This is a genomic window from Pseudomonas sp. PB103, from assembly GCF_009764635.1.
Taxonomy (GTDB): domain Bacteria; phylum Pseudomonadota; class Gammaproteobacteria; order Pseudomonadales; family Pseudomonadaceae; genus Aquipseudomonas.
Genome location: NZ_RWIL01000002.1, coordinates 114095 through 222570 on the forward strand (window position 1 = coordinate 114095; position 108476 = coordinate 222570).

A 108476-nucleotide genomic window follows, 5' to 3' on the forward strand; every position below is an offset into this window, starting at 1 on the left:
GTCCCCGTACTTACTGCGACAGTGGTGCGGCCCACAACGTCTCTGATTCTTCGGTAATGTCAGGGAGGGAAACAAATGCGACGCTTTTTACTGCATATCCTCAGCCCTAGCCCAGGAACTCTGGAAACTGGGCCCATCGGATATCGGCGGTTGCAAGGGGCGACCAATTTGGATCGTCACTGGGATAGGAAAATCTACTCCCACCATGGCGACTTCACCCTGCTTTAGATTGGGCAGAAAGGCAGCTGCTGATCGATCAATCTCGCCGCAGGCACGCTCGACCACCTCTCGATCACGATCATTGGTTAATCGATGAACGAGCAATGTCCCCATCTGGCTCAACACGCCTTCGGTTATGTCACGAGGGCGCTGAGTTGCTAAGCAGAGATTCAGACCGTATTTCCGCCCCTCTTTAGCAATCAACTCGAAGGCGTCCAGATTCTGAACATCATCTTCACTGCCAATGGTTTTACCCAGGAAATTATGCGCTTCATCGAGAATGGTGATTAGGGGTTTTGATCGAAATGCTTCAGCTCTAGCGCGTTGCAAGAGCAACCGGCCAATAACATTGGCAATCACTTCACGAGCGTTGAATTCATACCCCACTGCGCTCAGGCAGATTCGGAATAGAGTTTTGTCACTGGCGAGAAAAGTTTCCAACTGTTCTACGAGGCTGCTGATTTCGGGCGGAGGGCTGAATACACTGCTTAACGACGGAGACTCCATAACACTCATGATGCGAGTCATTAAGGATGAACAGTGAGAGATCTCATTGTTTGCTGAGCCGAATCTCTCCGGATCAGTGAAGGATGTGGGGTAACAACATTCCTGAATCAGCTGGCGGACGAGGAGTTTCGGATCGAAAGGCTGGTTTGGATTGCCCACCAAGTTTGCATTGTTACCCCTGTTCATGGCCTGTCGAAATGTCACCCGAGACTGGTCAACTTTCCACACAATTCGATCAGTAAAAAGATCTGGTGCGAGATTTACGAGTCGTAAACTCTTAATGGCCTCTCTGAGCTTCGGCCCTTGAGTCTTCCCGGACGGTTGGAAGAGCGCAATGAAATCAGTTTCGGTGAAGCTGGTTGGAGGGATCGCGACTTCCAGCGAATCCGGAGCACGGTAGATTGGACTACCTAGATGGCAGTGGAGTGCGTCTGGGCCTACAAGAGAGCGATATTCACCAGTTGCATCAATAAGAACCACTTTGGCAGCGAAACGCCGGCACTCTTCAATCAGCTTTGAGGTCGTCCAGCTTTTTCCTCCGCCCGTTGATCCCAATATTGCACAGTGCCTACCAAAGATTTTCTCCGGGGTGACTGCGATTGGGAAACCACCGTCACCTGACACGTGCCCGAGATTTAGCGAAATTTCTGGGGGGATTCCGTCCACTCCTGCCGAGGTTAACAAGGGGATTTGAGAGATAAATTCCCCTGGAGCCGAGTAGACCCGGTCGCCTAAACGCGGATATGAACTCACACCAGCGGTCACTCGCAACGATTGCGGATTCACTGATCCTAAAAGTCGAATGAAGCCGATAGCATCAATTTGACGGCTCCCCGCAAAGTCTTGGGATATCTCCGTCCGGTCTCTATCCGGGAGGGTTACTTCGGTAATCCGCCCGAGCAATACTGCCTGTTGACCTTCGATCAATACGAGCTCACCTACCTCACCCTTGCCGTATCGGTTATGCCCAAGATACTGGCCGCTCACGTTACCTGCATGAGCAAGGTTCGTCTTTACCAACTGTGCACTTACGCTTGAGACAACTCCAATTTTTAGGTTGCTAGCCAGAATACCGTCGAGCGATATCATGATCTTTGGCCTCCTATACGTTTCACAGCGTTGGCAAGTTGTTCAGCAGGCGAGGCGGTGCGCAGGTGCGGGATGTGACTGACTAAGTCACTAAATGAGCCACTAATGAAGTGGATATCGAAGCCTCGTTTAGCCAAGTCGTGGAATCTCCCCCAATAGGCACTTGAGCCGTGGAATCCACGGTTGTGCAGATGCGTGATGCATTGGAAGTCACACAGGATGAGCTTGAGGCTGGGGTTCGATTGAATAGCAGAGAAAATCGGCTCAGAGAGGTGGTCATCGTTGAACCCGAAGCCCGCAACGATCAGACAGCTGTTGGACTGGCGTAAAAACTCTAGATAACGTGACAAAAGCTCCAGGTGAGGCTGCAAAAATGCCTGCTGATACTTTCCCTTTGCCGGGTAAATTAGGCACGCGTTAGCTGGAGTAGGTGTTGCATCTTCGTAGATTTCTTTACCGTCTCTGCTCCAGCTTACGGATCCGTGCAGCTTCAAGAGCTGGAAAACACCTTCAGCAAATTCGTGACCCTCAGCTTCGCGGCGCACAATGTCGTAGGTAAAGTGCCTGCCATCAAATCGGCGTCTTCGAGTGTATGAGAAGCCATCGATAGCCATCATGCCGAGATCTGACGCCGCTGTTTCAAAGCACATGTCATAGTTCGTAGTGAACACCTTGAGCCGAGGATCCCTTACTCGTCGTCTGGCCAACTTTTGAAGTAAATGCCGATAGGCTGATATGTCAGCGTTAGGAGCTCTGAGGAAGGCAGAACAAGCATCCAAGATAATAGCCTTCACATCGCTAACAAACGCCCTCACAGCGGCGTCATCATTGAAAGCCAGGTAAGCGTCACACTGGGATAGGAAGTGCTCAATGTTCGGATTGAGCGCTTCGTGATAACGCACGGTTGCTGCCACTTGAGCAGCCAGTTCCGTAAGCGTCCAAGTTCCTGTGTTACACATAGACCGCTTCCAAAGGTCTCCCATACCTGGGCCACCAGGTGCGCCGAGTGATGTCCCGCTTCCAGCGAGAAAACCAAGGTTTGGTATCTGCAATGCTGCGGTAAGCATGTCTGACAGGGCTGAGCGATTTGAACTGATCTGCACCGGATCAGCAGGTGGGGCGCCTTTGAGGATGGTAAATGCGGCCTCGTCTAGCGGAGACCAATCTGCAGCGCCAGGTGCCAAATATGCTTGAAGACCCTTATGGTTGCCGTCTAACTCCAACGGTGGTGGTGGTGGTGGTGGTGGTGGTGGTGGTGGTGGTGGTGGTGGTGGTGGGAGGTCTGGCACTACAAAAGGGGGCGCGGCGGGCGGAGCTGTATCATTAGGCATAACACAATCCTTGTCGGTATAGCGCCACCCCGAGGCTGTCGACCAACCCGCCCGATGTCGCGTGAGGGAACATGGACACAATGCAATGTAATCATACTGCCAGTACATCTTTATTACGGGTAGTGATTAGGTCGGCGTTCGGTAAGGGAGCTAGCCGGGCGAAAGACCTTAGCGTCGCTCCTAGTAAGTGCGGGCCGTGATTTATGGTGTAACCTCTAGGTATTACCCACATCGAGAATTTCCATGTCCAAACTCGCCGAATTCCGCCAACTCGAAAAACACCTCGCTGAACAGCTCCAAGCGCTCGAGGCCCTCAAGGGCGACGCAGGTCTCAAGAAAGAAATCGAATTCGAAACGAAGCTGCGCGATTTGCTCGCAAAATATGGCTACAGCCTTAAGGACGTGATCAACCTTCTTGATCCGCAAGCAGGTCGTCGCGTACCAGCAGGCGAACGTAAAGCTGGAGCCCGCAAGGCTCGTGAAGTGAAGATTTATAAGAACCCTAATACCGGTGAGACGATTGAGACCAAGGGTGGAAACCATAAGGGTCTCAAAGAGTGGAAAGCGAAACATGGCTCCGACACGGTCGAATCCTGGCTGACCAAGTGATATTGGTATGAATACAAAAGGGGCCCGATAAGGCCCTTTTTTGTTATCGATTTTTAGCATCTTGAGGTTGATTCCAAAGCTCTAATTAGCTTGTGGGGGCGGCACCTTCTACTCGTCACTTTGGCAAGATATGTGAACTTTAGTGATACGCGAATTTCCATTGCTTGAGAGTGAAGCCGCCTAGCTGCCAGCCCGGTAATCGGCTCTCGCAACCTCAAGCCAGGAAGTTGAACGTGAAGACTTTGCCCTCCAAGACCTCCCTTCGCCGCGCCGTTACCGGCCCGATGCTTTTTCTATTTATTCTCGGCGATGTTCTCGGGGCGGGCGTTTATGCGCTCGCCGGGACAATCGCGGGGGAGGTAGGTGGCGCAATATGGGTGCCTCTGCTCATCGCTCTTTTTTTCGCGATGCTTACTGCAGGTTCCTACGCAGAGTTGGTGACAAAATATCCTCACGCGGGCGCCGCATCGGTTTTCGCAGAGAAGGCGTTCCGGTCTCCGCTCATTTCGTTTCTCGTTGGCTTTTGCATGCTATCGGCAGCTGTCACGAGCGCGGCGGGTTTATCGCTGGCGTTTGCGGGTGATTACCTAGCGGCGTTCATCCATGTACCGCCCCACATGGCAGCATTACTTTTCCTTCTCGTTATCGCGCTACTAAATGCGAGGGGAATTAAAGAGTCTTTGGGAGCCAACCTAGTGATGACAGTCATTGAGCTGACAGGTCTTCTTTTGGTCGTTGTTGCCGCTGCTTGGTATTTCCGTACAGGCGAAGCGGATTTGGGTCGTAGTCTGGAGTTCAAGCCGGGGATCAGCCCGATGTTGGCCGTTTTGGGTGCGGCATTGATCGCCTTCTATTCTTTTGTAGGATTCGAAACATCCGCCAATCTCGCGGAAGAAATTCGAGACGTACGAAAAGTTTATCCGCGCGCATTATTTGCCGCATTGCTAACCGCCGGAGTCGTCTACATGGCTGTCGGCGTCGCGGCATCTTCCGTACTGCCGATGGAAAAACTTGTGGCAACCTCGGCTCCTCTTCTGGAGGTGGTTCGTGCGTCAGGTTTAAACATTCCGCCTCGCGTCTTCGCCTTCATTGCACTGATCGCGGTAGCCAACGGCGCGCTGTTAACCATGATAATGGCGAGTCGCCTGACTTATGGCATGGCCTGTCTAGGACTTTTGCCGAGCGCCTTGAGCAAGGTGCTGCCTCGGCGACGCACCCCTTGGATCGCGGTCATCGCTACCACGCTTGTAGCAATCGCACTCACGCTGACGGGAACGCTAGCTACATTGGCCGAAACCGTCGTCCTGCTTCTGCTGTTTGTATTTCTCAGCACTAATTTGTCCGTATTAATCCTGCGCCGTGACGAGGTTGCGGAAAATCACTTTCGGGCGCCGACGTGGGTTCCGGTACTTGCTATCGTCTCGTGCTTGGTACTGCTCAGTGAGCAAAGTCTGGAAACTTGGATGCGGGGAGGGGGGTTGATCCTGATAGGCATGCTGCTTTTTGTCTGTTCAAGAGTGGTACTGCCGGCGCCAGTAGAGCCTGGCTGATCTTGTAAGCGCTTCGCCTTTCTATCGCAGCGTAAAACTTGTCGAAGTCATAGGAGTGCGGGGTGGGCGCAGTTGAATCGGGCGCGTCCAATGCCTCGGATCGTCGATTCTGAGGAACACTGGAACACCACCCGATCAATCGTCTGGCATGGCTGCATGCGTGAACATCGGCGCGAGCGCGGAGTACACCAACTCAATCCGCGTGCTTACAGATTGCTCACGGACGTGAAGCCACCTCATCCAGGTGCCGTAGCAGTGCCAGAGGATCCTCGTAGACTCGCAGTGCACCGGCACGTTCAAGCTCTCCTGTGTCGTAACCACCAGAAAGCAGCCCTATACCGGTGGCCTTACAGCGTCGTGCGGCAAGCATGTCCCAGATGGCGTCGCCGATCACCAGGCAATCTTCGATAGGTACATTGAGCTTGCTTGCGGCGGCGAGGAAAAGGTCTGGATCGGGCTTGCCATACTTGACGTCATCACGGGTGATGAGATTGACCTCCGCGATATCCAAGCCCAATGCCTTCAGATTTATTGCTGCAGTATCCATCCCACCGCTGGTAGCGATGCACCATTTGAGCTGATTGCGGTTTAGAGTATCGAGAAGCTCTACAGCGCCAGGAAGAGCGGTTATCTGGCCTTGCAGATCCTTGTAGGCTTTATCATGTTTATCACTCAGCCTTTTGGCCTGGTCTGGTTTGATTTCCAAGCCGGTCTCACGGGCTAACGTCTTAAGCATCAGTCCACCGCTCATACCGATTTTTCTGTGAATTCGCCACATGGCCAACGGTATGTCTTCTGAGTCGAGCGCGGTTTTCCACGCGAAAACATTCTGGTAAACGCTATCAGTCAACGTGCCATCAAGATCAAATATGAATGAGGTTTGCTGGCGCATACGTGACACCTCCGTTAACCAAATTTCAGGTAGTAGATGTCGCGTATTGGAAATATTGGTCGCATCGAATACCAAGGGAGTTGACGTTAATCCTTAAGTCTTTCCAAGTCGGCTGGGCCGGGTTCCACACGTGGTTCGTCGCCAAGAAACTTATCTTCCCTAACGACCCGTTCGTCATCTGTTAAACCTGTTTCAGACACGTCTGAGACGAGGGCAGAATCCTCCAGTGCTTTGCTTTTTTTTGATGAAGCGGAGCTTTTTTCAGTCATGAGATTTCTCCTCGACCCTCGAAATTTGAAGCGCTCAATTTTTCGAAAGCACATGGTCTGAGTCGTTCCGTCTTTCGCAGATCTCGAAGCGGAGAAACCGCAGCGCATAAATGGCGCTGCGGTTTCCTTTGCCTTGCTTCCGCTTTTTCGACGAGGTTTTTAGCGCGAACAGATTTGGTTCAAGTAGAAAAAGGGCCCTGGAAGGTCTTTTTTTATCTGCCGGCAGTGTTTATTGGAAATTTACCTTGAGCCAAGGGTTAATCAGACTCATGAAGCAAGCTGAACCATTCAGCATAAGGGGAGTTAGTGACCCGGAATCTATTGAAATCAGGACTGCCATCAGCTCACCAAACAGGGCCCCGCTCACCAAGCGCTACTTTGGCCACTTGTACCTTCTCCCGAGCGCGCTTTAGCTGCGATTCGTCTTCCGAATCTTTCGCTTTTTTCACCTCGCGTCGAGCTGCCATGAGTGCATCGACAAGACGCTGGCGCACGTCCTCGTCCAATGACGGGTTTGAACAGCGCCACAACTGCCCTTTGACAACGAAGTAACGACCGTCAAGGGTCACAGGATGCATTTTCTCACCTCTGATTTTTCAAGGGCGCTGTACCAGGGAATTCACGAAGGACGACTACCTCAGCTTTCGAATAGGAAGGCGTTTAGCTTGTTTGACCCCAAACAGTATTCCCAGTAATAGCGCTGCTCCCGCCGCCAGGAGTATGGGATAGGGATGTTTACCGGACATCCAGACGCCCTCAGCTCCGTGTTGATGGCTTGGCGAAGTAGGGCGATGTCCCGATGACGACGGATTACGACTGATCGGAATGTCAGAGGGATCTATCTCTGCTTTGTAGGGCATTTCGTTCAAAGGTAAACGCGCACCGTCTGCAAGAATGAGGGTTAGGTCTTCTACAGTGCCGGCGAGTCGATTGGGGAATACTGGCTCACCAGTGGGGTCAAGCTCATCGTAATAAAACTGCTGACCTTCCAGCCAACCTATGGCCGTCATCAATTCGGGGCCAAGGTAATATTTCCCGTCGAGGAAGAAGCCTGGGAAATGTCGTGTGCGTTCGAGACTTTCTACGATGTAACGCTCGCCTGCCTTCATACCGGTTGCTGGGTTAATCATGATGAAGCCCTCAGATTCGCTGGTGTTGCGATAGAGGATGGGGTGTGGCGCAACGTTCCATCGAGATGACTGAAAGGCTGAGTGGCAGGGAGGTGACGGTCGGTAAGCCAATAAATCGAACACTCGAAATACAAACCCTCTCCAAGCTACATGCCCCCACCATTGAGGGTACTGAGAGGTGTGTATGAATAGCGATCCAAAGCTGCAAGGCGGGATGGGTGAGGATGACCCTATGCCGACATCGCCTGATCCACTGAGCCCAGGCCGCACCGAAGTTGATCCAATGAAAGAGGAAGGAGTTGACGAACTTCCGGATAACGAAGGTGAGCGCCCGCTTGATGATGACGACGTCGGGCTCGACCCTGAGCGTGTGCGGGAGGAGACGGATAATGCGGTGATGGACAATCAGCAGGATCCGCGCTAACCCTTGGACACCCCTTCCGCGATCCTCAAGTGAGTTGGCCATGGAGGGCGAACTCGGATGGATAGCATGCAGAGCTGGACAGTTGATTCCATATTTGGCGCAAAAAAAGACCCGCGATGGGGGGGGGCGGGCCGGGAATCACTAAAGGAGCTGTTACAACCGTACACCTGCAAATGTGAAATTATCGTGACGGGTGTTTCACCGTTTTTCAGAACCAAGATTATTCAATGATACGGGAGTGGCCTTCTGTAGCGAGCTCGGCAGCTGGTCTTCCAGTTCGGGGAGCGCTGCTTCTACAAGGGGCCACTGGGTCGCGAAGCTCTGATTTTCTGTCGGAGCAGAAAGCTTGTAATGCAGATATTCGATCTGCTGCCCTACAAAATGAGCTGAGTACGCTGCGGTTGAGATGACGACTGCTACTCCTAGAATGGCAATCGTCCTGAAGGCTGACATGGCGCTTCCTTGTCTGGCTACATCGGCTCAATCATAGTTCGTCCCGAAAGCGAGGAACAAGATAAGCGAGAAGCAATTGACTTGTTCATGCTGGACGGACAGTTGGAACCGATGCCTATGACTGACGTAGCCGCAAGATTGCGTCCGTAATCCCCTGAGCGTTCCTGTCTAACGTTTCCATGGCAGTGAGGGCATTGATCGCAGAATTCCCCGCTCCGTTGTTCGAAAGCCACGTCGTAACCTCTTCAATGGCCGCGCAAATTGCATGCTGGTTATGCAGAAGCAACGTAAGAGCGTCAGCTGCAGCTACGTTTGCTTGAAAGCTATCGTGCATGGATTCGTCCTTAAATGAAAACAGCTGAGCTTGCAGATTACGGGTGATTTTAGGATATAACCGCTCATCTCCCATGAAGTCCAACAAATTTGAGATTACACCTTAGAACATCCTGTGTTGCAGTCATCAGAAAATGCTCCAGATGCGGTATGCTCAATTTCCTCACTTTCTCCATCAGCACGCGCAGCCAATGCATTTGATTCCTTTGAATTTGATCGCACTGATGCTGCTTGCCCTAATGCTGGAGTCCTAATGATTGCGCAACGTATCACTGATCCATGCGATTCGCCGGAACGTCTTGCCGTACTGCATGGATATGAGATCCTCGACACCCCGCGCGAGTCCGATTTCGACGAATTGGTAAGTTTGGCTGCTTCCATCTGTGATGCGCCTATCTCAGTGATAAACCTGATCGATAGCCATCGGCAGTGGTTCAAGGCGGAAGTCGGATTGGGGATAAGTGAAACGCCATTGGACGTTTCCATCTGTCGTCATGTCCTTCTCCTACCAGGTGTCACCGTCATACCGGATCTGCGAGATGATCCACGGATGAGTTCCAATCCTCTCGTGACGGCGGATGAAGGTCTGCGCTTCTACGCTGGCTGCTTATTGGAAACACCGGATGGCTATGGTCTAGGGACTCTATGCATCCTCGACCGTCAGCCAAGAGAGTTAACCCCGCAACAAAAGTTCGCCCTTGCAACGCTGGCGAAGCAGGTAATGGCTCAGTTGGAGTTGAGACGGTCGCTAAAGCAGAAGAGTCGACTTCTTGAACAGAAGGACATGCTTCTCAAGGAGATCAACCATCGAACGAAGAACCACCTGCAGCTGATCATTGGCTTGATTCAGTTACAGATACGCCAGTTGGCAGATCCGCAGGCGCGGGCAGCACTCGTCGATACCAGTAGAAGAATCACCAGCATCGCGGCAGTGCATGAAAAGCTGTATCAGGCTGATCAAGTGGAAACCGTGAACGCGGGAATTTACTTGTCTGAGTTGATAGACGGCCTACGTGGCTCAGCATCCCTCCATACGAGCTTCGCAATCGATATGGAGGACGTAATTCTGCCGCTGGATAGAGCAATACCTTTGGCTCTAGTCCTGAATGAGCTAGTCACCAACGCCCTTAAATATGCTTATCCAGACAAGGCAACCGGCGAGGTATTTGTTGAGTTAAAGGCGTCCACTGACCAGGTACTGTTGAGAGTGACTGACAGAGGGAGGGGACTTCCGGAAGGGTTCGATCTCAAAAAGCACTCGTCGGTAGGAATGAAGATTATCAAGTCGCTGACACGCCAGCTTCGTGGCGAAATTTCGATGCTGAACCAACATCCTGGACTGCAATGCTCTCTAGAATTTCCACGTTGAGGAGAGAGCGCGCTACACAGCTTTTGCTAACGACCAACCAGGCTCAATTATAAGAATGTTAGCGAAAATTGCTTACCTCACCGGTCGCTTTAGGGGCGGGCCGATTGGGCCCCAATCGATGAGGTTAACAAGAAGGCACTAGCTCAGTTGCTCTCTTTCCGCAGGCTACTTCAATGCCCTCACCTTTGCAGACCTCCAAGGTCAGAGTCAGGCGATTTAGATTGAAGAGGTAATTCACCAGAAATCGCCTCATCCGTACTGGCAGCACCGAGTTCGACCTGATCATTCTCACCTAGAGAGCTGTACTGATCCCGGAGCTTGCGTAGGTCTCTCGAGCCCATTTTATCAAGGCATAACGTCGCGTTTTGTGCGTCCTTAGTTGCCCGAATCAGTTCGTCGATCTTCAGATGTAGAATGTCATTGTCGCGGTTTTGCGTGTTCTGGATCAGAAACACCATTAGGAACGTGATGATGGTTGTCGACGTATTGATGATCAGCTGCCACGTGTCGTTGTAATGGAAATACGGCCCCGTGAGCGCCCATACTCCGATCAAAGCGATTGCCAGCAGGAAGGTTTTTGAGCTGCCTGCCCAGTTGGAAAGGGCTTGGCAGAATCGTGCGAATTTCATGATTGCTAACTCTAGTTGTAGGTAAGAACTAGACAACCGGTACACCTGAAATACTTTATTACAATTCGACCTTTCGTCGGCATCTCGAACCTCCAAATCGTTTCCATGCACCTAAAATCTAGCGAAAGAAACGTCTGATATAGCAGCGCCGTAACTTAATTCCGCGCAACTTAGATGAAGCACTTTTGACGCTCATCACCCTCTTTGAACTCTAGCCTGACCTGCCCCGTCCTTTGATATGAGGGGCTCAGGGCAATTCTGCTGTGTAGTCCCATTAAACGTTTTCACACGGAAAGCGAGGGGCCACATGAATACTTCAGACAGCAGGGCGGGATCCCAGGCCGACGATTCTGCAGACCTTAAACCAGGACAAGACTTTCAGCATTTGAAGGAGGATGTCACCGAAGCACTCGGTGGAGCTAGGGAGCAGGCCGATGCGCAGTTCGGCCAATATCGCGACACCGCTGCCGATCAAATCGAGGCATTGGCCCAAGGTGCGAAAAGCTTTGTCTCCGAGTTGGAGGACAAGGACACACTGGGCATGTCCGACTATCTCACCGATATGGCCGAGTCGATGACAGGCCTCGCCGGGAACCTGCGCGGCAAGAGTGCCGAGCAGCTCTTGCATGACGCCGCCGATCTGGCTCGCAACAATCCAGCACTGTTTATCGCCGGCAGTGTGGCCATCGGATTCGGCTTGTCGCGGTTTTTAAAGGCAGGCACCTCGGCGGCTGCCACCGTCAGCGCGCATCACGATCCAGCTGCAGGCAGCTCGACGCCGCCCTCGGGAGGGTACGGAGTACATGGGCCTTACGAAACGTCCACCGACCTAAACCCGGGACTCGCCACAGGTATCACACCTGCGTCGCCCAATGGGCAAGACCATCCGACCGACTTTGCCGGTGCATCGGCGGCGGTTTCGCCCAGCACCAAAGGAGCATTGTGATGAACACAGACGATCCTGATCTGCCAGGAACCAGACCCTTGGCGTCCACAGACGATGCTTCGGTGGTGGGCCTATTACGGCAGTTGTCCCGCGAAGTCCCCGCGTTATTTACCAAGGAACTGGCGCTGGCCAAAGTCGAGCTGCAGACCAGCCTCAATACGCTCAAGGCCGGCATCGCTGCGGTGGCGGGGGGTGCGATTGTGTTCCTGGCGGGCTTCATCATTCTGCTGATGGCGGCGGTCTACGGCTTGAGCCTGTTCATGGCCCCGTGGCTGGCAGCGCTGATCGTCGGCGTGGTGGTGATGATCATCGGCTTCGCCATGCTGCAGTCGGGCAAAAAACAGTTCGAGCCATCCCACTTCAAACCTGACCGGACACTCGATGCCTTGAACAAGGATCAGGAAGCGCTGCGGAGGAAAGTTTCATGAACACTGAACTGGATATCGAGTCGCAAAAGAGCCCTGAACAGATCGAGCGGGAAATCGATGCGCAACGCGCCAGTATCGGCAACATCGTCGACAAGCTGGAAAGCAAATTCACCCCCGGCCAGATGTTCGATCAAGCGTGGGGCATGATGCAGAACAACGGCTCAACCTTTATCAGCAATCTCGGCACCAGCGTGCGTAACAATCCAGTGCCTGCCGTGCTGACCTCGGTCGGATTGCTCTGGCTGATGATGAGCCAGAACCGGCCACCGGTGCCGCAACCCACCTACCGCTCCGGGCCTGACCAAGACAAGGCAGGCGAGTGGGCCGATGGTTTGGCTGAGGGTTTGGGCAGTGCCCGCGAGCACATGCACCAGACCGCTGACTCGATCAAAGGGGGCTACCAGTCGCTCAAGGGCAAGGCCGCCCACTTAGGAGAAAACGTCGGCGCAGCGGGTGAAAATCTCAGCCACGCCATGCACGACGTCGGTGATCGGCTGACGCGTAATTCCCAGGTATTGGGGCAGCAATTCAACCAGTTGCTCAGGGAACAACCCTTGGTGGTGGCCGCTGCCGGTATCGCGCTGGGAGCCTTGCTAGGCGCAGCACTGCCGACGACCCAAACCGAACAACGCTACATGGGTCGCACCAGTGCTGGGCTGGTCGACAAGGTGAAAAAGCAGGCGCAAGAGGGTTATGAAGCGGTGCGCGACACAGTGACGAAAACCACTGATCAGCCGGGGGCGCAATCTGCGGCTGAAGAAACACGCACCACCACGTCGGCGAGCGCAGATCTTTCTCAAGGTTTGGGCACCTCCTAACCGCGCGGCATCGGGAGGCCCGCAATAGGCCTCCCACCTTTGTTTCAGGTCATGCGGTTTTTCGTCCGGCACGTTGAACCTTATTCAACTCCGGTTGCTCAACCGGGAAATGTTCGGGGTGAGCGAGATGAGCGCTTTTAAGAATCAACTGACATTTGCACAGGAAACTAAATTACTCGCTTTGGATGCCTGGCATCGCGCATTGGAAAATCTTGAATTGCGGATGGAATGCCCAGACGCCTATCACGATGAACTGCTGCGCCAGTCGGATGAAATGGATCGTTTGGGGATTCTGACTTGGGACGAGTGGCGCGACCTGAGACGAGAAGCAGACGACGCGTACCTGCGTGCTGTCGCTGGAGACGATTACCACTGAGGTTATTTAGACCATGTCTATCGCCGGCGACACTGTTCAGTACCTGCGGGATCACGCATTGATGATCACAACAGCGGAATCGTGTACGGCGGGAAAAATTGTCACGCTGTTATCCGAGGTGGAGGGCAGCGGCGAATTTATTGAGTGTGGTTACGTCGTTTACTCGCCCCAAGCTAAAGAGCGTCTACTCCATGTCAGCCCTCAAACTATCGAAACCTTCAACCTCACCAGTGTCGAGGTGGCTAGAGAAATGGCTACGGGGGCCTTACGTGATAGCACCGCAAATGTCGCAATCGCAACTACCGGAATACTGGGGCCGGACGATGTTGATGGCATCCCTGCAGGCACAATCTGTTTTGCTTGGGCGTTTCAGGCGGATGATGACTGCTATGTCTTCAGTCATGAACACAGGTTCTTCGGAGGACGTTGTCAGGTTCAGGCAGAGGCGACGAAATATGCGTTGCAGTGGCTACCGCATTTTCATCGTCGTGCGCACGCTGGCGAGAAGGCTGAAGCCTAATGAACGAAGACTCCGATAACGCAGACCTGAGAAGCCGTGAACATCCGATTCGCGAGGATATGCCCTACCAATTGAAGGTCTGGCGTTTCGAGCGCGTTGGCTGGTACGTATTAGTTTTAGTCGTTTTGATGGGGTTGATGGGCGTCTTTTCCAGAGGCTTGCTCAGTTCAAGAGATGCCCGCAGTGAGGACGGTAAAGTCAGAGTGGAATATGAAATGTTCCATCGCAATGGCTCGACCAACTCGATGAAAATAACTTTGAGTTCGACGCCAGATTCTCAGGCAGAGCTGGAGCTCGCAGGTCAGCTATTGGAGGGCTTCAGTATCGAAACTCTACAACCCGAACCTCTGCGCTCAAGAAGTTCTTCACAAGGCATCAGGCTCTGGCTACAGACCGACCTTGATGGTCAAGCGACGCTATATATCACCCTGCGAGGGGATGGCCTTGGCTTCTACCGCAGTCAAGTCTCTTCACCGGGCACCAATGGCATAAAACTTGTGCAGTTCATTTTCCCTTAGGTGATTCATGGATTCGGTTTTGCGTGCTAGTGCGATGTATGTGGCTCTCATGGTGCTCTTCAAGATCGCTGGGCGGCGCTCCTTGGCGGAACTGACAACCTTCGATTTCATTCTGCTACTGATGATCGGTGAGGCGACTCAGCAAGCCCTACTGGGCGATGATTTTTCGCTCACTAATTCTGTGATCGTCATCGTCACACTTGTCGCCATCGATGTTGGCTTGTCCCTTCTTAAACAGCGCTCGCGGTGGATCTCACGGCTGATTGATGGCGAGCCGACCATAATCGTCGAGAACGGAAAACTTCTCCACGAACGCCTGCGTCGCGCGCGTTTGCTAGAAGCGGATGTGATGGAGGCTGCACGTTCCAGCCAAGGCATTGAGAAGCTGGAAGAGATCAAGTTCGCAATCCTAGAGCGCAACGGCAAGATCTCCGTCATTGCCCGAGATGACTGAATCGCGTGAGTCAATATGCACTTGCGGAATTACTTGAACACCTCTGGATTCGGGGGGCCTAAGCATTATCAATCTGAGGAGGGCTTAACCATGTCGGAAGCTACCAGCTATTTTGCAATTGCCGTCGCGGTGATCATTTTGCTCGTTGATCTGTGGGCTATCGTAAGCGTGTTTCGCAGCGACAAGACGGTGGGAGTCAAAGCCGGTTGGGCTATCGGGCTCATCATCTTCCCAGCCATTGGTTTAATCGTTTGGGGGGTTGCGGGGCCTCGTGGGATCAAAGAAGGCCCTTCGTCGCCAGAACACAGTAAGGGGTAGTCAGCATCCGTCTGTCGTTAGCGCAGAAGGTTTTTGAAATTTACCCAGATGCATTTGCTTCAGATGATTGTGGGTTGGCATTCGGTCTCTTACCGAGTGAATCGCAGCCCGTATTCGCCTGAGGAGAATGTCATGTTTCTACATAACAAACGACTTCAATACACCGTGCGGGTTGCCCAGCCAAATCCTGGGTTAGCAAATTTATTACTGGAGCAGTTTGGGGGAGCTCAGGGCGAGCTTGCAGCCGCCTCACGCTACTTCACCCAAGCCTTGGCAGAAGATGATCCAGGCAGAAAAGATCTGCTTATGGATATCGCCACCGAGGAGCTCAGTCACCTTGAGATCGTCGGGTCGATCATCGTGATGTTAAACAAGGGTGCCAAAGGACAAATGGCTGAAGGTGTGGAGGAAGAAGGAGAGCTGTATCGCGCCATTAATGGTGCCGGCAACGACTCTCACATCACCAGTCTGTTGTACGGCGCCGGTGCTCCGTTGACTAACTCGGCGGGCGTACCTTGGTCGGCAGCTTACGTCGACACCATCGGCGAACCCACAGCAGACATGCGCTCAAATATCGCCGCTGAGGCGAGAGCGAAAATTGTCTATGAACGGTTGATGAATGTTACCGATGATCCGGGTGTGAAAGAGGCCCTAGGATTTCTGATGACGCGTGAAATCGCCCACCAGTTATCTTTCGAAAAAGCGCTGCACGCCATCCAACCAAATTTCCCTCAGGGCAAACTGCCGGGCATGCCGGAGTTCACCAACGTCTACTTCAACATGTCACAGGGCGAAGGCAGCACTCGCGGCCCTTGGAACGAAGGGGACGATTGGGACTTCGTGGAAGATCCGGCGCCTGCAGTGGATGGTGGGGACGGCACCGCCTCTGTGCAATTGAGCGCTGAGGACGAGGCGCTGCTCATGGATATGAAAGCCAGGACGATGTCCGACCCAGACAGCAATCCGATCACAGGGGCGGACTTAGGGGCGGGGGTACAAGGCGAACCTCAACCTTGAAGAGCAGCCGCACGCCCTCTGGCGTGCGGTTTTCCATCTTATTTAGAGGGGAATCACATCATGGTTAACAAAAAATCAGCGCGTCGGAATTTAACTGGCCCTGAGATGCTCTTTGCCACCAGCGTCGCTTTTGAACGTGACGCGCAACGCGTATCCAGGCAGTTCCTACGGTCGCTTTCCGTATCTACTGAAAAGTACGATTCAAAAAAATAGGAGGTATCCGTGCCCGATCCGTTGACCTCATCAGGCGCACCGCCTCGCTTCTGGTTCGCCCGGTTCTCAGGAACTGGGTGGGGCGGGCGCGCCTTCTGGTCAATTTTGATTTCCGTAACATTGTTCTTACTCATATGCGGGTATGGCGCCTTTGTCGGCGCCAACAAACAAAATCTGCACTTCGCTTTTCTCGGTGGCATGTCAGGTTTCGCTGCGACGGCCGTAGGAGCTGTCGTAGCGATTGCGTTACGAGACATCGCCGCCCGTACTCAAGACACCATGTTGGGCTTCGCCGCCGGCATGATGCTGGCCGCCAGTTCCTTACTGCTTTGGGTTAGCTCCAGCCTTTTGTCTGTCCCCCGAAAAATATTCGGAACACGTCTCAAACGAGGTTGGTCAGTCTTCATGCACGGCAAGTTTTGCAATGCATGTTGATCCCATGCGGACGCCCATCGGGCGACGCCAATACTGACCAGAAGGAAGTTTGGAAATGGCTAGAAAAACTGTCGAAGACTTGTTTATCCATGAACTCTCTGACGTTTACAGTGCGGAAAAACAAATTACCAAAGCATTGCCGCGCTTGGCGAAAGCAGCGACTAATCCACTGTTGGCGGACGCGTTTACGTCGCACTTGGAGGAGACCCATGGGCAGATTGAGCGCATTGATCAGTTGGTGGAACTCACCGGTATTAAACTGAAACGTATGAAGTGCGTGGCCATGGAGGGGCTCGTCGAAGAATCGAAAGAGCTGCTCGAAGAAATCGACCAAGGAGCCGTGCTCGACGCTGCACTAATCGGTGCGGCTCAAAAAGTGGAGCACTATGAAATTGCCGCCTACGGCACACTGATAGCGATGGCCAAGCATCTCAAACTCGATGACGCGGCGGCTCTTCTAGCTGCGACCCTTGCCGAAGAGAAAGGGGCTGATGAGAAGCTGAGCAAGATCGCAGAGCAGGGCGGTAATCAAGCTGCGACCTTGGAAAAGAAACGCTAAAAGGTTTGTAAAGATCCGCTGCTTGGTGACGATGGCAACATCGTCACCTCTTTTTCCAAAGCATCGGCTTCATCACCTCAGGAACCATCCGATTTGCCGAGAATTCTGACCTCCCAATTGAGCGATACTGAGCTCACTGCGCGCGATGCGGAGATGTTCGGATCTCCTAAAGAGCGTCTGGATTTCTACCGTCGCGAGATTCAGTACGAGACAAGCATTCTTTCCAATCGAACGAACGCGTATCTGACTGCGCAATCCTTTCTGGTAATTGCTTTTGTGTCCTGCATGGCCAACGTAAATCCGGAATGGGGGAAGCTATTTACCTTAGTAGTGCCTGCCTTCCTAGCGCTGCTAGGAATTCTTAGCTCACTGAATGCTTGGCCTGGGATTCGCGCAGCGTATGACATCATCGATCATTGGTATTACAAGCAAAGCGAGCTGCTGCGAAGTGAGCCAGTGATGGGGTTGGCGTATGACGAGTCGCCTTTGTTTTGCGAGCGCGAATCCACTCACAAGGGATACCGAAAGGCGCTACTTTTCTCAGTTCGTACGCCTTGGATTTTTGCGACGTTTTGGGTATTGCTCGCCGGCTGGGCAATCTATATTCAAACCTCCAATCCTGGAGCATAACCCCCCACTACATCAGAATAGTGCGTTCGCCATGGCCCTCCATCTTCAATAAGGACATCGATCACATAGTAGGGATTGATCCCTTCGCAGACGGCATGATTGACCTCTATTCGGGGTACACCCATCTGATTGAGCATCTTAAGTCACTTCTTTGCGCAATTAGTCGCCAAGGGTTTTAGCCTTCCGCAGCTAGGTCTATGCCTCATTCCATTCCAAGATCGCGGTTTCGCGCCATTTAACTTCAGTCACACCGTAACGCTCAGCTTGAGGTTTTGACACGACCTTCAAGGGTGGTCGACCTGGTTTAGGAATTGGGGCCAGACCGGCATCGCAGCTTGCCCAATGCCAGGCATCCACATTGCGCATTGTTTTGGCGCGAATGACGAATGACTTTGGCTGCCCGTGGAGTTTGTAGTCGATGACAAAAATATCTGTTTGGCTCATGAGTTCCTCCTTACGCTCATAGGCAAAAGAGTGATGCTCGCAAAAAAAATTCCAACGTTTTTCAGTTTTCCTCGGAGGACGGTTTTTTCGCCAGGCTATAAGCGTTCGAAGTCGCCGATTTTTTGCTAGGCACCCCGAACAGCGGCGATCTAGAAGGGTCAGGGCGAGGTGTATTTTTTTCTAGAATGCGTTGCAGCGCACACAGACAGATGCAACGTTTCAGCAAAAGTAGTCTTAAAATGCGTTGTCAAATTGCTTCGGTGAGCATTTGACTCGCTCCGAATTTGGACAACAATCAATGAACACTGCTTTTAGGAAAAACGTAATGATTTCCGCTCTCGAGCTCCGACATATCATTGAGTGTGGCTTCCTACCATTGTCCTGCTCATGCACGACAAATGCGGATGGCTCATTGATGATTAAGGTTACCGATCCTTCAACAGGCAGTGTGGAGCTTTTGGTGACAGGGGTTTCGACTGCGGAGCTCACCTCTAGCAGAGCGATTGCCGCTCTAATTGGCGAGCTACGCAGTGAGATGACGGCACGCAAAACCAATTTCGAGTCGAGTGAGCGTAAAGCGCAGGGGCGTTGAGCAGATTGAGGCACAAACATAGCCATCAAAAGCCGCCTTTGATGTCAAACTGATATCGGTCATAATATGGCTTCAATTTCATGGAGCCCGTCCCGTGTCCTCCGATAGAACACAGCAACTTGAGCAAGCACTCCTAGCCGTTATAGCGGCAGCCACAAAGATGGGTGTGAGCTGTGATGCGCTATGCGCAGAAGCGGTTGGCGGCCTGATGGCAGATCGTTACTGGCAGTGGTCGCTCACGGAGCATAAAAACGGCGCTGCGGATGAGATAGAGGAGGCACTCACCAAGCTTCTGATGAGAGGAGTTACAAAGTCGAGCCCGACCTACCTCCGCATCTCCGATCCTGTAAGTCAGGCTTTGTGAATCGCGATACCAGGTTGTAATAACGTCGCCATAGCGATCACGAAATCATCCAGCGACCACGGCTTGTGCAGATAGATGCTAGAGGCTGGAACAGCTTCTGGATCTATCAAATATCCAGAGGTCAGGATTGCTGCAATTGATGGCCATCGACTACTTACCATCTCGATGAATTCGATCCCCTGGATCTGGCCGGGTACGCCATGGTCTGCGATCACCAAACGACACTGTTCATGAGTTTGAAGCAAATAGGTTAACGCATCATCTGCAGTCTCAAAGGAGATCGCCTTCCCGCCGACCTCCGATACGATTTCTTCCATCAGCGCTCGCAAGGTCGGATCGTCCTCGATGACGATCACCGATCCTTCAATAGGCAAAAAACCTTCCCACTGTACGATCAATCCGAGATCCCTTAGCCGAGCGCACCTGTCGGCGTTTGATGAGTCAGTTTGTGAGTGTATTCGCATTTCAGGATTTTGTGGCCCCTTGCGAATCTATTGATGACCCAGATCACAGATCGTCTCCAGTACCTGAACGAACTGGAGAGTCGAGGCCGACCAAGGTGGAAAACCGCTGCCTTTTTTTTGGATCGCTCCCCCAAATGAAAAAAGGACGAGAGTTTTCGGTATAAAACCGAACCATCTCGTCCTTTTCACTTACCGGTAGACTTAGGTAGTCAACAGTGTTGCGCTGCTATCGCTCTCCGGAATATCGATGTGGCTATCGCCGGGTGTCAGAATGACTTTTCGGCAGTCCTCTTCTTTTTTATCAAAGATTTTATATCCCTCAGCGGCCTGTTCCAGTGACATGCGATGGCTGATGATGACTTCCGGTGAAAGACGACCTGTTTCGATATGGTCGAGGAGCTCAGGTAGGAAGCGATGCACATGAGTCTGACCCATTTTGAAGGTCAGCCCCTTGTCAAATGCGTCTCCGAACAGGAAGCCATGGATGAACCCTGAATAAACGCCAGGAACACTTACGATGCCGCCGCGTCGAACGGCGGCGATGCACTGACGTAAAGCCTTGCCGCTGCTGCCCTCAAGCTTGAGTGTCGCGAGAACGGTTTCCGTCGTACTACCTTTTGCTTCAAACCCCACCGCATCCACGACGCCATCAACACCCCGCATTCCTTTGGTTTGTCGAATAATCGTATCTGCGGGATCGTCGTCTTCATCGAAGTTGATCGGAATTACACCGTATGTTTTCTGCGCGTATGCCAAGCGGTAAGGATGGTGATCGACCATGAAAATTTGGTCGGCACCGAGCATCCTTGCACAGGCCGCACTCAACAACCCTACGGGGCCTGCACCATAGATGGCGATGCTGGAGCCATTACCAATCCCCGCATTCGTTACGGCCTGATAAGCAGTTGGAAGGATGTCTGATAGGAAAAGAACCTTTTCATCCGAAAGCGTCCCCGGCACTTTAAACGGCCCGGTGTTGGCTTTTGGTACGCGCACGTATTCGGCTTGCCCGCCAGGCACCCCGCCGTACATGTGACTGAAGCCGAACAGCGCGGCTCCTGGTGGTATGCCCTTTTTATTTATGATCGCTCCGCGCCCTGTATTTGTTGTTTCGCAGGCCGCGAACAGATCCATTGCGCAGAAGAAACAGCTACCGCAGGCGATTACAAACGGAATTACCACACGGTCGCCGGGTTGCACGGCGGTCACAGCTGAGCCTGCCTCTTCAACGATTCCCATAAACTCATGGCCGAAGATATCGCCATGCTCGACAGTTGGAATCTTTCCCCGATAGAGGTGGAGGTCAGATCCGCATATCGCCGTTGCGGTAACCCGAAGAATGATGTCATCACTTTCTTCAATAACCGGATCGGGAACCGTGTCGACTTTGACGCTGTGCGCGCCGTGATAGGTGAGTGCTCTCATGACGTCTTACCTACTTCAGCTGGATGGTAAGTGGGAGAGGAGGATCGGGGAAAGTAAGTTCAGAGCGATACAGACGCAAATGACTAGCGGTCGCCTATACACGCTCGCTTGTAATTTTTTAAACCTAATGGAGCGAAATTAGGTCGACTGCTGGAGTCTGTAACTCAGATAGTCGGAGGTGACGTTAATGATCGGTGTTGTCATACCTGCCCACAATGAAGAGCATCACATCTCTGCGTGTCTAACATCTGTTCTGTCCGCCGCTGCACATCCTGCATTGGCAGGCCAGCGAGTCTGTGTAGTCGTCGTTTTAGACGACTGTGCTGATCAGACCGGACAGATCGTTGCAGCACACGGTGTTAGCGGGATCGAGGTTTCCTTTCAGAACGTGGGCAAGGCGAGAGCAACCGGTGCAGATCATCTTCTAGCCGCTGGCGCGGAGTGGCTTTCCTTCACCGATGCTGACACCGTAGTGCCACATGATTGGCTGGCGCGTCAGATTGAGCTTAAGGCTGATGCAGTTTGTGGGACAGTCGAGGTGGATAGCTGGAATATCCATGGAGATTTGGTTCGGTCAAAGTACATGGAGCTTTACCAGTTTATCGAGAATCACCGGCACATCCACGGCGCCAATCTTGGACTGAGTGCCGAGTCCTACCGGAACGCTGGCGGGTTCCAGCATCTCACTGCACACGAAGACGTCCATTTGGTTGCTGACCTGAAGCGGGTTGGTGCTCATATCGTTTGGACAGCCACGAATCCGGTAATAACCAGCGCCCGCAAGGATTACAAATGTCGCGGAGGGTTTGGAGAGTATCTAGTCAATCTGGGTGCCTCACTGGGATTGCCTGCGCTTGATCCACAGGTTAGCGCCAGCGTCTCTCTTTGAAAGTGCTGTCGGAAGGAGGTGGCTAGTTGGAGTACATCGATTACCTGCAATGGCCAGCCATGGTAGTGACGGTAGCCTCAGCGTGGTTTATCGGTTCGCAACGAGCGTATAGGCGCATGATCGCCTTTTGGGGATTTATCACCAGTAATGCGCTTTGGGTGATCTGGGGGTTTCACGCCGACGCTTACGCGCTGATCCTGCTCGAATGCATACTTTTGGGGATGAATGCCCGAGGCTTCAGGAAGAACCTCAATGCTTCCGAGTCATCAACCTAAGACATATAGCTCGAATGACTTTGACCCTACGTAGCCCGAAGCGATTACGGATTAGTGTACTGAGAGATCATTGTTCACGCAGGAACTCGATTATTTCTCTCGCGAGCTCGTCGGGCACTTCCTCCGCCATGTGATGCCCACAGTCGAGCCCACGACCACGTTGTCGTGTTGTCCACGGTTCCCACACGCCTAAAACATCGCCGTACAGAAGCTCAAGATCATCACGTAGTGACCATAAAATCATTGTCGGGCACTCGACCCTGCGGCTCTCGCGGCGGTCGACTTCATCGTGAATACGGTCGATTCCAAGGCCTGCTCGATAATCTTCGACCATGCCATGAACGGTTGCTGGATCATGGATAGCTGCTTGATAGTCTCTGTAGGCGTCTGCACCCATCGCCTCGGCTGTGCCGCCGTACCATCGATCAGGGTCGGCCAGGATTGCCTGCTCCGGTTTTTCGAGTTGCCCGAAGAAGAACCAATGCCACCATTTCGTCGCAAACTGGGCGTTACAGCGCTCGAGAGCTTCAAGTATCGGTACGCCGTCCAATATGCCTAGATGTGTGACGGCCTCGGGATGATCCATAGCCGTGCGAAAGGCGGTGTAACTACCTCGATCATGGCCAATCACGGCGAACCGCTGATAACCCAGATGTCGCATTAGGGCGATGCAATCCCGGGCCTTGGCGCGCTTGGAGGAGTCTGCATGATCGGATGTATCCTCAGGCTTTGATGACTGGCCAAAGCCTCTTAGATCAGGGCAGACAACATAATGATTTTTTGCCAAGAGTGGAGCAACGCGATGCCAGGTCGCATGAGTCCTAGGATGCCCATGGAGTAATAAGACGGGAGAGCCACTCCCACCATGCCTGACTCTGAGGGTTGCCTCTGGGAGTTTTACGATATCGAGCGAAAAGTTATCGAACATTCCAATGTCCTTGGCGGTGTCCACTGCTCTTCGATTAGCAATGACCCTGCTGGCTGACTATGTTTCATTGGGGCTTGAGTTTTTCTTGAGCCCTCGAAGGTTCATCAGGAAAAGACAAACCTGTAATACGATCAATGCATACGCGCCTGCGTAAAATCCCCAAATCACCCACAAAACGTTGCTCACACTGAAGCATACAAATCCGATCATCCGCCGTCCTGGCCGCTGCGACCCGATTAGCCATGCGGCGAGAACGGTAACAACCATCGCTGGCCATTGAATCCAGTCCAGATAAGCCAATTTGTCCCCCCGGTACAGTTCAGCGAAGTAAATCGCTAGGTCGATGCCACCTAGTCAATGGGCTTTTGATCGTTGGATGAGCTTTTCGATTTGCCGAGAATGTAGCAAGGATGAAGCTGACCATTTGGGTGGGTTGTGACGACCACAGATATCAATGACCAGCCTTCGCGAAGCTTAAGGTTTGCATCGTGGGCTGATAGCGATTCCATGACTTGAACTGTCTCGGATATGTGCATTTCGTCTATCTCAAATCCTAGGGGTCAAACATTAGGCGTCGCTCAAGAGGAAGGGTTCCTTTATTGGTGCCTCGCTCAGTTGGATCATTCGCGCTAGCGCCGGGTCTACATTGAGACGTTGCTTGAAGGGTGATCAAGTGAGCAAAATCGTCAGCGCACATGACTTACAAATTGACCTTCAAAGTGCGAACGAACCCGGTTTGTTCAAATGGCTGATCGCCAGTTTCCTGATGGGCAAAAGAATCCAGGGGCCGATTGCCGCCAAGGCGTACCAGGTGATCGTCGTGAAACACCATCGGGATACGCCGCACAAGTTGGCGAGCTGCACTCACCGCCAGTTGGTCATGATGCTTGGTGAGGCTCACTACGTCCGTTACGACGAGACCACCGCGTCGCGGTTATTGGCATTGGCTAACAAGCTGAATGCTGAATATCACGGCAAGGTCAGCAACATCGTCGCGGCAAGCGCAGATCGTAACGCCTTCGAAAAGCGGTTATCTGAATTTGAAGGGATTGGGCCGAAAACCATTGAGGTTTTTATGAGGGAAGCAGCTGCATTGCTCTTCAGACCCTCCTGCTAACTTTCACCTACAATGACTCCCGGTTACGTGCAGCATGGAGAAATCATGACAAACCACAGGCTAACCACGCTGGGCTTGCAGCTGAACGTTTCGATCTGCGGTCAAGGCTCGCCGGTGCTTTTGCTCAATGGTCTGGGGGGCTTGATTCGTACCTTCGATCCGCTGCGCGATGAACTGGACGACTTCATGACCATCACACTGGACGTGCCAGGGGTCGGCAAGTCGCAAATGCCCCGTTGGCCCATTCGCCTGCCACGCCATGCCGACGTGATTGCAGAGATGCTCCAGCAATTGGGAATCGACCAGGTCGATGTGTTCGGGGTGAGTTGGGGAGGTGCATTGGCTCAAGAATTCGCTCTTCGTTACCCGAGCATGGTACGCAGGCTGATCCTCGCGGCAACCTCTCCCGGCCCAGTGCTGTTGATGAAGCCTGCTGACGTTATGGATTTTTTCCGCAAGAGTAAAAACGCCAAAATGCGCAAGCAAGATAGCTCCCGCAATTCAATTCACACGCTGCTGCGGTTCGGTGTGATGAAAGGCATGCTCTCTGTTAATCCGCGAACGTACTATTTCCAGCTCGCAGCCTTGATTGGATGGACAAGCCTGCTCCGGTTGTCCCGGCTGCCTCAACGCACGCTGGTTCTTACCGGCGACCGCGATCCATTAATACAGCCGTACAACGCCCATATCCTGCGCCGCACAATTCGACGTTCAGAACTTCGCATTCTGAAGGGCGAGGGGCACTTCTTTGTGGCTACCAGCGCTAGACGAACCGCCGTCTTGATCCGCGAATTTCTTAGCCGACAGTATGAGGATGAAGGGATGGCACCGAGGTTCGCAAACCGAAACGCCAAGGTTAGCCTGGAGCGCACCTAGGTCGGTTAATCCGCTCTTTGAAGTCGTTGTTAGGGGGGGCTCACACGAGTCGTAGGCAGCATTGGATTCTTCGCCAATCCTTTCAAACTCTCCAGATCGACGATGGTCAACCTTGTAGCTGTTGTTGATTAATCATGTCGAGGTGATCCATGGATAACTACCACATCACAAAAAAAGAAAACGCTTGGGAGCTTGTCAAAGAGGGCGCGCAACGTGCTTCCAAAACGGCATCTACGAAAGCGGAAATCACTGAAATAGCCAGCGAATTTCTGCAAGGTAAAACGGCCTCTCTGAAAATCCACAAAGAGGATGGGACGATTCAAGAGGAACGTACCTTTCCTCGTGCCGCCGACCCTAGGAAAACAAAAGGCTGAGTCGAATCCTAAATAATGGGCGGCTGTAAAGAAGACTTTCTGTCGTTAGCAAGGAAGTCAGCTTTATCAGAAAGTCGCTTTCCGTTCCCGGCTGCGCATGTCTACCCACAGGGATTTCTTCAATGGTAATTGCATGTCTAGGATGGGGATCTCTGATTTGGAAACCTGGGGCATTACCGCTCGCAAGCAAATGGTTTTCGGATGGGCCCAGTTTGCCCATCGAATTTGCGCGAGTCGGTGATGGTGGAGAGCTCGCAACGGCGATCTGCGCGAATGCGCATCCATGCGCTGTTCTATGGGCAGTGTTGAATGTAAAAAACCTGGAAGAGGCATGCGAGGCCTTGCGTGTCCGAGAGCAAATTCCAGAGGACAGGGAGGATGGAATCGGTGTTTTTACCACCAGTAGCTCCCCAGTGGGAGTAATCGCCGAATGGGCACTCCTTCACCAATTGGACGCAGTTATCTGGACTGCGCTGCCGCCCAGATTCGAAGACATTGAAGGTTTGATCCCAACCGTTGATGACGCTGTTTCTTATCTAGCTGGCTTGAGTGCAGATGCGCAGGAGCACGCACGGGAGTACGTTAGGCAGGTGCCTGCTCAGATCGATACGTCCTATCGAAGGGAGATCAATTCAAGGCTTGGGTGGCATCAATGAGTGCACAGAGCCAAGCTCAAATCGGCGCCATCTTTGATCAGCTGTTGGCTCTGCGAGAGAGCGTCAACCGTCTCCAACAGATAGAGGATGAAAGAGTAGGTACGCTTCGTGGCCACCAGACCGTGGATGTGGACGGCGCTTTCCTATTGGTTTTTCAAAAGCTTCAAGACAACATCGCCGATATGGAGGAGGCTTTGGCCACCATTGCGGAAGCCACAGGCGATGCACCGAAGTTCTAGCGGATCGTCATTGAGGCAAAATCACATGCCATAACGCTTGTTGCCACCTGAAGTAATGCAGTACCGACCGCCTCTTGGCCCGATGCAAACGTTTCCCGAGGAACAAGGGCAGGAGGATCCGTATTCCGGAGTCTGCCTCCGGGTTGGTTGTACTGGCGAAGGCGACTGTCTCGGTTTAGAGGCGCTGTAGCAATTCGATCCGGTACAAAGACTTTTGGAGGAAAGCCATTTCGCAGGCTGGCCATCGACGCTTATGCGCACCCAATCATCCCGTTTTTCGAAGACCTGAACCTTGGCTCCCCGGCTCAACTTGGAGATAACTTTTCCGCCTGGTTGATCTCGGATATTTAGCTTGTCTGTGCTTACGTATTGATCAACTGAGGGGGCAGGTGTGGATGATGGAACCGAGGTAGATGAGACCAGAGTATTCGGAGTGGGAGGGGGGCTCGGTTGCACCTGAGCGGGAGGCGTGTCTTTTTTGCCTATCGCCCAAAGGATCGCGAAAAGAATCAGGAGTGGGACAAACCATGACTGGGACTTTTTGCGCATTTCCATTGCTCTCGCTCAGCAAGCATTATCCAGCCTGTCTTCCCTGACCAACCTGGCTTCGTAAACCTTTTGCGAGCTTAGCCAAGTTTCAACTTTCTGCACCTTACGTCAGTTCAAAGACTAGATCGCGCAGCCACGGTTAGCGTCCCCGCAAAGCCCACTTATTGATCGTTTGCTTTCACGTTAAAAAGAAAGCATCGACTGCAAATTATCAATTTTGTTGAACTCGCTGCGCTACGTCGCAAAGCCACCGGCGCAACAGCTGGGCTGCCTCACCCAACACCACATCTTTGGCCTGCACCAAATAGTAGCCCTTGCCAGTCTTTAGCACAGAGTCAAAAACAAGTACGAGAAGGCCCCGTTGTACATCTTCCTCGACCAGCCAAGGGCTGGTGAGCACTAAACCTTGATCGCGGCGCGCGGCATCGATTGCCAGCTCAGACTGATCGAACTTGAGGCTGCTCGAGAAGCTATCGAGTGACATACCGACCGATGATAGCCATTGAGACCAGTGAGCATGAGACGTCGTGTAGAGCAAGGTTGCTCCCGGCAAACATTCAAGGTTATGCAACTGGAGCCGTTCGCGATAAGCCGGGCTGGAATAGACCCTTACTTCGTCGGGCAAGAGCAGTTCTGCGTTCACACCACGGCCATATCCATCAAAATGCCGCACCGCCAGGTCGCAGGTAGCGTCATTGAAATCAACGGTATCGGTGGATGCGCTCAGGTGCAGTTGCACCTCTGGATGACGCTCCGTGAACAATGGCATCCGCTTTGCGAACCAGGAGCTGGCGAACGCCGGCGGCAGGCTTAACCGTACCTGTCTGTCTCTAAGACCACGGACGGCTAGGTTGGCTGTCTCCAGCTGGCGAAGAGCCGGCTTCACCTGCTCCCAGTAGCTCAGCGCTTCAGCCGTTGGCTGCAGCCTACGCACACTGCGTACGAACAGTGGCGTGCCTAGCCAATCTTCCAGCTTGCGGATCTGTTGCCCTACTGCCCCGGGCGTTACGAACAGCTGGCTTGCAGCAACGCTGACGCTGCCAGTGCGCATAACCGCGTCGAAGCAAGCAATAGCCCTGAGGGGCGTATCAGCTTTCATGACGTAGTTTTTCTCTTCTATAGATCGAAAACACATGATTTGTAGCGGCTTGCGTATTTTTCCACAATCGAATTTCGCAACAGCGCAGAACGAATCTCGATTTTCAAAGGAAAACTCAATGCCGATTGTCCGGGTAACGTGGTTTGACGACAAATCATCAACGATAAAAAGGGCCCATAAGTGAGGAAGTCAGTAGACGGGGCTGCCACGGCGGTGATGGTGCTGCTATGCCTGATTTGGGGTGGCCAGCAGGTAGCAATGAAGGCGGTTGCTGGTGACATAGCACCTATCATGCAGGTCGCCGTTCGCTCCGGAGTCGCTGCAGTCTTGGTCTGGCTGATCGGAAAATGGATCATGCGGGAGGTATGGTTACCAAGCGTCTGGTGCCGCTCTGGGTTGGTCGTGGCCGTTCTGTTCGCTGGTGAATTTCTGTTCGTCGCGCAAGGATTACGCTGGACAAGTGCTTCGCACATGGCGGTTTTCCTTTACACGGCTCCCTTATTCGCCGCCATTGGTCTGCACCTACGCTTGCCGGAGGAACGTCTTAGTGCGATTCAGTGGTTTGGTATGTCTTTAGCGTTCGCAGGGATCGCCATCACCTTTCTCATGCCACGCGATGGGACAGCCATTCAAAGCACCAACGCAAACAGTCTTCTGGGTGACCTGCTGGGCTTGTGCGCGGGCGCTGCCTGGGGATTTACGACGGTCGCGGTGCGTACCAGTCGCCTCAGTGAAGCACCGGCAACCCAGACCCTGTTTTACCAACTGGCAGGCGCCTTCGTCTTTCTGCTGCCCTTGGGCCTGCTGACAGTCCAGAGTTCGATGACCTTTACATCCGGCGCAGTCGCCAGCCTGGTTTTCCAGACACTAATCGTGTCAGTGGCAAGCTACTTGATCTGGTTTTGGATGCTTCGTCGCTATCTCGCTGCCCGCCTTGGAGTGCTGGCCTTCATGAGTCCGCTGTTTGGCGTACTGATGGGATATCTGTGGCTCGGAGAGCAGACAAGCTTCGGATTTCTGCTGGGCGCAAGCCTGACCATTGTCGGCCTGCTCGTGGTGAATCTCAGCAAAGCGGTCGAGCAGACTGGAGACGAGAGAAGTTATCCGACACCTCCAAATCGCGAGGAGAAAATGCATTTATGAAGACGTTAATAGTGTTAGCGCATCCAGAACCACGGTCTTTCAACGCTGCGTTAAAAGACGTAGCTGTCGAAACGCTGCGCGAACTCGGTCATCAGGTTCAGGTGAGCGATCTCTACGCGATGAATTGGAAGGCTGAGCTGGGCATTGGTGACTTCCCCGAGGATCGCGCCGATCCTGACTATCTCGATCTTTCCCGCGAGCAAGAACATGCGTTTGCAAACGGTTCCTATACCGACGACGTGAAGGCTGAGCAAGCGAAGGTCATGTGGGCTGACTTGGTGATTTTTCAGTTTCCTGTGTGGTGGTTTTCGATGCCCGCCATTCTGAAAGGCTGGGTCGACCGGGTATTGAGCCGGGGATTCGCATACTCATCAGGACACAAGTATGGATCGGGACTACTTAAGGGAAAGAAGGCCATGCTTTGTCTAACCACGGGCACCGCAAGCAGCCTTTATACCCCGGCGGGCATCGATGGCGACTTGCATCACGTACTCTGGCCTATCCATAACGGCATTCTGGCCTATACCGGTTTCACAGTTCTTCCCCCGTTCGCTGCATGGATGCCGGCGCAGCTCAGCGATGACGAACGTCAGCAATATCTGAATTCATATGCCGATTACTTGCGAAGCCTGGAAGCGGTGCAGCCGCTATTTTTTCACCCCCGTGAAGACTATGACGACAACCAGCAGCTGAAGCCTGGGATTGAAGCCCGCTCTGGTGTGCAGTGGAATCCACGTGCAGGACAGAGTTTTGAACAGGCTGCATCCCATTTTTCGGTGCAACCGAAGTCCAAAATCTAATTCTGACAGGAGAGAAATCATGGCAGTCATCATGCTGGCAGGCACCGGAAAAATATCCAATGCGATTGCTCAGACATTGGTTCTGACGGCAGGCGCGACCGATTCAATCTCACTGGTAGTGCTGGGCCGCAAACTTGAACATGCCGAACAGACTTTAGGACAAGCTCAGGCCATCGCGAGCTGTTCGGGTAGGAAAATCACTGGCGAAGCTTACGCCGTGGACTGGCAGGATCCGCAAAGCGTGCGGCCCGCCCTCGAGCAATGGGAGCCGGATCTCGTGGTGCAGATGGCCAGCGAACAGCCGCCCTCAGAATTGGGTAACGACGATGCTTGGTCTCAACTGGTTAAAGACGCCGGCTTTGGTATAACACTGCCCTTGCACTTGCCGCCGTTACGCACCGTCTGCCTTGCGATAGAGTCTCTGGGTAAGCGCATACCTGTTCTCAACGCATGCTTTCCTGACCTGGTAAATCCAGTCGCTGCACGGCTCGGCTGGCCTGTCGTAGGAGGTTTCGGCAACTTGGCGACGGTGGCCGCTATTGTTCGGGCGCAATGGCCTGCTGTCGAGAATGCCCGCTTCTTCGGATGCCACCATCATCTATCAAGATTTCTGAACAAAAACCTAGAGCTTGAGCACATGCCCCGGTGCTTTACGGCACACGACGAAGTAACGCCTCTAGAGCTGCTGAAGGTTTTACGTTCCGCTCCCAAGCCTGCCGATATCAGCACTCTCACAGCGGCCACCGCAACATCCATGATTAGGGCGCTATGTGGTTTGGATGCTTATTGGAAGGGCATTGTTTCAGGGCCACAGGGCAAGGTCGGTGGATTCCCTGCTGAGATCAAGTCGAAGGCGTTCGAACTTGACGTCGAAGGGCTGGATTTTCCGGCACTGGAGCAGTGGAACATCGCTCAGGAGAGCGGTGACGGGGTGTTGGTCAATCAAAATCTGGAGTACACACCGGCTGCGGTTGAGCTGATCCGTCGTCATGTTCCGCACTTCAAAGCATCATGGTCAGTCGATGATATCTCGATCAGCACGCTAATCGATATGACCAGACAGCTCAAGAATCGCTTGAAGTCGCTAGGCTAGACGATGGCTGGGCAGGCTTGACGCGACTGGCGCTGAGCGACTGAGCTACGATCATTTATTCGTCAGTCGCTAGAAAGTGATCAGGATGGAAGGCACGCCAAAGGCTAAGAATTCAGCCGCTGATATGTTGGACGAAGTCATTACCAGAGAGTCCCTGTTCGAGCAGGCTTGGACGATGCCAATGACCAAAATTAGCTCGCGCTACGGAGTCTCCTCCAGCTATCTCACGAAGGTCTACATCAGCCTGAATATTCCAAGACCGCCCGTTGGCTACTGGGCGCAAGTCGCGGTAGGGAAAGCTAAAGCTCGCCCGGTCTTGCCTGAGGCTCAACCAGGCGATTCAACTGTTTGGAACAGAAATGAAGCACCGCTTCAGGTTGCGCGATCCTCACCCATAAAACGAAAGCAAATGAGCCGGAAGGCACCGCTCAACTCTGACATGCAACCTCGTAGGCACCCACTTTTACTGAGTATTGAAGATCACTTCAAGAAAGTGCGGGAAAGCGAGAACGGCTACGATAGGCCTACAAAACGTGCGATGGCGGATTTAATAGTAAGCCGCAGTGGGGTCACTCATGCGGTCGACTTCGCAAACCAGTTGTTCCTCGCGTTTATGAAAAAAGGCCTTACGGTTACCTTGAGCGATCCTGCCGAGCGCATGAGCCGCGAACCAGTTGATCATAGGGACAAGCCGTCATCGAGATACGTCTATCCCTCGCTTTGGCAGCCCCAACGTCCGACAGTGGTTCATGTTGGAAGTGTTGTTTTTGGTTTGTCCATTTACGAAATCAGCGAATACGTTGAAGTCAAGAGCGTAGACAAAAGGTTAGTCCGGCTGGGTTCGCGTCCAGAGAGAAAACGCGTTGCCCCCTATCGAAACGAATGGGTAATGAGCGCCGACATGCCCAGCGGTCGGCTGTGCCTTCAAGTTTACTCCCCGTACTATCGGGCAGAGTGGGTTCAGAGCTGGAAGGAAGACAAGCCTGGCGATCTGATCAGTAAGATCCCAAGCATCGTGAAGCTTTTGATCGCTGAAGCTCCAGGGCTTGCGGAGAAAGTGAAGCTTGAACGGGAGAAAGCCGAGCTCGAGTGGCAAAAGCACCAATTACAAATGGCGGAATGGAAAAGAAAAGAGGAGGAAAAGCGCCAACTCAAGGCCATACAGGAAAGTCGCGAGCAACTGGAAGCCGTAATCCAGACGTGGGCAAAAGTGAACAGTATTCACGCATTTTTCGCCGATATCGAAAAGTCAGCACAACGATTGGATGGTGTGTCGAGAGAGGCGGTCATGGAGCGGCTGGCCAACGCGAAGGAATTGATCGGCGACCTTGATGCGTTAAAGCACTTCGCTGACTGGAAACCACCACTGCTCCAGGACGGCGAGTAGAACGCCCAGCTTTCACAGTGGGTGAGTGCGCGTGGAGTTAAAATGTGAGTGCGGAAGAATACAATCGGACTCAAATCGTGACGCTGAGATTTGCCAGCAGCGCTTTTCCTCCCAAAGTCACTCAGCTCCCAAGGGCTTTCCAGCGGGAATGTTTAAGGGCGTCAGACACGCAGCTGCTTTAGCCTCTTGCAGCCGTTGTTCGGCGTACGTGACTGAATCATCATTTGGAGTCGGATAACCTGCTGCTGAAAGAGCCTCTGCGCGCTCTTCAATGAGCAGGCGCTCAGGATCACGAGCGACTTGATAGACTCTTCCTGGTACGCGCCAAGTTGCGTCCATTCGTGGCTCCTCAGGGGCTGACCGACATACTCTCCACCCGGTTTCGTCGGGATCTTTCAAGAGCAGGCATCCACCACAATTGGGCACGTGGTTAGCGATCTCATAATCACGCCAGTCCAACATAGCTGCGCCATCAATGCCGAGCGGCTTGCGCTCAATCAGCCAGGCTACAGCGTTGATAACCTGACCATGCGAAAACGCTACGATGTCTTGAGCGGGATGTTCAGCAAGACGCTCCAGGAAAGACTGAGCTCTAGCTATGAAATCTAGAAATGACTCAGCGCCTTCACCATCCATGAAACCAGGATCTGCTTTGGCCCAATACGCCTCCACCCATTCGCGCCGATCAGCGACGGTTGTGCCAGTGCACCGCGCGGGTTCAAGGTAAGTGAATTCTTGGATGGGCCAAGTTTCAAAAGGGATATGAGGAAACAACGCTGCGGTCGCCATAGCGGTTGAGTGCGCTCGGGTGAAAGGCGAGGCAGCGATCAGAGCCGGAGCATGGTTGAACGACAATGCCACCAGCTGCGCTTGCTCAACTCCTCTCGGGGTGAGAGTAATGGTCGCGTGATCTAAAGTGGCTTCGCCCGCGTTCGCAGCGCTTTCTCCATGTCGTATTAGTCTCACATGCTTCATTTACGAACTACTCGCACAGATTCGGCCATCATTTCTCTTAGATCCCCAAGGTTACTGGTACTCAACCCTCAATCAAGAAGCCTCGACAGCAATCCCTCAATCTGGGTGCCGGCATGCTTGAATTTCAGCTCTTCGAGCTTAGCTTCCCTTCGTTCGCCGGTGAGCAAGCTGAGTCCGTGAAGCGCATTAAGCAACTTCTGAGACTCACCAATTTCCGAACGCAAAGTCAGCCAGGTAGTGTTCACTCGACGAGCTAACTCGTCGGCCTCATGGCTCAAGCGTTGTGACTCAATTAGCATGTTAGCGGTGGTGGTGGCCTTAAGATGACCTAAAGCCTGCTCAAGTTCGTCCAGTAGCTCGGTAACAGCCTCCGATTGGTCAAGTGACACGGGGCGCCCCTCCACATAAATCGTGTCCGCCTGAACGCAATAGACAGCTAGTGGCCCTTCACCCCCTCCGGTGCAATCAAGTGCAAGAACGTTCCCTAGCCGAACAGGCTCTGGAATCCAGGTGTGCCCCGTGCACACACGCCAGACCCCTTTGACACCTTCTCGATGGTGCTTTTTGATCCGCTCGCGCCCCCATAGCGCGATCTCTTCTACAGCAGGGATTGATATGTCTCGAGTGAACTCGACCCATGACATCCCGGCAGGGACATCAGCATGAACAACGCCAACCAAACCGCGAGCGGACTCGATTTCTATGACTGTGGGAAGGCTCTCGAGCTTCCCAATGACCATCTCTTTCGATTCGTCAGCGATGGTCGACCACCAGCCTGCACCATGAGCCACATAACGAGCGCAGGGGTTTTCCCTGTAAGCGTTGATAAGCATCTGCTCATGGTTACCTTGAACGGTGAAGAACCACGGCTCACCAAGAAGCTTCAGACCGTCGAGGACTCCAGGCCCGCGATCTATGAGATCACCCACCCCAATGACTCGGTCGATAGTTTTGTCGAAACCGAGCTTCAATAATCCTTTGTAGAGATCAATCGACTTGAAGTGAATGTCACCGATAACGAAGTCGCGACCGACCTCGTTCCGGGGAAGCCTCAGGACTTTCTGACTCATGCGCGGGTTCCTTCCTCAATGGTCACCTACCAAGTGACCAAACCCGTATTGTCCACCCCGCGACTGCACCTTCCAACAGAAATATGGACAGACAGGATGACTACACTCCATTGCGCAGTGCTGAAGGTATCCCTGGAGTTTCTTCCGTCGATGGAAATAACGAGAGCAAGCGGAGCGCGCAGGCCAGTCAGGTCGGAGGCGCGAGGATGGAAGCCCAGAGGGCCATGACTTGGCGTCAGCCATGGCATGGTTTACGACAGCCGCCCCGATAGGGCGCGCCATAAACCGCGATTTGCTCAGATTTTCTTCAGCAGTCGCTCGAGCGTCTGGGCATTACGTAAACGGACGGAACCGGCTGATAGCTGTCTGGCGCTAGACTTCTATCAGGCCACCTGAATCGCATAGGAATGCGCCCTGCAGATCCAAAAGTAGCTACGTGGGATTGCACTTTTCTCCGGCCTTATTTGCCTTGGAAGCGGCTTTCACTGCTTCGCTAACCAGCTTTCCATTTTGAGGGTTCATTGACTTATCCGGGCCATGCAACTCGTAATAGCCAGCAGGGCCATCCGGCATCAACTCTCTGCTGTAGCTCTTGAACACATTACAGGAAGTGGTTGCGCCGCAGCTCTGAATAGAAAGTGAAGCGATACAGTTTTCGGCAAGCTTCTTCAGCTTTGTCATCTCCGCTTCCACAGTCTGTGCCTGCGCATCCGCCACAATTAGCAGCAAAGCTACGCCTAAGACTTTTTTCATCAAAACACCTGCTCTCTTCTTTAGTTGAGGGCAGACCTTACCTCTGCGAAGTTAGAGCAACCACTCAAAACCGCGTCAGAAACTGCATGAGCGAATGCAGAAGAAACGGTTGGTCGAGTGGGATGGTTACGCCAGGGTGAGTCAAGGATCGCTGATGTTCTGCCGGCTTAGGTATTCCAATATTTTTGGACAGTGCTTCGCGCAACGCCGAGCTTTTCGGCGATTGTTTTCCTGTCGAAACCTTGCGCTTTCAGGGCTCGAATGTAATTCGCATTAACGGGCCGCTTTGGCTTGCCTTGGGAGCGCTTGATGAGCTTTCCGTCACTAAATTGCTCCTCCACCAACTGCCACCCTCCAGACATCTCGAATTCCCTGATTCGCATGGCAGTACGTTGCAAAGCCTCGGATGGAAGTTCGTCACCCTGCGCAGCAATGACGAGAGTGACCATAGTCAAAAGGTCGAGGCCTAGATAGTCAGCGATCTCGTCCAGTTTCTCCAACGTGGCATTCGCTCGGGCCTGCTCAAGCTTCCCCACGTACGTCCTGTGCGTTGCTCCCGCCAACTCTTCGTAACTCAACCCCTGATGAGCACGAGCTCCACGCAATGCTCCTGCCAGCGCTTCTTTCAGATGCATGAGTCGGATCCTCAAAACTGAGGATAGAGCCACGGTAAGCGTGTTTCGATAAACAGACCATAGTGATATTATCGTGACATATGGTTTGCCAAGCAGTCGTTTGATCATAGCGGCGGGATGTTTGGATTGATGATGGATTGGTCATGAGAGCAGCACCTAAGACGCGGCCAGGGACGTCTCGATGGGAGACGCGCTCATCAAGTCCGACCCTTATGGCCCGCGTAAGCCTGCCTGCAATCGTCACTGAGCGACGTCTTGGCAAGAACCAGATCCACTTTTTAAGCGAAGGCAGGGATAGTGAGTGATGAAGTTCGATTGCGTGAAAGTTTCAGGAAAAGTTGACTACGTTCGATCTGTTGATCGAATGAACGGCGGGCATAAAGCTAAAGTCAGCATCGATGGTGCAGTTATCCCGAATTTGCAAGTGTCGAACAAGCTTTATGAAGAGTTAGAGGTCGGCGAGAGTGTAACTTTGTATGGCCTGTTTAAAAGGAACAATGACAAAGAAAAAAACACAGGCATCTTGTACGGCCTAGCGAAGCAAAACGGCGAGAAATCATTTGCAACCCAGTATAGATATCAAGTCCCGCTTTTTCTGACGGTCACTGCGGTCATCGCATTTTTCTTAACTTTCGTCGCCGGCTGGATCGCTTCGATATTTCCAGTGCTGTTTTTCTTCGGAGAAAATTCAGATTATATGTATACCACCACGGTATTTGCAGTAATTGAGTCGAGCTTGGTTGCCGCCTTTTTCCTGTGGAGGGCATGGGTGATGTTCAACGCTACGTCTAATCCTGAAGCTTGGGAAGCTACCGAAGCCGCAGTGCTATCGAGTCGCTTCAGTAAGCTGCATAAGTAATAGTCCTGTACGTAGGGCCCCGGCCTCAGGATCGCTGCGCCAGACTGACCTTTTCTTGCGAGTATCGGGCAAGCGGAGCGCGCAGGCGTGCTGGATGAGCGCCCAACGGGCTGAGACGCGGCGCAGCCGTGGCTCAGTTCTCGCCAGCCTTCCGCCGCAGGCGGCACGCCATAGCTACTGCCCGATATCAAATCAACAAGGATGCGGCTGAAATGACCCACGATGAACTCCGTCAGCTTGAGGGCGCTAGGCGAAGGACGCTGTGGGCCCTTGCCAGCCTCCGTCCTGGCGATCCCACTGCATCCGACCTCCTTGCCATCCTTGATGATCTCGACGACCAAGAGCGAAACGACACCCCCTGTAGCGATAAGCCACTCGACCTCATAGAGGTTCGTAACTCTGTCTCGGTGATGCGCCATAACTCCGGCATCGACATCATTTTGGAGCAGACTATTCCGCAGCCCTGGCGAGAACGCTTTCTGCAAGCGAGCATCGGATCAACCAGAATTCCTGAGGGGCCCTACGCCGCAGACTGGGATAAATTTCTGACTGAATGGGAGCGTGAGATGCAGCATCTGAAAAATCACCGAGCTGCACAGGCTCCTACCAGCTAGAACGGCTGGTTCGAGCGATGGCGGCGGAGGCATACAAGCAGTCGGTGGAGCCGCTGAAATCACAGCCTTCAAGCAGGAGCAGCAACGTGGAACGGCCTTCGTTTTTTATTGATTTTGAAGCCTCTGGAATAGCTCCTGATAGCTATCCTATCGAGGTCGCCGTCGTGTCGAGTGAGACCTCCTTCAGCTCGCTTATCAAGCCAGTCCGGTACTGGACGCACTGGTCGTTCGATGCGCAAGACATGCATGGTCTCACTCAGGATCATTTGCTTCAGGAAGGTGATACCCCACACACCGTGGCTGATCGAATGAATCAGCTGTTTTCAGGGCAGGTGCTTTGCAGCGACTCACCTCAAGACAGTTTTTGGTTCGATGTGCTTTTCGAGGCCGCAGATCTGATGCCCACCTTCGAGTTGAAGCCTTTGGAGGTTTTTGTGGGCCGGGAGGCTGCCAGTGAAATCTACCGGCGACTGCCGACAGCCAGGCATCACCGAGCTCTAAATGACGCGACTGCTTTGATGAACGCCTGCCGTGTTTTTTTCGAAGCTTGAACTATCAGAGGGGGGGGATACCCGCCCTCAGCTATGCGAAAGCGATGAGTACATTGAGCTTAGTTGAAGCTCAGCTTGTGCGACCGCTCGAACCGAAGGCAGGTGATCACGTGCCTAGTAGGCATGGCAAGCGGAGCGCGCAGGCGTGTGGGATGGATGCCCGAAGGGCCGAGAAGCCGGCGTTTGCGCCAAGGCTCGGTTTACGACAGCCCATCCCCGAAGGGGCACGGCCTAACGCCAGTCGCGGGAACAGAGGCCAAGACCATACTGCGAGGATTTTTCGATGGGAATGACAGACGATGACGACACTGTCTACTGCGACGTCCAGATGTCTTTAGCGCAGGGCCGCGAGCTGCTCCAACTGGTTAGCGCATTGAGGAAGTCAAAAGCCCATTCGACTCTCGACAGGGTTTTCGAGCGCATGCAAGACGAGCTCAGCGCATCGATTGATATCGTCGAAAATCCACCGACCTGGGGCCCTTGGGGTCGACGCACCACTTAGCACTGGCACCACGCTACATCCAGACTAGCGACTACCCTCGCTCAAGGTTTGCGTACGCAGCCACGCTTCCACTTTTTGCCATCGGCCAACCTTGCAAAGCTGTGACCTTGCTGTATCTAGAATCTCAAGCAGTCGCTGTGTTTACGCACGAGAGGGGAACCAAACATCAACCTCGACACTGCAGTGGATGAGCTTGCTCAGTGCCTATCACGGCGAGACGGCCCGCTTCTCAGTACCCTGTCCAAAAAAAACCAGCAGTGATCAGCCATGGAGATATGCTTGCATTCCCTCCCGGAGAGCTGCGTTAGACCATATCGGCGATTAGTTAAGGGGCATCTGGCGATGCGCATTTTCCGTATTGATTTATTCTGATTTACTCATTTTCCGGCAAAAGTCACTTCAATAAGCTTTCATCAATGGCGGGTGGAGCTTCACTTGAGGTTCTGATCGGGTATCGGGGAATGTGCAATGCCAGTTATTTTGCAGGGCTCAACATGGAAAAAATGGGATCTCCACGTCCACACCCCAGAGTCGTTGGTTCACAACTACCCCGGTGAAAAGGAGGTGGCGTGGGAAGCTTTTCTATCCGATCTAGAGGCGTTGCCACCTGAGTTTAAAGTTTTAGGCATCAATGACTATCTGTTCGTAGATGGCTATGCCCGCGTTTTGCAGGAGCGGCAGAGGGGCCGTCTTGCGAATATTGAGCTTGTTCTTCCCGTTGTTGAGCTTCGACTAGATAAATTTGGTGGCATTCTTGAGCAAGGCGACGAAGGATACAGGCCTTCGAATTGGAGTCGTATTAACCTCCATGTCGTTTTCGATCAGATCGACCCGCAGCTCATTCGAGAGCAATTTATGCCTGCCATCTCTCATGGGTACTCCCTTGTACCTGGATCCCCTGGCGGGCGATGGGCTGGTGTCATTACAAAGGCCAATCTGATTGAGCTTGGGGAGCGTGTCGTTGCCTCAATGCCAGAAGCTATGAGGGGGAGGGCTCCGTCACCTCTAAGGGTCGGTTTCAATAATCTCAACGTTAGCTTTGATGCAGTTCGCGCAGCTCTTAAAACGCAGCATTTTCATGGCAAGCACATCATTGCGATAGGCAAGAGCGAGTGGGACAGTCTGCGTTGGAATGATCATACGATCGCGGACAAAAAAACGGTCATTAACGAAGCCGATCTAGTTTTCACTGCTGCAGCCAATCCTGAGGCTTACGTGAGGGCTCGTGATGGGTTAAAGGCTGCTCAGGTCAACGCGCGCCTCCTTGACTGCTCCGATGCGCATTCGCTTAGTGCGTCGGGTGACAAAGACCGTGTTGGAAACTGTTTCACTTGGATCAAGGCTGACGCCACATTCCAGGGGCTCGTTCAAGCGATCCATGAGTTCGATGATCGCGTGTACGTCGGCGATTCCCCGCCTAAACGAATGAAGGTTGAACAGAATAGAACCAAATTTATAAGCTCAATAAAGGTGGGAAAGGTCGCAGACTCGGGCCTTGCCGAACCGTGGTTCGATTTGGACATCCCGCTCAACCCTGATTTGGTGGCAATCATCGGTAACAAGGGCAGTGGTAAAAGCGCTCTATCCGATGTCATCGCTTTGGTCGGTAACACAAAGCACTACGCGAAGTTTTCATTCCTGAAAAACACGCGGTTCCGTAGCCCAAAGCGCAGATTTGCGGAACATTTCTTGGGATCCTTGACTTGGCTAGATGGCTCCGTAATGGAGAAAACCTTGCAGGAAGATCCTGAGCCAAGCAGCGTCGAGCGGGTTAAGTATCTTCCGCAAAGCTACTTGGAAGACTTGTGCAATGAATTGGGGGAGGGTGGATCGACAACGTTTGATGCGGAGCTGCGAAAAATCATTTACTCCCACGTTCCCGAGGAGGAGCGGCTTGGTAAAGCGTCCATGGATGAGCTCTTAGATTTCAAGGTTGCAGAAATTGAGCAGGCTCGTAAAGGCGTTAAAGAAAGCATCAGTAAGATCAATGCAGAAATCATTGAGGCAGAACGCAGATCGACAAATGATTTCTTGAGGTCGCTGCATGAGTTAGTGGTGTCCAAGCAGGGAGAAATCGCTGCGTTGGAGGAGGCCAAGCCTCAGCCGGTGCTCGACCCGAGTGCTTCAGCTGAAGCTCTGGCTGAGTCGAAGCAAGCCGCTCAGCAAGTTGATGTTCTCGAAGATGAGGTTCGAAAGATTGAGGCTGAGGAGGCGGCGCTCAAGACCACGAGAGCAACGGCACTTAAAAGAGAAGCGATCGCCAAAAGGGTCTCCACCGCCCTTACTAATTACCGCAAGCAGCATGCGACCTTCGTTGCTGAACTGAAAGACTTACTCGCCGATCTTGATGCAGAGCTGCCAATTGATTCCTTGGTGCAGTTAAAGGTCGATTCAGGGCCGGTTGAAGCCATCGCTGTAGCGGCACAAACGCAGGTCGCTGCGATCGATGCCGATTTGAAAAATGAAGATCAAGGTAGTATTTCGCATCGAAGATCTCTTACGACGGCCCAGCTGGTTGAGGCCAAAGGCATGCTTGGAGAGGCGCAGCGACTTTATGTTCTCTACAAAGAAAATTTAGCGAATTGGGAGCGCGCCAGGGCGGAACTGATTGGGTCACCTGATAAGTCAGGTAGCCTTTTACAACTGCAGGCTGAAATAGCGTCTCTGGCGCTCTTGCCAGAGCAGCAAGCGAGGCGTCGTGCCGAACGCTCAGAGAAGACTCGTGAGATGCATGGTTTGATTCAGGCCATGGTTGATGAATACGGCAGGCTTTATCTCCCTGTGCAACGCTTCGTTAATTCGGATGAGCAGCGAGAGCTCAATTTACCTCTGGATTTTCAAGTTCGGATCGAAGAAAAAGGTTTTTCCGAGCAGCTATTGAGGCGCATCAATCAAAGGGTTAGAGGTTCTTTCATGGGCGTCGACGAGAGCTCTCAGAGGTTGCGTAATCTGCTGCTCGCTTCCAGTTTCGAGACTCCGGATGAGGCAGTTGCCTTCGCAGACATGATTGATGATCTACTTCATTTTGATCGTCGAGAAGGAATGCCTGAGAGGACGATTCTCCTGACCGACCAACTCGCACGAACCGTCACTGCGCAGGATCTTCTAGATTATCTGTACTGCCTAGACTACTTGGCTCCTCGATATTCTTTGACCTACGAAGGGCAGGAAATAGGCCAGCTTTCACCTGGCGAGCGTGGGCTGCTGCTTTTGGTTTTTTACCTTTTGGTCGATGAGGATGACATACCGATTGTCATCGACCAGCCCGAAGAGAACCTGGATAACCAGACCATTTTTCGCGTTCTGGTTAAGTGCATCAAGCGAGCGAAAGAACGCCGGCAAGTAATTATGGTGACGCACAACCCGAACCTCGCAGTGGTTTGTGATGCTGAACAGATCATTTATGCGGTATGTGATAAGGCTGCGAGCCGATTCGATTATGAAGCCGGTGCGATTGAGCATCCTGACATCAAAGCCCGCGTGGTCGAAATTCTTGAAGGTACGGAGCCGGCTTTCAAGAACCGGCAGGGTAAGTATCGATTGCAATAGACCAATGGCTTTGCGGAGCATAGCAACGGATGTGCTTACGGTAACGGCCCGCCTTTGCACGCTTAGCCATGGGTATGCTGGTGGTATGAGTAGGTATGTTAGGAGCCAAACCGGGCACTCATTATCTGCGACGGCCCATACGAGCTGGTTTTTTTCACTAATGGATTAGCCGTTGAAAGCACTTCCTATTTCGATGTTTGAGCTACTCGCCTTGGCGCTGCCTTGGGGGCTTAGCTTCATCGACCACTATCCCTATCAAGGCTGCGCCGAGGAGGAAGGATGGATTTCCGACGATGGCGCCACTTGGGGGGTGGTCTGCTATAGCCCAGAAGCAAACACTTATTCTAGCTTGGTGGTCAGACGCAGAATCGATCTCGTTTGGACGGTCATATATGGCGTAGGTGGCTTCGCACTATTCGAGGAAGCTAAAGCTCAAATTACGAGTCGATTGGAAGAGGGAAGGGCTCTTGAACCGTTGCCTCCAAGCACGCCAAGGCGACAACATCTTTTCGCAGGTGCTTCAGAGGATGCTGGCTCACTCTTCAGGTTGCTAAGACGAAAATCAAAAGCTCAGACAGCTTGGGTGTTAGGTCATCTTTACCTTTCGATGCCTAAGCCCGATCAGAACTTCGTAACCGATTTTCGCTCGTGCAATTTCCACACGAGACTATGGGAGCTTTTACTTCTGGCTTCCTTTCGTGAGCAGGGATGTTTTGTTAGTCAGGATCATCCCTCTCCGGATTTTCAAATACGGCGCCGAAGCGGTGATGGAGCCTGGATCGAAGCTGTTACCGCTAACCCACCGGATGCGGATAGGTATGATCATGTTGATAGCCCGCTGGCACCTATTCCAAACGATCCTAGAGATCGGTGCATGGGAGGGGCGGCAGTTCGCTTGCATAAAACATTAAGAAGCAAGATCGACCGGCGATATGACCAGTATTCGCATGTTCAAGGTCAGCCTTTTGCGATAGCCCTGGCGGACTTCCATGCGCCGGGATCGATGATGTGGAGTCGAGAAGCGCTGATCACCTATCTGTACGGCGAATACGCAGAGGTACAAAATCTGGAAGGTGTGCAAGCCGCAGTAAGCGTTACCGTACAGGCGCTTTTGGATAATGAAGGCACCCCTGCGGGCCTATTTCGTTCCGGGGAAAATGACGGCCTCTCCGCAATTGTCTTTAGCAACGGATGTACCATCGCCAAGTTCGGGCGAGTTATGCAGACTATGAGTGGCATCGACTACGGTTTCACGCGTACCCGCGTCGGCATGATTTTCGACCGGACACCTGGCGTGTTAGAGGGCATTCCCTTCTGTCTTGACGTCAGCAGTCGAGAGTACCAGGAGCTTTGGCCCCAACGTTACGAGCCTTGGTCGGCTGAGCTCGAAATCTTTCACAATCCCTTCGCTACGTACCCTTTCCCTAAAAACGTTTTACCGGAAGCGCAGCATTGGTTTCGAAGGGACGGATCAATTGTCTGTGAAGCTTTTTACGAGACGTCTGTTCTTTGGTCGGAAACTCATGTGACGAACAAAAACTAAGCTGGCGGGCCAACAAAACGAGCTTGGGTTACCGCCAGATTTTATCGATCAAATGTCGGTAAGCTTTCAAAACAGGCGGAATGGATTGGTGTACTTACTGGCTTTGCGCAGATACCTGGAGGCTAAACGCATCCCCGCACCTACAAATTTCACTTTTTGAAGCGTCCCCTGCCGATCGTGGAGAAAGTGGAACTGGGCATCCAGCTTTGAAAGTTCGACCAGAAGCAGCTGGCGGCCTTTTTCATCCAAATGGGGGTTACAAAGCTCATCGTCGATTGCTTTTCGGTAACCACGGTACTCTCTCTTCATCGCCTCAGTTCTCCAAGCTGACGTCACCGGCATGACAAGGCAGAGTAAAGCAGTCCCGTCGAAGGCAGCGGCCACAGCTGTTGTGCTGAGCAAGCCATCGCGCCATAGACCTCCTATTATTAGAAAGGGAATGCTGACGACTACCGCCAGAAAAACTGGTTGGGTCGGGTAGGCTAGCAGTGGATGAGGGCGATACCGTATTTTTCGCATAGAGCTTCCAAGGCTTTGATAGGTGATGAGATATTGGCAGTTGTGACAATGCTTGTCTTGCCAAGTGGGTGCTCAAAAATTCAGAGTCAGGAGCGTATGCATTTGGGGCATTTTTACTTTTTATGATCCTGCACTCCTGAAAACATCAGGGTTTACCCAGCTCGCTCACTCAGGTCGCGGCATAGGTAAACATCTTCAAACTTGCGAGGGGCGAACATGACGATTCCGACGCCATGGGGTGTAATTTTCAAAGCGGGAGCATGGTGCTGGCGTCGCATCACCAGAGCACTGCTTTATAAAACCTATTCCGAGGCCCATCAACGGTGGACGAAACGAAACGGTTTCGGCGCTAGGTGGGAAAAGCTTGGAAAACATGTCGAGTATTCTCTCTACCTAACAAAGCCGACCGACGCTGAACCTCGGGTTTCCAAAGTCGCTTTCCGTGCGGTCGATGCTACGGTAGTGAGATTCGATTGCGTATTTGAGGCTGAGGGCGCAGGACTTCGATATCAAGACGCGATAACCGTACATGAGCTAGATCGCTCGCCGGTCGTTTTCAACCTTACGCGCGTTCCTTCGCAAGATTTCCTATCGCACCTCAAGGGTGATATCCGATTTTCCGTGGAGAGCTACCAATTCCGAAAATGCTCGGTAGCACTAGAAGGCAATCAGATACCCGAGTTCGATTCGCTTACCTCGTATCTCAGTCATAACTGGTTGGTAAGTGACACTTGGAATCGCCGGTGGGGCACTTTCTGGAATTGCAATTCGATCACTTACGCGAAGCGAGAAATTGAGATTTATTGGAAATGGGGTTTTGGCACTCGGGGCGGATCTGTTTACACGCCGGGATACAGTAGAACAAATTCGAAGGCACCTTTTTGGTCTTTTGGACGCAGAACGGTGGTTTGGGTGATGTCCAGACCTTGGATCCTAACGATGCAATTCTGGATAGCCATCTGGTCGCGTCAGTTTGTGTTGGATGAAAGTGACCGATTGCGGCGTCGATAATTTTCATTGTCGATGTGGTTTTCTGTATTGACCTGCGGTGGCTTCGAAAATATTTTTTATAGGAATGATCTGTATGACGTTAAGTGCCAGTTACTCAACAGATGGGTCTTTAACTTCTCTTACGGAAGTACGGAAGTCACGCACCTGACCATAGGACACGACCGCCACGGCGTAGAGGGAGGCCCGGGTGGCTTAGACTGAGAGGCAGTTAACAAATCTAATCCCGCGAAGGGTGCGTCTAGATTGCATCGTGTTCTATCTAGCAAAGCGGCCCCCGAGAAATAGGCGCCGAGCGCAAGTGATCGGCGGTCTCAACAGGCGATTTGAGTACATATTGCAAGCCCTCAACGGGCGCAGCCGAAACTCGTTTGCTGCTTTCGCTGCTTTCGCTGCTTTCGCTGCTTTCGCTGCTTTCGCTGCTTTCGCTGCTTTCGCTGCTTTCGCTGCTTTCGCTGCTTTCGCTGCTTTCGCTCCTTCGGATCTAAGTGCCAGGCTCGATTACCCAAGCGAGTCTCTTACGATGTAAACGAGATTTTTACAACCGCCCACCGCTCGGTGATGGATACTCTGTCGCACCGATCCCATCGAATCTGTCTTTTTCTTAAATCTTTTTGGTTGATCGCATCATTTTTTCACGTTGACTCGTTCCATGCCTGAGAGTGGAAGGGGCATATAGCAAGCCATGCGTATCCTACATGTTTGATATCCACGCTGCGTATAAACTAAGCGTGGAGCATCGAGCTTTGAGTTTGAAGATACGTATTAATGGCGTTTTTAATTATGAGTCTAGTGTTTTTTAGGATCTTATATGGGGATGAGTTATTTCGGGTGCGAGATTCGGCGTTTTGGTGGGGCTGGTGCTGGCAATAGGGTGGTTAACCATGTTATCAATAATCGACCGCACAAAGCTTGCTTTTGGTGGGCTGTTATGTGTGGTAATGGGTAGTGGTTATTTATCATAATTTTTGTAGAAGTCTAGAATCACGATTAGAGTACGCAGAAAATTTAAAGCGGCTATAAAGGTTCTCCATATTTTACGTTTAGTCAGCATGTTAATTTAACTCCTATTTCGATATGGTTTACGGGTGTAGAGCAAAGTTATTTTCAACTTCTACCCCATAAAATTTCAGTCAGTTCCTCTCTTACCTCAGAAACCTCAAATGATGCTATCGAGTCGGGTGCAATATCCATGATGGTGTCGAAATAGCAAAATGCTTTTTTACTCATATCGCTATCGTGTAGTTCGATGTGATACTCATAGTCTGCCGAAAACCGTGAGCGCATAATAGGTATATTTAAATCGCGAATCTTTTTATAGGTTTTCAGCGTTAAATATGCGCTAAACATGCAGCTGTCAAATATCTTGTTTTTGTGTATTCGTGTTACGTCTATCTGTCCGCGTGTACTCGGAATGGTTGAGAAGTTAGTAAACAATACATGCATTGAATCTAATTTTTCTTTGTTAATTTTATTCATATGTTTATAATAGTTGTGCGTGCTGCTGGGCGAGTATTGGCAGGTGCAATCTACGAGCAGAATTATTTTGTCCGATTTTGCCAAGGTTTCGTAGAGATCCCTGTTAAGGTCTAAGAGGATTAGGTCATAATTGTTTTTTATGTCGTCAAAGGTTAAAGTTGCGGATTTTTTGCGGAGGATTATTTCTTCATGATCGATGCATGATACAAAAGCTGGAAAATTTTTCCGTTGCTCGTTTTCCTCTTCTAACCTTAATAATTCCGAAGGGTACATAATAATGTCGTGCTGGTCGTAAAAGTCTACTTTTGAAGCGTGGCGTTCTGAGTTTTTAATGTCTATTCGATCTTTATTGGTATAGCCCCTGAACACTTCATCATTTGCGATGACTGCAACTTTTAAACCAGTTTGCGCAAATGATGTTGCGATTGCCACGGTTATTGGCGACTTTCCAATACCTCCTTTATAAGCTGTGATACTGACCACCTTAGCGTGGGGCCAAGTGATATTAAAAGTTCGTAGAAATTGAGAAAATACGGAGTCAGGAATCTGCACCTTGGAGTCAATACTCTCGTATCCCTGCCAAGACTTGACGCTTCTCTCCACTGCCATGGCAGCTTTCTTTGCAGAAATCCCCTTCGATTTTCTTAGTGCTTTTAACTCTTCAGGTCGAATCTTTCTTGCCATGGTTGTGTCCTCATTTGATTCGCAAAATATACGGCAGTCTTGTTTCACACGAATAGAGGAAAGTGTTGCCTCTTGACGGCTGTGTTTAAGTATGTCCTGTGATGCACTAATGGTTCCGGACACCCAGTTAGGCGAGAGCGTTCAAAACATCGAGGTATCTGACGACCTGCTAGCTCGAACGCGAGGCGTTGGGCCGTGTACTTAAACAAAGCTATAACCAGATGGAAGCAAGCTGCTCGCTCGGTTGTTGAGTCCGCGTGTCGGTGCGTCTACCAACTCCGGCACGCAATGGCGTTACTCCCAAGAGCGACGCTTTGACGCCCGAACGCAGAAAATCAGGAACTACAAGGTCTAATCGTCCGTTACAGGCGCGGGGAGTCTATTTTTTAATAGGTTGACAGCTACAACCGGTGGCGGGTGATCATGCAGTTGGATAGGTACGGCAAGCGGAGCGCGCAGAAGTGTGGGACGGATGCCCGGAGGGCCGAGATGTCGGCGCTTGCGTTAAGGCTCGGTTTACGACAGCCCGTCCCCGAAGGGCACCGCCTAATGCCGGTCGTGGGAACAGAGGCCAAGACTATACTGCGAGGATTTTTCGATGGGAATGACAGACGATGACGACACTGTTTACTGCGACGTCCAGATGTCTTTAGCGCAAGGCCGCGAGCTGCTCCAACTGGTTAGCGCATTGAGGGAGTCAAAAGCCCATTCGACTCTCGGCAGGGTTTTCGAGCGCATGCAAGACGAGCTCAGCGCATCGATTGATATCGTCGAAAATCCACCGACCCGGGGCTCTTGGGGTCGACGCACCACTTAGCACTGGCGCCACGCTCCATCTAGGATAGCAACTACCCTATCTGAAGGTCTGCGCACGAAGCCAAGCTTCCACTTTTTGCCATCGGCCAACCTCGGAAAGCTTTGACTTTCCTGTATCTAGAATCTCAAGCAGTCGCTGTCTCTCCGCACGAGAGGGAAACCAATCATCAATCTCGACGCTGCAGTGGTTGGACTCGCTCAATGCCCATCTCACGATCATGTCCGCAGCGGCTCTGTAGTGATCTGCCATGAACAGACGATAGCCATCCACAGACCAGCCGCGCTCCGCCAGCCCATCGGTCACGTCGATGATGCCAAGGTCACCAAAGTAGGCTGTGGTGTCAGGATAATGGATACCTGCCAACGACACCTTGGCCACGCCGGACTCCCGATCAAAATAGGAAAGGAAATGCCACCCACCCGTGGTGCTTCCAGGATGGGGGAAATTGATAGCGGCTTTACCTGTTATGTAGTTTTCTCGGGATGCGCGTTTGAGGTCAAAGTCGAACAGAGGCTGCTTCATGTAAGTTTCCGTAACCGAATCAGCCTTTGATGTATTCCATGCGCTTAACGATCGTCTTCATCCAGCTCTGCGATCAGCTAGACGCTTGGCCTTCGAGGGGGAGTGTTCCATTTGGCGACGGAATTTTAAACGATCATTTTTCTCTTGCTCGCTCGTATTGCGAGGCTACCCGCGCGGCTGCATAAGCGGCGGAAAACTCAGTTTGTTCAAACGCATCCTGTATGAGGCTCGCGTTGAGAGCAGAGAACACTCGATGGCCCTCACCAGGCTCAACAGCTTCTAATTGGGCACAATGGGTACCTAAGAGTCGGATCGCTTCTCTCTCGCAAGACTCGTCCATCCTGGTGCCGTGGTGGGACTCTACCAATAGCATGTAGATCGTCCAGATTCTTCTTGCAGAAGTCTTCGTCAAGTCTTCATCTAGACCTGCCATCAGTATCAGGAGAGTTATTGCCTGGAGGCCGTGAGGGGGAGCATCCTTTTTCATGGCCGCTTTGACATACCAGTGCCTCAACAGCGCAGCCAGTCCGATGTCGGATAGCGACCGCTCTATAACGAGAGCGCGAAGCACAGCAGCAGCATGTGCCAGTGATTGCTCAAATGGTGAGCGATAGTCCCACAGCGCTGAGGCTATAGAAATAAATCCGGGTTCCGCATCAAGCATTTCCACGGCTAGACGTACGCTCTTGGCCGAATTTAGTAACGGAGGGAGAAGCACCATAATATCGGGTAGATGCACAACTACACCGACACGCCACTCACAGAGTTGCGCCATTTTGCGGGCCTTATCAATAGGGGTAATCAGTCCTACCTCTACCAGCGCGGCCAAGACATCAAGTGTGCAGATTCCATTAGGATCGGACTTTCCGGCACAAAAAATTCGGAAAGCAAAGTCATCAGAGTAAAGTCTGAACCGTTCGGGCTCTGCCGCGCAGATCTCTACAATCTGTGTATTGCTTCGGCCAACCGGTGCAGTATTAGAGGCCCTGTTGACTCCTCCTGACGACGACGGCTGCAGAATTGAAGCGAGATGGGGCTTCAAGGACTTTTGTAGGCCCAGGCACTTGCCACGCATTGGACTTCCATACATCGGGTTCGTGAACTCTGCAAGCTCCTCCATGGTGGCTTTGGATATCGCAATTTTCCCGAAGAAATTGACAATGGGTTCGATCAATTCCAAATCGTAGAGTACGAGCAGTGCCGTCCAGTCCAGTAAGGGAACAAGTTGCCGTAGAGCCTCAGCACCAAGAGGCTGCCAAGCAAGCTCGCTATTCATGGAAAGATGGTACTTTCGATCATCACGGCTCGACACCTTCGCAGTTTCCCAGAGGTGCACGACATCGCAGATGGAGGACAGAACAAATCGAGGACGCCATGAGAACGGAATGACTGTGAAACCTTGCTGCAAACCGTATTCAAGCCGACTCTGGAGCGCTTCCTGATCTGCGGTTATGCCTATAAGAGACTTGAGACTTTCTACCAACTCTGTGGCAGAAGAACCTTCCCGAATTTCCCCTCTCCTAAGCATTCGAGAATTGGGGAATTTCTGGAAAAACGCATTTGCGCGTGTCTGAAATTGCTCACGATCGCTGGCAAGATCGAGGTCAGTGATCGCTAACGTGGAGCTCAAATGCATCATCAGGTAGGCGCCTTCCTGGCTCTCCACATTTTGATCCACCAAGTCACCTGCCCGAATAGCAAGCTCAACAAGCCTGCTGCTGGTCTGATCCCCAAATTGGATGAGTGCAAACAGTAATTTCACACACTCTAGCCGTTCATGTTTGGTTTCTGCGGCTTCAAATACCTTCTCCGCCGCCTCCACGGCGTCCTCAACGTAGCCACACCTTGTAGCGATAGTTACGTAAGTGTTGAGTGCAACCTGATCGTCAGTTCCTTTGGCTAAAATGCCCTGCAATCGGTCTCGTGCTTGTTCTGTTTCTCCAAGATGATCGAGTGCCAATGCTTCGAAGGCTGCCATCCGATCCCCAGGCTCAGCCCGAACCCTTTTGCTCTGACAGAGTTCTAGAAGTGCCTGCCAGTCTTTCAGCGTCACCAACGCGATCCCCAATCGGGCTGCCATCTCTGGAGAAAGCAACAAGTGCTCTGTGATTTTCTCGCATAGACGCACGCACAGCACCGCATACTCAAGATCTGTAGGATCAGCCTCCTGGAATAGGGTGAGCGCAATGCTCAGAGGTCGGCCCAGCTCTTCATAGCGGGAATGCAAAGATTTCCATGCATCATCCTTCGCCAGCCTGCTCACCTCTAGGGCTATGTAAAACTCTGAGAGTGCGGCTTGATCTCTCAGGTCTGGATGCGACTGTAGTTCTTCGATCCACTGTTTTACAAAGGTAGGCTGAGCCATCTTATGGGCTGAAAGGGAGGCAGCGATTGCTGCGGGCCCGAATAAAGGATGGCCTCTATCCAAAGACTCTATACATGCCCTAAAGCCTTGCCAGCAAAGCCTAAACTTGCGTGTCTCGTAAAGCAGCAGGATGTTCCACAGTTGTTTTTCGGAAGACTCAGGCAATTGGTCGTTTGCCGCTAGAGCAAGATCAAAGTCTTTTAACTGGGCAGCGACGCTTCTCAAAGCCTCCTGAATATTTGGTAGGCCCGGACGTGTACGCGTCGCTTCAATGAGGTCTGCAAGTATGCTTCGGCCCTTTCCGAGTGCTAAGGCGGTTGCAGCCCATATGTCCGCAATCTGCTCAATATTTGAGTCCCAGCCCACAGCCTTGATAGAAGTGACAGCATCGGTGATTGCTGTCCAAGCACTCTCTAGCGCCTGCCGATCTACGCCAGGCAGACCGGACGGCGGGATGACGTCTTTACTGATCGTGCTGGCTGTAGCAACCGCGAGAGTAAATTTGGAGCGGGCCCTAAGTAGCAGCAACAGCTGGTAGGAATCATGAGATCTGTCGCATACATCTAGGCCCGCCTCGGAGTCAGCTAATGCACTATCTGGATCGCCGGACAGCCAGTGCGCGAAGGCTCTTGCGAACGACCTCTTAGGCTCTGGCAGGTGATCTGCAATCTCAAGCGAAAGTTTGTAGTTCCCTTGAACCGCGTGCAGCCTCGATCTAGTCCCGATGATTACGGGGGCATCGCCCTCCAGCAAGGCGTGTAGCTCTGAGAGCGATTCTGGCCTAGTTTCGAATCTAATCCGAATTTCCGCTTCCACTTGTGCTGCAAGGTATTTGGGAAGGTTGTTTTCCTCATACGCGTTGCGATAGGCAACAACTGCTGCTTGATCAGCGCCCGACTCAACGTGCCAGTTTCCGCGTAAGCACCAGTATTCGCCAAGCTCCAATTCCGTCGCGTTTACCAACATAGACTCGGCTTGATCTAGGTGATGCAGAGCTCTCTCCAAAGCATTGATACGCAGCTCAGCCCTGGCTTGGGTCAGATGCCAAGCAAGTGTGCCCGGCGCAGGGTTAATCCAATGCTCGTCTTTGGGGCCTGCAAGGGCCTCTATGAAGGTCACGCCTCTCGCTGCAACTCCTTGAACGGCACTTTGAACCAATATCAGACGATTGTCTGAATCCATTGCAGGATGGGTTTGTTCCGCTTTTGCGCTCAGGGCATGCCCTGCTCGGGACAGCTCATTCTGATAGCGAATTTCTTCAGAAAGGTCGGTAGATGAGGTGAGACGATTTTTTACCGGAACCCGAAGGGTGACGTATTTCTGCTCCTCAGGCAGCTCAGCTACATTAACGCGCAGCAGCTCATCTCTGATCCAAACGTAGTAGAGCCTGCAATCGACAGGATCCGGATCGACGGAAAGATCACAGATCACCAAGAGCAGGGGCTCCACCGCTCGGTCATAAAAGCGGACAGTCGATGCCTTCAGTGCTATGGAAAGGTATTCCCCATCCGCCGTAATGTTAGGGGAACGAGTGCCTTTCAACTGAATGCGAAAAATATCCGTTGCTTGTTGATTTGGCGTAGTTTGGACTTGGTAGTCGAAGCCATAATCGTCCGTCCCACCTAGGCTCTTTAGCCGCCAATTCCTGGGTGTACGTGCCATCAGGCAACGATCGGCATCAGCATCAATATCGTGCTGATCCCCCGTCATTGGTAGAGGCCCTTCAACTGGCATGAGGTTTCCTCGGCATAGCTAAAAGAAATTTTGGCAGGCGCTTTCTCGGCTCTCGCCCGTTTGCCCCTAGGATTGTCGGAGAGATAATCAGGAGGCTCAGCACCGGAAGCTTTGGCTCAGGGCGATGAGCCAAAACGTTTTGTATGGTCGAATCATATGAAATGGATGCTCTCAGCAGACTGGCTCGCGACATCGTCAGACCAAGCGGCACGGTTCGACTTTCGCTAGGGCTCCACGTCAGATTGAAGCATCCTCCACTAACTGAGCTTACTGCGAGCTTCACTCTTCGAATGAGCTCTCAGACCCGGCGGATTCATCATTTCGCCTAAACACTGTAACGTTTCGTATTATCGGTGTGCCGTTAACCGTTCCGACCTTCACGTCTTCATCATCGACCTCGTAATTTTCGCTCCAGGCTTCGCTGATCACTATCCTGATCAGCTGTGCAAGGTTTGATCTTTGCCAAGAAAAATCTGGAGCCAAGGCTCTTGGCCATTGTGTCTGACCTACGGTTAACACTGAGCCGCTGTGTTTCGGAATAACCCAAATGTTGCTAACTGGCTCGAAGGAGCTTTTGAAATCTCGAGGATGGACATCGTCGGTGTCCTCCTCATAGGAGAATTCCCCGTCGAATGTGATCACCACCTCCGACGTGTCTTGGAATCGTTCACGTATCTCTCTGACGCTTAACCAGTCACTCGGGCCCTGGCATGCTATCGGCAGTTCACCAATGTCTCCTCCACACTCAAGTACAACTTCTGCACATCGGGCTTTGTGAAGCTCATCAGATCTAGCCGCCGCAATAATCTTCGCCTGCTCTGTTGCCCACGCCGCGAGCTGTTCTTTAGACACAGTTGGCAAGGCGGAATCGCGAGACGCAGTTAAGGTTTCGCCTACCAACAAACCTTGAATGTTAGACATCCGAGACGCCCTAAGTCCTCCGATCGTGACCCATCCTCCATCAGCGCCGAAGAAACTACTTGGTTGGATAAATGCGCGACCTAGCGGTTTTCCAGTCTCATCAAGGATAGGTCGTATCGCGGAAATGCTCGTCCCATGCCTGTGTCTGTTTGACATTCCAAAGGGGTTAAGTCGGCTAAGCAAATCTGCATCAGGTAGGTCAAGCCAATCGCCGGAACTTACCGCTGGAAAACTTTCACCGCCTTCTTCAACCTCAATCGAAACGTCTAAGTTTGGCGCTATCGATGCAATGAGCTGTTTTAGAGTAAGAATGTTTTCGCCAGATTTACTGTTGAAAAGTATTCCCCCTTTAGTCCGTGGATCGGCCTTCAGCAAAATCTCAATCCTCGTCCCCCCGTCGACTGGTGATTGACCCCGTATCGCTTGGGCGAGAATGGGGCGCGATACAGTGCCATCTCTAAACTCTAATACGCGAGCGGCGGCTTCGCCTAAGTCAAAGCGGCGAGAAATCACCTTTACTAAGGAACCAATCATAAATACCGAGAAAAAGCCGATTCCATATCGTCCTATCGCGTTCATGCCCTTTGCGATGAGACTAGGAAACTCCTGAGCTGCGAGTGATGACCGCCAAAATGAGGTGCCGAAATCAATCAACGGGCCGGTCAAAACGAGCTCTGACATCCCAATACCATTGTCTTCGACGGTCAACCAGTGGCCATCCGCTTTTTCTATGAGGGACACCACTATGTTGCCCCAGGTATCGCGTCGTCCGGCTTGATAACGTCTACGTGCTTGGATGGCGTCGGTACTATTTTGGATGAGCTCCCTGATGACTACAGTCGGGTCGTCACCATAAAGCTTGGCGCCCCCCAGTGTTTCAACAACTTTCGGGATGTCTGAAACTTTTAACTGCGTATCAACTGGACGCCATCCTCGGGTATGAATAGTTCGTGCTAACGATTCGGGGCTGCCGGCGCCCTTGACTCGCCGGGCTCGAAAGAACAATCCCTTCGCTCTGTTTTGCATCAACAAGTCTACATCCTGCAACTCGCGATTCACCGCCGAGATCGTGTCATATGCGAGCCACCAGGCGTCCGCGTCGTCGATATCGAAAGGTGCGCCAGCGGTGAAGACCACGGCTTCATGCTCGATATGGGGCGCAGCTAGCCGCTCTTGGAATGACCAATGCAGGGCAGATATGCCTTTGGGGTGTGATATCGCTCGCAGAAACCTCGGAGCTCTGCGCTGATCCAAATGGAGTGCGTCGGCAATACGGAGTAAACAAGCGAGTTTCACGCGGTCAATCTTACTCTTCGTCTTGCCTGCAAGAGCACCAAGATCCTCCGAAAGTTCCTGCTCCACTCGTGCTACCGACCACCAGTGGCTGTGCGCGATGAGTCCGATTGTCTCGCCATAAAAAAAGCGTACATCTGCATCGTCAATCAGGTAAAGCGTATCTCCGTTAACGGACGGCCAGCCTTGAGTTGCTAGCTTCTCAGCTTATTGGGCATGCAACTGGCGTAAGACTTCAGGTACAGCACGGTTGACGATGATTGGTGAAGGGTTATTGACCGATTCGGGATCATGGTCATCTCCCCCAAGCAAAGCCGTCACGGTATCTTTCCATGCCACGGTCTCCCTCAAATCCTCAAGGCCGTTCGGATAAGCGGCAAGACTCATAGCCGAATCGTGCAGAAGGACACTCGCCCCGAAAACGAATGCTTCGGCAGGAGAAATTGTCAAGGCGCCTTCTGAAACGAGCGATGCTGTCTCCCACAAGGCGTCTAGGTGACTCAAGTCGTGGACTGTCATGCCTGGCATAGCTGCTACGATCTGAGCGACCAGTTGGCCCGCTTTTTCACGCATGGCTAGGTATCGTTCTCGGAAAAACTCCTGCTCAGCGGTCGTAATGTCTATTTGTGGATTGACGAAAGCGTGGCGCCACAACCAGGTCAAACGGAAATCAGAGACAGCAGACATAGTGATCCTTCCCCTAAGTGCTTCCTTGGTGAGCGTAGACCTAACTCTGCATCGATCAGTTGGCTACCCCGTACTGGTTAGGTTCGCGAACATCTAGCATGGTCTCATCAGGCAGGTGGCCATCATAGCACCTTGACATTGAGTGCAATGCGGAGGACGCCAGTGAGTTCTTCTGTAGTCTGCTCTTTTACCTAGCCGGAACTAAGACTCATGGACGTCTATGGCCAGCGATCACACTGATTAACAACAGAATTTTCTCGCGAGCTAAAGTTTTGCCGTCGCGAAAACCGTTAGGTATATAAAACCATGCGGAGTGCCGGCAATGAGCGTAGTACCGATCAAAAACTCTCGGCCATTTTATGTGCCGCAAAGTGTCGAATTCACCCACCGGGCAGTCAGTCATATATCTGCCACAACGGAAGACGGTCGCGCTGTCGACATGTCACTCGGAGACTCGCGATATAAATTGAGTGCTCGACAGGCCGACGCTATTGCCCAGGGGCTGTTGATGTCTGTAATGCGCACCGGCTTGGACATTTCTAGCATGCCTTGGGAGGGCGGACGTCTCTTGAAAACATCTCCGTTCCCCGGAGAGCAAGGGGCTCTCAGATTTTCTGACGATACGATCCATCAAATGCGCGTCGTTCCGATTTTTCGGTGTTTGTTGGGCATATGAAGGTGTAGGTGCAGACCCAGACTATCCCGAAAATGCGCTCTGCATCCGGACTATGCATGACGGTGGGATCCTGTTCGGTAAGGGCAATGTCGATTACCTGCTGACTGGTGAGCAGGCGTACCAGCTGTTTCAAAGCCTCGCTAGCTGCGTGTATTCACTTGAAACCAGGTCTTGGAGGATCTGGGACAAGATTATCGAATGGCGAACCGGCTCGGACTCAGATTTGACGGATCAAACACTCGAGGAAAAGATGCTCTTCAAACATCTCAAGCTTTACGGGCTTAGCTCGCGGCGAGAACGTGGGGCTAAAAATAACTGAGCCAAACAGCGCCTGCCGCTTCAAAGGAGTGCGCATGCCGTTTAAGGCCAGCGAACTAGCTGAAGCTCCTTGATTCGTATTGCCATCGCAATATCCGAAACCCCAAATTGAACCGAAAGTGGAATCAAATTACGATTGTTGAACCGGGCACATCTTGCCAACGAAATTTCTCGATCAAGCGAATCCCTCTCTGCGTTCAGAAGCGACCATGGATCTGAAGGATTGAGGTGGTAACAGGTGGTATCGGTGAAGGGGAAGGGGCCCTTCATTTGAAATTGAGCAGCAAAAGCATCCAGTAGAAGTCGGGCTTGTATCAAAAAACACGCCGCAAAGTAATCAGCTTCCCTTTCCCTGGGAGGTCGACTTTGTCCTCGTGCCGATCCGTCCAAAGGCTTATCACGATGCATCACCTCATCTTCGTGAAGCACAAAGTGACCGACCTCATGTGCGCCAGTGAACCGAATTACATTCATTGGGAATTCGGTGGAAACGGCTATGCGTCGAATCGAGCGATTCATTAAACCAGCAGCCTTGAAGCGCTCTCCCTCTCGCCCGAAGAGTGGAGAGCCCAGATTAGGAAGGAGCTGGTAATCAAGTCCTAATATATGGGCCGCGACCTCAGGTGCCAGCATCTGAAAAGGCGTTAGGTGGCGGTTCGGCCATAAGCGTTCCTGATTGGCCCAAATCTATCTATGAAGACGATGGGCTGCTTGCTGGATGCTTTCACGATTCATAGCTTTTTACACCATATGATGTGCTCATTTTTCATCGTATTCACCATATGTAGTGTTGTCAATGACGTGATGTCATGGTTCTGTCGGGTTAAAAACGGGTTTAGGCTCGCCTCACTCGTGCGCTGGATACTCCACCCAGAACGCATCTCGGTGCCTGTTAAGTTGCGATAGCGCCCGTGGCATATCGGCTTAGGCAATCTATACGCGCCTTTCTACCGCTTACTTTTGCCCTCGGCGAGGCGTTTCAATTTGACTGCGCGAAAAGAATCTACTGATCGGTAGCGTGTTTCGACATATTCAGGTTTCCCACATGAAACTGTGTGTCGGTCGCGCATTCTAGTTGGTTGCATACCCAATCAAATGTCACGCCGGCGCTTGTGAAAACCCATTCATTGCGTCGTCGAGTTCTTCGCCTGGTCTCAAATTTCGTAGTATCCATAAGCACTCAGAGGTTTCTAGGCGACTATTTTAAGGCCGCAAAAACACATCTCTGCAAGACATTCCTAAGGCATCTGTAAGGAATCTATAAGAATTCTTTTGACATTCTGCTAGGTGGCTGTAGGCTGCGCTAGAGAATCATCTCAGGCACTGGAAAGAAGGGCATTATGGCTAAGTCAGCACAAAGCATCGCCACAGATCTAAATGAGGTAATGCGCAAAAACGGTAACGAGTGCGTGACTCTGAAATGGGATCAGTTTTACAAGATCTGCGAGCGTGACCGGCTGGCTGACGTGGTCATGGAGAGCATCTCGAAGCAAGTCAAGAAATTCGATCTTCACGTCATCTACGGCAACAACGTGATAGTGGTTCGCGACTTTTGCTGGCGTCCCGTGACTCTCTAAACTTCATTGACGAGCAGCCTGGTATGAGCAAAGCAGCGGTTCAAATTGACCTCGTTTGGGTCGACGACGAGTCTCAGACGATGAGAATCCATGCGGTTCTCTCCGGCGGAAAGCTGGCGTCCAAGGAAATGTACTTCCATGTGTATGAGGAGACAGATGATGGTTGGCAGTTCATTCCAGGCCTTCTGCAAAGCGAGGACGAGTCTCTCCTGAGGTACGTCGCCGAGTGGGGCTACGCAGACAAGAGTGACATCGTTTTCGAATTGTTGGATCGCCGCCTGGAAATAGGGCAAGAAATACAGCGAATTGACACAATAGAGAGCGAACGCCACGAATACACATACCGCATTGTCGAGCTGACAGATCTCTTGGCATGACGCGCTTGTATGGTTTAAGAGCCTGCTACTGGGGTGCTGCTGCCAGCGCAATGGCGCGGTGATGCGGTACCTACGGCCTCTGGCCCGGTGAAACGTTCCCTAAAGAGCAAGGGCGCGAGGATCTGTACTCCTGAGACAGCCTTCGGGTTGGATGACCTCTTTACTAAGTCTTTGGTTTTTTTTAAGTAGGCTCAATGCTGAAAAGGCGAGGCGAGGCGAGGCGAGGCGAGTCCTGAGGCGGCGGGACTCGCGGGCATAAACTGGGTCACGGTAAGCTCATCGGCTTGGACGCGACCTCAGCATACGCTGTAAAAAACTCATTTGGCGCTGTGCTATAGTACCTACAAGTGATAGTAGGCGTAGTACGTACACCTCCCTTCACGGGCGGAGAACTTGAGGAATGAAAATGCTTGGACTGCTGTTTAAACCGAGTAAGGAGGAGAAGGAGCTTCTGGAGGCGTTGCGCGATCTCCAAACTCTACGTGTAAGCTCCCGTGGAGGGATGTCCATTGACTCGCAAGAAATTCTAAACAACAAGAATTTTATCGCTGCGAGCGAGAAAGCTAAAAAAATTGTGGCTAGTGAATAATGGGGCTTTTGTTAATTTTGCCCATTTTGGTCAGTGGCTACATCTTTTGTCACGGCAGTATTTATCGTCAGGCAACCATCAGTCGCTACGATGGCCAACTGCTGTACATGCTGATAGCGAAGACCGGAATCTTTCTTTTTGCTGTCGCCTCTGTAGCAAGTTTCGCTCTGATGTATGCGAGCAAACACTCATATTTTGCATTTCTCACCACTGACTATGCAGATTACGTTAAGTACCTGAAAGCGTTTTTGGTACGCAATGTGATCATTGAGGAAAAGGGCGCTCCGCTCTGGGTTTTTTTTGGGCAGGCCACGATTCTCTCTTTTTTTCTGGCTTGGCTCTGCCCAAGAGTCTTACCTTTTTTGATCATGGTTCGTTTCTGGATAGGGCCCTCAAAGGTGAGGGCGCTCATTCTGAATTCACAGGTACCCCTTCCTCCGCTAACCAAGCATTTGCTCAGTTCGATAAGCGATGAAAATAGTCAATACATGTTTTCGATGGATGATCGGAAGGTCTACGTCGGTCGAGTTTCATCAGTAGGTGATCTACATGAGACGGGCCTGATGGACGAGGATTTCGAAATCGTTCCTACGATGAGCGGGTACCGTGATAAGGATACTCTCAAGGTGACCTACACCACCGATTACTCCGCTGTAGTTGAGGATATGCAGCGAAGAGGTAGGAGGATTGGTTTCACGATCATACTTTCACAGAAGAACATTGTCTCGATAAGCCGATTCGAGCCTGATGTGTGGGAGAGATTCAAAGCTCAGCAATCTCAGACTGAAAAATCAAAAGAGGGGCTTTTAGAGCGCTTGGGAAGCTTTATTGAAAAGCTCTAATTGAAATGTTCTACATCGTTGTTCTGCACGAATCCCTATTCAAGCCCTGATGAATGGAGCGAGCGATGCAGCGTCAGTCTATACAGTCTTTGCTTTTGCTAAGACTTCCTAAGGCCAACCCAGCATTGCGCCGCAAAATGAGTGAATAAGTGTCTGGCAGGCATCTACTGGGCCCTCGCCAGATAGCCAAGCCTAGACAAGCGAGAGTGTTGCGCGGGCAACCTCATCGACATTCCCCCCACGAGAACGCCCAGAAAGGATCTCTCCATCGGTGGTGATGCAATGGAAGAGCTATTTGAAGGAGTTCGAGCCTGTTACATGCCCCAACTGGTGTTCTGGACAGATCTTCCAACCCTCGTAGGCAATTGTGATCGCAGAGCCACCTAGGGGCATTTCAGCCCAAGGATTTTTCATGAAGGTGCTGTTCGATGACAATGGAGGCCAGAGGTGCATCCGCCTGACTCGATAACCAGGGTTTCATCTGATCGACTTAGCGCCCCATAGGTGGGTAGTAACCGTCGGGATACGGCAATCGACCGTTTATGAATTTCACAAAATCAAGAAATGTCGCCAATGCTGCATGTAGCTCTTCTGCGGTTCCGATGGAGTTTTCCTTAAACGCATGGATCGCGTTTCTACGGCGCTGTACCATACGCACCCATGGCTCCCAATCTTCGTCCGGTGACCAAATTTTTCGCTTGAAGAAGACGATCAGTGGTTCGAGGCTCACCCCGTCTGGATCGAGAGTATTTCCGGTTCTACTGCTCTTGATAGCCTGGGTGTCTACTAGATAGTCTTTGTAGTAGACCGATAGCAGCAGCTTCATCTGACCCTCAACCAACGCGCCAAGGTTTGCCCAAGCTAGGATCAGTTGACCATCGCTCAATGTGCCGCACCACGAACTCAGCTGTTCCGCTAGCGAGCTTTGCCATTCAAGCATGGACTTGTTCAACAACTCGGCTGCTTCAATTGGTGCCCACCCATGAGCACCTTTCCAGAAGTCCATCATGCGCCGGATTAATGTCGCGATGCGTTCAGCTGTCTCGGGGAGGTGAAAGGTGCTGGCGTTCCTATTAATCATATGAATAAAAATCCTGAGTTCAGGCGAAGAGATGGTGCGCCCATTCGATGATCAGGGGCGCGTGAGCTACTGGGATGGGCATAACCTTTATTCGACCTAGAATCGGCAGCCAAGCCGCTTTAGCCATTAAGACTAGCTCCCTTAAGGGGAATTGGTTTGGGTTGAAATCATAAAAGAAACCAGTCGGCTTTGATCGTTTTACCAAAGGTAAACGGCAGGAATGAACCAGGTACTCACATGGGAGGGGGGATGAAGCTATTTTTGGATTGCGAGTTCACTCAGCTCAACCGAGACACGAAACTGATTTCGCTAGCACTCGTATCCGAGGCCGGCCACGAATACTATGTTGAACTCACAGACACCTACCTACTGGGAGACTGCCGCGAATTCGTAATCCGGAACGTCCTGCCTCAGCTCAACCTACCTGAACATGGGCAACCCTTGGTCGAAGCTCAAACCTTAATGCTCGCTTTCCTGAGCAACCTTGAAGGCCCGCTCGACATTTGCTCCGACGCCCCGGATTGGGACTGGGATTTCTTTTGTCAGCTGGCCTACGTAGATCACCGTTGGCCAGGTCACGTTACCAATCGCCCAGCAAATCTCATCCAGCTATTTAGACATCTCGAAGCGGATGATATTGGCAACATGATGCTCCCAGAACTTCCCCATCACGCGCTGCTGGATGCTCGTCTTTTAGGCGACCTGTACCGTCGACTGACTGTCGGCTCAAGTCAAGGCACTGAAAATGGGTGATGGTGCGATCCCCTGAGCCGAGTGACAGCACTTGAAAGCTCTCCGCTTGGCCATCTAACTATAATTCCAGAAAACACCTCAAGTTTCTCGAAACGCATCCGTTTGTAGTTATAAGAGCAAAAATTCTAGGGCGTTTCGATGAGCATTTACCAGACTTCAAAAGATTTCTCTGATTTTCGTGTTTCTAAAGAATTCGATTCGTGGCGTGGACTGGATTCTGATGAAACGTATACATGCGCTATCGAACTGCTTCCGACTGCGCGAGTCATGATTGAGCTAGACATTGTAAAGTTCAGCGTTACTCCTGAAGTCGCACTAGAGATTTCATCATGCCTCAGAGAAGCACTGGCAATTGATGGTGACGAGGAAAGTGATCAATCCGACGGAGAAAATCGACCGACTGGATTGTTCAGCGTTCGCAGGACGACTGGAATACGCGGCCTTCAGTATTCGGCTTCTGGCGAGATTACGATTGAAGACGCGACCGATGACGTCTGTGAAGGTTCACCTTCAGGTACCACGTCAATTGTGGCCTGCACAATTGACGGCGGAGGTTTTGAGTTGGTCTTTCCCTTTATGGGTTACTCGTTCACTGAAGATGATGCGGTCTGGCTGAGCGAGCAGTTATTTAGAGCCTGCCAATAAATATCGAAATATCAAATTGAGGGGCGGGCCGCACCTGTATCGCTGCCACGTCATGTGGTCGAACAGACCGCTTAGGAATGACTCCTATCCATGCTGACTGGATGCAATCCATGAGGGGTATGCATCTAGCGCATTAATAAGGAAGCTGCTCCGTAGCTGTACTGGAGCCTCCTTTATATATTGGTTGGTGCTGGCGATAAGAAGGCGCTCGACCACTCCTAGGCTAAAGCAAGCGGAGCGACGCCGCCAAGTTATCGGCCCTCGAGAAAGTACAATCAGCAGGGCGGGGTGGGGCAAAGAGGTCGTTTTACGCCGGTTGAGGCTCCGATTTGGTTGGCCTTTCGGTATCGCTATTTTTTAACCAGGTGTTTGTATAGCTCTCGGGCTTCAAGGATCTGATCCCTGATCTCCTCGGGATCTATGCGCATGCCACCGCGAGGCGTTACCTGGAGCGATTTTAGACTGTTCGCAGCCTTGATGAATTTCTGTTCTTCCGCCTGAATCCACGCGGGGCGCTTGTCTTTCCAAAAGAGCCAACCCATTTGTCCGGCCTCATCTTTGATTGGATGCTCAGCAGTATGTGGGAGCGGTGGCCAATGTCCAAGCAAGAAGGTGAGTCGGATCGCTCTGCAAGCGGAGCGCGCAGACCAAGATGGTCGTAGAGCGGAAGGATGGTAGCCCGTAGGGCCGAGACCCGTCGTAGCGGGGCTCGGTTCACGACAGCCGGCGCCGAAGGGGGCCGCCCGTCTACTGGCAACGCAAATGTTACCGAACAGCTCGTTGATGAAATGACCGAGGCACTACGCCCAGCGCGCAAAGATCGTATGTCCCGCGCAATGCCACCTCGTCACCAGACGACACCCTGACATGGGTAAAGATCGTCGACAGGAAGCGCTTCCTTTCGCCGTTGCCGAGCTCAGACCAAATCCTCGGCTGTCCTTGTGCATCAGGGATCGCCAGACGGTCGAGGAAATACTCTTCCAGGCTGTGCAGACGTTGTTGGCCATCAATCAAAATTTCACTGTTCTCGGCCAATGCCCTGTTACCGATCACAGGCTCGTACCAGTCATTCGTGAGGTAGCTCCCCAGATCCGCGCCTGACCACACAGCAGAGATAAAGCGAGCCTTTTGCCCTAGGTTCCACTCCAGCCCGCGCGCCCACGATGGAACGGGCATGCCCATAACGAATCGCGCCGCCCACGGAAACTGCTCACGCACGGAGGAGGGGTCTACCAGATACTTTTCCCAATGGCCGACTAAGACCTCGAGGGGAGAATGACTGACGGTCGTGGGCAGAAGACGCTGCGGCATATGGATGTGCATGTCTGATGTTCCGCCGTCGGCGTAACGTTTAAAAAGCGAAGTCATAGTTTTCCTGGGTAGCTCAGGTTGGTCGAAGTATTCGGGTAAGTTCGGGCGCATCGCCATGCATCCACCGTTGCAATGATCAGCAGATCCCGATTTGTGGAGATATCAATCTGACCGCTATCGGCCAATGCATGTGCATAGCCCTCAGCGTAGGCCGCCGCTTTGTCGAATTCGGATGTGCAGGTTGACGATTCGATGTAGCTGATCAGCCGTTCCCATGTGCGCCGTTGTCGGTTGCCGAGAATCGTGAAGGGGAGCGACAAGGCACCGCTCAGGCGCTGTGCGAAGTCATGTGTAGAGAGGGTCAAAGCCGTCGCTCAAAAAGGGTACTTACCCATCACAAACGGTTGGTTTCGGAAAACCTTGAGCCTGAAGTGAGTTTTTTCTGAAGATATACAAGTTTGCCCAAGCACGGCAGCTGGGGCTGATGCGTTGGAGGACTGTCACATCAGGCAAGCGGAGCACGCAGGCACGAAGATGGAAACCCGGATGGGCAAGATAGCCATTGAAAATGGTTGGCTTGATTCACGACAGCTGGCCCGAAGGGCGTGCCAAATGCCGTTCTGCATGAATAAGCTCTCTGACTGAATTTTGCATGCTGTCAGCATTACTCAAATACCCTGTTCCAGGCCCGTTTATTCAGCTCGTTGCAGACATCTGGTGAGCCACCGAATACACGTCCAGCTACCCTTTAAGCGCCAATATCTTCTAAGCCATAGAGTCCAAGATAGAAGGCGCAGTAAAGGAAGGCTGACTCAGCCCTCCAGCGTACTAACTGACTAACGAGATCTTATAGCGCTGGAGCCTGTTCCTCTTCTAGCTCCAGCGGCTGGCCTGGTATGTACTCTATGTAACTGCGCATCAACCTGCACTCCCTTGGCTTAAATAGCTCATCAAAAATAGCATCCAGCAGCTCAAGAATCTCCTGAATCATTTTCTGGACTTCATAGTCCCTGGCTGTAAACCTGACGTAGATCGGGCTTCTTCTCTTTCCTGAAGTTGAAACAAATTCAAAGTAATAGATTCGAGCTCTTTCTTGTTCTTCGCTATCTCTTCTCGCAATGTCATCCTGAAGTTCACGAATGGTTTTGGGGTCATAATGTATTCCTTCCTGCGTAGTTAGTTTGTGCCATGTGAGTCTTGAGCGCTTGAGCTGTCTGCCACTTATATATTTGCCGTCAAACTCAAACGATATTCCTTTTGGTTGGCCGTCCTCGTTGAGGGTCAGGTTGATATAGACCTTTTGCTTCCTGAGTAGCCGGGTGAACGTGAACATATCGCCATCGACGGCGTTGGTGGCTTCGATAGCGCCTGCGATCTTCGCGATCATCTTGTGCTTCAACGGCAGGTCGCCGTCGCGGATCGAGGCTTGGAGCTCTGCGTGAGTGATCGAGGCGCCCCATGTGTCCTCGGGCTTCGGTGCTTTGGTGAGGCCGAAGCGATCTTCTATGCCCGACACTGAGTCGAGGCTGATGCTTCGCTCGTTGCTGTCTTTGACCATGGAGAAGTCATCGTTGAGCCTGATCCTGTTGGCGACGATGTGGACGTGTTGGTGTTCTTTGTCTTGGTGCATTACAGCGACGTACTGGTTGGTCTCGTTGAAGCCCAGGTCTGTCATGTAGGTCTGGACGGCTGTGCGCCACTGTGCGGTCGTCAGGGACTCTCCGGGCCGAAGGGACAGTATTGCGTGGAAGACTGGCTTGATGGCTTTATCAGAGTCGATTGAGAAGCGGCGAAGGGTCTCAATCTGGTCGAACTCCTTGATCATCTCCGCGAGGTCTGCTTCGTTACCCTGAAGGACGCCTGGCAGCGGATCTTTGCTCATAGTGTTGTGGCTGATCGTCCGGATTCCGCTGATTTCGTGATCGTGCTTGGTGCAGCCAAAAATGTACCGAATCCGGTTCTTAAACGAGCCTACTGACTTAGGAAAAATCTTGCCGATCATGCAACACCCCCAAAGTTGACTTGGGCGATGTACTTCACTTTCTCAAGCAGTTCGGAGCCTGGACGGTCTGCGTTGATCATCGAGGCGAGGTTCATGAGCTCACGGGCGATCTGAACAATGTCCTGGGTGACTTTGGGCTTCAACTGCCCATTGGCAACGTAGTCACGGATAAACGCTCCAGCGGACTTATAGCCTGCTTCAGCCATCTTTGCATTCAGGATATCTAACTCAGACTTGTTAAGCCTGAAAGTGATCCTAGTCTCTTTATTCTGCTTCTCAGTGTTCTTCATCTTGACTCACTTTATTTTTTTATTTGTCGAGGCAATCACGCAACACCCGGAGGGATGTGAGTATCTAGTCCTGCTTGTCTGACACAGACACAACTGGCTAAAAAGAAGCTCTAGATCTATTGTGCAAAAGGAGTTTTAGGTGGGTCTAGTGGTTTTGCTAATTATTTTGATTTGTTTGCTTGTATACCGAAACTTTCGCAAGGTGTGAATGCGAAATCGTAGTATTGGAGTGCGAAATCACTCTGGTCGAGTGCGGTTTTACTTTAGGTAAGTGCGGGGCTCGCAAGGGATGAGTGCGAAATCGCAGTATGGTCTTGCGACTTCGCTTTGACAGTAAGCAATATGGAAGGTATATCAGTTGTAGAAGGTTATACTTGGGAATATACCAGTCTCTTTACCTTCTTCAACGATACTGTCAAATGGATCAAAGAACTTCTCTGGTGTACTGAGCTTTGCTGTCCATGTCACAAGCTCTGGATATCCCATTACGTAACATGAAGAATTCATTTCTTTACCCAGCCCAAGAACTCGTTCCGAGTAGCTCTCCCATTCATTGATGAAAGTTTCCTGGACGACTATAAGGTTTCGGATCACTTTGTCGTGCGTTTCAATCTCAAAGATATCTTCGCCAAAGTGAAACTGCAGGTTCTCACCACGTCTGAGGTACTTAATCGCTCCTCTCGTTTGATCAATAGCTTTATCAAGAGCCTTTGAAACTGTCGAGATCTTTCTTTTTAGAGTTCGATCTAAGGACTTTTCCGTGTTTGGGCTGTCCTTGGCCTGAATCAGCAGCAGATATTCATCGGAGGCAACTAAAACGTCGACGAACTCTTCATTGTTATCTGTGCGAAGTGGGTTCAGGAATATTGAGTCTTCATGAAATACTTTCTGAAGTAGCTTAACAATATCCATCTCTTGAAAGCTACCTGGCTCTAGCCTCTCAAGGGTCGAGTGGCTCACAGGTGGGCCTTTTTGAAACAGATTGTTCATGGGTACTGCGTCTAGAATGAATAAATCCTCGATCATTAGTGGTTCAAGGAAATTAACCTTAATCGAGTTCTTATCATCCTGAAGCGATCTGCGCATGAACCAGTGATTAGTTAAGTCACGAATTTCATAAGCAGCCTCAAGGCTTGATGGGGCAAGCTTGTATTGGCTTTTGTCGAACTCTGCGAACTTTGTGTTCTGCGACCTGTAGCCAAGAAGTTCGCGATTGTTGTCGTCAAAGAAATGAATGTCGAAGCTTTCCGATGAGAGCAGGTCAAATATGGAGTGTCCCATTTCATCGTCTAGCAGGGGAGTAACAACCATCAGTGGGTTGAGCTCATCATCTTCATATGTAGTGACCAGACCGTGGTAAGTCTCTCCGTTCATCCGACATGGGGCTAGATAGAACCCGATGCGCTGCTTGGCTTTTGCGGCTAGTACGGCCTCCTTGGGCACTTTGATTATGAGGAGGAGCGTACCTTCCTTGTCGTTTGCAATCATACTTATCCCGTGATGTAGGTCTCTCACGTGCTGCATCAGATGTGGATAGCGGATGGTCAGCATTGTGTCTCCATGAGGCTCGCATAGATCAATGTGCCACTACTCATAGCATGAAAGTGGCAGCTATTCACTGTGCAGGAGAGGGGAAAAGTAGGTAGTGCCAGTCGGTAGTGCTATGGCTGGAGGCACTGGCGCTCAGCGTGGAGTCCAATCGGTCTGTCCAATATTTTCGCTGTCAGGGTAGGAGGGCGGTATCGATGTCTGCACACAGGATGTACACGATCACAGCAAACCCCAATGAATTAGGGCTTTGGTGATCCAATCCATCATGGGTGCAACACTAAAGCGCCGAGACGGCTCGGAGCAGGACGGGCTAGTATTTACGGGCGCTTCAGGGTTTTCGAAATTCATTGGTACTGATCTTTTATACAGCGGTTTTTACCCATTTCCCCTCGTTTTCGAAGTCGATTGCTACAATGTAGCAAGTGAACTCGGCAATGTAGCAACTGGAAATGGGCACGATCACATCACGCAAACGCAAGGACAACTCGACGGCCTATACGGCGCAGATACGGATCAATCGGGACGGGCGCACAGTTTATCAGGAAAGCCAAAGCTTCGACCGCAAGCAGGTCGCTCAAGTCTGGATCAAACGCCGCGAGACGGAGCTTGCTGAGCCTGGTGGGATTGAGCGCGCAAACCGTAAGGGTATTACGGTCAGAAAGACGATCGAGCAATACCTAGATGAATACGAAAAGATCCGGCCGTTGGGCAAGACCAAGAACGCAACTTTGAACGCGATCAAGGACACCTGGGAACGCGATCAAGGACACCTGGCTAGGTGACCTTGATGACTCGGCACTGACCAGCCAGAAGTTGGTGGAGTTTGCACAGTGGCGGCTGGGCAAGGAGGGCGGTGGCGCCCAGGCCCATACTGTCGGCAATGATCTGTCGCACTTGGGCGCGGTCCTATCCGTGGCGCGACCGGCGTGGGGCTACGAGGTGGATCCGCTAGCCATGCCTGACGCTCGCAAGGTGCTGCGCAAGCTGGGCATGGCGAGCAAGAGCAAGGAGCGCAATCGTCGGCCGACGCTGAAGGAGCTGGATAAGCTGATGCAGCATTTTTTTGAGATGCAGACGCGGCGCAAAGCTCAGATTGACATGCCAAAGGTGATTGCATTCGCGATCTTTTCGACACGCCGGCAGGAAGAGATCACGCTGATCCGCTGGGAGGATCTCGACGAGTCTCAGCAGGCTGTCCTTGTGCGAGTTATGAAGAATCCCGGGTAGAAGAGCGGCAATGACGTGTGGTGACATCTGCCGGATGAGGCTTGGGATATCTTGCAAAGCATGCCTAGGTTGAAAGGGAGGTTTTTCCGTACAACGCCAAGTCGGTGTCGGCGTCATTTACTCGGGCGTGCCCGATGCTAGGAATTGAGGATCTCCATTTTCACGATCTGCGGCACGAAGGGGTGAGCCGGCTATTCGAAATGGACTGGGACATCCCAAGGGTGTCTAGTGTTTCCGGTCATCGAGACTGGAATTCTCTACGCCGATATACGCACCTCCGAGGTGGTGAACGTCAAGCAGTAACTGCATCCCATCGCCGCCAAGCGGGCGTTTTTGTATCTGCCCTAAACGCCGCCATGGTTCATCGGCAGATCAACACGCCGAAACGCCAAGCTGCGTTTCTGGCGCAAGTCGGTCACGAGTCGGGACAGTTGCAATACGTAAGGGAACTGGGCGGCGACCAGTATCTGAGCAAATACGCATAACTACTGTAGGAGTGAGCAGTTACTCCGGCTACCAAAACACATTGCCCCGCGTGAATGTTCAGTAAGCGATGTTATGGCGCGGCATTTCAGAGACTACACACATAAGTCAGCTGAAATCAGCAGTCTTGATCAAATTCGCACCTACACTTATGGGTTACCTTCTAAAATTTCTCCATACAAAAAACTGAATCTTGAATTAACCGCGATGCAAATCATCAAAATCATCGGCCTTAGGTGTTGCTTGGATGCCTTTAGCTTCTTGAGCGCGGTAGTAGGCTTCGATGCTAAGAGACGGATCAATACGAGCCTTAATGATGCAGGGTTGTTGTTGCCAAGGGCATTGCTGGATCTGTTGGGTCAGTTGCTTGAAACCAGTTGCCAGCCAGTCCTTTTCCGACTGGTCACGCCAACGTCTCGGGTTACGGCTCGTTTTGGCATCGTAGGCGGCAGTCACCGGGTCGAGGTGGCGACTTTGCTCCAGCACTGGCAAATCAGGAAGCGGTTGTGTGACGTCCATATAGCGTTGCAGACAATCCCAGAAAGCCAATGCATTCGCCTGGTCGAGACCCAAGGCGTGGACTTTGGTCGCCAGACAAATTTTGTTATCGGTATAGCGGTGGTGCAACCAGATGGCATAGTCATGGGAGCCATAACCACTGGGCAGCACTTGCAGCACTGCGTCGAACTCTTCGAACGGTGCAACGAAGAGGCGGCGGAAGCGACGTTTGAAGCGAAGCATGCCGTCTATGCGGTTGAACTCGCTGCCGTCATACGTACTTATTTTGCTATGGAGCCAGAGTAGAGCATCTGAACCTGTGGTCGCCATGAAATAAAGGAAAGCACCCGCCCATAAAGCAATCTGCATACTGCTATTGCCCCATAACGAACCTTTAAGCCAAAATACAGTAATGGCGCAGATAATTAAGCCTGCGATTTGTAGATGATGAACTATTTTTTTTCCTGTCATATATAAAGTTAAAGAAGTTAGGATTAAGGTGACAGCAAAAAATGAAATTAGAAGTGCAAGCCCTGTGTCAGGGGGGCCATACCCGAGCTCTGGTTTAATTGATCCGAAGATCCAGGTAGACCAGGGTGCCCATATAAAAGAAATGCATACTATTCTAAGGACGAATAGTAAGTGAGGGATTTTGCTCGAATTTTGAAAGCGCCAGTGTCTGGCATCGCAATGTACCTCTTCCTTTTTTCCTTGCTTCTGCTGCCGCTGGTAAATCGATTGTTCTTCGCCTTGCAGCTGGATCGTAATCTCCATCGCCGGTTCCAAATTGGCGTAATGACCAAAGACGAGATGGGTATCAAAGCTCCCTGAACGATTGGCATCTTCCGTCCATTTTGGCGGTGGCAGAGGTTCATGGCTGTTGCTGCGGTAGGCACCGACAGCGTAAGGAGTATCCATTTGCACAGTCATACGAAAAACTCAGTGATTTCGATTTGCCAATAAGGTGGAGCTGCCGCCTCGGTGGGGCTGGTCATTTTGGGTAGTGCCTGGAGATTTCTTGCCATATGTATTTGTATCGAAATTCCAGCCAGCGAATCAGCAGTTTGTCTAGCTGACGTCTGAAGCGGCTACTTTCTCGGGCTTTCAATGTTTCTGCTATGTCAGCCTGTAATTGCTGCAGATTGAACGCGGACCAGATCATCGGGATGACGGTTTCAAGATTGGTGTGACACACCGGTGCGACTTCTTCATAGAGGATTCGCCTGATCTCTTGCGGATCGTAATCCTGGGTTTGGCGTGCGATGAATGCGTAGTTGACCTCATTGTCGACAAACGCGTCAGACAGCGACCAGTGGACATCGGCGCGCTCTTTGTCTGTTGCTGAAGCCCAGTCGCGCTTGGCGCGGGTGGTGGACGTGAGGGCTGGATTTTCCATGTTTGACTCCCTGTCTCAATGAGCGCGAGCGTATCAAGCCTGACCGAGCCACACCCCAAAAAAACAATCCTATACTCGGGCGATGAAAACCAACCGTCAGGATGACGTACCAGCGAGGGCTAATGTCGAACGTAACCGCTATTCCGGCAAGTCGTGGTCAATTCTCCAAAACATTGCGTCTAGTTCTGTGGCTTTTAATACTGTTGCTTGTGGCAACCTTGGCTTTCTTCGCGTGGCAAAGTTTCTACCCGGTACAGGCTGCCGGCCAATGGAGCTATCGCGTTATCCACGGTGATGTGCCGAAAGCAGCCGCTCTGGTGGTGATGGACGGCGGCGGGCTGATGGTCAGTCAGGAGCTTCGCGACGGCCGCGGCAGTATTGTGCGGATTGCCGGCGACGGTCAGCGCGAGAGTGTCCTCAGCGGTTTATCCAAACCGGACGGGATGATTTCTGCTCGGGGTGGCTGGGTCTTCAGTCAGGAGGAGGGCGCTGCTGCCGTTAATTTCCTACTGCAGGGTAAGGTCACCGAGTTGTTTCACGGCTCCAACGTTCAGGGTCTGTGGAACGAAGGCGATCACCTCTATGCGATTGAAGATCGTCATGCCAATGGACGTTTGTTTCGCTATACGTGGAGCGACCAATCCCTGGTCGTTCTGCGTGACGGGCTTGATGAGGCCGAGTCGATCATCCGCTGCACAGACGGTCGCATGCTCTACACGGAAAAAGACAAAGGCGTGGTGCGCCATTTGAGCGAGGACGGCAGCGATCCCATCGTTTTCGCCAATCTGAATCAGCCGACTTTCCTGATGTGCGATCAGCGCGGGCTCTGGATCTCGGAAGATTCGACCCATCGTGCGCGCCTGCTGCTGATCGGCAATGACGGGGTTCAGCGAACCATACTGTCCTTTCTCAAAGCGCCGCAGTCGATCGTCGCCAGTGGCCGAGGGACTTATCTGTTGGCCGAGGGCGGGCGAAATCGGGTGTTGGAGCTGACTCCTCCCTCTGATCAGGCTCGTTAAAAGACTCAAAAGCCGTCACCCAAAAGTGACGGCTTTCACTTGCAGCTCTAGCCAAACTGCCCCGCCGACTCAACCGCAGATTTAGGCTTCCTCAACCGCGTCAACTGATAAGCAATCGCCAACCAAACAAACCACCCCGGCATCACCATCAGCGCAATCCGCGTGTCAGGCCTCAACGCCAGCAACCCCAGCACAAACCCCAAAAACGCCAACGAGACCCAAGCCATCGGCACACCGCCGGGCATCTTGTAAGCCGAGTTCGCATGCAGATCCGGACGTTTTTTGCGGTAGGCGATGTAAGACGCAAGGATGGTCGACCAAGTGAAAATCACCAGAATCGCCGACACGGTGGAGACGATGGTGAACGCGGTCATGACTTCCGGCACGATGAACAGCACCAGCACGCCGACCAGCATCAACAGCGTGGTGAACGCCAGGCTCAGTAGCGGCACGCTGTTGTTCGACAGTCGGCGGAATATGCCGGGCGCGTTGTCCTGATTGGCCAGCCCGAACAGCATGCGGCTCGATGAAAACACGCCGCTGTTGGCCGAGGAGGCCGCTGAGGTCAGGACCACGAAGTTAACGATGCCGGCCGCTGCGGGGAACCCGGCGACGAGGAACAGTTCGACAAAGGGGCTTTTGACTGAAGAAACCTGTTGCCACGAGGTCACGGCAATAATGCAGGTCAGTGCCAGGACGTAGAACAGGATGATCCGCAGCGGAATCGAGTTGATTGCTTTGGGCAGGGTTTTCTCCGGCGAGCGGGTTTCGGCGGCGGCGGTGCCGATCAGCTCGGTGCCGGCGAAGGAGAAGATCGCCATTTGAAATCCGGCGAAGAAGCCGAACAAGCCGTTGGGGAACGCCGCCTGTTTGTCCACCAGGTGACTCAGGGACGCGGTGACGCCACTGGGCGAGACGAAGGAGCTGGCGATCAGCACGGTGCTGACGCCGATCAGAGTTACGACGGCAATGATCTTGATGATCGCGAACCAGAATTCCACTTCACCGAACAGCCTGACGGTCAGCACGTTTAGCGCGAACAGGGTCGCCAGCATGCCGACGGCGGGTATCCACGCCGGTACGTCGGGGAACCAGTACTGGAAGAATCCGCCGACCACGACGGCGTCGCCGATCACCGCCACGCTCCAGCTCAGCCAATACGACCAGCCGAGAAAGAACGCCGCGCGCGGGCCGAGGTAGGCACCGGCGAAGTCGGCGAAGGTTTTGAAGTTGAGGTTGGACAGGAGCATTTCGCCCATGGCGCGCATGACGAAAAACACGAACAGCCCGATGATCATGTAGATGAGGATGATTGACGTCCCGGAGAGCGCGATGATCTTTCCGGAGCCCATGAACAGGCCGGTACCGATGGCACCGCCCATGGCCATTAACTGGATGTGACGATTGCTGAGCGTGCGCTGCAGCGGGCTGTTCAAGCAGCCCGGAAGGGGTCGATTTCATTGCAAAACCTCTTGATTTTATGTTTTTGAGTTTTGGCAGAAAGTAGGTGTCGAGCGTTCTTGTTAGAGAGGCAGCGGCTAATCACAGCGATGCCTGGAAGATGAATGGCCGCCTCGTAAAAAGGGCGGCGATTAGCGATCAATTGACGGTGCGCAGACGCGAGGTTTTGGCCGGTTGCGGATCGAGCAATTGGAAGAGGTTTTTGATGTTCGCTGGCGTCGGCACCAGGTGGATGCGCTGGCCAATTTGCTGTGCCTGAGCCAGGTCTTTCAGGTAGCGCAGTGAGGAAAAGTCTTCCAGGGCAAAACCCACCGAGTCGAACACCGTGACCTGCGTGTCGTTCTCGCGCCCGGCCACTTCGCCCAGCACAATGCGGAAAAACTCGATCACCGGGGAATCGGCTTCCAGTTGCTGAATGTCGCCTTCAATGCGCGTTTGCGGCTCGAACTCGACGATGACCCGGGCGTTGCGCAGGATGTCGGCGTGCAGTTCGGTTTTGCCCGGGCAGTCACCGCCGACCGCATTGATGTGCATGCCGGGCTCGATCATCTCCGGCGTCAGAATCGTTGCGTAGGCTTTGTCGGCGGTGACCGTGGTGACGATGTCCGCGCCTTTGACCGCGTCCTTCACCGAGCTGGCCAGAATCACTTCGATGTCCGGGAACGCCGCGAGGTTGTGCTTCAACTTGAGGGAAGCGTCGCGATCAATATCGAAGATACGAATTTCGCTGATACCCAACATTTCATGAAAGGCCAGCGCCTGAAATTCACTTTGCGCACCGTTGCCGATAAGGGCCATTGAGGTCGCACCCGGGCGAGCCAGCGATTGCGCGACCAGGGCGGAGGTGGCTGCGGTGCGCACGGCGGTAGTCAGGGTCAGTTCGCTGAGCAGCGTCGGATAGCCACTCTGCACATCGGCCAGCAGACCGAAAGCCATGACCGTGAGCAAATTCTGCTGGCCGTTGTTCGGGTGGCCGTTGACGTATTTGAATGAGTACTGCTGGCCGTCGTCGGTGGGCATCAGCTCGATCACGCCTTCTGCCGAGTGATTGGCCGTACGTGGCGATTTATCAAACTGCGCCCAGCGTGCGTAGTCCGCTTCGATGTAGCCGGCCATTTCGCGGATGGCGCGGCGGATACCAACTTGGGTGAACAGACGTGCAGCATCATCGACATCAATAAAAAGCGTCATGGTCGTATTCTCCGATCCAGTCATTGAAAGTTTGTAGAGCGCGGGCTGGCTCAGCTGCGTTTGCTCTCGAAACCGTGCAGCACGTTGACGGCATTGATGCCGATCTCATCGACCATATAGCCGCCCTCCATGACGAACAGGGTCGGGCAGCCGACGCTGGCGATCAGTTCACCAATGCCGATGAAGTCATCGCTTTCCAGCAGGAAGTGACTGATGGGGTCGTCCTTGAACGTGTCGACACCGAGGGAAATCACCAGCACTTCAGGCGCGAACTGCTGGAGTTTTTTGCAGGCGTGGAGCAGGGCGTTGCGGTAGCTCTCCCAGGTGGTGTTTTTCGGCAGGGGATAGTTGAGGTTGTAACCCTCGCCGACACCCGCGCCGACTTCGTGGCTGTAGCCCGAGAAGTACGGATAGGACACCGCCGGTTCACCGTGCAACGAGACGAACATGACGTCGCTGCGTTGATAAAAAATGTTCTGCGTGCCGTTGCCGTGGTGGAAGTCGACGTCGAGCACCGCGACACGTTTGGCGCCTTGGGTGATGGCTTGTTGCGCGGCAATGGCGGCGTTGTTGAGGTAGCAATAACCGCCCATGTACTCGCGTGCGGCGTGATGGCCGGGCGGGCGGCACAGGGCGAAGGCACTGTCGTGGCCTTCATCGATCAACGCCAGGCCGGTGAGGGCGATGTCGGCGCTGGTTTTCACCGCCTGCCAGGTCGTCGCGGTGATCGGCGAACCGGCATCCATCGCGTAGAAGCCCAGCTTGCCATCAATGAACGTCGGCACCTCTTCGCCGGCCAGATCGCGCACCGGCCAGACCAGCGGCAAGGCGTCGTGAGTGCGGCCGGTGGCGCACCATTCGCCCCAGGCGCTTTCGAGAAAACTGACGTAGCGCTCGCTGTGCGCGTTGACGTAGCACGAGCGGTCAAATGCGCGGGGCTCGACGATCTGTCCGAGGCCGACCTGTTTGACGCGGTTGTGCACGGTGTCGGCGCGACTCGGTTGTTCGAACGACGGTTTGAGCACGCCGTCTTTCAATTCGGTGCCGTGGTGCAAACGGTGGGAATCACTGAAAACTGTAAACATTCTGCGCATCCGTTATTGTTAGCCAGTGCAAATATTCTGTTCCGGCTGGGCTGCGCTTTCTTTGCTTTGTGTTCGTGGTTTGGTGGATTAATCGGGCGTTTTTACTCAGGAATGGCGTCATGCAGAAAAAAATATCCAAACGCATCAGCCTCGACGAGACCGACCTGGCGATTCTTGAGTTATTGCAGGAGGACGCCAGTATTTCCAATGCTGAACTCAGCGAGCGGCTGTCGCTGAGTCTTACGCCGTGCTGGCGGCGGCGCAAGCGCATGGAGGAGGCCGGGGTGATCAAGGGCTATCAGGCCAACCTTGATCGGCGGATGCTCGGGCTGGATATCATGGCGTTCGTGCACATTCGTTTTTCCACCCATGCCGACCACGCACCGGACGCTTTCGAGGCGGTGATTGCGCAATTGCCGCAGGTGTTGGCCTGTCACAAGATCACCGGCGATGCCGATTATGTGTTGCAGGTGTTGGCGGAGGATCTTGATAGCTACAGTGATTTCATCGAGCAGGTGCTCAGGCGTCAGGTGGGGATTGCCTCCATTCAGTCCAGCCTGGCATTGCGCGAGGTCAAGACCGGTAGCCGTTTTGCGATACCCAAACCGGGAAAGGAATGAGCGGGCAGGGAGGCAATCATCTCTCTCGTTTCAAAGCGTTGTATGTCGCTGCGCTGATGCCCCGTTGCCACGGAGGGCTGTATTAACGCCAGCCTTCGCAGTGAGCGGTGATGTCGTCCCAGACTTCCCGATAGCTATACCGCAGCCAGGCAGTGTGCATCTTGTGGAGTTGCCGCCGAATCCAGCTGTTATTGCTTGCAAGCAGCATCTGCTCGATATCCCGGTTCAACGCGTCAGGTTCGAAACCTGTCCAGACCGGCGGGAGTACGCATTCGAGGTTCCCGGCGCAGACGACGGCAACTTCGGCATACAAAATGTCTTTAACCTGTTCCGGGTCGTAGTTTTCGATTTGGCGGGCGATGTAAGGGTAATCGACGCCGGTGTCGACAAAGATGTCGGAGAGGGCTGCCCGGATTTTATAGAGGTCGGCAGGACTCAGTTCACGTTTCAATAGTGCAGGCCTCCCGGCTTCAAACGGCATTTAACCTTTCGACCACAGGCGCCAGGGCAGGGCGCTTGTTTTGCCATTCTTCTTTAGTGATGCCCAACAAAACCACATCAACCCGCACCCCATCCTTCACAACGTTCTGCCGCCGAATGCCTTCAATCTTAAACCCGAACTTCTGGTGCATCTTCACTACCGCCGCGTTCATCGCCAGCACTTCGCAGTTCAGCTTCTCCAGCCCGGCGATATCAAACGCGTAATCAAGCATCCAGAACTCGACCAGACTACCCAGCCCCTTACCCTGCAACGCCACATCCAGATAAAACGCCCAGTCCGCCGTCTTCTGCAAAGCGTTTATCGCGTTTAAAGAAACCACGCCAAGCGCTTGTTCATCCTTGATCACCACAAACACTTGCTGACGTGGGTTGCCCTGCAAAGAGGTCAGCCAATGGGCATGTTCCTGTTCGCTGATTTCGTGGGAGGTGTACATGTATTTGCGCACGTCCGGCTGATTGCGCAGGGTACGGACGTGGGCCTGGACAGCGGGGCTGGCGTCGGTGAGGGGCAGGTATTGCATGGGGCTGTCCTTGTCTCGCGAGCGTTTGCAGCTGAACCCGCGCTGTCGATCGGTTAAGTTTCATGTTGCCGTTTGTGGCGGGGGTCTAGGATGCTGGCATCAGGTCGTGTTGTCTTGCTTTTTCATCCCGAGGGGAGCCGTGCCATGAGCGCCAATGTCGTCAAAGTGCTGTTGATTGCTGCTGCTGTGTCGGTATTGAGTGCATGTTCGGGGACGGGCGGGTTGACCACCACGAGTTGTTTTTCGGCGGATTGTCAGTCGCCGGAGGGGCGCAGTAATGCGACGACGTTGAAGTTTGGCGGGAACAGTATTGGCAGTAGCCTCAATCAATACAGTTCCGGGATGTTGCATGACGATTGATTAGCGACGCGTAACGGTAGTGAGGGGGGGGGGGTATCCCCGATGGGTCGCGCAGCGGCCCCCGCTTCTAATGTCAAAAAGTCGGGACTGCTGCGCAGTTCATCGGGGATAAATCCCCTCACCACAGGGTTCTGTGTGAGGCACAGGATTAGTGTCAGGCGTGATGACTCATTGCGGCACGGCAATCCATTCGCCCAGGGTTTGCTGATACTTGCCGGTGGCTTTGCTCAAGTGCAGCCACTGGTCGACGTACAGTTTCCAGCTGATGTCGTCGCGCGGCAGCAGGTAAGCCTTCTCCCCATACTGCATGAACTGATGCGGATTCACCGCGCACAACCCCGGTTTCAATTTCTGCTGATACAGCGCTTCCGAGGCGTCGGTGATCATCACGTCGGCCTTGTTGTCGAGCAGTTGCTGGAAGATCGTCACGTTGTCGTGCAGGGCCAGTTGCGCCTTGGGCAGGAAGGCGTGGACGAAGGCTTCGTTGGTGCCGCCGGCGGGTTCGACCAGGCGCACGTCGGGCTGGTTGATCTGCTCGACCGTCTGGTACTTGGATTGATCGGCGCAGCGCACCAGCGGGATCTTGCCGTCGGTGTCGAGGGTGTTGCTGAAGTAGGCTTTTTTCTGCCGTTCCAGGGTCACCGAAATACCTCCCATGCCGATGTCGCATTGACCGGCCTGCATGTCCGGCATCAGGGTTTTCCAAGTGGTTTGCACCCATTGCACCTTGACGCCGAGGCTGTCGGCCAATGAACGCGCCATGGCGATGTCGATGCCTTCGAAGTCGCCGTCGTCGCGTTTGAAGGTGTAGGGCTTGTAGTCACCGGTGGTGCAGACGCGCAGTTGGCCTTGTTGCTGGATGCTGTCGAGGTGCGAAGCGATTGTCTCGGCGTGTGCGCCAGCGGCCAATGTCAGCGCCGCGCAGAAGATCATCGTGTTTTTTAGAGTTGTCATTGAGATCGGGCTTCCGGGAAGGACGGTCGCCCAGTGTAGTGAAAGGCTTTCGTCAGTGTCATCCAGCCCGCACAAGGCTATCGGCCAGATCCCGCGCCTGTTGTGAGGCGACAAGCCGCGAGTCGCGGTCCATGTCGTCGCCGAGAATGGTCTTCTCGACGATCACTTCGTGGATGTCGGTGATGCCGATAAAGTCCAGCCAGGCTTCCACGTAAGGTTTCTGAAAGTCGAAACGTTCGGCCGGCGTCGTCGATTGCGCGGAAAAATCCAGGCCGCGCGCATAGGCGACCACGGCTGTTTTGCCTTGCAGCAAACCTTGCGGACCCCGCTCGGGATCGAAGCTGAAGAGGATGTCTTTCTGCGACACCAGGTCGATGAAGTGCTTGAGCTTGTACGGAATGCTGTAATTCCACAGCGGCACCGACAACACCAGAATGTCAGCGCGGTGCAGGCAGGCGGCGAGCGCTTCGAGTTCCTCCCAGGCTGATTGCTGGGTCGGCGTGCGGGGTATGCCGGCGAGGCCGGCGTATTTGGCGCTCATGGCTTCTTCGCCGAACTCCGGGAGCGGCACGCTCCACAGATCCAGCGTCTCGATGTGCGTTTGCGGGTGATGTTGCTGGTGGCGCTCGATAAAGCTGTGGGCCACTTCCAGCGAAGCGGAACGTTGTTTGCGCGGTGAGCATTCGATGTGAAGGAGGGTGGTCACGTAAGCCTCGGCATGTGGGGATGAGTGCGAGGCATTGCAACATAGAGCGCTTCTAACTATAAATCATAAATAAATCAGCCATTGATCACGTATCTCACTATGTTTGACGCTGTGCTACTCAAGACTTTTGTCACCGTCGTCGACGAAGACGGTTTCAGCCGCGCCGCCGAAAAACTGCATCTGACGCAATCGGCAGTCAGCGGGCATTTGCGCCGGCTGGAGGATCAGGTGGGCAAGCCGCTGCTCAAGCGCACCACGCGATCGCAACAGCTGACACCGGATGGCGAGCGTCTGATGGCCTACGCGCGGACGATTCTGGCGCTGAATCGCGATGCCTGGGCGCAGCTCACACGCGTGCCGTTGCAGGCCAAGGTGCGGATTGGCGTTTCCGAGGATTTTATCGAGGCGCGATTGTTGCGGGCGTTGCAGGATTGCGTGGCGCAGCACCCCGGCATGGAGATCGATGTGCAGGTGAACATTCCCGGGACACTGCTCAACCAGATGAGCCTGGGCGATCTGGAAATGGTCATTGGCTCGCAATGTGAAACCGGCGAGTCGGGACGCTTGCTCTGGCAAGAGCCGTTGGTGTGGGCGTGGGCAGCACAACCGCTCACGCAACTGCCGACACCGTTGCCGTTGGCGCTGTTTCCAGAGCCGTGTCCGTATCGCGAAGCCGCGCTGACCCGGTTGGCCCAGGCCGGTATCGCCCAGCGTGCCGCCATGCTGTGCTCAAGCACTGGCGGATTGCGCGCGGCGGCGTTGTCCGGATTTGCCGTGGCACCCATGCCGTTGAGTCAGCTTGGCCAAGGCTTGACAGCACTCGGCGCAGAACACGGTTTACCGGCGCTGCCGGATGCGCAATTTCGCCTGTTTACCGCCCAGCATGCCGATCCGCAGATGATCGACCTGCTATCGCCGGTGATCGTTGATTTTTGCTCCTCACGACGGCAGTAATTGCGCTTACAGCCCGAGACCTTCCTGCACAGCGAGCAACAGGTTGTTCTCGGTCAGTGCGATCGCATCCAGTTGCTGGCCGGTTTCAATCGACTGCATCCACCAGTGGCTTTCGCCGTGTTCATCCACGGTGCGCAGCAAGTAGGTGTCTGTGGCTGAGGGGCTGATTTGTACACGTCCAGCGCCGTCGTCGGTAAACCGGGCAATGGGATCAAATGTCAGGCTTTGATGATTGGCTTCAATCACCAGTTGGTCGATGGCGTAATCGTGGCTTTCGCCATCGGGCGAGGTTTCGCAAACGTGGGTCGGATTGCGCCGAATCTTCAGGCCAACTTCAGTCACCGGTTGCAGCCACGCCTCGATGCGGTGATACAGGTCGTAGACCTGCGCCGGCCAGCAATCGATCTCCAGCGCCGCATCCGCGTGGATGTGCCGGGTTTGTTTGAGTTTGGCGGCGAGTTCGTCTGCTTTACTCATTTCGGATCCCTTGGTTTGATGTCTGCCTGTTAATCGTAGACCCTTCAACGACGTACGGCGTTGCCTTGCGTCATGCGCTTGCAACACAAGCGTGTCGAAATCAACGCTGGCCAGTCCGGCCAGGATGGAAAACCACGGACGCAGGCGTCCCAAGGAGCGGGTAGATGAAAAAGCTGTTTACAATTTTGGCAGTGATTGCACTGACGGCCGGTAGCATCGGCATGAGTTCGGCGCGTCAGTCGCAATCCAGCCAGGTGCAGGCGGAAGCAGTGGCGGGGGTGTTCGATTACTACCTGCTGGCGCTGTCTTGGTCCCCGACCTTCTGTTTGACCCACAAGGACGATTCGCAGTGCACCGGCAAGGGTTACGGCTTCGTGCTGCATGGCTTGTGGCCGCAATACGCCAAGGGCGGCTGGCCGGAATCGTGCCCACCGCTGACCACGCTGTCGGCGGCGGAAACCGCGAAGGGCCTGACGCTGTTCCCGACCAAAAAACTGCTCGATCACGAATGGTCCAAGCACGGCACGTGCAGCGGCCTCGGCGCGATGGGCTATCTGGACGAGGCGGACAAAGCGGTCGCGGCGGTGAAAATCCCTGAAGAGCTGCAACCGTTGAGCAGCTCGTATTACTTCGAAGCGCAGGAGATCGCCGACCTGTTCCGCAAAGCCAACCCGGGGATTCCGGCAGATGGCATCGCGGTGATCTGCAGCGGCCCCGAGTTGTCGGAAGTGCGCGTGTGCATGGGCAAGGACCTGCAATTGGGCGCGTGCGGCAAGGGCGTGAAAACCCAGTGCCGGGCAGGCGACATCCGTGTGCCGCCGTCTCGTTGATATGACCCATAGCCGATCGGCTGAGGACTGAAGACCAAAGACTGAGTACTGAACCTGTGGCGAGGGAGCTTGCTCCCGCTGGGCTGCGCAGCGGCCCCAAAGATCTTGTGAGCGCTGCGCACTCAAGCGGGAGCAAGCTCCCTCGCCACAGGGTTTTCGGCCCTGATGACACTAGCGTTGCTTGCATTGTTCGAGGTCTTGCTGAGTCTTGAGTTCGGTCGAAATGCCCAGCCGATAGTTGCAGTAATCAATAACGTACTGTCTTTCCACGTCACTGAGCCGGGTGAGCTTTTTATCGTCCGCTTCGTTGGCGAAGATATTGACGAACTTTATCTGCAAGGTCGGGTGCTTTTTGATGAAGAACACCTTCTCGGGATCAGCGTCTTCCATCTTTTCGTAGTAACCCACGAACATCGCCCCCGACAGCGCGATGGCGGCAAACAACAGCAGTGACTTCATGCAGAGGGCGGCCTTTTTGATTCGGAGGGTGTCCTGCGTTCTTAAAGAATGTTGCCGGGGCAGATGTTCCTCCACAAGCCTGCTTTTCTTCGCGTCTGCGTTCATACGGTTTATGACTGCTTATGCGGCGCTGGAAAATATTTTCGTCAAACAATCATCCTAATTCACTGCGCGCCGATACAACGGGGCGGGCGGCTGGCGTTTGCCCGGTGCATCTTGGTGGGCTACGCTCACAAAACATAAGGGTTTCGGGCCTTTGCCCTTGTCGTACCTGCTCAGGACATGCGTTTGCCAATCCCCATTCACGATCCGCACCAGGCCCCCGGAGGCTCCCTTAAACGGCTGCCGCTGCGCAAAGCGGCTGTGCTGTTTACCGTGGCGGTGTGTCTGTGCCTATTCGGGTTGTTGTATCTGCAACTGGAGCAGTCACGGCGCCAGGATCTGGCGGTGGCGCAAATGGCCTCGGCCAACCTGACCCGGGCCATGGCGCAGCAGGCCGAGGACACGTTTCTGGCGGCGGATCTGGTGTTGACCAGCCTGGTCGACTGGGTCGAGGACGATGGTTACGGCGCGGCTCAGAAACCGCGGTTGCAGAGAACTTTCGCCCGGCGAGTGCAGCAACTCGAGCAATTGCACGGCATGTTCCTGTTCGACAACAAGGGCCAGTGGGTGATCACCTCCTACCCGGACTTGCCCCATGGCAACGGCGTGGCCGATCGCGAGTACTTCAAATTCCATCAGCAGAACGTATCGACCGTGGCGCACATCGGCCCGGCGATACGCAGCCGCGAGAACGGCGACTGGATCATCCCGATTTCCAAACGCATCAACGACCGCGCGGGCAACTTTCAGGGCGTGTTGATGGCTGGGATCAAGATGTCGTATTTCGACCGGTTCTTCGAAAGCTTCAGCCTCGATAACAACGGCATCATGTTCCTCGGCTTGACCGACGGCACGCTGCTGGCGCGCCGGCCGTTCGATGAAAGCCTGGTCGGCAGCTCGTTGGCCCAAGGCAGGATTTATCGCAAGTTGTTGCCCGACGCGCCCGCCGGCACAGCGATGATCAATTCGGTGGTCGATGGCGTGACACGCTTGTATGGCTATCGGCAACTGGCTGCGTATCCGCTGGTGGTGGCCGCCGCGACCTCGCGTGACACGATTCTCAAGGGGTGGTACGAGCGGGCGGTTCAATCGAGCGTGATCGTTGCGCTGCTGATTCTCGGCGTCGGCCTGTTCGGCTGGGTGTTCATTCATCAGGTGCGTGACGGTGAGCGGATCGAGAAGAACCTGCGCAAGGCGCAATTGACGCTGGAGCAGATTGCGACCCATGACAGCCTGACCGGGCTGGCCAATCGGCGTTTGTTCGAGCGCTCGCTGGAGATCGAATTTGCCCGTGGCGCGCGGCAGGTCAGCCCGGTCAGCCTGATCATGCTCGATATCGATTTCTTCAAGCGCTACAACGATGCCTATGGGCATGTCGCCGGCGATCACTGCCTGACGCAGGTGGCGCAGGTGGTCAAGACGTGCTGCCAGCGCAAGGCTGATCTGGCGGTGCGTTATGGTGGTGAAGAATTTGCGGTGCTCTTGCCGGACACTGACATCAACGGCGCGCTGGCGATTGCCGGGCAGATTCGTCGCAGCGTGATCGACAAACACATTACCCACAGCGGTTCGCCGACCGGTTATTTGACGGTGAGCCTTGGCTGTTATTCGTTCATTCCGAATGGCAACGACAGTCTGGAAGTGTTTATCCAGCGCGCGGATGCGGCGTTGTATCAGGCGAAGAATGCCGGGCGTAACCGCGCGGCGGTGTTGTCGCTGGATGGCGGCATCGCCGAGCTGATGCGCTCCGACCGCTAACCCCACATCCAACACAAACCCTGTAGGAGCGAGCCTGCTCGCGATGGCGTCAGCACGTCCAACTTCTCAGTGACTGGACACTGCGCCATCGCGAGCAGGCTCACTCCTACAGGGGATTTTGCGTTTACCACGGGTGGCTCTTGTTCGTTCAGCCGCCAGTGCCACCGCCTGCACCGCCCGTCCCGCCGCCGGCTGAACCAGTGCCGCCGCCAGCCCCTGAACCTGAGCCGCTGGCGCCGCCATTGGTGCCGGTGCCGGAACCTGCACCGCCGGAGCTGTTACCGCCTGATGGCGCCCCCGGGGTGTTGTCCGGTGGCATGGTCGAGCCGCTGGTGGCGCCGGATTTGGTGCCGGTCGCATCAGCGCCGTCGTTGGCGGCGAAGCTGGCAGCCGAGGCCGTGGCCAGCAGACCGGCAAGCAATAATGAGGTGAATTTGCGCGTCATCATGGTACGTCTCCAAAAAGGGGATTTACCTGATATTGGTCTGGCACGCCGAAGCCTTGGTGCCGATTGGCTGACGAGCGGTCAACGGTGTGAGCAAGTGGCCTCCTGATCTTCTGGAATATTGGCTATTTGCCGAACCGCCCCCCAGGACTACCGTAGGCACACATTCACTCGCCCCGGAAAGCCAGCATGAAACCTCGTACCGATTTCTACACCGCTTCGCCTGACGCTCTGAAAGCCATGATCGCGCTGGAAACCGCAGTCTCCAAACTGCCGCTGGAAAAGACCCTGATCGAACTGGTCAAACTGCGCGCTTCGCAAATCAACGGCTGCGCGTTCTGCATCGACATGCACACCGCTGACGCAATCAAGGGCGGCGAAACCCCGCGCCGCCTGTTCGCCGTGACGGCCTGGCGTGAAGCGCCGTTCTTCAGCGACCGCGAACGCGCCGCGCTGCTGTGGACTGAGTCGCTGACCCAGTTGAGCCTGACCCACGCCCCGGACGAAGATTACGACGTCGTCGCCGCGCAGTTCACGCCCAAGGAAATGGTCGACCTGACCGTGGCCATCAGCACCATCAACAGCTGGAACCGCCTGGCCGTCGGCTTCCGCAAAACCCCACAAGCCTGAATCCCAAGCTGTAGGAGCTGCCGCAGGCTGCGATCTTTTGATTTTGACTTTCAAAGCCAGCTCAAAAGATCGCAGCCTCGTTGCACTCGTCAGCTCCTACAGAACCCAGGCGCCCCCGGGTGATCTTTTGATTTTGATGTTCAAGGCCAGATCCAAAGATCGCAGGGGTTTATCAATGGGCGTCGGCACTCGGCGCGGCGGGGGGTTGGACCTTGCGCATCAAGGGCACCATCGCCGTGGCGATGACGAAGCACACGCCGATCATCAGGAAGGTGTCGCCGTAGGTTTGCGTCTGCGCCTCACGGTAAGTCAGCAGCCATAACTGCCGCAGGCTGGCGGTGACGCCGATGTCGCCGTTCTGGCCCAGGGTGGCGAGGTTGCCGCCGACCTGCGACAGCCACTGATTCATCGCTTCGTTGCTGCTGTTCAGATGTTCGGCCAGCCGCGTGAAGTGCAGGTTGGTGCGGTCATTGAGAATGGTCGCGCACGCGGCAATGCCAATCGCCCCGCCCAGATTGCGCATCAGGTTGAACAGCCCCGACGCATGCTTCAACCGCGCCGGCGCCAACCCGCCCAAGGTCAGCGTCACGGCCGGTGGCACCGCCAATTGCTGGGCAATTCCGCGCAGCGCCTGCGGCAGCATCAGTTGCCCTGCGCCCCAGTCGTGGGTGATCGGGCTGAACTCCCACATCGATACCGCGAACAAGGCCAACCCGACCATCATGATCCAGCGCAGATCCACGCGATTGGCCAGAAAGGCATACAGCGGAATCGCCATGATCTGGAACACGCCCGTGGAGAAAACCGCCAGACCAATGTCCAGTGCGCTGTAGCCGCGCACCCGCCCGAGAAACAGCGGCGTCAGGTAAATCGTCGCGAACAGACCAATGCCGGTGACGAACGAAAAGAAGCAGCCGAGGGCGAAATTGCGATCCTTCAATGCGCGCAGATCGACGATCGGATTGGCCACATGCAATGTCCGGCCAATGAACGCCAATCCAGCGAGGCCACTGATCCACGCGGTGGTCAGGATGGTCTGATCGCTGAACCAGTTCCAGCGCGGCCCTTCTTCGAGGGTGTACTCAAGACAACCGAGAAACAGCGCGAGAAAGACCATGCTCAGGTAGTCCGCGCCCTTGAGCAGCGAAAGTTCCGGCTGGTCGATCTTCACCAGCATCGGCACCGTCACCGCGACGAAAATCCCCGGGATCAAGTTGATGTAGAACAGCCAGTGCCACGAGGAAATATCGGTGATCCAGCCACCAATCACCGGACCCATGGTCGGCGCCAGTGAGGCCACTGCACCAATGGTCGCCGCGGCAATTACTCGTTGTTTACCGGTGAAGAAAAAGAACGCCGTGGTGAATACCAGCGGAATCATCGAGCCGCCAAGAAAACCTTGCAGTGCACGAAAGGCGATCATGCTCTGGATATTCCAGGCGATGCCGCAGAGCAGGCTGGCGAGGGTGAAACCGACCGCTGACGCGCAGAACAACCAACGCGTCGAGAACACCCGCGACAGCCAGCCCGACAGCGGAATCACGATGATTTCGGCAATCAGGTAGCTGGTCTGCACCCACGCGGTTTCGTCGGTGCCGGCGGACAAGCCACCGCCGATATCACGCAGCGATGCCGAGACGATCTGAATGTCGAGCAGCGCAATGAACATGCCGATGCACATGGTTGCGAAGGCGAACACCTTGGTCGCTGTGGCCATGTCCGCCGCGTTGAACGGTTGCGCGGGGGCGGCGAGGGTGGCGCTCATGGCGCAACAGCCACGGCGCTGGTTTCAGGCTGGGCGCGGGTGTCGACTTCGGCGGTCACCGATAGCCCCGGACGCAGATGCCCGAGCACTCCGTCGGCCGGATCAAGGAGGATGCGCACCGGCACGCGCTGGACGATTTTGGTGAAGTTGCCGGTGGCGTTTTCCGGCGGCAAGACACTGAACTGCGAACCGGTGGCGGGTGCGAGGCTGTCGAGACGACCGTGGAATTCCTGACCCGAAAGCACATCGGCGCGAATGCTCACACGCTGGCCCGGCTTCATCCGCGCCAATTGGTCTTCCTTGAAATTGGCGTCGACCCACAAGCCGCTGGCCGGCACCACCGACAGTTGCTGCGAACCGGCCTGCGCATATGCGCCGACCCGCGCACGACGATTGCCGATGACCCCATCCATCGGCGCGCGAAGCTCGGTGTAGTCGAGGTTCAATTGCGCCAGATCGCGTTCGGCGCGAGCTTGCTGGAGGGCGGCGCGGGCTTGCTGTTTTTGCGTGTCGATGACGGCGAGTTGGCGTTGCGCGGCAAGCAGTTCAGCCTGGGCGCGGGCACTCAGGGCCTGTGCGGTTTTGAAGGTGGCGTCGGCGCGTTGCGCGCTTTCCACCGACACGGCATTGGTGGTCACCAGCCGTTTGTAGCGCGCGTTGTCATCCCGCGAACGCGCGGTTTCCGCGCCGGCCGCATCGATGCCGGCGCGAGCCTGGCCGATCACCGCTTGTTGCAGCTGTTCGGTGGCGTCGAGGTTGGCCAGCAACGCTTCTTCAGCGGCCACGGCGCCTTCGGCCTTGGCCAGATTGGCGCGGTAGTCGCGGGCGTCGAGGCGAATCAGCACGTCGCCGGCCTTGACGTGCTGGTTGTCGCTGACCAGTACTTCGTCGATGTAACCGGCCACTTTCGGCCCGATCACCGTAACGTCGCCACCGATGTAGGCGTCGTCGGTTTCCTCGAGAAAACGCCCGGCGCCCCACCAATGCACGGCGTACGCGCCAGCGAAGATCAGCGCGAGCAAGCCGGCACCGGGAAGCAACAGGCGTTTAAGCAGGGGAGGCCGGGTCTTCTCCACAACAGGTTCGAGGGTGGGCATGCTGGTCATGGCGGAATACCTGAGGAAACGGATCGTTATTACGGCTGTAATATGACGCAGGTAATATTTAGTCGCAATTGATTTTTGCAGCCGGTCGTCAGGTGCTTACTTGAGCCAGTGCCCCGGTGTGCTGCCGGTCATAGCCTTGAAGAAGGCGATAAACGCGCTGTCGCTGGCAAACCCCAGCTCGAAACCGCAGTAGCTGAGGCTGCGCCCGGTGGCGAGCAATTCCATCGCGCGCATCAACCGCCATTGCTGGCGCCACTGTTGATAGCTCATGCCGGTGTCGCGCTGGAAGATCCGGCCGATGGTGCGGCTGCTGGCGCCGATCTGCCGTTCCAGCACTTGCAGCTCCGGGGGCAACTGCTCGGGCTGGGCCAATAGCGGCGCCAGGCGCTTGTCGCGAGGCAGTGGCAAGAGCATCGGTTGCTGCGCTGCTTCCGCCATTTCGCTCAGGCACAGGCCCAGCAGATGAGCGAATTTGCCTTGCTGCCAATCGGTGTCGAAATCCGCCGTGGCCATTGGCTCCAGCACCGCGCGCAGCAGCGCACTGACCTCTATCACACACACCTGCTGCGGCAGCTCGCGACAGAGTTCGGCGCTCAGATAGATCGAACGATAATCGACGCTTTGCTGCATCACCGCACGATGACTGACGCCCGGCGGAATCCACGCCGCCCGCGACGGTGGCAGCAGGCACAGCTGCTGGGCGAGGGTGATGCGCGTGCAGCCCTGACGAGTGAATAGCAGTTGCCCACGCTGGTGCAGATGCAAGCCGGAATCGTGGTCGCCCAACGTCGCCGCGATGCCGATGACGGGCGCGGGATAACTGTCGGCGTCAAACGTTGCGTGTGCGTCGAGCCAGGCCATGGGTTGTCCGATTTCAACGATAAGTTGGCAGGATTCGGATAATACGCCAGCTGACGCTTCTTAAACTCCTCAGCGGTTTTACTTGAGGAGTGACAAAGGATGAACAACAGAAATCTGTTGCTGCTGGCGATTGCGCTGCTGATGTTTCCGCAGATTGCGCAAACCCTGTACAGCCCGGCGTTGGGCGATATCGGCCGGGTGTTCAACGTTGGTCCGGAAGCGGCGGCACAAACCTTGTCGGTGTATTTCCTCGCCTTTGCCGTGGGCGTGGTGGTCTGGGGGCGGTTGTGCGACCGCATGGGCCGGCGGCCGACGATGCTCGCGGGGCTGGCGATTTACGCGCTGGCCACGATGGTGGGGTTGCGGGTCGACAGTTTCACTGGACTGTTGATGGTTCAGGCAACGGCAGCATTCGGGGCGGCGGTCGGCTCGGTGGTCACGCAAACCGTGCTGCGCGATCGCTTCAAGGGCGCGGAATTGGCGCAGGTATTTTCGCTGGTGGGCATCGCGCTGGCGGCCAGCACCGCGATCGGTTTGTTCAGCGGTGCCAGCCTGGTTCAGGCTTTCGGCTATCGCGGTGTGCTCGGCGCATTGCTTTTTCTCGCCGCGCTGCTGTGGTTGTGGAGTGTGTACGCCTTGCCGGAAACCCGACCGGAACAACTGCCACACGTTTGCCTGTGGGAAACCCTCGGGCGCATGTTGCGTGATCTCGGCATCTGGCGTTCGGCGTTGTGGGTCGCCGCGTTCAACGTCGCCTTGTTCAGTTATTACAGCCTCGCACCGTTCCAGTTTCAGCGTCTGGGCCTGAGCGAAACCTGGTTCGGCTACAGCGGCGTGATCCTCGCGCTGGGCTCAGGTTTTGGAGCATGGTTCAACCGACGGTTACTCAAGGCGGGAGGCAATGCTTTGCAACTGATTCGCCTCGCCGCCGTCAGCGGTCTGCTCGGTGGATTCGGCGTCTGGTGGCTGCAGGACAGCGTCGCGTTTGTGTTGCCGATGTTGCTGATCGTGTTGGCGTTCGGCATGGCGATTCCGAATATTCTCGGCATGGCGCTGGTTGATTACGCCGATCGTTTGGGCACAGCCGGGGCTTTGTTGGGGTTGATGTATTACCTGTTGATTGGCGCTGGGTTGATGCTCGCCGGCTGGTCTCAGGCCCTCGGGGAAACCCTGATAGCGTGCAGCGCCGTGGCCCTGCTGCTGGCGATAAAGCCAATCAAAGCAATTGTTTAAGAAATGTAAGCGCTGTAGGAAGCGTCTTGCATTTGTGTAGGAGGGCTCCGACTATCACGATCATTGATGACATGGCATTACGCCATTTGATGATCGCAAGGAAGTTGCGTGCCGTATCCGTTTCGCGCTGTATTTCGTCGTCGTGCCACGCGTTGCCCGCTGTTGTCGGCCTTTGTGTTGAGTGTCTGTGCCTCCTCGATTGAAGCGGCCGAACCTGTCGCGCCGGGTCAGGAAGTGCTGCGCCAGCAACAACAGCAACAGCGCGATCTGCAACAACTGCAAATCGAACAGCGTCGCCGTCAGCTGGAGCGCGGCGCGTTCGGCCCGGCGCCGGTCACGCCGGCCGTCCCGCCAGCCGTAACCGCCGATGAGCGCTGCTGGCCGTTGAGCGGCACGCGCATCGGCGGCGTCACGTTGATCGACAGCGCCACACTCAACGCGCGCATCAAACCCCTGCTGGCACCGTGCATGGGCGTCGGCCAGATCAATCATCTGTTGGCGACCATCACGGCGAGCTACGTCGACAAAGGCTACATCGCCAGTCGCCCGTACCTGGTCAGCGCCCCGGCGGCGGGACAGTCGCTGGATATTCGCGTTGACGAAGGCTACATCGAGTCGATCGAACTGGCTGATCAGAGCCTGCCGGTGTCCCTCGGTGGCGCGTTCCCCAACATGCTCGGCGAGCCGTTGAACCTGCGCGATCTGGAGCAGGGCCTCGATCAGTTGAATCGCCTGCGCTCACTCGATCTCACCGCCGACATCGCCCCCGGCAGCCAGCCCGGTGCGTCGCGGATCATCTTGCGTTCGCGCGGCGCCACGCCTTCACGTTGGGCCTTGAGCGCGGGTGTCGACAACCTTGGCAGCGCCAGCACCGGGCGCGACCGCGACACCGTCAGCCTGAGCCTCGACAGCCCGCTGCAACTCAACGATCTGCTGAGCGTCAGTGCCAGCGACACGCTCAATCAGGGCGATCGTTACAACCGCAATGCCAGTCTTTATTACGCGATTCCCTACGGCTACTGGACGTACAGCGTGTTCGCCAGCCATGCCGAATACCGCGCGCCGTTCAAACTGCCGAGCGTGACCTTTCACAGCACCGGCATCACCGACCAGGTCAGCCTGCGCGCCGACCGCGTGTTGTGGCGCGATCAGAGCCGTCAGCTCAGCGCCAACCTGCAACTGGCGCACAAGGACGTCGACAGTTATCTGGAAGACGTGCGCCTGGGCATTCAGAGCCCGACGCTGACCGTGGCCGAGGCCGGGCTCAACCTGTTCTGGCTCGACCGCGCGGTGTGGAACCTCGACCTCAATTACGCCCAAGGCCTGCGCTGGTTCGGTGCCGACAACGATTCGCAGCATCAGATCAACAACCTGCCCAAGGCGCAGTTTCGCAAATACCGCGCCGGCCTCAGCCAGTGGCGCAACGGCCAGCTCGGCGGGCAAACCTGGCAATGGCAGAGCCAGCTCAACGTGCAATACAGCCCGGACCCCTTGCCGGCGATCGAACAGTTGCTCGGCACCGACGATTCGGCGGTGCGCGGTTATCGCGTCAGCAGTGCGTCGGGTGCCAGTGGCGCGATCTGGCGCAACACCTTGCGCCTGCCGCTGCGTAGCGAATGGCCGGTGCAGATCACCCCGCGCGTGGGCCTCGACAATGGCTGGATCAAGGCCGATCACGGCGCTCAGGGCCAACGTCTGAGCGGCGCCAATGTCGGCCTCAACCTGGGCTGGAAAAATCTGCAAGTGGACGTCGATTACCAACGCGCCCTCAACACCCCGAACGGCTTGCAGCACGAGCCAGAAACCTGGCTGATGCGTGTCGGGGTGCAGATATGACCGCCACATGAACCGCTAACGCAGTGAACCAATAGCCGTCGGATCTGAGCGCGTCAGCCACGGCCAAAAATTAAAACGCGCGACGTGATGCCGTACTCACATGGAGACGTTTTTATGCCAGCCCACACCTTTGCATTTCATCTTTCGCCACGGGGCAAATTGCGCTGGGCGATTGCCAGCCTGTTCTTCGCCGTGCACCTGCCGAGCGCGATGGCCGGCGGCGTCGTGGTCGCACCGGGCCCCGGCGGCACCGCGCAATTGCAAACCCAGGGCGGTGTGCCCATCGTCAACATCGTCGCGCCCAACGGCTCGGGCCTGTCGCATAACCAGTTCCTCGACTACAACGTCGACCGTCAGGGCCTGGTGCTGAACAATGCCTTGCAGGCCGGGCAATCGCAGCTCGCCGGGCAACTGGCGGCCAACCCGCAACTGCAGGGGCAAGCGGCGAGCGTGATCCTCAACGAAGTGATCAGCCGCAACCCGTCGGCCATTAATGGCGCGCAGGAAATTTTCGGCCGTGCTGCCGATTACGTGCTGGCCAACCCTAACGGCATCTCGGTCAATGGCGGCAGTTTCATCAACACGCCGAACGCCAATCTGCTGGTCGGTCGTCCGGAGTTGATCGACGGCAAACTGCAAAGCCTGAACACCCGCGACGCCAGCGGTCAGTTGCAGATTCAGGGCGGCGGTCTGCGTAACGCTGAGGGCTCGATCAACCTGATCGCCCCGCGCATCGACAGCCAGGGCGCAATCAGCGCGCGCGATCAACTGAACCTCACGGTCGGCCGCAATCAGGTCGATTACGCCAGCGGCCAGGTGAAAACCGTGGACCCTGCTGGCAGCACCACTGATCAACGCATCGACGCCAGCCTGTTCGGTGCGATGCAAGCCGGGCGCATCAACATTGTCAGCACCGCCGAAGGTGCCGGTGTGCGCGTGGGGGCGGTGCAAGTCGCCGGTCGTGACGGCGTGCAGATTCGCTCTGCCGGTGACCTCACGGTCAGCGGTGAAGCCGTAGCCAACAGCCTCGACGTCACCCGCGCCGGGATTCGCAGCAGTCAGGGCGATGTCGGCTTGCACAGCGGCAAAGACCTGACCCTGGCGGCCACCGATGTCAGCGGCCGCGACGTTGCGGTCGACGCCAAGCGCAACCTGACCCTGAGCACGGTCGAAAGCCGCAAGCTTCAGGAAAAGCGTGAAAACTGGAACAACAGCACCATCGGCATCACCTGGGAAACCTACGATCGCACCCAGACCGACAGCGAATCGCGCCAGCACGGCAGCCAGATCGTCGCCAGCCGCGACGTCAAGCTGTCGTCCGGCCAAGACACTGAACTGAAAGCGGCCAAAGTCGAAGCGGCGAAGACGCTCGAGGTCAAAAGTGGCGGCGATCTGCGCCTGACCGCCGCCACTGAAAGTCATACGCAGACCGATCAGGGCAATCATCGCAAACACCTGTGGAAAGCCGACTGGAACACCAGCAGCGAAGAACAGCGCAGCGTCACCAGCCAGTTGAAGGGCGGCAACATCGCCCTGCAAACCGCTGGACTGCTGCGCTCCGAAGGCGCTGAGCTGAACAGCTCGGGCGACGTGCAACTGGCCGGCAAACAGGTAGAAATCACCACGGCGACACGAACCAACCGCAGCAGCGACAACCGTTATTCCGGTGACCTGGTCGGCGGTGGTTTCTTCGGCAAGACCGGCGATGCCGACAAAGGCCAGACCCAGCATCAGGGCAGCAAGATCAACGCCGCCGGCAAACTGATCGTCAAGGCTGACGACGTGCGCATCAGCGGCAGCCAGGTGCGCGGTGGCACGGAGGCGAGCGTGATCAGCGACAAGGGCTCGCTGATCATCGACGGCGTGCAGGACACCTCGCACAGCAACAACCACGACAAGGACAGCAAGTTCTTTGGCATCACCAAAGACGAGTCGCGGCAGAACCGCCAGGACAGCACCACGGTGCGCAGCGAACTGGTGTCTGACAGCAACCTCAAGCTCAAGAGCGCCAAGGACATTGAAGTGGCCGGCTCGACGGTCAAGGCTGGCGGTGCGCTGACAGCTGACGCGGCAGGGGATGTCAATGTGCACTCCACGCAGAATACCGCTGACAGCAGCGCCACCACGCAAACCCGTGGCTTCGATGCTTACGCCAAAGAGCAGAGCCCGGAGCAGTATCGCGCCGGCGTGCATTACGAAGACAAGCAGCAAACCGTGACCCGCAACGACGTCACCCAGCAAGGCTCAAACCTCACTGGCGGCAGCGTGCAGGTGAAGGCCGGCGGTGATGTGACGATCAAGGGCGCAGAGGTCAACTCCAGCGCAGGCGATACCACGCTGACCGGCAAAAATGTCTCGTTGCTGGCTGAGCAAGACAGCCATAAAACCTCCACCGAGAACAGCAGCACCGGCGGCGGTTTCTACTACACCGGCGGCCTTGACCGTGCCGGCAGTGGCGTCGATTTTGCCCACAGCACGGCGCAGGACAGCACCGACAAAACCACCGCGCAAACCACCCAGGTGCAGAGCAGCGGTAGCCTGCACATCAATGCCGACAAAGTCACGACCGAGGGGGCGCAACTCAAGGCCGGTAATGGCCTGAATGTCGCCGCCAACGAAGTCGACAACCGTGCAGCCAGCAACACTGAAAGCAGCAGCCATAGCGAGAGCAATTGGTCGGCGGATGTTGGCGCGAATGTCGAGTACAAGGACATCGCCCGGCCGATCGCCGGTGCAGTCAAGGACGTGCTCGCCGGCAAGGTGCCAGACAAAGACGCGTTGGCCAATCTCGGTCAACCGAACGTCGGTATCGATGTTGCGGTGGGCCATGGCAGCGCCAGCAAAACCGAGCAAAACAGCAACGCCGTGGTCAGCCGTTTTGACGGCGGCACTGTCGACGTGAACGTCGCCGGCACGCTGCACGACCAGGGCACGCAGTACAACGCCAGCAACGGCAAAGTGAACATCAGCGCCGACACCCTGGTCGCTGATGCCGCGAGCAACACCCACAGCAGCATCGACAATAAGGTCGACGCCAAGGTCGACGTGCGCGTCTACACCAAAACCGGCGAAGACGTGAACGTTGCCGGCAGCGGCGCGGGTGGCAGCAGTACGTCCAGCAAAGACACGTCCACCGCCGTGGTCGGCGCTTATGCCGGCAGCCAGGGCGTGACCATCAAAGTCGGTGGCGACGGCCAATTCGAAGGCAGCCGTTTCGACGGCGGGCAGGGCGGCGTGAACATCAAGACCGCTGGCGATCTGGCGCTGAATCAGGCCAACGACCGCCAAAGCAGCAGCGATGCCAGCCTGCGCGGCAATGGCTCGCTGACGGTCGGCACCTTGCCGGGCACCGATGGCACCAACGTCGACCTCGGCGCCGGGTTCCAGCTCGATCACAGCGGCAAGCAAACCACTGACACGCAGGCCCATGTGGCAAGTATCAGCGGCAATGGCGTGCAGTTGCGCAGCGGCGGCAATCAGGTCCAGCAAGGCACGCAGATCGACAGCGCGGGTGCTATCGACTTGCACGCCGACGGCAAGCTCGATCTGCAAGCGGCCACCGCCACGCACAACGCCACCGGCAGCAATCTGGGCGGTGGCCTGAAGGGCGGCGGCAGCAAAACCAGCAGCGAGAAGAGCCGTGATCAGGGCGGCAATCTCAGTGGCAATTTCAACATCGGCCAGATCAATGAGCATTCGCAAACCCTCAGCGGTGGGCAGCTCAATGCTTCGGGCGGTATCGCGTTGAGTGGCGATGCGGTGTACCTGCAAGGCACCCAGGTCAGCGCGCCAAACGTCAGCATCGATGCGCAGAAGGGTGGTTACGTGCAGGAGTCGGCGCAGTCGACCGACAGCCGCAATAACTGGAATGTCGCGCTGAATGCCGGCGGTAACCTCAGCAGCAAGAAACCGACCGCTGCTGATGAGCAAGCAAGCAGCGATCACGGCTTCAATGCCGGGGCCAAGGTTGGTGTCGATTACTCGCAAGGCACCACCCAGCAGAACAGCCAGATCAAGGCTGACACCGTGGTGCTCAACAGTGGCGGTGATGCACAACTGGCGGGCGCGCGCATCGAGGCGAAAAAAGTCAGCGGCCACGTCGCTGGCGATCTGACTGTCGAGAGCCGTCAGGACAGCCGCAACCAGGCCAAAGTCGAGGTCGACCTGGGCCTGACCGCGAAGAAAAATCCACCGGGCGACAAAGAAAAACTCGCCGGCACCGATTACAAACCGACACTGAAAGCGCAGGGTGAATACGCGCACAAGGACAGCGTTACGCAGGCGTCCGGCCTCAGTGGCAGCCAAGGTGTGAACCTGGCAGTGGGCGGCGCTACGCAGTTGACCGGCGCGCGGATTTCGTCGGCTGACGGCAAGGTTGATCTGGGCGGCTCCAAGGTCAGCAACACCGAGCTGAACAACCGTGACTTCGGGGTAAAAGCGGGGCTGGACCTGCCACACAAAACCGAGGAAAACGTGCCCAGGGTTTCCCTTGAAAACGGCAACCTGAAAGTCGGTCCGGTCACCCTCAGTGGGCACCTGGACAGCCAGACCCTGCAGGCCGGTATCGACCACAAAGGCTAAAGGACCACCGTCAAACCTGAAGGTGTGAGCCTGCTCGCGATCGCGTTATTTCAGCCAAGCCATTGGGCTCTGAAATACCGCGAAGACGAGCAGGCTCGCGCCTTTTTTATTTCGTCCTCATGCCTTCAACGGAATATTTCGCATCGTGACCAGCGCGGTCGCGCAGAGTGTTTCCTTGCCTTCTTTCACCGCAAACAAATCGGCAGCCGCCACCGTGGTGTTGTGCGAGGCGTTGATCACGCGTCCTCGTGCCAGCAGCTTTTCACCGTCGGCGGGGGCGATCAGTTTGACGGTGAAATCGGTAGTCATGTTGATCCAGCCGGGGGGCAGCAGGGTGCCTGCGGCCGAACCACCGGCGAAGTCAGCCAGGGCGCCGATGATGCCGCCCTGGAAGTAGCCGTTGTGCTGGGTGAGTTCCTTGCGCGTGGGCTGCTCGATTTCACAGTGGCCGGGTTTGAGGAAGTTGTAATGGAAACCCAGCAGTTTTGCCGCCGGCATACTGAGTACGGCGAATTGAACATGTTTGTCGAAATCAGGGTTGCTTGCAGTGAAATCTTCCATGGTCTTTATCCTTAACGTCTGCATTGATGAACGACACTAACCGAGCCATCGCTCGAGTGTTTTATCCATGTACTGAGCGCGTATTGCGTTGCGCATGATTTTGCCGCTGCTGGTTTTCAGCAGTTTCCCCGGCATCAGTAAAACGATGTCGTAGGGCGTTATTTCATTGTTCACCACCACGGCCTGACGGATCAGCGGGATAACGTCGTCGGCAAGCATTTTCTTGCGCCACTCCCGGCGCACTTCTTGAACAATGATCAACTTGTCCTCAGCGTCGGGCAGCGAAAATACCGCGCAAGCAGAATGCTCCAGGCCTTGGTGTGCGGACCACACGTTGTGCTCGATGTCCTGGGGGTAATAGTTCTTGCCGCGAATAATGACCATGTCTTTTATTCGCCCCGTTACATATAGCTCCCCCTGGTGAATAAAACCAAGGTCGGCGGTACGTAAATAGGTCGGTTGAATACCGTCTGATAACCGGTTGGAGAAGGTTTCAGCGGTGAGCGATTCACGCTGCCAGTAGCCCCGCGCAACATGCGCGCCGGCTATCCAGATCTCGCCAATGGCCCGCGGTGCACAGGCGCCTCCGCTGACGGGGTCAACGATCGCGATATGTGTGCCCGGCAACGCTGCGCCTGAGCTCACCAGCGTTTGGCTGAAGGGCGAATCGCTGGGCACAACCTTGCCCTCGCGCAGCGCCGGCCCGTCGACATTGAGGGTCTTCACGCCGGTTCCCTTGATGCCGCCCGCCGCTTGTAACGTGCATTCGGCCAGGCCATAACACGGATACATGGCTGCCGAATCAAAGCCAAATCGCTGGAAGGCCGTTGCGAACGCTTGCAGCGTCTCGATGCGAATGGGCTCGGCGCCGTTGAACGCCAGTTGCCAGCTGCGCAGATCCAGTTCGATGTCCGGCTCACGTTCCAGCGCTTTGACACATGCACCAAAAGCAAAGTTGGGCCCGCCGCTGGTGCGCGCCTGATACAGGGAAATCGCCTGAAGCCAACGCAGTGGCCAGCGCATGAAGGTGACGGGCGACATCAGCACACTGGTGGCGCCAACGTACAGCGGCTGCAATATATTTCCGATCAGGCCCTGGTCGTGGTAATGCGGCACCCAACCGACGACGGTAGAGTCGGGGTCGTGGCCGAACGCCTGGCGAATCATCGCCTGATTGGCAACGATATTGGCGTGCGTGACCATCACGCCTTTGGGCGCGGACGTTGAGCCTGAGGTGTATTGAATAAACGCCAGGTCCTGCGCCTCCACGCTCGGCCATGGCGCCGTCAGGTCCGGCGGTTGCGCGTCTGGCCAGTGGTCCATTTCGAGCCACAACGGCGATGGTTGCTGCTCGGGATCCTTGAGCGCACTGCTCAAGGCCTTGAGGGTAATGATCAGGCGCGGCGAGCAGTCATCGATGATGCCTTGCAGGGTGCGTTGCGAGCGCTTCTTGTTGGGCGGGCACAGGGGAACGGCGACGACACCCGCGTACAGGCAGCCGAGAAACGCGACGATGAAATCCAGCCCGGCGGGGAAGATCAATAACGCCCGGTCACCTTTTTGCGTGGTTTGTAACAGCCGCCCGGCAAATTGCCTCGCCTGGTTTCTCAGCTCGGCGAAGGTCAGCTGTGTTTCCGGCGCGAGTTTTTCTGACAGAAAAATATACGCCGGTTTATCCGGGCATTGCTCGTTATGGCGTTCGAGGCAGTCGGTCATCACGCGAAACTTTTGCATTCAGCCCTCCGGGTGCCGTCAGCGTTCAGCGCGTGATGAATGATGTCGACCAACGCTTGGGGTTGCGAGGAATGGAAGAAGTGGTCGCCACTCAATTCATGGAAATGGAAGGCGCCCGTGGTGCGTTCGCGCCAGGCCATCAGCTCAGCACTTTCAACCACCGGGTCGTGGGTGGCGTAGATGGCCGTGATCGGGCAATTCAGTCTGCGCGCCGGCTCAAAGTCATAACGCTCTACCAGGGCGAGGTCGCTGCGGATGACCGGCAACAGTGCATTCAACATTCGGTTGTTGTTGCCGATCGCGGCCGGAACGCCGCCGTAGGCGATCAGCTCGCCAAGAAACGCCGGATCGGACAAGGTGTGGATCGGCGCGAGTCGAGCGGCCAACTGCGGCGCGCGTCGGCCCGACACAAACACGTGCGCAACCTGGTGCGGATTAACCAGTGAAAGCTTGCAGGCCACCTCATAAGCCAATATCGCCCCCATGCTATGACCATAAAACGCCAGTGGTTGACGTTCGTGGCACAGCTGTTCAGCGATTTTCGCCGACAGGCTGTCGACATCGTTAAACCGGGCGCGATGCGCAGGGCTGTCGAAGCAGGCGAGTTTGATTCTTCGAACGGAATCGGCGAGACGCGATCCCCATCCGTTGTACGTGGCGTTACTGCCGCCGGCATGAGGGAAACAGATCAGCGAACGTATCGGTGTGTGCATTTCAACCTGCCTGAGCGCGTCATACAAACTGGACATCGAGGGAGGACAGGCTGCGAACGATGAAACTGCCTGCCTGCCACGACGGCTTTTCGTCACGACGCACCCAGCGCGGCCCGTCCAGTAATCGTTGCAGCACGGTCTGCATCTGCCGCTCGGCCAATAACGCGCCGAGGCAACCGTGCATGCCGTAGCCGAAGGCGAGATGGCCTTTGGTCTTGCGCTCGATGTCGAAGCGCTCGGCCCCGGCAAAGACCTGTTCATCCCGGTTGGCGGAACCCAGGCACAGCAGAATCTGATCACCGGCCTTGATGGTCTGGCCATCCAGGAGCAGGTCCTTGGTGGCGAAGCGTTTGGTGTGTTGCAGCGGCGTTTCGAAGCGCAGCACCTCTTGCACACAACCGGCAATCAGCGCCGGTCGGTCTTGCAGCAACTGCAATTGATCAGGCTGTTCAAGCAAGGCATGAATGCCGTTGCCGATCAGACTTTTAGTGGTTTCATTGCCGGCAACGAAACACATGATGCAGACGAAGATCAGCTCTTCGTCGGTCAGGCGGTCGCCGTCGATTTCCAGGGCCAGCAGTTGACTGATCAGATCCTGTTTCGGGTTGCGCTTGCGTTCGGCGATCACGCCGGACAGATAGGCCATGTATTCATCGAGCACCTGGCTGACTTTTTCGAAGTCGTCTTTGACCATCAATCCCGGTTCCAGAAGGAAGCGGATGGCATGGGTCCAGGTATCGATGGTCGCGTGCATTTCAGCCGGTAAGCCGATCCATTCGCACATCACGCGAAGCGGCAAGGGCTGCGCCAAGCCCGCGATGATGTCCATGCCGCCGTGCTTGTAAGCGTCTTGCAGCAGCGCTTGAGTTATCACTTCAATCGAGCCTTGCAAGCCGTCGATGGCCACGGCCGAGAAAGCAATGTTCATCATCTTTCGCAAACGATGATGGTCGGGGTTCTCGGTGAAGACGATTGATTTGTAGGCCAGTCGCTGAAACGGCGCGTTGTCGCGACCAAACCGCGCCGCCTGGTTATCGACCTGTCTGGGAATGATGCTGGCGTTGCAGCTGCGGTCACGCAGGATGCTCATGACGTCGGCATGCCGGGTGACGACCCACATCCCGAGCACTTTGTGCAGCGGGTTCAGCTCGCGTAATTGACGGTAAACCGCGTACGGCGTCTCACGAAATTCAGCGGAAAAAGGATTGAAACGCGGCAATTGCGGCGGTTTGCCGGAGGACAACAGTTGGCCCTGAGCACCATCAGACATCGTGAGGTTCCTTCCACCAGATGGATTATCGAATGGCTTGCAGTTGCAGTCTCAGCAGTTGGATCTTGCCGAACTGAAATCCATAAGCCGACATCTTCAGATAGCGCAGATAACGCGCCACAATCGCCTCGCCGACGCGTTGTGTCGCCACGGCTTTGTTGGCGGACAAGCGGCGATACCATTCTTCACAGGTTCTTGCGTAATCCAGCCGGCCGTTGTCGACCCGTTGGATTTCGAAAATGCCTTCCGCCGCTTTGGCGATCTCCGCCAGGGTCGGCAGATCGGCATTGGGAAATATGTCTTCGTTGAAAAAACGGCTGGCCTGGTCCCGGGACATCGCCCCGTAAGCGATGGTCTGCAGCGACAGTCTTCCTTCGGGTTTCAACCAGTCACGACAGGCCGTGAAGAAACGCCGGTAAATGGCAATTTTTTCCTCCACGCTGTCGGCGGGAGAGGCGAAGTGCTCGAACGCGCCGATGGAAATGATCCCGTCAAACGGTTCGGCGGGGGCGTACTCCTGCCAGTTTTTGATCTCCACAGAGACTTTCGAATAGGCCTGGCTGTGGACATAGGCCGCTTGTTCATCGCTGAGCGTCAAACCCGCGGCGTGCTTGATGTTGGGCAACTTCTCCAGGGCCGCCAGAACACCGCCCCAGCCACAGCCGATATCAAGCACCGATTGCAGGTTTTTCGCGCCTATCGCTTCAAGGTGATAGTCGATTTTTTGCGTTTGCGCGCTTTCCAGCGTTTCACTGTCGGCCCACACGGCGCAGGAATAGGACAGCGTCGGATCGAGCCAGAGCTCAAAAAAGTCGTTGCCGACATCGTAGTGATGACGTATCGCTTTCGACTCTTGTTGCAATCGATGTTCGGCGGTCAGGTCGTTCATTTTCCCGACTTCCCGGCGCCAGCGATGATCAGTTCGGCGACCGCTGTGATGTTGGGGTTATCGAACAATTCTTCTGCGGAAATTTCCACGCCGTATTCCTGTTCGATCTCAATCAGCAACGACACGGCCAGAGACGAGTCGAGTCCCAACTCGCTGAAGTCTTTATCTTCGTCAATAGTGCTGCCGGGCGCATTGAGCAGTTGGCTGATCTGGCCTTTGCACCATTGGATAGCCAGTTCTTTTGTGATCGGAGCAGATTCATAGGCGGTCATGATCGAGTGTTCCTTATTGTTGGGTTTGGACGTTTCTTTTTTTGCGACTGGTTCTGCGCTGCACGGTGGGCACGCGTAGATCCCAGGTCAGCCCCACCAGGCTCAAGCCACGGATAAACCAGTAGCCGGGATCGAAGGCCGCCCATTGCAGCCCGAAAGAAGGTGATTCGGGAAAGGCATGGTGGTTGTTGTGCCACGACTCGCCAAAGGTGAATAAGCCGAACAGGCCACCATTGCGGCTGTGGTCTCTGGATTGATAGGGGCGGGTGCCGAAGCGGTGCAGCAAGGAGTTGATGGACCAGATGATGTGGCCGACGACAAACATTCTGACCGCGCCGCCCCACAGGAAACCGCTCACCACGCCCCACAACGACTGGCTCAGCAGGCCGCCGAGGATGGCCGGGGCGACGAGCCCGAGAATCACCCAGGTGTAGTAATGCCGCGCGGTCTTGGCAATGAGCGGATCACGGATCAGGTCCGGCGCGTAGTAGGCGACGTTGGGGTAGTCGTGTTCTTTCATCCAGGTGAAGTGCGAGTGCACCAGCCCTTTGATCAGGCCTTTGAAACCGGGGCCTTGCAGGTTGGGCGAGTGCGGATCTCCCGGCTGATCACTCAATTCGTGGTGACGCCGATGCATGGCGACCCACGACAGCAGGGCGCCTTGCCCGGCCATCGAACCGAGGATTGTCAGGGCCACAGCGACGGCAGGCCTGGCCTTGAATGAACGGTGCGTGAAATACCGGTGGTAACCGACACTGACACCGATTCCGGTCAACGCCCAGAAGGCGATAAACAGTCCGATATCGACGCCACTGACCGGAATATAAAACGCCATTATTCCCGCCAGGATGACACCCAGTACGGGAAGCACATCGAACATTAAAAAATGCTTGCGTTGCAGTCGATGGAAATACGGGCTGCTGATCGCTTTGCGTTTTACATCTTTGGTTTGGCTTTTATCTTGCGGAATCTGATCCAGCTCGGGTAAACGCGCAGCACTGTCCATCGTCAATCGCTCCGTGACAAATCGTATATACGCTAGAGGTGACCGTTACTCTCGTTATGGACAGTAACGGCGCTGTCGCCTCAACTGACGACTAGAAAAGACGCGCTGGCCCGCACCACTCGCTCTTCGCCAACGCTGATATAACTATTGGCGAACACCAGGCGGCTGCCGGTCTTTTGAATGTCAACGCTGGCTTCCAGCCAGTCGCCGATCTTGGCCGAGCCGGCAAAGTCGGTGGTGAGTGTCGTGGTGACGAGTTTGAGCGGGGGATTTTTCGAGAAAGCGGTGTTGTAGCCCAAGGCAACATCCGCCAGCGCCATGAACAACCCGCCATGGGCGAGTCCGCGCGCATTGGTGTGTTTTTCTTCTACACGAATGCCAATGGTCAAGCCTTCGGCATCTTTGCGATAAAAGAACGGACCGAGCAGATCGAGGAAGGGGCTGGTTCGGAACAACGGTTCGAAACTGTGCGGAATATCCATTTCGCGCTCCTTTTTATTTTAATAAGCACATGGTTTTTATATTTTTCTGGATCACGGTAATGCGCAGGCTAATAGCCTGTTGATTGTTCAGGGAAGAAGTCGGCGACGAACTGCAGTGCGCAACGCCGGCGATCTGGCGAGTGGACGATTGATAGCGCTGAGCAGGCTTTGGTCTATGGACAGACCACGACGAAGAACGATAGCGGCGGCGTCATAGCGAGCGCCTGCCAAGCTGATCGATCCTCTGTTGAGCGGGGCGACGGTCATTTTATCGTCCATGATATTAAGCAGTCGCATGAACGTAGCAGCGGATCCGGGCTTGTCAAATCGGTTTGCCTGTTGTTTTTTAGCGTTGAAAGCGCGACCGCTCTAACTCAGGTGCAAGGCGATCATTTCTGAATGCGACAGTCGCCACCAGGCTGGAATGATTTGCCGGGCTTAATAGGAAGCATTACTATTCACGCCCCTTTCCTCAGCACACCGCCCAATCCCCCATGCGTCCCCGCAGACCCGGCTTTTTCGAGCATTACGAAGAGTTGATCGGCACCTGGACCCGGCGCCTGCGCAATCGCGCGCAGGCCGAGGATCTGGCGCACGACACTTTTGTGCGGGTGCTCGAATCCGATTCGGCGGCGGTGCAGCAACCCCGGGCGTATTTGCACCAGACGGCGCGTAATATCGCGGTCGACGGTTACCGACGTGAGGATCGGCGAGGCGCCATGGAGTCGGAGGCGATCGATCACAGTGCGTCGTCGTCCGGCGACCCGGAGCATTACATGCATGCGATCCAACTGGCCGACTCCATTGAGCGGGCGCTCAGCGAACTGCCGGTCAACTGTCGGAAGATTTTTGTCTGGCAGAAGATCGAAGGGCTGACCCAGGCGGAAATCGCCGATCGCCTGGGGTTGTCCAAGAACATGGTCGAAAAGTATATGATCCGCACCCTGCGGCATTTGCGTGATCGACTCGATGGGTTGCAGTCGTGATGGGGTGTGATGTTGAAAAGATCGCAGCCTTCGGCAGCTCCTACGGGGGGTTGTGTGTCTTTATATTCCCGGCCGGACAGGACATTCCATGATGGATACTCGTGATTGCGCGTGCGGGCAAACCACCGTGCGCGATGACGCGGCGCGCTGGTTTGTGCGTTTGCAGGAGCCGGCCGTGAGTGCCGACGAGCAGCAGCGCTTCGACGCCTGGCTGAATGAGCATCCGCAACATCGCGATGAATTTCAGTTGCTGCAGGGGCTGTGGACAGCGGCTGATTTGTTGCCGGCGCCGCGCCTCAAAGCGCTGGTTGAAACGCCGCCGCCGCGCCGCGAACGGCGGCCGTTATTGCGTTATGCCGTGGCCGCCAGTGTGGTGACGGTGGCACTCGGTCTCGGCCTGTTCAGTGGTTTGAATCACCCGGGCGGTTACAGCGCCGAATTCACCACGGCGTTGGGCGAGCGCAAGCACGTGGCGTTGCCGGACGGTTCGGTGATTGATCTGAACAGTCGCAGCCGCTTGCAGGTGCGTTATGAAAAAGATCGCCGGCTGATCGAATTGAGCGAAGGCGAGGCGATGTTCAGCGTCGAGCACGATACCTCACGGCCGTTCGTGGTCGAGGCGGGCAACGGCAAGGTGACGGTCACCGGCACGCGATTCGATGTGCGTCGCGACGTCACGCAAACCCGCGTGGCGGTGGAGCAGGGCACGGTGAAAGTGCAGGGGCGCAATGCGCCGGACAATGAATTCATAAGTCTGACTGCCGGCCTCGGCACTTACGTTGATGCGCAGGGCAAAGTCGCCGCAGCCTATGCGGTCAACCCAGCGGAACTGACCGCGTGGCGCAGCGGCAAACTGGTATTCAACAATGCCAGCCTCAGCGAAGTAGCCGCCGAAGTGTCACGTTATCGCGAGACGCCGCTGACGGTCAGCAACCCTGCGGTGGCCAGTCTGCGCCTGACCAGCGTGTTCAAATCCGATAACACCGAGGCCTTGCTCAAAGCCTTGCCGAGCATCCTGCCGGTGGCGGTTCGCACCCATGCGGATGGCAGTCAGGAAATAATTTCAAAATAAAATTCAGGTTTTTTTCGAGTTCATCGTCTTCCTGTTCAACTGCAACTGGTTTGCATTAACAGCCGCACACTCTTGCGATCCACAGGACTACGTTCGACGTGAAAACCACCACTGCCCACAATAAAAAATCCCCTTGGTTGCCGCTGGCCCTCGCGCTGGCGGTCAATGCCGCGATGCCGCTGGCGTATGCCGGCGAAGCGATTCATATCCGCGCCCAGCCGTTGGGTCAGGCGCTGAGCGAACTGGGCCAGCAAACCTCGCTGCAAGTGTTTTTCAGCCCTGATCTGGTCGCCGGCAAACAAGCCCCGGCGGTCGATGGCGACATCTCGCCGGAACAAGCGCTGCGCCAGTTGCTGCAAGGCAGCGGTCTCGATTATCAGATCAACGAAGGATCGGTAACGCTGTCGCCCGCTGCGACTTCCGCTGCGACCAACGGCCCGCTGGAACTGGGCGTGACCGACATCAAAGTAGTCGGCGACTGGCTCGGTGATGCCGACGCCGCTGTGGTGCAAAACCACCCCGGCGCGCGCACGGTGATTCGCCGCGAAGCCATGGTCGAGCAAGGGGCGATGAACGTCAGCGACGTGCTCAAGCGTGTGCCGGGCGTGCAGGTGCAGGACAACAACGGTACCGGCGGCAGTGATATTTCCCTCAACGTCGGAGTGCGTGGCCTGACCTCGCGCTTGTCGCCGCGCTCGACTGTCTTGATCGACGGCGTGCCCGCCGCGTTCGCCCCTTACGGCCAGCCGCAACTGTCGATGGCGCCGATTTCATCGGGCAACCTCGACAGCATCGACGTCGTCCGTGGCGCCGGTTCTGTGCGTTATGGGCCGCAAAACGTCGGCGGAGTGATCAACTTCGTCACCCGCGCGATCCCGGAAAAAGCCACCGGTGAAATCGGCACCACCCTGGAAACCACCCAGTACGGCGGCTGGAAACACATCGACACCGCGTTCCTTGGCGGCACCGCCGACAACGGCATGGGCGTGGCGCTGTTGTATTCTGGCGTCAATGGCAACGGTTACCGCGAGCGCAACAACGGCAACGACATCGACGACGTGCTGCTCAAGACCCACTGGGCGCCGACCGATCAGGATGATTTCAGCCTCAACTTCCATTACTACGACGCCAGCGCCGACATGCCCGGCGGTCTGACGCAAAAGCAGTACGACGACAAACCGTACGACTCGGTGCGTGACTACGACCAATTCAGTGGTCGCCGCAAAGACGTGTCGTTCAAGTGGATTCGCCAGATTGACGAGCGCACCCAGGCCGAAGTGCTGACCTACTACACCGACAGTTTTCGCGGCAGCACCATCGCCGCCCGCGACCAGAAAACCCTCAGCTCGTACCCGCGTTCCTACTACACGCTGGGCATCGAACCTCGGGTGTCGCGAGTGTTCGATGTTGGCCCGACCAGTCAGGAAGTCAGCGTCGGTTATCGCTATCTGAAAGAGGCGATGCACGAGCAGTCGAGTCGTCTGGCGCTGGTCAACAACCAGCCGGTGGTAACGCCGACGTCTGACGGCCACGTATTCCAGGATCGCACCGGCGGCACCGAAGCCAACTCGGTTTACGTCGACAACAAAATCGACGTCGGCAACTGGACGATCACCCCGGGGATTCGCTTCGAACACATCAGCACTGACTGGCACGACCGCGCCGTGCTCGACACCGCCGGCAGACGCGTGCCAGAGAAAAACCGCAGCATCGAAAGCAATGAACCGCTGCCGGCGCTGAGCGTGATGTATCACTTGTCGGACGCGTGGAAACTGTTTGCCAACTACGAAACCTCGTTCGGCAGCCTGCAGTATTTCCAGCTCGGCCAGGGCGGTTCGGGTGACAAGACCGCCAACGGCCTGGAGCCGGAAAAGGCCAAGACCTACGAAATCGGCACGCGCTACAACGACGATGTGTGGGGCGGTGAAGTGACGCTGTTCTACATCGACTTCGATGACGAACTGCAATACATCAGCAACGACGTCGGCTGGACCAACCTGGGGGCGACCAAGCATCAGGGCCTTGAAGCGTCGGTGCATTACGACATGGCGGCGCTTGATCCGCGTCTTGACGGTCTGACCGCCAACGCCGGTTTTACTTACACCCGCGCGACTTATGAGGGCGAAATTCCGGGCTTCAAGGGCCGGGATCTGCCGTTCTATTCACGCCAGGTGGCGACCGTCGGTTTGCGTTATGACATCAACCGCTGGACCTACAACATCGACGGTTTCGCCCAGTCGAAACAGCGTTCGCCGGGTACCGGGGTGAATGCCGATGGCAGCTTCAACGGCAACTACATCACCGAAGGCACGGCGGACGGGCAGTACGGCGATATTCCCGGTTACGTGACCTGGAACGTGCGTGGCGGCTATGACTTCGGGCCGCAGGTGTCGAATTTGAAGTTGGGCGCGGGGGTGAAGAATATCTTCGACAAGCAGTACTTCACCCGTTCCAGCGATAACAATTCGGGGATGTACGTGGGCGCGCCAAGGACGTTCTTTGTGCAGGCCAGCGTTGGGTTTTAAAGCGTAAGAGCAAAAGATCGCAGCCTGCGGCAGCTCCTACAGGGAACGCATTCCAATGTAGGAGC

106 protein-coding genes and 5 pseudogenes are annotated in these 108476 nt (G+C 54.6%); 56 read left to right on the top strand and 55 right to left on the bottom strand.

The window, feature by feature from the left end; genetic code table 11:
- Positions 1–87: 87 nt before the first annotated feature.
- Both EJA70_RS00565 and EJA70_RS00570 read right to left on the bottom strand, forming a co-directional pair.
- Positions 88–1815 carry an ATP-binding protein gene (locus EJA70_RS00565; protein WP_177412585.1) on the bottom strand — a complete coding sequence of 576 codons (1728 nt, stop codon included), beginning with the start codon at positions 1813–1815 and terminating at the stop codon, positions 88–90.
- Positions 1812–2729: an SIR2 family protein gene (locus EJA70_RS00570; RefSeq protein WP_256677583.1), complete on the bottom strand. Its 918-nt coding sequence runs from the start codon at positions 2727–2729 to the stop codon at positions 1812–1814. Before EJA70_RS00570 ends, EJA70_RS00565 begins: the two co-directional genes overlap by 4 nt.
- A gap of 272 nt (positions 2730–3001) precedes the next feature.
- Between EJA70_RS00570 and EJA70_RS00575 the strand changes: the two genes are divergently transcribed.
- The 3 genes from EJA70_RS00575 to EJA70_RS00585 all read left to right on the top strand — a co-directional run bounded on the left by EJA70_RS00575 (position 3002) and on the right by EJA70_RS00585 (position 5305).
- On the top strand, positions 3002–3142 hold the full coding sequence (locus EJA70_RS00575) for a hypothetical protein (RefSeq protein ID WP_158828887.1): 141 nt from the start codon (positions 3002–3004) through the stop codon (positions 3140–3142).
- Between the two features lie 247 nt (positions 3143–3389).
- Positions 3390–3755 (top strand): histone-like nucleoid-structuring protein, MvaT/MvaU family, encoded by a 366-nt coding sequence (locus EJA70_RS00580; protein ID WP_116030831.1) that lies wholly within the window; start codon positions 3390–3392, stop codon positions 3753–3755.
- 233 nt (positions 3756–3988) lie between these two features.
- A complete protein-coding gene (locus EJA70_RS00585) occupies positions 3989–5305 on the top strand; it encodes an APC family permease (protein WP_371924482.1) in 1317 nt (438 codons plus the stop codon).
- Between the two features lie 217 nt (positions 5306–5522).
- Here EJA70_RS00585 and EJA70_RS00590 read toward each other — a convergent pair whose 3' ends face one another.
- The 4 genes and pseudogenes from EJA70_RS00590 to EJA70_RS31295 all read right to left on the bottom strand — a co-directional run bounded on the left by EJA70_RS00590 (position 5523) and on the right by EJA70_RS31295 (position 7596).
- Complete coding sequence (locus EJA70_RS00590) at positions 5523–6197, bottom strand: HAD family hydrolase (protein ID WP_116030829.1); 675 nt, start codon at positions 6195–6197, stop codon at positions 5523–5525.
- Positions 6198–6283: 86 nt separating this feature from the next.
- Positions 6284–6466, bottom strand: coding sequence for a hypothetical protein (locus EJA70_RS00595; RefSeq protein ID WP_158828889.1), 183 nt, complete (start codon positions 6464–6466; stop codon positions 6284–6286).
- Between the two features lie 257 nt (positions 6467–6723).
- Positions 6724–7044: pseudogene (locus tag EJA70_RS00600) on the bottom strand (hypothetical protein).
- Positions 7045–7098: 54 nt separating this feature from the next.
- Positions 7099–7596: a short chain dehydrogenase gene (locus EJA70_RS31295; protein WP_158828891.1), complete on the bottom strand. Its 498-nt coding sequence runs from the start codon at positions 7594–7596 to the stop codon at positions 7099–7101.
- Positions 7597–7780: 184 nt separating this feature from the next.
- Here EJA70_RS31295 and EJA70_RS00610 point away from each other — a divergent pair, with 184 nt between their 5' ends.
- Positions 7781–8020, top strand: coding sequence for a hypothetical protein (locus EJA70_RS00610; RefSeq protein WP_042559149.1), 240 nt, complete (start codon positions 7781–7783; stop codon positions 8018–8020).
- Between the two features lie 198 nt (positions 8021–8218).
- On the opposite strand, the gene EJA70_RS00615 is transcribed toward EJA70_RS00610, so the two are convergent.
- Positions 8219–8473, bottom strand: a complete 255-nt coding sequence (locus EJA70_RS00615) for a hypothetical protein (protein ID WP_158828894.1) — start codon at positions 8471–8473, stop codon at positions 8219–8221.
- 115 nt (positions 8474–8588) lie between these two features.
- Positions 8589–8807: a hypothetical protein gene (locus EJA70_RS30965; RefSeq protein WP_042562089.1), complete on the bottom strand. Its 219-nt coding sequence runs from the start codon at positions 8805–8807 to the stop codon at positions 8589–8591.
- A 252-nt stretch (positions 8808–9059) separates the two neighbouring features.
- Between EJA70_RS30965 and EJA70_RS00620 the strand changes: the two genes are divergently transcribed.
- The gene (locus EJA70_RS00620) at positions 9060–10175 is read left to right on the top strand and encodes a sensor histidine kinase (protein WP_158828896.1); all 1116 of its coding nucleotides are present in this window, start codon (positions 9060–9062) and stop codon (positions 10173–10175) included.
- Positions 10176–10354: 179 nt separating this feature from the next.
- Here the strand turns inward: EJA70_RS00620 and EJA70_RS00625 are convergent, their stop codons facing one another.
- On the bottom strand, positions 10355–10804 hold the full coding sequence (locus EJA70_RS00625) for a low affinity iron permease family protein (RefSeq protein ID WP_158828897.1): 450 nt from the start codon (positions 10802–10804) through the stop codon (positions 10355–10357).
- 307 nt (positions 10805–11111) lie between these two features.
- Here EJA70_RS00625 and EJA70_RS00630 point away from each other — a divergent pair, with 307 nt between their 5' ends.
- The 12 genes from EJA70_RS00630 (at position 11112) to EJA70_RS00685 (ending at position 18036) form a co-directional block, all read left to right on the top strand.
- Positions 11112–11750, top strand: coding sequence for a hypothetical protein (locus EJA70_RS00630; protein WP_158828899.1), 639 nt, complete (start codon positions 11112–11114; stop codon positions 11748–11750).
- Positions 11750–12178 (top strand): phage holin family protein, encoded by a 429-nt coding sequence (locus EJA70_RS00635; protein ID WP_158828901.1) that lies wholly within the window; start codon positions 11750–11752, stop codon positions 12176–12178. The genes EJA70_RS00630 and EJA70_RS00635 overlap by 1 nt, the downstream gene beginning before the upstream one ends.
- Positions 12175–12996: a DUF3618 domain-containing protein gene (locus EJA70_RS00640; protein WP_158828903.1), complete on the top strand. Its 822-nt coding sequence runs from the start codon at positions 12175–12177 to the stop codon at positions 12994–12996. Before EJA70_RS00635 ends, EJA70_RS00640 begins: the two co-directional genes overlap by 4 nt.
- 127 nt (positions 12997–13123) lie before the next feature.
- The gene (locus tag EJA70_RS00645) at positions 13124–13372 is read left to right on the top strand and encodes a hypothetical protein (RefSeq protein WP_178116823.1); all 249 of its coding nucleotides are present in this window, start codon (positions 13124–13126) and stop codon (positions 13370–13372) included.
- 13 nt (positions 13373–13385) lie between these two features.
- Positions 13386–13892, top strand: coding sequence for a CinA family protein (locus tag EJA70_RS00650; protein WP_158828905.1), 507 nt, complete (start codon positions 13386–13388; stop codon positions 13890–13892).
- Positions 13892–14410 carry a hypothetical protein gene (locus EJA70_RS00655; RefSeq protein ID WP_158828907.1) on the top strand — a complete coding sequence of 173 codons (519 nt, stop codon included), beginning with the start codon at positions 13892–13894 and terminating at the stop codon, positions 14408–14410. Before EJA70_RS00650 ends, EJA70_RS00655 begins: the two co-directional genes overlap by 1 nt.
- Positions 14411–14417: 7 nt before the next feature.
- Positions 14418–14864 (top strand): DUF421 domain-containing protein, encoded by a 447-nt coding sequence (locus EJA70_RS00660; protein ID WP_158828909.1) that lies wholly within the window; start codon positions 14418–14420, stop codon positions 14862–14864.
- Positions 14865–14954: 90 nt separating this feature from the next.
- Complete coding sequence (locus EJA70_RS00665) at positions 14955–15182, top strand: PLD nuclease N-terminal domain-containing protein (protein ID WP_158828911.1); 228 nt, start codon at positions 14955–14957, stop codon at positions 15180–15182.
- Between the two features lie 132 nt (positions 15183–15314).
- On the top strand, positions 15315–16199 hold the full coding sequence (locus tag EJA70_RS00670) for a manganese catalase family protein (RefSeq protein ID WP_158828913.1): 885 nt from the start codon (positions 15315–15317) through the stop codon (positions 16197–16199).
- Between the two features lie 222 nt (positions 16200–16421).
- The gene (locus tag EJA70_RS00675) at positions 16422–16847 is read left to right on the top strand and encodes a hypothetical protein (protein WP_371924483.1); all 426 of its coding nucleotides are present in this window, start codon (positions 16422–16424) and stop codon (positions 16845–16847) included.
- 55 nt (positions 16848–16902) lie between these two features.
- Positions 16903–17406 (top strand): ferritin-like domain-containing protein, encoded by a 504-nt coding sequence (locus EJA70_RS00680; RefSeq protein WP_042559208.1) that lies wholly within the window; start codon positions 16903–16905, stop codon positions 17404–17406.
- A gap of 93 nt (positions 17407–17499) precedes the next feature.
- Positions 17500–18036 (top strand): hypothetical protein, encoded by a 537-nt coding sequence (locus EJA70_RS00685; RefSeq protein WP_042559207.1) that lies wholly within the window; start codon positions 17500–17502, stop codon positions 18034–18036.
- Positions 18037–18231: 195 nt separating this feature from the next.
- Here the strand turns inward: EJA70_RS00685 and EJA70_RS00690 are convergent, their stop codons facing one another.
- Positions 18232–18480, bottom strand: a complete 249-nt coding sequence (locus EJA70_RS00690) for a DUF6555 family protein (RefSeq protein WP_042559206.1) — start codon at positions 18478–18480, stop codon at positions 18232–18234.
- 325 nt (positions 18481–18805) lie between these two features.
- On the opposite strand from EJA70_RS00690, the gene EJA70_RS00695 reads away from it, so the two are divergent.
- Positions 18806–19072, top strand: a complete 267-nt coding sequence (locus tag EJA70_RS00695) for a DUF1652 domain-containing protein (RefSeq protein WP_042559205.1) — start codon at positions 18806–18808, stop codon at positions 19070–19072.
- Positions 19073–19423: 351 nt separating this feature from the next.
- Here the strand turns inward: EJA70_RS00695 and EJA70_RS00700 are convergent, their stop codons facing one another.
- Positions 19424–19834, bottom strand: coding sequence for a response regulator (locus EJA70_RS00700; RefSeq protein ID WP_042559203.1), 411 nt, complete (start codon positions 19832–19834; stop codon positions 19424–19426).
- A 267-nt stretch (positions 19835–20101) separates the two neighbouring features.
- Positions 20102–21325, bottom strand: a complete 1224-nt coding sequence (locus tag EJA70_RS00705; RefSeq protein WP_158828915.1) for a zinc-dependent alcohol dehydrogenase — start codon at positions 21323–21325, stop codon at positions 20102–20104.
- Positions 21326–21512: 187 nt separating this feature from the next.
- Here EJA70_RS00705 and EJA70_RS00710 point away from each other — a divergent pair, with 187 nt between their 5' ends.
- Both EJA70_RS00710 and EJA70_RS00715 read left to right on the top strand, forming a co-directional pair.
- Positions 21513–22214 carry a glycosyltransferase family 2 protein gene (locus EJA70_RS00710; RefSeq protein WP_042559201.1) on the top strand — a complete coding sequence of 234 codons (702 nt, stop codon included), beginning with the start codon at positions 21513–21515 and terminating at the stop codon, positions 22212–22214.
- Between the two features lie 59 nt (positions 22215–22273).
- Positions 22274–22489, top strand: coding sequence for a hypothetical protein (locus EJA70_RS00715; protein ID WP_371924487.1), 216 nt, complete (start codon positions 22274–22276; stop codon positions 22487–22489).
- 67 nt (positions 22490–22556) lie between these two features.
- Here the strand turns inward: EJA70_RS00715 and EJA70_RS00720 are convergent, their stop codons facing one another.
- Complete coding sequence (locus tag EJA70_RS00720) at positions 22557–23417, bottom strand: alpha/beta fold hydrolase (RefSeq protein ID WP_158828919.1); 861 nt, start codon at positions 23415–23417, stop codon at positions 22557–22559.
- Between the two features lie 57 nt (positions 23418–23474).
- On the bottom strand, positions 23475–23684 hold the full coding sequence (locus EJA70_RS00725; RefSeq protein WP_080896102.1) for a hypothetical protein: 210 nt from the start codon (positions 23682–23684) through the stop codon (positions 23475–23477).
- Between the two features lie 406 nt (positions 23685–24090).
- Here EJA70_RS00725 and EJA70_RS00730 point away from each other — a divergent pair, with 406 nt between their 5' ends.
- The 4 genes from EJA70_RS00730 (at position 24091) to EJA70_RS00745 (ending at position 26679) form a co-directional block, all read left to right on the top strand.
- A complete protein-coding gene (locus tag EJA70_RS00730) occupies positions 24091–24534 on the top strand; it encodes a DNA methylase (protein WP_158828921.1) in 444 nt (147 codons plus the stop codon).
- A 45-nt stretch (positions 24535–24579) separates the two neighbouring features.
- Positions 24580–25410 (top strand): alpha/beta fold hydrolase, encoded by an 831-nt coding sequence (locus EJA70_RS00735; RefSeq protein ID WP_158828923.1) that lies wholly within the window; start codon positions 24580–24582, stop codon positions 25408–25410.
- Positions 25411–25559: 149 nt separating this feature from the next.
- Positions 25560–25784 (top strand): DUF2188 domain-containing protein, encoded by a 225-nt coding sequence (locus EJA70_RS00740; protein ID WP_042559198.1) that lies wholly within the window; start codon positions 25560–25562, stop codon positions 25782–25784.
- Between the two features lie 652 nt (positions 25785–26436).
- A complete protein-coding gene (locus EJA70_RS00745) occupies positions 26437–26679 on the top strand; it encodes a hypothetical protein (RefSeq protein WP_158828925.1) in 243 nt (80 codons plus the stop codon).
- Between the two features lie 21 nt (positions 26680–26700).
- On the opposite strand, the gene EJA70_RS00750 is transcribed toward EJA70_RS00745, so the two are convergent.
- A complete protein-coding gene (locus tag EJA70_RS00750) occupies positions 26701–27234 on the bottom strand; it encodes an SH3 domain-containing protein (RefSeq protein ID WP_306109895.1) in 534 nt (177 codons plus the stop codon).
- Positions 27235–27439: 205 nt separating this feature from the next.
- Positions 27440–28480 carry a LysR substrate-binding domain-containing protein gene (locus tag EJA70_RS00755; RefSeq protein ID WP_256677585.1) on the bottom strand — a complete coding sequence of 347 codons (1041 nt, stop codon included), beginning with the start codon at positions 28478–28480 and terminating at the stop codon, positions 27440–27442.
- A gap of 63 nt (positions 28481–28543) precedes the next feature.
- Between EJA70_RS00755 and EJA70_RS00760 the strand changes: the two genes are divergently transcribed.
- The 4 genes from EJA70_RS00760 (at position 28544) to EJA70_RS00775 (ending at position 32750) form a co-directional block, all read left to right on the top strand.
- Entirely contained in the window at positions 28544–29470 is a 927-nt protein-coding gene (locus EJA70_RS00760) for a DMT family transporter (RefSeq protein WP_200892975.1), read from the top strand.
- Entirely contained in the window at positions 29467–30270 is an 804-nt protein-coding gene (locus tag EJA70_RS00765) for an NAD(P)H-dependent oxidoreductase (protein ID WP_158828927.1), read from the top strand. Before EJA70_RS00760 ends, EJA70_RS00765 begins: the two co-directional genes overlap by 4 nt.
- Positions 30271–30289: 19 nt before the next feature.
- Positions 30290–31363 (top strand): hypothetical protein, encoded by a 1074-nt coding sequence (locus tag EJA70_RS00770; protein WP_158828929.1) that lies wholly within the window; start codon positions 30290–30292, stop codon positions 31361–31363.
- An 85-nt stretch (positions 31364–31448) separates the two neighbouring features.
- Positions 31449–32750: a hypothetical protein gene (locus tag EJA70_RS00775; protein ID WP_158828931.1), complete on the top strand. Its 1302-nt coding sequence runs from the start codon at positions 31449–31451 to the stop codon at positions 32748–32750.
- 366 nt (positions 32751–33116) lie between these two features.
- Here the strand turns inward: EJA70_RS00775 and EJA70_RS00780 are convergent.
- From EJA70_RS00780 to EJA70_RS00795, 4 genes and pseudogenes are all read right to left on the bottom strand, one after another.
- Positions 33117–33725: pseudogene (locus EJA70_RS00780) on the bottom strand (histidine phosphatase family protein); the annotation flags it as partial.
- 68 nt (positions 33726–33793) lie between these two features.
- Positions 33794–34795 carry a metallophosphoesterase gene (locus tag EJA70_RS00785; protein WP_158828933.1) on the bottom strand — a complete coding sequence of 334 codons (1002 nt, stop codon included), beginning with the start codon at positions 34793–34795 and terminating at the stop codon, positions 33794–33796.
- A 432-nt stretch (positions 34796–35227) separates the two neighbouring features.
- Positions 35228–35548 (bottom strand): hypothetical protein, encoded by a 321-nt coding sequence (locus EJA70_RS00790; RefSeq protein WP_158828934.1) that lies wholly within the window; start codon positions 35546–35548, stop codon positions 35228–35230.
- Between the two features lie 167 nt (positions 35549–35715).
- Entirely contained in the window at positions 35716–36183 is a 468-nt protein-coding gene (locus EJA70_RS00795) for a helix-turn-helix domain-containing protein (protein ID WP_158828936.1), read from the bottom strand.
- A 304-nt stretch (positions 36184–36487) separates the two neighbouring features.
- Here EJA70_RS00795 and EJA70_RS00800 point away from each other — a divergent pair, with 304 nt between their 5' ends.
- The 6 genes from EJA70_RS00800 (at position 36488) to EJA70_RS00820 (ending at position 43801) form a co-directional block, all read left to right on the top strand.
- Positions 36488–37042: a hypothetical protein gene (locus EJA70_RS00800; RefSeq protein WP_256677586.1), complete on the top strand. Its 555-nt coding sequence runs from the start codon at positions 36488–36490 to the stop codon at positions 37040–37042.
- 212 nt (positions 37043–37254) lie between these two features.
- On the top strand, positions 37255–37656 hold the full coding sequence (locus EJA70_RS00805; RefSeq protein ID WP_158828940.1) for a hypothetical protein: 402 nt from the start codon (positions 37255–37257) through the stop codon (positions 37654–37656).
- 86 nt (positions 37657–37742) lie between these two features.
- Positions 37743–38207 (top strand): hypothetical protein, encoded by a 465-nt coding sequence (locus EJA70_RS00810; protein WP_158828942.1) that lies wholly within the window; start codon positions 37743–37745, stop codon positions 38205–38207.
- Between the two features lie 283 nt (positions 38208–38490).
- Positions 38491–38709: a hypothetical protein gene (locus tag EJA70_RS30970; protein WP_256677587.1), complete on the top strand. Its 219-nt coding sequence runs from the start codon at positions 38491–38493 to the stop codon at positions 38707–38709.
- Between the two features lie 468 nt (positions 38710–39177).
- On the top strand, positions 39178–42258 hold the full coding sequence (locus EJA70_RS00815; RefSeq protein ID WP_158828944.1) for a TrlF family AAA-like ATPase: 3081 nt from the start codon (positions 39178–39180) through the stop codon (positions 42256–42258).
- A 172-nt stretch (positions 42259–42430) separates the two neighbouring features.
- Positions 42431–43801 (top strand): hypothetical protein, encoded by a 1371-nt coding sequence (locus tag EJA70_RS00820; protein ID WP_158828946.1) that lies wholly within the window; start codon positions 42431–42433, stop codon positions 43799–43801.
- 66 nt (positions 43802–43867) lie between these two features.
- On the opposite strand, the gene EJA70_RS00825 is transcribed toward EJA70_RS00820, so the two are convergent.
- Positions 43868–44203 (bottom strand): hypothetical protein, encoded by a 336-nt coding sequence (locus tag EJA70_RS00825; RefSeq protein WP_158828948.1) that lies wholly within the window; start codon positions 44201–44203, stop codon positions 43868–43870.
- Between the two features lie 2232 nt (positions 44204–46435).
- Positions 46436–47491: an AAA family ATPase gene (locus EJA70_RS00830; protein WP_158828950.1), complete on the bottom strand. Its 1056-nt coding sequence runs from the start codon at positions 47489–47491 to the stop codon at positions 46436–46438.
- Between the two features lie 598 nt (positions 47492–48089).
- Between EJA70_RS00830 and EJA70_RS30975 the strand changes: the two genes are divergently transcribed.
- Positions 48090–48308, top strand: a complete 219-nt coding sequence (locus EJA70_RS30975; RefSeq protein WP_256677588.1) for a hypothetical protein — start codon at positions 48090–48092, stop codon at positions 48306–48308.
- Positions 48309–48344: 36 nt separating this feature from the next.
- On the opposite strand, the gene EJA70_RS00835 is transcribed toward EJA70_RS30975, so the two are convergent.
- The 5 genes from EJA70_RS00835 to EJA70_RS00850 all read right to left on the bottom strand — a co-directional run bounded on the left by EJA70_RS00835 (position 48345) and on the right by EJA70_RS00850 (position 57457).
- Positions 48345–48830, bottom strand: a complete 486-nt coding sequence (locus tag EJA70_RS00835; protein WP_116030749.1) for a hypothetical protein — start codon at positions 48828–48830, stop codon at positions 48345–48347.
- A 133-nt stretch (positions 48831–48963) separates the two neighbouring features.
- Positions 48964–52929 (bottom strand): DUF4365 domain-containing protein, encoded by a 3966-nt coding sequence (locus EJA70_RS00840; RefSeq protein WP_158828952.1) that lies wholly within the window; start codon positions 52927–52929, stop codon positions 48964–48966.
- A gap of 279 nt (positions 52930–53208) precedes the next feature.
- The gene (locus tag EJA70_RS00845) at positions 53209–54987 is read right to left on the bottom strand and encodes an ATP-binding protein (RefSeq protein WP_218574198.1); all 1779 of its coding nucleotides are present in this window, start codon (positions 54985–54987) and stop codon (positions 53209–53211) included.
- Positions 54988–55350: 363 nt separating this feature from the next.
- The gene (locus EJA70_RS30905; RefSeq protein WP_218574199.1) at positions 55351–55830 is read right to left on the bottom strand and encodes a hypothetical protein; all 480 of its coding nucleotides are present in this window, start codon (positions 55828–55830) and stop codon (positions 55351–55353) included.
- A gap of 1036 nt (positions 55831–56866) precedes the next feature.
- Positions 56867–57457 (bottom strand): ImmA/IrrE family metallo-endopeptidase, encoded by a 591-nt coding sequence (locus EJA70_RS00850; RefSeq protein ID WP_256677589.1) that lies wholly within the window; start codon positions 57455–57457, stop codon positions 56867–56869.
- Positions 57458–58164: 707 nt separating this feature from the next.
- Here EJA70_RS00850 and EJA70_RS00855 point away from each other — a divergent pair.
- From EJA70_RS00855 to EJA70_RS00870, 4 genes are all read left to right on the top strand, one after another.
- A complete protein-coding gene (locus EJA70_RS00855) occupies positions 58165–58401 on the top strand; it encodes a hypothetical protein (protein ID WP_116030740.1) in 237 nt (78 codons plus the stop codon).
- A gap of 23 nt (positions 58402–58424) precedes the next feature.
- On the top strand, positions 58425–58778 hold the full coding sequence (locus EJA70_RS00860; protein WP_158828954.1) for a hypothetical protein: 354 nt from the start codon (positions 58425–58427) through the stop codon (positions 58776–58778).
- A gap of 406 nt (positions 58779–59184) precedes the next feature.
- The gene (locus EJA70_RS00865) at positions 59185–59367 is read left to right on the top strand and encodes a hypothetical protein (protein WP_116030736.1); all 183 of its coding nucleotides are present in this window, start codon (positions 59185–59187) and stop codon (positions 59365–59367) included.
- Positions 59367–60209, top strand: coding sequence for a hypothetical protein (locus tag EJA70_RS00870; protein WP_116030734.1), 843 nt, complete (start codon positions 59367–59369; stop codon positions 60207–60209). The genes EJA70_RS00865 and EJA70_RS00870 overlap by 1 nt, the downstream gene beginning before the upstream one ends.
- Positions 60210–60699: 490 nt before the next feature.
- Here EJA70_RS00870 and EJA70_RS00875 read toward each other — a convergent pair whose 3' ends face one another.
- Entirely contained in the window at positions 60700–61290 is a 591-nt protein-coding gene (locus EJA70_RS00875) for a hypothetical protein (protein WP_256677590.1), read from the bottom strand.
- 249 nt (positions 61291–61539) lie between these two features.
- On the opposite strand from EJA70_RS00875, the gene EJA70_RS00880 reads away from it, so the two are divergent.
- Together EJA70_RS00880 and EJA70_RS00885 are read left to right on the top strand one after the other, a co-directional pair.
- Positions 61540–62043, top strand: coding sequence for a 3'-5' exoribonuclease (locus EJA70_RS00880; protein WP_116030953.1), 504 nt, complete (start codon positions 61540–61542; stop codon positions 62041–62043).
- Between the two features lie 138 nt (positions 62044–62181).
- On the top strand, positions 62182–62688 hold the full coding sequence (locus EJA70_RS00885; RefSeq protein ID WP_116030732.1) for a hypothetical protein: 507 nt from the start codon (positions 62182–62184) through the stop codon (positions 62686–62688).
- A 765-nt stretch (positions 62689–63453) separates the two neighbouring features.
- On the opposite strand, the gene EJA70_RS00890 is transcribed toward EJA70_RS00885, so the two are convergent.
- From EJA70_RS00890 to EJA70_RS00905, 4 genes are all read right to left on the bottom strand, one after another.
- Positions 63454–64116: a DUF262 domain-containing protein gene (locus EJA70_RS00890; RefSeq protein ID WP_256677592.1), complete on the bottom strand. Its 663-nt coding sequence runs from the start codon at positions 64114–64116 to the stop codon at positions 63454–63456.
- Positions 64117–64846: 730 nt separating this feature from the next.
- The gene (locus EJA70_RS00895) at positions 64847–66001 is read right to left on the bottom strand and encodes a relaxase/mobilization nuclease domain-containing protein (RefSeq protein ID WP_116030728.1); all 1155 of its coding nucleotides are present in this window, start codon (positions 65999–66001) and stop codon (positions 64847–64849) included.
- Positions 65998–66291: a hypothetical protein gene (locus EJA70_RS00900; RefSeq protein ID WP_158828956.1), complete on the bottom strand. Its 294-nt coding sequence runs from the start codon at positions 66289–66291 to the stop codon at positions 65998–66000. Before EJA70_RS00900 ends, EJA70_RS00895 begins: the two co-directional genes overlap by 4 nt.
- 354 nt (positions 66292–66645) lie before the next feature.
- Positions 66646–67842: a hypothetical protein gene (locus EJA70_RS00905; protein ID WP_158828958.1), complete on the bottom strand. Its 1197-nt coding sequence runs from the start codon at positions 67840–67842 to the stop codon at positions 66646–66648.
- A 449-nt stretch (positions 67843–68291) separates the two neighbouring features.
- On the opposite strand from EJA70_RS00905, the pseudogene EJA70_RS00910 reads away from it, so the two are divergent.
- A pseudogene (locus EJA70_RS00910) lies at positions 68292–69353 on the top strand (tyrosine-type recombinase/integrase); the annotation flags it as partial.
- 27 nt (positions 69354–69380) lie between these two features.
- Positions 69381–69548: pseudogene (locus EJA70_RS30980) on the top strand (glycoside hydrolase family 19 protein); the annotation flags it as partial.
- A gap of 202 nt (positions 69549–69750) precedes the next feature.
- Here the strand turns inward: EJA70_RS30980 and EJA70_RS00915 are convergent.
- A complete protein-coding gene (locus tag EJA70_RS00915; RefSeq protein WP_158829029.1) occupies positions 69751–70380 on the bottom strand; it encodes a hypothetical protein in 630 nt (209 codons plus the stop codon).
- A 661-nt stretch (positions 70381–71041) separates the two neighbouring features.
- Positions 71042–71446: a hypothetical protein gene (locus EJA70_RS00920; protein ID WP_158828959.1), complete on the bottom strand. Its 405-nt coding sequence runs from the start codon at positions 71444–71446 to the stop codon at positions 71042–71044.
- Between the two features lie 122 nt (positions 71447–71568).
- On the opposite strand from EJA70_RS00920, the gene EJA70_RS00925 reads away from it, so the two are divergent.
- Positions 71569–72465, top strand: a complete 897-nt coding sequence (locus EJA70_RS00925) for a hypothetical protein (RefSeq protein WP_158828961.1) — start codon at positions 71569–71571, stop codon at positions 72463–72465.
- 47 nt (positions 72466–72512) lie between these two features.
- On the opposite strand, the pseudogene EJA70_RS00930 reads toward EJA70_RS00925, so the two are convergent.
- The 3 genes and pseudogenes from EJA70_RS00930 to EJA70_RS00940 form a co-directional block, all read right to left on the bottom strand.
- Positions 72513–73926 (bottom strand): annotated as a pseudogene (locus tag EJA70_RS00930) (amino acid permease).
- Between the two features lie 138 nt (positions 73927–74064).
- A complete protein-coding gene (locus tag EJA70_RS00935) occupies positions 74065–75117 on the bottom strand; it encodes an ornithine cyclodeaminase (protein WP_158828963.1) in 1053 nt (350 codons plus the stop codon).
- 50 nt (positions 75118–75167) lie between these two features.
- Positions 75168–76202: a histone deacetylase family protein gene (locus tag EJA70_RS00940; RefSeq protein WP_158828965.1), complete on the bottom strand. Its 1035-nt coding sequence runs from the start codon at positions 76200–76202 to the stop codon at positions 75168–75170.
- A gap of 119 nt (positions 76203–76321) precedes the next feature.
- Here EJA70_RS00940 and EJA70_RS00945 point away from each other — a divergent pair, with 119 nt between their 5' ends.
- The gene (locus tag EJA70_RS00945) at positions 76322–76822 is read left to right on the top strand and encodes an Lrp/AsnC family transcriptional regulator (RefSeq protein WP_158828967.1); all 501 of its coding nucleotides are present in this window, start codon (positions 76322–76324) and stop codon (positions 76820–76822) included.
- 82 nt (positions 76823–76904) lie between these two features.
- Here the strand turns inward: EJA70_RS00945 and EJA70_RS00950 are convergent, their stop codons facing one another.
- Together EJA70_RS00950 and pseH are read right to left on the bottom strand one after the other, a co-directional pair.
- Positions 76905–77303: a hypothetical protein gene (locus EJA70_RS00950; RefSeq protein ID WP_256677593.1), complete on the bottom strand. Its 399-nt coding sequence runs from the start codon at positions 77301–77303 to the stop codon at positions 76905–76907.
- Positions 77293–77844 (bottom strand): UDP-4-amino-4,6-dideoxy-N-acetyl-beta-L-altrosamine N-acetyltransferase, encoded by a 552-nt coding sequence (gene pseH / locus EJA70_RS00955; protein WP_158828969.1) that lies wholly within the window; start codon positions 77842–77844, stop codon positions 77293–77295. The genes EJA70_RS00950 and pseH overlap by 11 nt, the downstream gene beginning before the upstream one ends.
- A 144-nt stretch (positions 77845–77988) precedes the next feature.
- On the opposite strand from pseH, the gene EJA70_RS00960 reads away from it, so the two are divergent.
- A complete protein-coding gene (locus tag EJA70_RS00960) occupies positions 77989–78204 on the top strand; it encodes a hypothetical protein (protein WP_158828971.1) in 216 nt (71 codons plus the stop codon).
- A 168-nt stretch (positions 78205–78372) separates the two neighbouring features.
- On the opposite strand, the gene EJA70_RS00965 is transcribed toward EJA70_RS00960, so the two are convergent.
- On the bottom strand, positions 78373–79158 hold the full coding sequence (locus EJA70_RS00965; protein ID WP_158828973.1) for a transporter substrate-binding domain-containing protein: 786 nt from the start codon (positions 79156–79158) through the stop codon (positions 78373–78375).
- A gap of 58 nt (positions 79159–79216) precedes the next feature.
- Positions 79217–79864 carry an FMN-dependent NADH-azoreductase gene (locus EJA70_RS00970; RefSeq protein ID WP_158828975.1) on the bottom strand — a complete coding sequence of 216 codons (648 nt, stop codon included), beginning with the start codon at positions 79862–79864 and terminating at the stop codon, positions 79217–79219.
- Positions 79865–79963: 99 nt separating this feature from the next.
- On the opposite strand from EJA70_RS00970, the gene EJA70_RS00975 reads away from it, so the two are divergent.
- Positions 79964–80818, top strand: a complete 855-nt coding sequence (locus EJA70_RS00975) for a LysR family transcriptional regulator (protein WP_158828977.1) — start codon at positions 79964–79966, stop codon at positions 80816–80818.
- A gap of 6 nt (positions 80819–80824) precedes the next feature.
- Here the strand turns inward: EJA70_RS00975 and EJA70_RS00980 are convergent, their stop codons facing one another.
- On the bottom strand, positions 80825–81295 hold the full coding sequence (locus EJA70_RS00980) for a hypothetical protein (RefSeq protein WP_158828979.1): 471 nt from the start codon (positions 81293–81295) through the stop codon (positions 80825–80827).
- Positions 81296–81459: 164 nt separating this feature from the next.
- On the opposite strand from EJA70_RS00980, the gene EJA70_RS00985 reads away from it, so the two are divergent.
- Positions 81460–82125 (top strand): ribonuclease T2, encoded by a 666-nt coding sequence (locus tag EJA70_RS00985; RefSeq protein ID WP_158828981.1) that lies wholly within the window; start codon positions 81460–81462, stop codon positions 82123–82125.
- Between the two features lie 171 nt (positions 82126–82296).
- On the opposite strand, the gene EJA70_RS00990 is transcribed toward EJA70_RS00985, so the two are convergent.
- Complete coding sequence (locus EJA70_RS00990) at positions 82297–82584, bottom strand: hypothetical protein (RefSeq protein WP_008087556.1); 288 nt, start codon at positions 82582–82584, stop codon at positions 82297–82299.
- Between the two features lie 288 nt (positions 82585–82872).
- Between EJA70_RS00990 and EJA70_RS00995 the strand changes: the two genes are divergently transcribed.
- Positions 82873–84444 carry a sensor domain-containing diguanylate cyclase gene (locus EJA70_RS00995; RefSeq protein ID WP_158828983.1) on the top strand — a complete coding sequence of 524 codons (1572 nt, stop codon included), beginning with the start codon at positions 82873–82875 and terminating at the stop codon, positions 84442–84444.
- A 148-nt stretch (positions 84445–84592) separates the two neighbouring features.
- On the opposite strand, the gene EJA70_RS01000 is transcribed toward EJA70_RS00995, so the two are convergent.
- Positions 84593–84892, bottom strand: coding sequence for a hypothetical protein (locus EJA70_RS01000; RefSeq protein ID WP_158828985.1), 300 nt, complete (start codon positions 84890–84892; stop codon positions 84593–84595).
- A gap of 186 nt (positions 84893–85078) precedes the next feature.
- On the opposite strand from EJA70_RS01000, the gene EJA70_RS01005 reads away from it, so the two are divergent.
- Positions 85079–85519: a carboxymuconolactone decarboxylase family protein gene (locus tag EJA70_RS01005; protein WP_008087552.1), complete on the top strand. Its 441-nt coding sequence runs from the start codon at positions 85079–85081 to the stop codon at positions 85517–85519.
- Between the two features lie 172 nt (positions 85520–85691).
- Here the strand turns inward: EJA70_RS01005 and EJA70_RS01010 are convergent, their stop codons facing one another.
- The 3 genes from EJA70_RS01010 to EJA70_RS01020 all read right to left on the bottom strand — a co-directional run bounded on the left by EJA70_RS01010 (position 85692) and on the right by EJA70_RS01020 (position 89251).
- Complete coding sequence (locus EJA70_RS01010; protein WP_158828987.1) at positions 85692–87284, bottom strand: DHA2 family efflux MFS transporter permease subunit; 1593 nt, start codon at positions 87282–87284, stop codon at positions 85692–85694.
- Complete coding sequence (locus EJA70_RS01015; protein WP_158828989.1) at positions 87281–88390, bottom strand: HlyD family secretion protein; 1110 nt, start codon at positions 88388–88390, stop codon at positions 87281–87283. The genes EJA70_RS01010 and EJA70_RS01015 overlap by 4 nt, the downstream gene beginning before the upstream one ends.
- A 96-nt stretch (positions 88391–88486) precedes the next feature.
- Positions 88487–89251 carry a helix-turn-helix transcriptional regulator gene (locus EJA70_RS01020; RefSeq protein ID WP_158828991.1) on the bottom strand — a complete coding sequence of 255 codons (765 nt, stop codon included), beginning with the start codon at positions 89249–89251 and terminating at the stop codon, positions 88487–88489.
- Between the two features lie 99 nt (positions 89252–89350).
- Between EJA70_RS01020 and EJA70_RS01025 the strand changes: the two genes are divergently transcribed.
- From EJA70_RS01025 to EJA70_RS01035, 3 genes are all read left to right on the top strand, one after another.
- Positions 89351–90484 (top strand): MFS transporter, encoded by a 1134-nt coding sequence (locus EJA70_RS01025; RefSeq protein ID WP_158828993.1) that lies wholly within the window; start codon positions 89351–89353, stop codon positions 90482–90484.
- Positions 90485–90592: 108 nt separating this feature from the next.
- Complete coding sequence (locus EJA70_RS01030) at positions 90593–92320, top strand: ShlB/FhaC/HecB family hemolysin secretion/activation protein (RefSeq protein ID WP_158828995.1); 1728 nt, start codon at positions 90593–90595, stop codon at positions 92318–92320.
- A gap of 114 nt (positions 92321–92434) precedes the next feature.
- On the top strand, positions 92435–96901 hold the full coding sequence (locus EJA70_RS01035; RefSeq protein WP_158828997.1) for a hemagglutinin repeat-containing protein: 4467 nt from the start codon (positions 92435–92437) through the stop codon (positions 96899–96901).
- A 117-nt stretch (positions 96902–97018) separates the two neighbouring features.
- Here the strand turns inward: EJA70_RS01035 and EJA70_RS01040 are convergent, their stop codons facing one another.
- The 8 genes from EJA70_RS01040 to EJA70_RS01075 all read right to left on the bottom strand — a co-directional run bounded on the left by EJA70_RS01040 (position 97019) and on the right by EJA70_RS01075 (position 103828).
- On the bottom strand, positions 97019–97462 hold the full coding sequence (locus EJA70_RS01040) for a PaaI family thioesterase (RefSeq protein WP_008085372.1): 444 nt from the start codon (positions 97460–97462) through the stop codon (positions 97019–97021).
- A 36-nt stretch (positions 97463–97498) separates the two neighbouring features.
- Positions 97499–99196 (bottom strand): fatty acyl-AMP ligase, encoded by a 1698-nt coding sequence (locus EJA70_RS01045; RefSeq protein WP_158828999.1) that lies wholly within the window; start codon positions 99194–99196, stop codon positions 97499–97501.
- Positions 99178–99936, bottom strand: coding sequence for a thioesterase II family protein (locus EJA70_RS01050; protein WP_158829001.1), 759 nt, complete (start codon positions 99934–99936; stop codon positions 99178–99180). Before EJA70_RS01050 ends, EJA70_RS01045 begins: the two co-directional genes overlap by 19 nt.
- On the bottom strand, positions 99929–101179 hold the full coding sequence (locus EJA70_RS01055) for a cytochrome P450 (RefSeq protein ID WP_158829003.1): 1251 nt from the start codon (positions 101177–101179) through the stop codon (positions 99929–99931). Before EJA70_RS01055 ends, EJA70_RS01050 begins: the two co-directional genes overlap by 8 nt.
- Before the next feature lie 25 nt (positions 101180–101204).
- On the bottom strand, positions 101205–102068 hold the full coding sequence (locus EJA70_RS01060; RefSeq protein WP_158829005.1) for a class I SAM-dependent methyltransferase: 864 nt from the start codon (positions 102066–102068) through the stop codon (positions 101205–101207).
- A complete protein-coding gene (locus EJA70_RS01065; protein WP_008085377.1) occupies positions 102065–102340 on the bottom strand; it encodes an acyl carrier protein in 276 nt (91 codons plus the stop codon). The genes EJA70_RS01060 and EJA70_RS01065 overlap by 4 nt, the downstream gene beginning before the upstream one ends.
- 13 nt (positions 102341–102353) lie before the next feature.
- Positions 102354–103346: an acyl-CoA desaturase gene (locus EJA70_RS01070; protein WP_158829007.1), complete on the bottom strand. Its 993-nt coding sequence runs from the start codon at positions 103344–103346 to the stop codon at positions 102354–102356.
- Positions 103347–103426: 80 nt separating this feature from the next.
- Positions 103427–103828 (bottom strand): PaaI family thioesterase, encoded by a 402-nt coding sequence (locus EJA70_RS01075; protein ID WP_158829009.1) that lies wholly within the window; start codon positions 103826–103828, stop codon positions 103427–103429.
- Between the two features lie 494 nt (positions 103829–104322).
- On the opposite strand from EJA70_RS01075, the gene EJA70_RS01080 reads away from it, so the two are divergent.
- The 3 genes from EJA70_RS01080 (at position 104323) to EJA70_RS01090 (ending at position 108411) form a co-directional block, all read left to right on the top strand.
- Complete coding sequence (locus tag EJA70_RS01080) at positions 104323–104814, top strand: sigma-70 family RNA polymerase sigma factor (protein WP_158829011.1); 492 nt, start codon at positions 104323–104325, stop codon at positions 104812–104814.
- Between the two features lie 88 nt (positions 104815–104902).
- Positions 104903–105886 carry a FecR family protein gene (locus tag EJA70_RS01085; protein WP_158829013.1) on the top strand — a complete coding sequence of 328 codons (984 nt, stop codon included), beginning with the start codon at positions 104903–104905 and terminating at the stop codon, positions 105884–105886.
- Between the two features lie 98 nt (positions 105887–105984).
- Positions 105985–108411 (top strand): TonB-dependent receptor, encoded by a 2427-nt coding sequence (locus tag EJA70_RS01090; protein ID WP_158829015.1) that lies wholly within the window; start codon positions 105985–105987, stop codon positions 108409–108411.
- Positions 108412–108476 lie beyond the last annotated feature (65 nt).

What these genes read in the sequence shown, in the direction of transcription:
- EJA70_RS00565 (WP_177412585.1), bottom strand. Translation starts at nt 1,815, where the DNA reads ATGATATCGCTCGACGGTATTCTGGCTAGCAACCTAAAAATTGGAGTT.
- EJA70_RS00575 (WP_158828887.1), top strand. Translation starts at nt 3,002, where the DNA reads ATGCTTGAAGACCCTTATGGTTGCCGTCTAACTCCAACGGTGGTGGTG.
- EJA70_RS00580 (WP_116030831.1), top strand. Translation starts at nt 3,390, where the DNA reads ATGTCCAAACTCGCCGAATTCCGCCAACTCGAAAAACACCTCGCTGAA.
- EJA70_RS00590 (WP_116030829.1), bottom strand. Translation starts at nt 6,197, where the DNA reads ATGCGCCAGCAAACCTCATTCATATTTGATCTTGATGGCACGTTGACT.
- EJA70_RS00595 (WP_158828889.1), bottom strand. Translation starts at nt 6,466, where the DNA reads ATGACTGAAAAAAGCTCCGCTTCATCAAAAAAAAGCAAAGCACTGGAG.
- EJA70_RS31295 (WP_158828891.1), bottom strand. Translation starts at nt 7,596, where the DNA reads ATGATTAACCCAGCAACCGGTATGAAGGCAGGCGAGCGTTACATCGTA.
- EJA70_RS00610 (WP_042559149.1), top strand. Translation starts at nt 7,781, where the DNA reads ATGAATAGCGATCCAAAGCTGCAAGGCGGGATGGGTGAGGATGACCCT.
- EJA70_RS00615 (WP_158828894.1), bottom strand. Translation starts at nt 8,473, where the DNA reads ATGTCAGCCTTCAGGACGATTGCCATTCTAGGAGTAGCAGTCGTCATC.
- EJA70_RS30965 (WP_042562089.1), bottom strand. Translation starts at nt 8,807, where the DNA reads ATGCACGATAGCTTTCAAGCAAACGTAGCTGCAGCTGACGCTCTTACG.
- EJA70_RS00620 (WP_158828896.1), top strand. Translation starts at nt 9,060, where the DNA reads ATGATTGCGCAACGTATCACTGATCCATGCGATTCGCCGGAACGTCTT.
- EJA70_RS00625 (WP_158828897.1), bottom strand. Translation starts at nt 10,804, where the DNA reads ATGAAATTCGCACGATTCTGCCAAGCCCTTTCCAACTGGGCAGGCAGC.
- EJA70_RS00630 (WP_158828899.1), top strand. Translation starts at nt 11,112, where the DNA reads ATGAATACTTCAGACAGCAGGGCGGGATCCCAGGCCGACGATTCTGCA.
- EJA70_RS00635 (WP_158828901.1), top strand. Translation starts at nt 11,750, where the DNA reads ATGAACACAGACGATCCTGATCTGCCAGGAACCAGACCCTTGGCGTCC.
- EJA70_RS00640 (WP_158828903.1), top strand. Translation starts at nt 12,175, where the DNA reads ATGAACACTGAACTGGATATCGAGTCGCAAAAGAGCCCTGAACAGATC.
- EJA70_RS00645 (WP_178116823.1), top strand. Translation starts at nt 13,124, where the DNA reads ATGAGCGCTTTTAAGAATCAACTGACATTTGCACAGGAAACTAAATTA.
- EJA70_RS00650 (WP_158828905.1), top strand. Translation starts at nt 13,386, where the DNA reads ATGTCTATCGCCGGCGACACTGTTCAGTACCTGCGGGATCACGCATTG.
- EJA70_RS00655 (WP_158828907.1), top strand. Translation starts at nt 13,892, where the DNA reads ATGAACGAAGACTCCGATAACGCAGACCTGAGAAGCCGTGAACATCCG.
- EJA70_RS00660 (WP_158828909.1), top strand. Translation starts at nt 14,418, where the DNA reads ATGGATTCGGTTTTGCGTGCTAGTGCGATGTATGTGGCTCTCATGGTG.
- EJA70_RS00665 (WP_158828911.1), top strand. Translation starts at nt 14,955, where the DNA reads ATGTCGGAAGCTACCAGCTATTTTGCAATTGCCGTCGCGGTGATCATT.
- EJA70_RS00670 (WP_158828913.1), top strand. Translation starts at nt 15,315, where the DNA reads ATGTTTCTACATAACAAACGACTTCAATACACCGTGCGGGTTGCCCAG.
- EJA70_RS00680 (WP_042559208.1), top strand. Translation starts at nt 16,903, where the DNA reads ATGGCTAGAAAAACTGTCGAAGACTTGTTTATCCATGAACTCTCTGAC.
- EJA70_RS00690 (WP_042559206.1), bottom strand. Translation starts at nt 18,480, where the DNA reads ATGAGCCAAACAGATATTTTTGTCATCGACTACAAACTCCACGGGCAG.
- EJA70_RS00695 (WP_042559205.1), top strand. Translation starts at nt 18,806, where the DNA reads ATGATTTCCGCTCTCGAGCTCCGACATATCATTGAGTGTGGCTTCCTA.
- EJA70_RS00705 (WP_158828915.1), bottom strand. Translation starts at nt 21,325, where the DNA reads ATGAGAGCACTCACCTATCACGGCGCGCACAGCGTCAAAGTCGACACG.
- EJA70_RS00710 (WP_042559201.1), top strand. Translation starts at nt 21,513, where the DNA reads ATGATCGGTGTTGTCATACCTGCCCACAATGAAGAGCATCACATCTCT.
- EJA70_RS00715 (WP_371924487.1), top strand. Translation starts at nt 22,274, where the DNA reads ATGGTAGTGACGGTAGCCTCAGCGTGGTTTATCGGTTCGCAACGAGCG.
- EJA70_RS00720 (WP_158828919.1), bottom strand. Translation starts at nt 23,417, where the DNA reads ATGTTCGATAACTTTTCGCTCGATATCGTAAAACTCCCAGAGGCAACC.
- EJA70_RS00725 (WP_080896102.1), bottom strand. Translation starts at nt 23,684, where the DNA reads ATGGTTGTTACCGTTCTCGCCGCATGGCTAATCGGGTCGCAGCGGCCA.
- EJA70_RS00735 (WP_158828923.1), top strand. Translation starts at nt 24,580, where the DNA reads ATGACAAACCACAGGCTAACCACGCTGGGCTTGCAGCTGAACGTTTCG.
- EJA70_RS00740 (WP_042559198.1), top strand. Translation starts at nt 25,560, where the DNA reads ATGGATAACTACCACATCACAAAAAAAGAAAACGCTTGGGAGCTTGTC.
- EJA70_RS00745 (WP_158828925.1), top strand. Translation starts at nt 26,437, where the DNA reads ATGAGTGCACAGAGCCAAGCTCAAATCGGCGCCATCTTTGATCAGCTG.
- EJA70_RS00750 (WP_306109895.1), bottom strand. Translation starts at nt 27,234, where the DNA reads ATGGAAATGCGCAAAAAGTCCCAGTCATGGTTTGTCCCACTCCTGATT.
- EJA70_RS00760 (WP_200892975.1), top strand. Translation starts at nt 28,544, where the DNA reads ATGGTGCTGCTATGCCTGATTTGGGGTGGCCAGCAGGTAGCAATGAAG.
- EJA70_RS00765 (WP_158828927.1), top strand. Translation starts at nt 29,467, where the DNA reads ATGAAGACGTTAATAGTGTTAGCGCATCCAGAACCACGGTCTTTCAAC.
- EJA70_RS00770 (WP_158828929.1), top strand. Translation starts at nt 30,290, where the DNA reads ATGGCAGTCATCATGCTGGCAGGCACCGGAAAAATATCCAATGCGATT.
- EJA70_RS00775 (WP_158828931.1), top strand. Translation starts at nt 31,449, where the DNA reads ATGGAAGGCACGCCAAAGGCTAAGAATTCAGCCGCTGATATGTTGGAC.
- EJA70_RS00785 (WP_158828933.1), bottom strand. Translation starts at nt 34,795, where the DNA reads ATGAGTCAGAAAGTCCTGAGGCTTCCCCGGAACGAGGTCGGTCGCGAC.
- EJA70_RS00790 (WP_158828934.1), bottom strand. Translation starts at nt 35,548, where the DNA reads ATGAAAAAAGTCTTAGGCGTAGCTTTGCTGCTAATTGTGGCGGATGCG.
- EJA70_RS00795 (WP_158828936.1), bottom strand. Translation starts at nt 36,183, where the DNA reads ATGCATCTGAAAGAAGCGCTGGCAGGAGCATTGCGTGGAGCTCGTGCT.
- EJA70_RS00800 (WP_256677586.1), top strand. Translation starts at nt 36,488, where the DNA reads ATGAAGTTCGATTGCGTGAAAGTTTCAGGAAAAGTTGACTACGTTCGA.
- EJA70_RS00805 (WP_158828940.1), top strand. Translation starts at nt 37,255, where the DNA reads ATGACCCACGATGAACTCCGTCAGCTTGAGGGCGCTAGGCGAAGGACG.
- EJA70_RS30970 (WP_256677587.1), top strand. Translation starts at nt 38,491, where the DNA reads ATGGGAATGACAGACGATGACGACACTGTCTACTGCGACGTCCAGATG.
- EJA70_RS00815 (WP_158828944.1), top strand. Translation starts at nt 39,178, where the DNA reads ATGCCAGTTATTTTGCAGGGCTCAACATGGAAAAAATGGGATCTCCAC.
- EJA70_RS00830 (WP_158828950.1), bottom strand. Translation starts at nt 47,491, where the DNA reads ATGGCAAGAAAGATTCGACCTGAAGAGTTAAAAGCACTAAGAAAATCG.
- EJA70_RS30975 (WP_256677588.1), top strand. Translation starts at nt 48,090, where the DNA reads ATGGGAATGACAGACGATGACGACACTGTTTACTGCGACGTCCAGATG.
- EJA70_RS00835 (WP_116030749.1), bottom strand. Translation starts at nt 48,830, where the DNA reads ATGAAGCAGCCTCTGTTCGACTTTGACCTCAAACGCGCATCCCGAGAA.
- EJA70_RS00840 (WP_158828952.1), bottom strand. Translation starts at nt 52,929, where the DNA reads ATGCCAGTTGAAGGGCCTCTACCAATGACGGGGGATCAGCACGATATT.
- EJA70_RS30905 (WP_218574199.1), bottom strand. Translation starts at nt 55,830, where the DNA reads ATGTCTGCTGTCTCTGATTTCCGTTTGACCTGGTTGTGGCGCCACGCT.
- EJA70_RS00850 (WP_256677589.1), bottom strand. Translation starts at nt 57,457, where the DNA reads ATGCTGGCACCTGAGGTCGCGGCCCATATATTAGGACTTGATTACCAG.
- EJA70_RS00855 (WP_116030740.1), top strand. Translation starts at nt 58,165, where the DNA reads ATGGCTAAGTCAGCACAAAGCATCGCCACAGATCTAAATGAGGTAATG.
- EJA70_RS00860 (WP_158828954.1), top strand. Translation starts at nt 58,425, where the DNA reads ATGAGCAAAGCAGCGGTTCAAATTGACCTCGTTTGGGTCGACGACGAG.
- EJA70_RS00865 (WP_116030736.1), top strand. Translation starts at nt 59,185, where the DNA reads ATGCTTGGACTGCTGTTTAAACCGAGTAAGGAGGAGAAGGAGCTTCTG.
- EJA70_RS00870 (WP_116030734.1), top strand. Translation starts at nt 59,367, where the DNA reads ATGGGGCTTTTGTTAATTTTGCCCATTTTGGTCAGTGGCTACATCTTT.
- EJA70_RS00875 (WP_256677590.1), bottom strand. Translation starts at nt 61,290, where the DNA reads ATGATTAATAGGAACGCCAGCACCTTTCACCTCCCCGAGACAGCTGAA.
- EJA70_RS00880 (WP_116030953.1), top strand. Translation starts at nt 61,540, where the DNA reads ATGAAGCTATTTTTGGATTGCGAGTTCACTCAGCTCAACCGAGACACG.
- EJA70_RS00885 (WP_116030732.1), top strand. Translation starts at nt 62,182, where the DNA reads ATGAGCATTTACCAGACTTCAAAAGATTTCTCTGATTTTCGTGTTTCT.
- EJA70_RS00890 (WP_256677592.1), bottom strand. Translation starts at nt 64,116, where the DNA reads ATGGCGATGCGCCCGAACTTACCCGAATACTTCGACCAACCTGAGCTA.
- EJA70_RS00895 (WP_116030728.1), bottom strand. Translation starts at nt 66,001, where the DNA reads ATGATCGGCAAGATTTTTCCTAAGTCAGTAGGCTCGTTTAAGAACCGG.
- EJA70_RS00900 (WP_158828956.1), bottom strand. Translation starts at nt 66,291, where the DNA reads ATGAAGAACACTGAGAAGCAGAATAAAGAGACTAGGATCACTTTCAGG.
- EJA70_RS00905 (WP_158828958.1), bottom strand. Translation starts at nt 67,842, where the DNA reads ATGCTGACCATCCGCTATCCACATCTGATGCAGCACGTGAGAGACCTA.
- EJA70_RS00915 (WP_158829029.1), bottom strand. Translation starts at nt 70,380, where the DNA reads ATGGCGACCACAGGTTCAGATGCTCTACTCTGGCTCCATAGCAAAATA.
- EJA70_RS00920 (WP_158828959.1), bottom strand. Translation starts at nt 71,446, where the DNA reads ATGGAAAATCCAGCCCTCACGTCCACCACCCGCGCCAAGCGCGACTGG.
- EJA70_RS00925 (WP_158828961.1), top strand. Translation starts at nt 71,569, where the DNA reads ATGTCGAACGTAACCGCTATTCCGGCAAGTCGTGGTCAATTCTCCAAA.
- EJA70_RS00935 (WP_158828963.1), bottom strand. Translation starts at nt 75,117, where the DNA reads ATGACGCTTTTTATTGATGTCGATGATGCTGCACGTCTGTTCACCCAA.
- EJA70_RS00940 (WP_158828965.1), bottom strand. Translation starts at nt 76,202, where the DNA reads ATGTTTACAGTTTTCAGTGATTCCCACCGTTTGCACCACGGCACCGAA.
- EJA70_RS00945 (WP_158828967.1), top strand. Translation starts at nt 76,322, where the DNA reads ATGCAGAAAAAAATATCCAAACGCATCAGCCTCGACGAGACCGACCTG.
- EJA70_RS00950 (WP_256677593.1), bottom strand. Translation starts at nt 77,303, where the DNA reads ATGCCGTTTGAAGCCGGGAGGCCTGCACTATTGAAACGTGAACTGAGT.
- pseH (WP_158828969.1), bottom strand. Translation starts at nt 77,844, where the DNA reads ATGCAATACCTGCCCCTCACCGACGCCAGCCCCGCTGTCCAGGCCCAC.
- EJA70_RS00960 (WP_158828971.1), top strand. Translation starts at nt 77,989, where the DNA reads ATGAGCGCCAATGTCGTCAAAGTGCTGTTGATTGCTGCTGCTGTGTCG.
- EJA70_RS00965 (WP_158828973.1), bottom strand. Translation starts at nt 79,158, where the DNA reads ATGACAACTCTAAAAAACACGATGATCTTCTGCGCGGCGCTGACATTG.
- EJA70_RS00975 (WP_158828977.1), top strand. Translation starts at nt 79,964, where the DNA reads ATGTTTGACGCTGTGCTACTCAAGACTTTTGTCACCGTCGTCGACGAA.
- EJA70_RS00980 (WP_158828979.1), bottom strand. Translation starts at nt 81,295, where the DNA reads ATGAGTAAAGCAGACGAACTCGCCGCCAAACTCAAACAAACCCGGCAC.
- EJA70_RS00985 (WP_158828981.1), top strand. Translation starts at nt 81,460, where the DNA reads ATGAAAAAGCTGTTTACAATTTTGGCAGTGATTGCACTGACGGCCGGT.
- EJA70_RS00990 (WP_008087556.1), bottom strand. Translation starts at nt 82,584, where the DNA reads ATGAAGTCACTGCTGTTGTTTGCCGCCATCGCGCTGTCGGGGGCGATG.
- EJA70_RS01000 (WP_158828985.1), bottom strand. Translation starts at nt 84,892, where the DNA reads ATGATGACGCGCAAATTCACCTCATTATTGCTTGCCGGTCTGCTGGCC.
- EJA70_RS01005 (WP_008087552.1), top strand. Translation starts at nt 85,079, where the DNA reads ATGAAACCTCGTACCGATTTCTACACCGCTTCGCCTGACGCTCTGAAA.
- EJA70_RS01010 (WP_158828987.1), bottom strand. Translation starts at nt 87,284, where the DNA reads ATGAGCGCCACCCTCGCCGCCCCCGCGCAACCGTTCAACGCGGCGGAC.
- EJA70_RS01015 (WP_158828989.1), bottom strand. Translation starts at nt 88,390, where the DNA reads ATGACCAGCATGCCCACCCTCGAACCTGTTGTGGAGAAGACCCGGCCT.
- EJA70_RS01020 (WP_158828991.1), bottom strand. Translation starts at nt 89,251, where the DNA reads ATGGCCTGGCTCGACGCACACGCAACGTTTGACGCCGACAGTTATCCC.
- EJA70_RS01025 (WP_158828993.1), top strand. Translation starts at nt 89,351, where the DNA reads ATGAACAACAGAAATCTGTTGCTGCTGGCGATTGCGCTGCTGATGTTT.
- EJA70_RS01035 (WP_158828997.1), top strand. Translation starts at nt 92,435, where the DNA reads ATGCCAGCCCACACCTTTGCATTTCATCTTTCGCCACGGGGCAAATTG.
- EJA70_RS01040 (WP_008085372.1), bottom strand. Translation starts at nt 97,462, where the DNA reads ATGGAAGATTTCACTGCAAGCAACCCTGATTTCGACAAACATGTTCAA.
- EJA70_RS01045 (WP_158828999.1), bottom strand. Translation starts at nt 99,196, where the DNA reads ATGCAAAAGTTTCGCGTGATGACCGACTGCCTCGAACGCCATAACGAG.
- EJA70_RS01055 (WP_158829003.1), bottom strand. Translation starts at nt 101,179, where the DNA reads ATGTCTGATGGTGCTCAGGGCCAACTGTTGTCCTCCGGCAAACCGCCG.
- EJA70_RS01060 (WP_158829005.1), bottom strand. Translation starts at nt 102,068, where the DNA reads ATGAACGACCTGACCGCCGAACATCGATTGCAACAAGAGTCGAAAGCG.
- EJA70_RS01065 (WP_008085377.1), bottom strand. Translation starts at nt 102,340, where the DNA reads ATGACCGCCTATGAATCTGCTCCGATCACAAAAGAACTGGCTATCCAA.
- EJA70_RS01070 (WP_158829007.1), bottom strand. Translation starts at nt 103,346, where the DNA reads ATGGACAGTGCTGCGCGTTTACCCGAGCTGGATCAGATTCCGCAAGAT.
- EJA70_RS01075 (WP_158829009.1), bottom strand. Translation starts at nt 103,828, where the DNA reads ATGGATATTCCGCACAGTTTCGAACCGTTGTTCCGAACCAGCCCCTTC.
- EJA70_RS01080 (WP_158829011.1), top strand. Translation starts at nt 104,323, where the DNA reads ATGCGTCCCCGCAGACCCGGCTTTTTCGAGCATTACGAAGAGTTGATC.
- EJA70_RS01085 (WP_158829013.1), top strand. Translation starts at nt 104,903, where the DNA reads ATGATGGATACTCGTGATTGCGCGTGCGGGCAAACCACCGTGCGCGAT.